Consider the following 115,343-nt stretch of genomic DNA (forward strand, 5'->3'; position numbering starts at 1 on the left):
GGCCTGTCCAGCAGCGCCTACTACGAGTGGAAGAAACACCCGGACCGCGTGCTGGAAGTGGACCGCATCACGCGCATTTCGTATTTGCTGGGCATCTACAAGGCCTTGCACATCCTGTACGGCGACAAGCTGGCGGACGAATGGATAAGTTTGCCCAACAAGAATCCCATCTTCGGCGGGCGCACGCCCCTGTCGCAGATGCTGGCCGGCGGCTTGCTGGCCATGCAGACGGTGCGCAAGCTGCTCGATGCGCGCCGCGGAGGGCTGTGATCTTGGCTGCCGCTTCCCCTGAATACCTGCCGCCGCTGGCCGCCTTGCGCCAGATCGACACCTGCCGCCTGATTCCCTCGCGCTTCGCCGACATGGAAGACTCCGTGCTGGCGCCCTTGGCCGAGGACGACGAACACCTGCGCGAGCTGTTCGAGCTCGATAACGCGACCAACGCGCGCCTGGTGGCGGAGTACGGCGGCGCGCCAGGAATTGGCGTGGACGAGCTGGTTTTTGGCGTGCCGCACTTCCGCATCATCAATGCCGCCTACACGTATGCCCGCCCGGAAGGGGCGCGTTTCAACGATGGCGAACGGGGGGCTTGGTATTGCGCCTTCGACATGAAAACGGCGCTGGCCGAAATCATTTTCCACAAGACCGTGGAATACCAGGAAATCGACTATTTCGACGACAGCGTCAACTACCAGTCGCTGCTGGCCGATTTTTCCGCCAGCTTCCACGACCTGCGCGGCCAGCAGCGCTATGCCGCCTGCCTGGACCCGGCCAGCTACATCGCCTCGCAAGACCTGGCGGCCGTGCTGCTCGAAGCGGGCTCCATGGGCGTGATCTTCCCCAGCGTGCGGCACGCCAGCGGCACCAACCTGGCCTGCTTCCGCCCTGCCCTGGTCGGCAATGTTCGCAAAGGCGCCGCCTATCGGTTAACATGGCAGGGTACGCCGACGCCGCGCGTGGAAGCCCTGTAAGGCAAACCCGCCGCGCGCAACGGCAGCCGACTCACCGAACATTGATATTTCGCATGCAAACCAATCCTGAAAAAGACACCGAACTGCGCCTCAAAGTCAACAGCGAAACGGCCCGCCTGGCCTGGAGCGAACTGGAAAAACATTTTGCCCAGGGCAATGTCGTCTGGGTCGCCAATGAGCTGGACCTGGTCGAAGTGGCCGTGCGCATCTCGCACGACGACAAGGCGTCGATCAGCCAATGGATGGCCGATGGCAAAGTGGCCAAGGTGTCGGACCAGCAGGCGCTGGACTGGCAGGCGGCCGACGCATCCCTGTGGGCCGTCGTCGTCAGCCCGTTCATTCTGGTGCAGCAGGAAAAGCCCACCAAACACTGATGCCAGCACGCTGGGCCCGGGCAGCGGGCGCAGCGTGCCAGTCTGGCCATGCGCCAGGCCGCGTCAGTGCCCGCCGCCCAGATACGCCGCAATCACCTTCGGATCCGTCTTCAAGCTCTCCGCCGGGCCATGCACGGAAATGCTGCCGTTTTCCAGCACGTAGCCGTAATCGGCCACGTTCAGGGCGGCAGCGGCGAATTGCTCCACCAGCAGCATGGTCACGCCTTCCGCTTTCAGGCGCGTGATGATGCGGAAGACTTCTTCCACCAGGATGGGCGCCAGGCCCATCGACGGCTCGTCCAGCAGGATCACTTCCGGGTTCAGCATCACGGCGCGGGCCATGGCCAGCATCTGCTGCTCGCCGCCCGACAGGGTGCCGGCCAGCTGGTCGCGCCGTTCCTTCAGGCGAGGAAACAGCTCCAGGGCCCTGTCCAGGTCGCCCTTGATGTCGCCTTTCGGGCGCGACCGCGTGAAGCGGGGGAAAGCGCCCAGCAGCAAGTTGTCCGTCACCGACATCGAGGCGAACACGCGCCGCCCTTCCGGCGAATGGGCCAGGCCGGCGCGCGCGATCTTGTGCGAATCGAGGCCCGTGACATCCTGGCCGCCCAGGGTGACGCTGCCCGACCTGGGTTTGAGCATGCCGGAAATGGCCCGCATGGTGGTGGTCTTGCCGGCGCCGTTCGAGCCGATCAGGGTCACCAGCTTGCCCTTCGGGACTTCGAGCGAAATGCCGTGCAGGACTTCGACTTTGCCGTAGGCGGCGTGCAGATTATGAATGGTCAGCATGGTCTTCCTCTCAGTGCGCCGCGGGGCTCAGGGTGTCGGCGCTGCCGCCCAGGTAGGCTTCGATCACTTTCGGATCGCTCTGGACAAGCGCGGGTGCGCCTTCGGCGATCTTCTGGCCGAAGTCCAGCACCGTCACCACGTCCGACAGCGCCATCACCACGTCCATGTGATGCTCGATCAGGATGATGGTGATGCCGTGCTCGCGGATCTTGCGGATGATGGCCATCAACTCCTTGATGTCGGGCGCCGTCAGGCCCGCCGCCGGCTCGTCGAGCAGCAGCAGGCGAGGGTTCAGGCCCAGCGCGCGGCCGATTTCCAGCAAGCGCTGCTTGCCATACGGCAGATTGCGCGCCTCTTCATTGGCCAGGTCGGCCAGGCCCACGAATTCGAGGATGCTGGCGGCCCGCTCGCGCGCCGCCGCCTCTTCCCGCTTGTAGCGGGGCGTATGCAGCATCACGTCCAGCACGTTCGACTTGAACGTGTTGTGCAAGCCCACCAGCACGTTTTCCGTGGCCGTCATCTCGCCGAACAGCTGCACGTTCTGGAAGGTGCGGGCCACGCCGCCCAGCGCGATCTCGGACGGCGTGCGGCCGGAGATCACGGCGCCGGCAAATTCCACCTTGCCCGCCGTCGGCTTGTAGATCCCCGTCAGCACGTTCATCATCGTGCTCTTGCCCGAGCCGTTCGGCCCGATCAAGCCGTGCACGGAGCCCTGCGTGACGTTCAGGTCCACCTGGTTCAGCGCTTTCAGGCCGCCGAACTGCATCAATGCCTGGTCCACGCGCAGCAGCGTGGCGCCCTGCTGCCCGCCCTGGGCGTGGTCGAACGGCGCCACGCCGTGCGAGGCGACGGCCTGCACATGGCCCCGGCCCTTGCCGATAAAGCTCATCAGGAATCCCACGATGCCATCCTGCAGGTAGTACACGACGAACAGGGTCATCAGGCCGAAGATGGTCAGCCGCCAGTCGACCATGTTCTCCAGCCGGTAGGAAAACGCGGCCAGGCCGATGGTGGCCACCAGGGGCACGAGCACGCCGCGCACGGTGGCGCGCTTCCTGGCCAGCATGAAGATGGATCCGATCACGCCCAGCACGGCGGCGGCGACGGCGATCTTGCGGAACAACTCGATGTCCGACAGCAGGCTGGGGAGCATGACAACGATCAGGGCGCCGATCAGCGCGCCCGAGCGCGTCTTGCGTCCGCCCATGATGACGGCCAGCAGGAACAGGATCGTCAGCTCGAAGTTGTAGGTATTGGGCGAGATATATTCTTCCGAATACGCATACAGGCTGCCCGCCAGGCCCGCGAAGCCGGCGCTGATGACGAAGGCGTAGACCTTGTAGCGGTACACGGACACGCCCATGCAGTCGGAGGCGATGGGGCTGTCGCGCAGCGCTTCGAAGGCCCGTCCCAGGTTCGACTTCAGGATGCGGTGCACGACGACGAGCGAAATGACCATCAGCGCGGCCACCATGTAGTAGTACTCGACCTCGGAGAGCTTGTGGCCGAACAGGACGGGCTTGTGGATCTTGATGCCCATCGGCCCTTCCGTCAGGAAGCTCATTTCATTGATCAGGATTTGCACGATGGTGCCGAAAGCCAGGGTCACCATGGCCAGGTAGGGTCCCGTCACGCGCAGGGCCGGCAAGGCCAGGATGGCGCCGAACACGGCCGCGCCCGCGATACTGGCGGGGATGGCCAGCCAGAACGGCAAGCCCAGCTTGAACACCAGCACGCCCGTGGCGTACGAGCCGATGCCGAACAGGCCCGCGTGGCCCAGCGACACCTGCCCCGTGTAGCCGACGACGATATCGAGGCCGAACAGCAGGATGGCGTAGATCAGGATGGTTTCGGCCAGGTGGATGTAATAGGGATTCGGAATGACGACGGGGAACAGCACGAGCGCGGCCAGGCCCGCCGCGCTCAGCGCCAGCATGGTGATTTTCTTGTTCATGTGATCCTCAGACTTTCTTGATCGCGGCTTTGCCGAACAGGCCGGACGGCTTGATGGCCAGCACCAGCAGCAACAGCAGCAGGCCTGGCACTTCCTTGTAGCCCGTGGAGATGTAGTAGCCGGTGGTCGTCTCGGCGATGCCCAGGATCAGGCCGCCGACGATGGCGCCCACGCCCGAGGTCAGGCCGCCGATGATGGCCACGGCAAAGGCCTTGAGGCCCAGCGAGGCGCCCATGGTGGCGCCCGTCAATGTCAAAGGCGCCACCAGCACGCCCGCAAAGGCGGCCGTGGCCGACGACAGCGCATAGGAAAAGGTGATGACCATGCCCGTGTTGATGCCCATCAGGCCGGCCGCGTCGCGGTCGTTGGCCGTGGCCACCACGGCCTTGCCGTAGATCGATTTGCGGTTGAACACTTCCACGGCCAGCATGATGGCCAGCGCGCCCACGATGACGGCCACCTGCATCGGCTGCACGTTCGCGCCCAGCACCTTGAATGGCGCGGCCGACAGGGGCGACGGGAAGGTCAGGTCATCCTTGCCCCAGATATTTTCCGCCACGTTCTTGAAGATGATGGCCAGCGCGATGGTCGACATGATCCAGCCGAATTCGGACTTGATCTTGATGGCAGGCCGCACGCCTATCCATTCGACGAACACGCCCTGCAGGGCGCCGAAGGCGATGACGATGGGGATCATCAGCAGATAGCTCATGTAGGGGCCGCCGTGGATGGTGCCCACCAGAGAGAGCCCCACGAGCGCGCCCAGCATCAGGGATTCGCCCTGGCCGAAATTAAGGGTGCCGGACGTGGCAAAGGTCAGCTGGTAGCCGAACGCGATGACGGCATAGATCATGCCCAGCGCGATGCCGCTGAAGACGAGCTGCAGGAAGATTTCCATGGTATTCCCCGAAGGACGGAAGATAAAAAAATGGCCAGTCCTGATTCCTCAAGGCTGGCCATGGCGCGGCAGGTGTCCGCCAGGCTTATTTCGCGAGGACGACCTTGCCGTCCTTGACTTCGCCGAAGACGGTCAGGTCGGCCGTGATCGCCTCATGGTTGGTCTTGCTGAATGGCTTGTTGTAGGTGGTGACGGCGCCTTCCACTTTTTCCGTCAGGTTTTCCAGCGCGGCGCGCACTTTCGGGCCATCCGTGCCGCCCGCCTGCTTGAAGGCCGCGGCCAGCAGGTAGATGGAATCGTAGCCTTGCGCTGCCGACACGGCCGACGGCATGCGGCCGCCCGACGGCTTGTAGGCAGCCACATAGGCGTCGATGAAGGCCTTGCGCTTCGGCGTGCTGGCGTCCTGGATGAAGGTTTGCGGCATGCGCGTGCCGTCGCCGTTCTTGCCCGCGTTATCGATGAAGTTGCCCATGGCCAGGGTCCAGCTGCCGATCAGCGGCACTTTCCAGCCCAGTTTTTCCATGCCGTTGGCGATCTGCGCCAGTTCCGGGCCGATGCCGTAGGTCAGCACGACTTCCGCTCCCGCCTGCTTGGCTTTCAGCAGCTGGGCTGTCATGTCGACGTCCTTGATGTTGTATTTTTCAACGACGACAGGCTTGATGCCCTTCTTGTCCAGCGCTTTTTCCAGGTCTTCGCGGCCCAGCTGGCCGTAGTTGGTGGAATCGGCCAGGATCGCCACTTTCTTGAACTTGCGGCGTTCGACGGCTTCCTCGACGATCATGTGCGACTGGATCTGGTCGTTGGCGGCGTTGCGGAAAATATAGTTTTCAGGCTGGTCGGCAAATTGCTTGGTGACGATGGAACCCGTCGCCACATTGTTCATGACGGGAATCTTCGCTTCCTGGTAGAAACGCTGCGAAGCCAGGGCCACGCCCGTGTTGATGTAGCCGACGGTGGCGGCGACCTTTTCCTTGTTGATGAGCTCTTGGGCGATCTGCACGCCCCGTTCATTCTTGGCCTCGTCGTCGCGTTCGATCAGCAACAGCGAACGGCCCATGACGCCGCCCTTGGCATTGATTTCAGCGACGGCCAGCTTGACGCCGTCGCGCATCGACACGCCCATCGGCGCGGAACCGCCCGTGAACGGACCGGACACGCCGATCTTGATGGGGTCGGCTGCGACTGCCGCCTGCGAAAAACCCAAAACCAAACTTGCCACGAGCAATTTCTGTTTCAAATTCATTGTCATCTCCTGTAATACAACGTTTTTAATGCCACTTATTTTTATAGTCGTACGCTGGATAACCACCCCATCGATAAATCATTGTAGGTGAGTAAACATGCACCAGCAACAACTACATATGACGCGTCGCAACATGCCAAAAAGACGCGATTGCCTGCCCGCTGTCAGTCTTTTGTAAGGAAAATATGGCGCAAATTAGCGCACCTGCGCCATTCGGCAACAGTCGAGCCGCCGGAGCCGGCTGCCCGATGCGCATGCGGCCTGCTGATCTGGCGCAATACTCGCACTGCCCAGCATGCTAACGTCGGCCATGCCAGCGCGTGCGCGCCGGCCCCGTCAGCTACTCCCACCGCATGGAGGCGATATGCAGCGCCCGTCGAACCATCCCCTTTGTACCGTGTTGCGCCCCGCTGCCGCCAGCCTGCTGGCGGGCCTGCTGCTGGGCGGCTGCGCCACCGACCTGGCGCCCGTGCGCAGCTTCGCCGAACAGACGCAAAAGATGTCGCAGCACTTCGAACCCATGCTGACGGGCAGCGTCCACAGCTGCATGGAGCGGGCCATGCGCAAGCGCTTGATCCTGGCAGAGCGTTTCGATGCGCAAGCGAGCGAACAAGCGGCGCGCGACGATTGCGCGGCGATCGCGCAGGCCAGCGTGTCCGTCGCCGGCCTGAACGACGTCCTGCTGCGCTACGCCCAAACCATGGCGGCGCTGGCCGACGACAAGCTGCCCGTCTACAAGGAAGAGCTTGGCGGACTGCGCGATGCGCTGGGCGGCCTGGCGCTGCCGGGCGCCGACGCGCCCCTGCTCGATGCCGGCAAGCTGGACAAGGTCATGAAGCTGAGCGCGCACCTGAGCCGCCTGGCCACCCAGCGGCGGCAGCAATCGGCCTTGCGCGAATTGCTCGATGAGCAGGAAGCCATCGATATCGTCAGCAACACGCTCAAGGAGTATGCGCAGCGCAGCTACCGCTCCGGCGTGCAGGATGAATTGCGCGACCTGGAGCTGCTGCGCGGCGCCGTCGACAAGGCCGCGCCGCGCGAACCGCTGGCCGCCAACTACGTCCGCACGCGCTTGCACCTGGAAGGCCGACAATTGCAGGAAAGGGAAAAGATCGCCGCCGCGTATGTCGGCGCCGTCGATACGCTGCAGGCGAGCGTGGCCGCCCTGCGGGCCAATCTCGACCACCTGCAGGAAGCGGAACTGGAGCGCCAGCTGGCGCAATTTGCACGCGACGTCGCCACGCTGCAGCGGCAAGCGGCCTTCTATGCCCCCGCCCGCTGGTAAATGGCAGGCCCACCGGAGAATCCCATGGCCCGACTGACCGAACTGACGAAAGACCAGAGCTATGCCATCGCCGACAGCCTGGCGCAGGCATCGAGCCTGGTGCTGGAATTGCGCATCCGCGAACGGGAATCGCTGACGCCGGACGAACGCACCTTGCTGGAACAATATGAAAACCACCTGGACCAGATGGTGGCCCTGTTCCGCGCGTATGGCATTTATCTGGCGGCCGAGGGAGCGCAGCAGGCGCGCGGCGAGATCGAGGGCGCCATCGCCAAGGGCAAGGCACAGCTCAAGCGCATCGCCGACGTGAAGGCCGCCATCGGCGCGGCGGCCAGGCTGGTCGACCTGGGCGCGGCCATCCTGTCGCGCGACCCGCTCGCCATCGGCGAGGCGGCAGCCAGCCTGCGGACCAGGCCGAAGAAGGAAGAAGCGGCCGGACAGACTGCCTGAGTCCGCCGGCCTGCGCCCGGCTAGTCGATGCTCAGCACACCCTGGTCCGAGCTCGCATGGGTGCCTGATCCTGCCGCCGCCTCGACCAGGCTCCAGGCGTAGCCGCTGGCCGCGGGCGCCGACGTCAAGGCATAGTGCGCGCCCGGTTTCAGCCCCGTGGCGATGACGGCGCCGCTGGCCAGAGTGGAGACCCAGTCCATGCGGGCAGCGGGCGCCGCGTCGCGGTTGAACAAGACATGCAATTGCCCGCCCAGCAGCAAGGCTTCCGTGTTGGCTGCCGCCGGCAGCCGCGTAGCGCTCGGCGCAGCGGCCGGCCCCGCGCCGCCATCATTGTCGGCAACGGCCAGCACATGCAGGAAGTATTCGGGCGCATTCAGGGCCGGCGCGGCGGGCGCCGTCACCTCGAGGCGCCAGGCGCCCACATCCGTGGACGAGGATTGCTGCGCGCTGGCCGCCGCCGTCTGATTGCGCCACAGATAACTGCCATCGGCCTGGCGCCGGCGCACGGTAAAACGGCAATCGGCGCCGTTGCCGGCCGCCGCGCCCGTCGCGAGATCCGTTTGCGCACAGCCATTGCCCCCTTCCTGCGCGCCGCCCACCTTGCGCACGCTGGCATTGAGCGGCAAGATCGTCTGCGCCGTCAGCATGCCGCCCCCATTGCGGATGGTGACGATACGCTCCTGGCCCGGCTGGTAGCCAAGCTGGTACTGGCCGTTGCCCAGCGCCGCCACGCCCGCCGCAGCGGAGACGGGATCTTTTGCCGTGTGCAGCAGGAAGGTGGCCGGCAAGGCCTGCTTGCTGCGCACGCTATCGAACACCACCGTGACCGGCTTGCCCCAGAACGATGGCGAGCGCAGGAACAGCACATTGCGCACGAAGCCATTCGCCATGTCGAGCTTGCTGGAAGCATAGGCCTTGCTTGCGTTGCCGCTGGTGTAGGTGTATTGCGGCGTATTTTCGTAGCGGACAATGCCGTCGAGCGCATTCGGTCCCACCGGACTGATTTCCTCTATCGTCGGATAGCCCTGTTTCGGCGCATAGAACCATTGCCCGCCATCATTGCTGAATTCATTCTCGCCGCGCGTAAAACGCTCGTTCTTGTCGAAGATCAGCAGCGTGTTATGGGCAATGCTGCGCGTGTAGTAATTCCACCAGTGGCTGCTGCCATATTCTTCATACAAGCCCGTGTCGAGCAGCAGCGGCGCCTTGTAATTGAGCGTAAAACTGTTCTGATCGAAGTGCTGGTGATTTTCCGCGATAAAGGAAGTCGATTTGAATTCCAGCAGCGTGGCATTCGCATAGTCCCAGGTATCGCGCATCAGCACCTGGCCCGACGTCCTGAAATGGCGCGACAATTCCAGCGATTCCAGCGCGGCCGTGGGCAGCTGGACGGGCCACAACAGCCGTTCCATGATCAAGGCGGCGTGCGAACTGCGCGTCGCGAGGACATGATCGCGATAAAACTTCCCCGCCACGCCATCGCCCGTATCGGCCACTGCGCCAAGCGCCAGTTGTCCGATCAGGCTGCCGCTGACGTGCGTCGTGAAATTATCGCCGCTGGCGGGAAAGCTGCCGTCATGGCGCAAGCCGTAGATATAGGGATAAATCAGCCTGGATTGCCAGTCGGCCTGCAGCAGGGGCGCCGTTCCTGTGTTTTCCAGCGCGCTGCGCCACAGCAGCAGGCGCTCGGGGATGCTCGATACGCCATAGGCGAAACCCATATGGTGACCGCCATCGACGGAAATCAGGGCGCGTGCCGCAAGAAAGCCCTTTTCATAGTGCGCATACGACGTTTCGATCATCGGCAATACTTCAGGATGCTCGTCGACGATGGCCAGCAAGCCCACCGTGGCATTATTGACGGCGCTGAACGGGTGGCCGCTGATATAGAAATTGGCAATGGAAGGCTTCGATTCGCTGCGGTCCCACTGTTCATACACGGGCTTTTTCTTGCAATCAAAGCTGGTGCTGGTGATATACAGCGGCTGGTAGCCGCACATCGAGACATACAGGTTTTCATAGCCCTTGCCCGTATCCGCAGCGATCGTTTCCTTGATTCTCTGCGCCGTCAGGTCGCGGTAGCTACCGAAGCCCACGGCGTCGGGAACGGTGCGGGTGCCCATTTCCGCAAACAGCCAGTCGTACAGGATGCCCATGGCGCCCACCCGTCCGCCCGACGACCACTCTCCGCCGGAAACGGGTGGGGTCACCAGCAGCTTGTCCAGGTAATTCAGGGCGCCATCCAGATACTTGGCATTGCCCGTCAGACGGTATGCCATGGCCAGCATCTGCGCACTTTCATAAATCGTGCCGCGGCTGCCCGTGGCCACGTTGCAAAGGTCGGGCACGGGCTGAGAGACGGGAATCAGCGGACAGGCCTGAATGGTGGCCACCCGGCCATTGACGCGCTCCACGAAGTCGTACCATGCATTATTGAGCAGCGCATCCATTGCCGGCGCCTGCCATAATTCCTGCCCGCCGCTATCGGACAAGCGGAAATTGCGCATGGTTTCATTACGCCGCATGGCAATCCTGGTGATTTGTCCATCGGCCTTCCATTCGATCGGCGCAGTAGCGCCCGTGCCATCGACCGTTCTCCATCCCGTTGGCACGACAATACCGTTGACCTTCAGGATGATTTTATGGGTCTGGCTATTCCATGACAATTGGATAGTCGACCAGACGTCGGGTTTTAAATCGACGCGGGCCACCGACAGATACTGGGGCTGGCCATTGACCTGGAAACCCACCTGGAAACCGATACTTTCCGCCGCCGCGCCGACAGGCACGTCGTAGGAATCAACATGGCGGATAAAAAAGGCATTGCGGGTCGAACTGAATTCGCCAAAAACCGCCTGGTTGACGTTATCGAGCGGATCCTTGCGTTTGGCAAGCAAGTCCAGGCTGATGCTGCCGCCGGCGGCGGGAAATGCGGCGGGCAGGTTCGGCAATTGCGGCTTCAGCGCATCGAAACTGGCCTGATTGGCAAATAGCCGTGGATGTCCCTGTTTGACAGGCGCGGGCAATTGCGCCATCGCGGAAGAAGCCAGCAGGAATAACATGCCCGACACGGCATGCGCCATTTTCCTGGAAAAGAAACGGAGACCGCTGCGGCGGGCATTCGCCAAGGTGGTCTGCTGATTCAGCATTTGACTGTACACATGTACTCCCGGAGTTATAGAGTTAATAAAAAAACACCAGGCAATACTGCCATATATTCTTTCAAAAAAACCAATAACGACCGTCAAATGACCGACCAGTGCCAGAAAATATAAGACTTAACAATTATCGTGAAGAATTAATATTTCCGATCAAAAATAAACGATTCCTTCGCTACATGTAAATTGCAACAGGCCACCCTGGATGCCCGGGCCGTGCCCTCACGGTTCCGCGGCCCGATGGCCCATCGCGTGCGTGGCCATTTTCAAATACAGGGCCGCCTGCTCTTCACTGTGCGCGTAGCCCATGCGGCCCTCGCCCAGGGCGACGGATTTCTGCTGCAGCGCTTCCGGGTACTCGAGGTCGCAGGCCCCGTCGAGCCAGTAGCGCGCCCTGGCCGCATCGCTGTCCTGCAGCATGTTCGCCAGGACGAACATGGCCGGCGCCACGCCGCGCTGCGCGGCCTGTTCCAGCCAGTGCAGCGCCGCGGCGCCGTCCTGCGGGCCGCCCATGCCATTCTTGAACATCAAGCCCAGGTAGTACGCGGCAGGACCGCTGCCCTGCCCCGCCGCCTGCGCGAACAGGACGCGCGCCTGCGGCTGGGACGCCGGCTCCGCGCGCATCAGCGCCTTGGCCCGGGCCGTGACGTCCATTGCCGGAGCCGCCACGGGTGTCGCCAGCGCTGCCGCCAGCAGCCAGGCCGCCAGCATCACTTCGACAGGTCGAGCTGGTACAGCGCAAAGCCCTTGCCCGCGCCATCGTCCAGCTTCAGCTGCGTGACGTTGTCGATGCCGGCCGCTTTCGCCAGGTCGATCACGTTCGGTGCCGAGTGGAAGACCACGGGGCCTTTCGTGGCGGCCTTGGCAAAGGTCCAGCTGCGCGCCGAACCGTTTTTCGCGCGCGTCAGGTTTTTCTCCTGCGTGACGTAGGCGATCAGCAGTTCGCGGTTGTTGTCGGGCGAGGCCACCACCGTCTTGCTGCCGTCCAGGCCAGGGAAATTGCCGCCGCCGCTGGCGCGGTAGTTATTTGTCGCGATCAGGAATTCCTGGTCCGCCCCCACCGGCTTGCCCTTGTAGCTGAATGCCTTGATGCGCTGGCCCGGCGGCTGCGTGACGTCGATCTGGTAGCGCACGTCGGCGCTGGTGATCGCGTCGAAGTTGTAGCTGGGGTGGGCCGTGTTGACCAGTTCCTGCGGCTCGGTCTTGTTGACATCGATGGTATTGAAGCGCCGCGCCGACTGTTCCAGCCACGCCTTCAGTTCCGCGCCATTCATCTTCACGCCGTACAGCGCGTTCGGATACAGATACAGGTCGGCCGCGTTGTTCAGCGCCACATTGCCCGCCTTGACGTCCGTGTAGTCGGATACGCCGGCCGAGCCGCTCTTGAACGGCGACGACATCGACAGCACGGGCAGCTGCGCGTACTGCGGCAGGTTCGCTTTCACGTAGGCGGCCAGGTAGCCCGCTTGCGCCTGGTTCACCACTTCGATGGCGCTGACGTCGCCCACGTCGGCAAAATACGTCGACATGCGGAAGTCCGTGGCGCCCACGGGCGTCTGCACGTAGGCGATCGTCGCCGCGTGCTCCTCGGCCACCAGTGCGGCGATGGCCGCATCGGGCTGGACGTAACTCTTGTCCGCGTTCTGGATACCGCGCGCTTCCACCGTGGTCTGCGCCTTGTCGACGACCCACTGCCTGCCGTCGTGGCGCAGGCGCAAACCGATCACGCCCAGGTGCTTGCCCCACAAATTGGCCATCACCGTGGGCACGCCGTTGACCAGCCCCTTGACCTTGTCGACGCCGGGCAGATTGAACTGCGGCACGGTGCTGGCGGCGTTCGGGAACAGCTGGTGCGAGTGGCCGATCAGCATGGCGTCCACGCCCGGCACTTGCGACAGGTAGTAATTGCCGTTTTCCATGGTAGGCGAATACGGGCTGTCATCGAGGCCGCCGTGCGAAATGGCCACCACCAGTTCGGCGCCCTTGGCGCGCATCTCGGAGATGAATTTTTCCGCCGTCTCGCGCACGCCCTGCGTGTAGACCCGGCCTTCCAGCCAGCGCTTGTCCCAGGCCATGATGGTGGGCGGCGCAAAGCTGATGATGCCCACCTTCACGGTGCTCGTCACGGGCTGGCCATCGGGGCCGGTGGCCGTGATCTGCTTGTCGATGATGTGGTAAGGCGCAAACAGCGGCTTGCCGCTCCTGACGCTGTAGACGTTGGCCAGCACTTGCGGAAACTGGGGGCCCGCGCAGCGGGGCTTGGCCGCATCGACGCTGTCGACGTCGAAGCGGTTGCCCGTCACCTGGCTCAAGAACGCCAGGCCGTAGTTGAATTCATGGTTGCCGATGCCGCCGCCATCGACCTTCAGCAAATTCATGGCCTTGTAGATGGCCAGGGTCTGGTCGCAGGCCAGCGGTTTGACCAAGGCCTGGTAGTCGGCCAGGGCCGTGCCCTGGATGGTGTCGCCGTTGTCGAGCAAAAGGTTGTTCGGGAATTCGGCCCGCGCCTGGGCGATCAGGGCCGCCGTGCGTTCCAGGCCGATCGACGGTTCCGCCTGCAGCTTGTAGTAATCATAACTGAGCACATTCGCATGCAAGTCCGTCGTCTCCAGCAGGGCCAGGGTGGCGCTGCTGCCTGCGGGCGCGGTGGCCAGCGGGTGCACAGGCCCTGTGGCGGCGGGCGGCAAGGCGCCGCAGCCGGCCAGCAGCAGCGGTAACAGGGCGAGACGGGGGAGTTGGCGCAGGGGGTGGCACATGAGAATTCCTGTGGAAAGACAATATCGCCAGCATCATACGCAGCACGGCAGCCCCTATCAAGCCATAAAATGCCTGCAACAGCAGGCGAAATATTGTCGCAAATACAGCAAAATCGTCATTTTATTGCCCTCTGCGGCAGCAATTGCGCCGCGGCGGCAGCGGAAACGGGCCGCGCTCGCGTATAATTCAGGGTTTGATTTCACCATAGAAGACCAGAACATTATGGAAGCCGAACGCATCAATATCATCTCCGCCCTGCTCAACGACCTGACGGTCCGCGAAGCCGAACTTCGGAGGTATCTTTGACTTCACTGTCAAGTCGGAGAAACTCGAGCAAGTCAATGAAGAATTAGAAGATCCGACCGTCTGGAACGATCCCAAGCGCGCCCAGGACCTCGGCAAGGAGAAGAAGGCGCTGGAAGCCATCGTCTTCACGCTCACCAAGGCCGATGCCGACCTGCGCGACACCCGCGACCTGTTCGACATGGCCCGCGAAGAAGGCGACGACGAGACGCTCGAAGCGATCGAGCAGGACGTGCAGGAAATCCGCAAGGTCATCGAAAGCATGGAGTTCCGCCGGATGTTCAACAATCCGATGGACCCGAACAACTGCTTCATCGACATCCAGGCCGGTGCCGGCGGCACGGAAGCCCAGGACTGGGCCTCGATGCTGCTGCGCCAGTACCTGCGCTACTGCGAACGCAAGGGCTTCAAGGTTGAAATCCTCGAGCAGTCCGACGGCGAGGTGGCTGGCATCAAGACGGCCACCTTGAAGGTCGAGGGCGATCACGCCTACGGCTTCCTGCGCACGGAAACGGGCGTGCACCGCCTGGTGCGCAAGTCGCCGTTCGACTCGGCCAACGGCCGCCACACCTCGTTTACGTCGCTGTTCGTGTACCCGGAAGTCGACGATTCGATCGAGATCGACGTCAACCCGGCCGACATCCGCGTCGACACCTACCGCGCGTCGGGCGCCGGTGGTCAGCACATCAACAAAACCGACTCCGCCGTCCGCATGACCCATGCGCCGACCGGCATCGTGGTGCAGTGCCAGAACGACCGTTCGCAGCACCGCAACCGCGCCGAAGCGATGGAAATGCTGAAAGCGAAACTGTACGAACATGAGCTGCGCAAGCGCATGAGCGAGCAGCAGAAGCTGGAAGACTCGAAGACGGACGTGGGCTGGGGCCACCAGATCCGCTCCTACGTGCTGGACCAGTCCCGCATCAAGGACTTGCGCACGGGCTTCGAGACGGGCAATACCAAGGGCGTGCTCGATGGCGACATCGACGAGTTCATTTCCGCCTCGCTCAAGCAAGGCGTGTAATGGGCAGCTCCGCTCCGGCACTGGCGCATCGCGCCTTCCTGTTCGACATGGATGGCACGATCGTCGACAACATGGCCTTCCACACGACATCGTGGCTGGCGTTCTTTGAACGCCACGGCCATGTGCTGGATGCGGACGCCTTTTTCCGCGACACGGCGGGACGGCAAGGCCGCGAAATCATCGCCAAGTACCTGGGCGAGGATGCCGACCATGCCAGCCTGCTGGCGGAAAAGGAAGTCGTTTACCGCGAACTGTATGGCCCGCACCTGGCCACGGTGGCCGGTTTCGACGCCTTGATCGCCAGCGCGCGCCGGGACGGCGTGGGACTGGTGGTGGGCACGGCCGCGCCGGACGAGAACATCGCGTTCACGCTCGACGGCCTGGACCTGCGCCACCGCTTCGACGCCATCGTCGGCGCCGCCGACGTGGAACGGGGCAAGCCGCACCCGGACGTGTTCCTGAAAGGCGCGCAGCTGGCCGGCGCGCTGCCGCAGCACTGCATCGTCTTTGAAGACGCGCCCCTGGGCGTGGAAGCGGCGCGGCGCGCCGGCATGCGCGTCGTGGTGCTCACCACCACCCTACCGGCCGAAGCGTTTGCCGCATTCGACAACGTGATTGCTATCGTGCCGGATTTCTCCGCGCTCGACGTCGACGCACTGTTTGCCAGCGTGGCGCCAGCGCTGGCACCACATCATCAATAATCTACAACGAAGAACACCATGACTACGGATATCCAAGAACAAGCCGCCGCCCCCGATGAAAACAAGATCATCGCCGAGCGCCGCGCCAAGCTGGCCGCACTGCGCGAACAAGGCGTCGCCTTCCCGAACGATTTCCGCCCGGAGCACAAGGCGGCCGATCTGCACGCGCAGTACGACGGCAAGACGCGCGAAGAGCTGGAAGAGAACCCCGTACACGTGGTGCTGGCCGGCCGCATGATGCTCAAGCGCGAAGCAGGCAAGAAAGCCGCTTTCGCCACCCTGCAGGACGCTTCCGGCCCGAAAGCCGACGGCCGCATCCAGATCTACGCCACCCTTGATCTCACGGGCGAAGCGGCCATGGCCGCCCTGCACCACTATGACCTGGGCGATATCCTGGGCGTGCAAGGCACCCTGTTCAAGACCAAGACGGACGAACTGACCATCAAGGTCACGGAACTGCGCCTGATCACCAAGTCGCTGCGCCCGCTGCCGGACAAATTCCACGGCCTGGCCGACCAGGAAACGAAGTACCGCCAGCGCTACGTCGACCTGATCATGAACGAAGAGACGCGCCGCACCTTCAAGGCCCGCACCGCCGCCATCTCGTCGATCCGCCGCTTCATGGAAAAGAACGAGTTCATGGAAGTGGAAACGCCGATGCTGCACACCATCCCTGGCGGCGCCGCGGCAAAACCGTTCATCACCCACCACAATGCGCTGGACATGCAGATGTTCCTGCGCATCGCGCCGGAGCTGTACCTGAAGCGCCTGGTCGTGGGCGGCTTCGACCGCGTGTTCGAGATCAACCGCAACTTCCGCAACGAAGGCGTGTCGATCCGTCACAACCCCGAATTCACGATGATGGAATTCTACGCGGCCTACACCGACTACAAATGGCTGATGGACTTCACGGAAGCCGTCATCCGCCAGGCCGCCATCGACGCGCACGGCACCGCCACCCTGACCTACGGCGGCCGCGAGCTGGACCTGGCAAAACCGTTCCACCGCCTGACCATCGTCGAAGCGATCAACAAGTACGCGCCCGGCTACACCACGGAGCAGCTGAACGATGCGGAATTCATCAAGGAAGAGCTGAAAAAGTTCGGCGTCAAGCCGTTCGCCACGGCCGGCCTGGGCGCGCTGCAACTGGCGCTGTTCGAAGAGACGGCAGAAGCGCAGCTGTGGGAACCGACCTACATCATCGACTACCCGGTCGAAGTGTCGCCGCTGGCGCGCGCTTCCGACACGGTGGCCGGCATCACGGAACGCTTCGAGCTGTTCATGGTGGGCCGCGAAATCGCCAACGGCTTCTCCGAGTTGAACGACGCGGAAGACCAGTCGGCCCGCTTCCTGGCCCAGGTAGCCGCCAAGGACGCCGGCGATGAAGAGGCGATGTTCTACGACGCCGACTACATCCGCGCGCTGGAATACGGCATGCCGCCAGCCGGCGGCTGCGGCATCGGCATCGACCGCCTGATGATGATCATCACGGATTCGCCGAACATCCGCGACGTCCTGCTGTTCCCGCATCTGCGCCGCGAAGAATAATCGCGGACGCTGGCCGATAAAAAGCCGCCTGATCGCAAGATCAGGCGGCTTTTTTATTTCCGTCGCCGCGTAGGTCGGATTAGCGCTACGCGTAATCCGACACATTGTTGGCCATTCATGTCGGATTACGCGCTTGCACGCTAATCCGACCTACGCATCGCGCATTACTGAATCACGGTATAGCACGGCACATACGCCGTGCCCGCCAGCTTCATGCGGTGCTGCGCCACGAACGAGGCCAGCAGCGCATCCATGGGGCCGGCGATGGATTTGTCGCCGTGGATCTCGAAGTTGCCGTGTTCTTCGATGGAACGGATGCCATCGTCCTTGACGTTGCCCGCCACCACGCCGGAAAACGCGCGGCGCAGCTGGGCCGCCAGCAGGTGCGTGGGCTGGTTCTTGTGCAGGCTCAGGTTGCGCATGTTTTCATGCGTGGGCTGGAACGGCTTCTGGAACTCGTGGTCGATCTTCAGCAGCCAATTGAAGTAATACGCGTCGCTGTGCGCCTTGCGGAATTCGCGCACCTGGCGTATGCCTTCGAGCATCTCGCGCGCCACCAGTTCCGGATCGTCGATGATGATCTTGTAGCGCTGCTGCGCTTCCGGTCCCAGGGTGTCGCTGATGAACTGGTTGATCTGCACGAAGTACTCGCGCGACGTTTCCGGCCCCGTGAAAATCAGCGGGAATGGAATCTCGGCATTGTCCGGGTGCAACAAAATACCGAGGATGTACAGGATTTCCTCGGCCGTGCCCGCGCCGCCCGGGAACACGACGATGCCGTGACCCGCGCGCACGAACGCTTCCAGGCGCTTTTCGATGTCCGGCATGATGACCAGGTCATTGACGATGGGGTTCGGCGACTCGGCCGCGATGATGCCCGGCTCCGTGATGCCCAGGTAGCGGCCATTGTGCAGGCGCTGCTTGGCGTGGCCGATGGTGGCACCCTTCATGGGGCCCTTCATGGCGCCCGGGCCGCAGCCCGTGCAGATATCGAGGCCGCGCAAGCCCAGCTGGTAGCCCACTTCCTTCGAATAATTGTACTCGGCGCGGTTGATCGAGTGGCCGCCCCAGCACACGACCAGGTTCGGGTTGAGCTGGGTCTGCAGCACGTTCGCGTTGCGCAGGATGTGGAAGACGGCATCCGTCACGCCTTCCGTGCTCTGCAAGTCGAATTTCGGGTTACCCGTCACTTCGTCGCTGACGAAGATGATGTCGCGCAGCACGGCAAACAGGTGCTCGTGGATACCCTTGATCATCTTGCCGTCGACAAAGGCGATGGCGGGCGCGCCCTTGATGTCGAGCTTGATGCCACGCTCGCGCTGGATGATGGAAATTTCAAACGATTGATATCGCTCAAGCAAGGCGCGCCCATCGTCGATGGTGCTGCCGCAATTGAGCACCGCCAGCGCGCAGCGGCGGAAAGTGTTGTACAGGCCGCCCTGGCTGGTGTCGAGCAGTTTATTGACTTCAGTCTTGGAGAGCACGTCCAGGCGGCCTTCCGGTGAAACCAGAGTATCGATAACGTCGTGTTCCATAATGCGAAAAATCCCTTTAAAAATCGATGCTCGAAGGTATTGCACTAGCAATATACGACAAGTCAGGCCAGTTGTGCTGTGGTGCCGCAAAATCGCCGGGGCCGCTCTTGCCTGCAAACCGGTTTGACCAATATGAAACAGTCATTCTTGCTAATGCGAATGGAAACCTTCGCTCAGCGCAATTTGTAGATTAGAATGCCAGCCTATTGGAATTCCCGTGCGTGAGGTTCTTCATGAGAGTCCCCGCCGCCCGCAGGCTTCCATAAGTTTGTTTTATCGATCGACTATAATAATTTTTCAGGAGGAACCGCATGAGCGGTGCGACTACGCCCAACAAGGAAGCCGTTATTCCCGAGTTCAAGCAGATTATGGGCCATCCAAGCCCATTGTGGATGTTGTTCATGACTGAATTCTGGGAACGCTTCGCGTTCTACGGAGTTCGCTGGGCGCTGGTACTGTACATCGTGGCCCAGTTCCACGGCGGCGACGGTTCGGGACAGGCAGCGGCCAACCTGACCTACGGTTCCTTCCTCGCGCTGGTGTACGCCGGCGCCCTGTTCGGCGGCTACATCGCCGACCGCGTCATCGGTTACCAGCGCTCGATCCTGCTGGGCGCCATCTTCATGGCTGCGGGCCTGTTCTGCATCTCGGTACCGAACCAGGACATCTTCAACCTGGGCCTGGCCACCATGATCGTCGGTAACGGCATGTTCAAGCCGAACATCTCGACCATGGTCGGCAAGCTGTACACGACGGCCGATCCGCGCCGCGACAGCGGTTTCACGATCTTCTACATGGGTATCAACATGGGCGCCATGGTTGCCCCTGTCTTCACCCAGTGGCTGGCCGAGTCGATCTTCGGCACCAGCGCCATGCCTTCGTACAAGATGGTCTTCATGGCCTCCGGTTTCGGCATGCTGATCAGCCTGGTATGGTTCTTCATCGGCCGCCGCGCCCTGAAGGGCATCGGCGCACCGGAAGCCGGTTCCGGCAGCCCGATGCGCGTCGTCTGGGTGGCCGTCGGCTCCCTGTGCGTGATCCCGCTGATGTACTTCCTGCTGACCGTCGGCGCTGAAAAGCTGCAAATCGTCCTGACCGTGCTGTTCGTCGGCCTGGCCGTGATGCTGATGATCGAAGGTATCCGCAACGGCAAGATTGCGCGCGACCGCGTCATCGCCATGCTGCTGATCTTTGTCTTCAACATCCTGTTCTGGATGTTCTTCGAACAGGCTGGCAGCTCGTTTACCTTCCTGGCTGACAAGATCGTCAACCGCGACCTGGGCTTCTGGATCTTCCCGACCGCCTACTTCCAGACCGTCAATTCGGTCGCCATCATCGTCTTCGCGCCGATCATCGCCGCCGTCTGGGTCTTCCTGGCGCGCCACAACGTCAATCCATCGATCCCGCGCAAGTTCGGCCTGGGCTTGCTGGGCAATGCGCTGGCCTTCGGCCTGCTGATCTTCGCTCTGTCGAGCCTGGTTGGCGCCGACAACAAGATTCCATTCTGGACCCTGACCATCGTCTACGTGCTGCAATCGATCGGCGAACTGTGCCTGTCGCCTATCGGCCTGTCGATGGTTACCAAGCTGGCGCCAGTGCGCCTGGTGGGCCTGGGCATGGGCGGCTGGTTCCTGTCGACCGGTATCGGCAACAACCTGTCGGGCATCTTCGCCAGCCACGTCAGCGGCGAAAGCGGCATGTCGGTGCAATCGGCCCTGTCCGGCTACACCTTCGGCTTCTGGTCCCTGCTGGGCGCCGGCGTGATCCTGTTCCTGATCGCACCGCTGATCAACAAACTGATGCACGGCGTGAAGTAAGTTTTCTGCCCTAGCTGACAACGGCGGCCTGCGGGCCGCCGTTTTTCATTCCGGCACCGGTTTTCCCCTTGCCGGGCGGTACAATACGCCCAGGGCCGACGGCCACTCCACCCACATTACTGAAGAAACCATGTCCAGCATCTCCACCACCACGCCCCTCTCCGACGACGAATACGCCGAACTCGACACCCTGCTGGCTGCGCCCGCGCTGGACAGCCGCGCCATGGACGTGTCCATGCTGGAAGGGTTTCTCACGGCCGTCGCCCTGAACCCGAAACAGATCGCCGCCGAACAGTGGCTGCCCTGGGTCTGGGACAAGGCGGCCGGCAGCGCCGCGCCCGCGCCGGACGCGGCCAGCGAACGGGCGGCCAGCCTGGCGCAGCGCCACCACGCCTACATGGTCGAATGGCTGGCGAAGGACCCGGACAGCTTCGAGCCCATCTATGTCTGCGGCCCCGAATGGGGCGTGCCCGCCTGGTGCGCCGGCTTTATCCTGGGCACGACCCTGGACAAGCCCCAGTGGGCGGCCCTGGCGGTCAGCCACCCTGAGTACCTGGCGCCATTCCAGCACCTGGCCACGGCCAGCGAACTCGACGACGATGCGGCCGAAACGGCCATGGATGGCGTGATTCCCGCTGTCATCGCCATCAACGCCGCCTGGGCCCGCCAGCGCCACCTGAAAAGCCAGGCGCAAAGCCAGCCAGGCGCCACCATCCTGCGCGAAGTGCCGAAAACGGGCCGCAACGACCCATGCCACTGCGGCAGCGGCAAGAAATACAAGAAATGCTGCGCCGACGCCGATAGCGCGGCAAACTAAGGCGATTCCTCCTTGCGCCAGCTGCTGACGGCCATCCTGCGCTTCCTGCTGCGCCATGCGCTGCAGTTCGCGCTGTTCATCGCCATCCTGCTGGCCGGCCGCCTGCTGCTGGCCGAATGGCGCGCCTACAGCGCCAGCAGCGCCACCGTCGCCGCACTGCGGCTGGCCGCCAGCGGGGCCGACAGCCACGGCGCCGGCCTGGCCGCTGCGGCCACGGCCAGGGTCAACGCCCTGCAGCACGCTTCCCAGACAGCCATCGCCACCCGCCTGGAGCAGGTGCAGGCCCAATTGCGCCAGCTGCGCGCGCAGCAGCAGCCCTCGCTGTTTGCCCTTCCCCTGCCCGGCGCCGATACGCTGGCCCGCCATGCGCAGGACGAAGCCACGCGCCGCGTGGAAATCGAAGTGCTGGCGCAGGAAGCCCGCTATCTGGGCACACTGCAAGCGGCGCTGAGCGGCGAAGATGCGCGGCAGACGCTGGCGCATCGGCACGCGGAACATGTGCGCGGGTATGCTGCGCTGCAAGACAATATACGCGAGCGCCAGCAGCTGGAAGCGCAGCACCCGCTCGCTGCGCGCCTGCCCGGCAGCGACGCTTACGCGCAGCTGTTGCGCCTTGAAAGAGAGGGCCAGCGCCTGCGCGAGATCAACCTGCAAGCCTACAATGCCTGGCTGGCGCAGCGCGCGCGCACCGGCAATGCGGCCCGCCCCGCCCCATTTGCCATCGACGACCAGGCGCTGGCCGCCGCGCTGGCGCCCGTACAAAAGGCCATCGCAGCCGGCGAGAGCCAGCTGGCGCGCAACTGGATAGCCCGCTGGCGCGCTCCCGTGCTGGACGTGGCGCCCACGGCCGCCCTGCTGGTGCTGTCCGCCATCGCGCTGCCCGTGGCCATCAAGGCCTTGTTTTACTTCGTGCTGGCGCCCGTCGCTTCCCGCTTGCCGCCGCTGTCGATCGCGCGCGAACTGCACCTCGCGGGCAGCTCCCTGTCCCTGCCGCCGCACGGCGAATCGCGCATTTCCGCCGTCTCGCAAGCCTTGCAGCTCAAGCCGGGACAGCAGATGCTGATCCATCCCGAATACCTGCAATCGTCGCCCGTGAGCACCCGCAAGCGCACGCAATGGCTGCTGGACTGGCGCTTTCCGTTCACGAGCCTGGCGGCCGGCATGGTGGCGCTGACGCGTCTGCACAGCGACGTAGCCGCGTCCGTGACGATTTCCGCCAGCGACGATCCGCTGCTGGAAATTGCCGTCGTGCGGCTGCCGGCCGGCAGCGCGCTCGTGTTCCAGCCGCGGGGACTCGTGGGCCTGATCACGGATACGGACGAGCCGCTGGCGATATCGAGCCACTGGCGCCTGGCCAGCCTGCATGCCTGGCTCACCCTGCAGCTGCGCTTCATCGTCTTTCGCGGCCCCGTCACCCTGATCGTGCGCGGCTGCCGCGGCGTGCGCCTGGAACGGGCGGGCCAGGGCCGCTCCATCAGCCAGGCCGCCACCCTGGGGTTCAGCACCGACGTGCTGTACTCGACCCTGCGCAGCGAAACCTTCATCCCGTATCTGCGCGGCCAGCAAGCCTTGCTCAACGACCGCTTCGACGGCGGCGATGGCGTCTACCTGTACGAAGAAACGCCGCGCCACGGCAAGCAGCCGGGCAAGGCGGGCAGCTGGTTCGAGGGGGTGACGGACGCGATCTTGAAAGTGTTCGGCATCTAGCCGAGGAAAGCAAAATGAACGACTTCCTGTTTGCCGATTTCCTCGAGGACCAGGCCGCGTATGCGGCGGCAGAGACCTACTGGCAGGCGCGCCTGGCCTTCCTCAACGGGCAGTGCACGCCGTATCTGCGCACCGCGTTTGCCAACGGCCAGCCGTTTTATGACGGCAATCCTATCGTCAACCTGGCGGGCCGGAATGCCGGCAAGGCAGCACGCATCGTGCAGCAATGCCCGCATGAATGCGGCCACGGCTACACGAGTTTCGAGCAGGCGATCGAGCTGGCCGACGGCGACGGTCACCGCCCGGCGCAGGAAAAGGTCATCGTGCTGACCTTGACCGCAGACACGGCGCAGCGCGCCGAAGCGGAATTGCGGGCCTGGTTTGCGCCGGCGTAGGGCCGCACGCTACCAGACCGCACCTTACCAGACGTAGCCCGCGCGCACGCCGACATTGCGCTGCTCGCCGTAATTGCAGGCCCGCGCCGAGAAACACGAGGCGACATGGTATTTGTCGAACAGGTTCTTGACCGTCATGCTCACGCTCAGGCCTCGCCAGGCGCTGCGGGCCTGGCCCAGGTCATAGCGCAGGGACAGGTCGGCCAGGGTGAATGCCGGCACCTGGAAGGTGTTCTCGCCATCGCCCCAGCTGGCGCCCACGTGGCGCACGCCGGCGCCGCCCGACAGGCCGCGCCAGCGGCCGGCAAACGCATAGTCGGCCCACGCGGAAGCCATCTGCCGGGGCACTTCATACGGCGACTTGCCCTGCACGTTCGTGCCCCACATGTCCGGATTCGCCTTTGTCACCTTCAACGGATTATAGGTGAGGGCCGCCAGCAGTTTCAGCTGGCTGCTCGGCTGCGCCGCCACTTCCAGTTCGATGCCGCGCGAGCGCACCTCCCCCTGCTGGATAGAAAAATCCGGCGCGTCCGGGTCCGTCGTCAGCACGTTCTGGCGCCGCAGTTCGAAGGCGGCGGCCGTCACGGACAGGTGCGCGCCCGGCGCGTACTTCACGCCGACCTCCACTTGCCGCGCCGTTTCCGGCTCGAACGGACGGTCATGACGGTCCGCGCCGGAGACGGGCGAAAACGATTCGCTGTAGCTGGCGTAAGGCGCCAGGCCGTTCTCCGCCAGGTAGGTGATGCCGGCGCGGCCCGTAAACGCCGTGGGCTTGCGCACCGTCGTGGCCGATGGCGATACCAGCAGATTGCGCTGCTCCTGGCGCGTCCAGTCCTGACGCCCGCCCACGGTGAAGACCCAGTTACGGTACTGCATGCGGTCCTGCAGGTAGGCGCCCAGCTGCCGGTTATGCTCGCGGCGCAGGGCATCGGGCGCCAGCGCCGCCAGGTCCAGCGCGCTGCCGTAGACGGGGCGGTAGATATCGATCTGCGGACCGTCGGCGATATACGAGCTGAAAGAAGTATTGCTGCGGCTGTAATCGATGCCGGCAACGATCTCATGGCGCAGCGCACCCGTCGCCACCTGGCCCGTCACATTGGTGTCGAGCGAGTACACGCTGCCCTTGCCGTCGCGCGTATCGATCTCGCGGTTGGTGAGCGCATGGTCGATTAAATCACCGTAACGAAACATGTACTGTTCATGGTTATCCGCGTGCAGGTAGCGGAAGTTCTGCCGCACCGTCCATCCGCTGTCGAACGTGTGGCGCGCCGCGTAGCCCGCCGACGCGACCCGCGTTTCCTCGTGGTCGAACCCGGGCTCGCCCAGGAAACGCGTCAGCGGTAATCGACCATTGGGATTACTGCCGTTCAAGGCTTCCCACTGCACGTTCGACGATTGCATGGCGCGGTTCTGCTGGAAAAAGCCTAGCAAGGTAATGCTGGTGCGGGCGCTCGGCGCCCACGTCAGGCTGGGCGCCAGATAATAGCGGTCGTCCTGCATGTAATCGATCTGCTGGTCCGCATGGCGCGCCAGCCCCACCAGACGATACTGCAGGCTGCTGTCGCCCGCCAGCGAGCCGCCCACGTCGACGGCCAGCTGCCTGCGCGCGTAGCTGCCCAGCGACAGTTCGACCTGGCGCACCTGGTCCGCCGCGGGGCGCTTGGGCACGAAATTGACGATGCCGCCCGGCGCATTCTGGCCGTACAGCACGGACGACGGTCCCTTGAGCACTTCCACGCGTTCGGCGCCGTACGGCTCCACGCCGAAAAAGCCCAGCGTCCCCATGGGCATCAGGCGCATGCCATCGAGGTAGAACGCGCCCGAGAACTGGCTGAAGCCGCGCACCGACAGGCTGTCGTCGGCAGGATTGGCGCCTGCCGTGTTGCTGCGCAAGCCGGCCGTGTACTGGATGGCGTCGTTCAGGGTGCGCACGCCCTGGTCATCCATGCGGTCGCGCGTGATGACGGAGACCGATTGCGGCACTTCCAGCAGCGAAGCGTCGGTCTTGGTGGCCGTGCTGGCCCGCCGCGCCACATAGCCGCTGACCTTGCCCCACGGGTTTTCCTCTTCCGCCTGCGCGCTGACGGTCACGGGCGCCATCGTCTGCACGCCATCGGCCGCCGCGCCGGCAGCGGACGCGGTGGCGGCACGCAGCGCATAGCCGCCGCCGGCCGTGCGCACGGCGGCCAGCCCGGTGCCGGCCAGCGCCCGCGCCAGCGCATCGTCCACCGTGTAGCTGCCGCTGACGCCACCGCTGCGCAGCCCTTCCGTCGCGGCCGAGCCAAAGGCGATCAGCAAGCCCGCTTCGCGCCCCAGCCGGTTCAATGTCGCTTCCAGCGGGCCCGCCGGGATGGCGTAATGGCGCAGGGACTCGGGCTGTCCGGCCTGTCCGGCCGTTTGCGCATGTGCCGGCGCGCCGGCCAGGCTGGCCAGCGCGCCCAGGCACAGGGCGTGCACCAGCAGGGCCAGCGGTTTCATTGTCGACAGGCCAGGTACCCGGCTGCGCGTGGATGGATGGAGTGTGCTGCGGTCGTTCATGGTATGCCCTCGGATCATGGAATGGGTGGGACGGGCCAAAACCTGCGTCCTCACTTCCCTTGACAAGGCAGCGCGCAAAAACAGTCCATGTATTTTCAGTTTATTTTTTCGTCGCGCGCGGCCGCAACGTGACCCAGTAGCGTGTCAGGTAATGCAGCTCGACGGGGAACGCTTCCACCAGCGCCAGCAGCACCCTGTCGGTATCGGCCAGCGGATAGGCGCCCGACACCAGCAAGTGCGCAAGCGCCGGATCGCACCCCAGGTGGCCGCGCCGGTGGCGCGCCAACTCCAGCAGGAAATCGTCGAGGCGCATGTGCGCCACGACCAGCATGCCGTCGGCCCAGGCGCCCGCGCCGGCGTCGAGCGCCTGCGCCGCGCCCACGCCGCCGCGGCTAAAGCTTCCCTCCTCGCCCGCCTGCAACACGCGTGGCTGGCCATCGGCCGCCGCAGGCCGCAGCTCGACGGCCCCTTCCAGCACGCCGACCTGCACGTAGCCCGCGTGCTGGCGCACGATGAATCGCGTGCCCAGCGCCCGCGCCGTGCCATCGGCGGTATGCACGTAGAAAGGCCGCTGCCGTGCATCGGGCGCCGTCTGCAGCAGCACCTCGCCGCGCAGCAGCTGCACCGCGCGCTCGGTGGCGTCATAGCGCAGCTTGATGGCGCTATCGGTATTGAGCACCAGCGTGCCGCCGTCCGGCAGGCGCACCGTGCGCCGCTCGCCCGTGGCCGTGCTGGCATCGGCGTTCCACGACTGCCACGCCGGTGTCTGGCGCAGCATGGCGGCGCTGCCGCCCGCCACCACCAGCGCCGTGAGCAGGCGCACCGCGCGGCGCCGCTGCACCCCTGCTGGCGCGGCCAGGGCGGCGCTGGCCAGCGGCGGCGGAATGCCGGCCAGCTGGCCGCTGACCGCCTCGATGCGTTGCCAGGCCCGTTCATGTTCCCCGTCCTCGGCGCGCCAGCGCTGCCACGCAAGGAGCTGTGCGGCGGTGGCGTCGCCGCCCTGCAGCGCCAGCCACCACTGCACGGCCCGCCGCGCCACGGCGGGCGCCACGCGCGCGGCAGCCGCCGCGCCGCCCAGGGGGATCGGCATCTCTTCATCCATCGTGCTGCTCCGGGAAAAAGCAGCGCAGGGCCGCCCTGGCCAGATGGCGCTTGACGGTGGACAGCGAAATGCCCAGCTCGGCGGCGACCTCCTGCTGCCCCATGCCGTCGAGCTGCACCAGCAAAAAAGCCTGGCGCGCCTGCGCGGGCAGCGCGGCCAGGCGCCGGTCCAGCTCCACCAGCCGTTCGAGGAACATCAGGCGCACTTCGGGCGGCGGCGCCACCGGTTCCGGCATCAGGGCAAGGGCGTCGAGGTAGGCTTGCTCGATGGCGCGCCGGCGCACATGGTTGATCAGCAGGTTGCGCGCAATCGTCGTCAGGTAGGCGCGCGGCTCCTGCACGCCCTGCATGCCCTGCGGCGCGAGCACGCGCAGGAAGGTGGCCTGCGCCAGGTCGGCCGCATCGAAAGCATTGCCCACCTTGCGCTGCAGCCAGCCGCGCAGCCAGCCGTGGTGCTGGCGATACAGGATGGCGATGTCATCGAAGTCATGCAGGGAGATGTGGTCGGCGGACATGGAGCGGCGGGTCTGGCGGAGAGAACAAACTTAATGAGAATTATTCTCAATTATAGGCAGAAGTGCGCACCTCGGCAAGATCGGTGCCCGCTGCGGCAGCTCGATCGGGCCGGAAGTCGGCCTGCAGCAAAGCATGAACATGCAGGCCGGCAAACACGCCATGCAAGCACTCGCCCTGCCGCAACACATCTTCGCGCGCAAATCCCGGCTGCGGCACGGCGGGCAAGGAGGTTTGCAGGTGTGCGCGGTTTCCCCCCGCCAGCGCGGCGAGCGCGTCGGCGTGTTCTGCCAGCGCTGGAACAATCGAAATAGACAGGCCTAGGCCGCGATCGAATGCGACACCGTCAGCCACTCGCCCGGCTGCAGATTCGCTGCCGCCTCGCGGGTGGCCAGCACGCTGTCGGGGTCCAGGTCGGAGCGTTTCAGCTTGTAGGAATAGGCGAAATCGTCGGCATCGAATGCCTGCCCCGCCTTGACGTAGTATTTGAAGCCGACAAAGGAGTCGGGATTGGTGACGACGGTGTATTCAAGCGTAATGCTGTTCATGGCGGGCCTCGTCGGCGACGGTGAAGCGTTCATTATGCGTCAATTCCGGCACCCGCGATGCATGGATGGCGATGCTGCGGCACCTTGCCAACCACGGACGCGTTTCGCTTGCGGCAAGTCAATAGCCTAGCCGGCGGCCGGCGCTACAGTAGGCAGGGCCAACCACCACGCCACCGCTGCCATGCGCACCTTGCTCTCGACAATACGGAACACCCTGGCGCCGCGCGCGAGCCTGCCGCCGGCAGCACGCCTGGAACGGCAGTCGGACCGGCGCGGCCTGCCCGCCCTGGACCCCGGGCCGCAAGCCGTCGTCAAGGCCTGCACGGCCTGGCTGGGCGCGGCGCAGGACCATTCCACCTCGGCCGACGGCGGCGTGGCGCGCGACTACAGCCTGCTGACCGGCTGGTCCAGCTCCTATCCGGAAACCACCGGCTACATCATCCCCACCATCATCGCCCTGGCGCAGCGCACGCACGACGCCGCGCTGCACGGGCGCGCGCGCCGCATGCTCGACTGGTGCGTGGCCATCCAGTTCCCGGAAGGCGGCTACCAGGGCGGCAAGATCGATTCCATGCCGCGCGTGCCCGTCACCTTCAACACGGGCCAGATCCTGCTGGGCCTGGCCGCGGGCGTGGCCGCGTACGGCCAGGCCTACGAAGGCGCCATGCACCGCGCGGCAAGCTGGCTGCGCGACAGCCAGGATGCGGACGGCTGCTGGCGCCGGCATCCGACGCCGTTCGCCAGCCCCGGCGACAAGGCCTACGAAACGCACGTGGCATGGGGCCTGTTCGAAGCGGACCGCGTCGCGCCGGGCCACGGCTATGGCGCGGCGGGCCTGCGCCAGGTCGACTGGGTGCTGACCCGGCAGCGTCCCAACGGCTGGTTCGATTCGAACTGCCTGGACAACCCGCAGCTGCCCCTGACCCACACCATCGGCTACGCCTTGCGCGGCCTGCTCGAAGCGCACCATTTTGCGGCGCGCGCCGACCTGCTCGCTGCCGCCGTGCGTACCGGCACGGGCATCGCCGGCGCCGTGGCGGCCGATGGCTATCTGGCAGGCCGCCTCGGTCCGGACTTCCAGCCGGGAGCGAACTACGCCTGCCTCACGGGTTCCGCGCAAAACGCGCATTGCCTGTTCCTGCTGTACCGGCTCACGGGCGAGCCGCGCTACCTCGATGCGGGGCGCCGCCTGAACCGCTACGTGCGGCGCGCGGTCAGCATCGACGGTCCCGCGCACGCGCGCGGCGGCGTCAAGGGCTCGTTTCCCGTCGATGGCGACTACGGCACCTGGGCTTACCTGAACTGGGCCGCCAAGTTCTGCATCGATGCGAACCTGCTGGAACTGGAACTGGAAGCGGGCGATGCTTGACGGGGCCAAGCGCGCCGCCGCGGCCGCGCTGGAAGCGTGGCGCCGCGCCGCCAGCGCCCGGCGCGTGCGCCACAGCGCGCACCACGTGACACGCGCCGGCTTGGCGGCCGGCCTGGCGCAGCTGGGCATTGCGCCAGGCGACACGCTGTTCATCCACTCTTCGCTGAAAAGCCTGGGCTACGTGGAAGGCGGCGCGCCAGCCGTGATAGCCGCCCTGCAGGACGCCGTCGGCCCGCACGGCACCCTGCTGCTGCCCACTTACTATCTGCCCGGCGGCACCTTGCGCGCCGCCTGCGCCCTGCCGGGCTATGTGTTCGACCCGCGCCGCCACGGCACGCACATGGGGCGCCTGCCGGAAGCCTTCCTCGCCGGCGCGGGCGTCCGGCGCAGCATCCATCCCACGCATTCCGTGTCCGCGTGGGGCCGCCATGCTGCCGACCTCACCGAGGCGCATCACCGCGCGCCCTCGATCTTCGGCATGGGCTCGCCCTGGCAGCGCTTCATCGGCTGCGACCAGGCGAAGGTGCTGGGCCTGGGCATCTCCATGGGACCCGTGACTTTCTATCACGCGCTGGAAGACGCCATGGGCGACGCCTTTCCCGTGCCCGTGTGGGAAGGCGGTACCAGGCTGCTGGGCTGCCTGGACCACGATGGCCGGCGCTGGGACGTGCCCGTGCGCCCTTTCGATCCCGAGGTCGCGCAGCGCCGCATCGACCATCCGGGACGCGGCGACCTGCGCGACTACTTTCACCGGGAATTTGACGCCGCCGGCCTGCGCGTCAACGGCCAGGTGGGCGATGCGGCGTCGTGGTGCATTCCCGCGCAGACGTTTTATGACCACTTGCGCCAAATGGCGTCCGAGCACGTAACCATCTACGCGAGCGCGGCGCAACTGGCGGCGCGGCCCGTATCGCAGCCATCGCCTCATGCGCGCGCATAAAAAAACCGCCCGGATCGTTACGACACCGGGCGGTTTTCATGGGCTTGGCTACGACATCACGCCTGCGGGCTGTCCGCTTTCTTCTCGCGCGCCACGATATACAGCAGCACGATGATGGCTGCATACGGCAGCAGGGACAGCGCGTCCGAGTGCAGGCCCGCGTAGAACGGGTTGCCATGCTCGGCCCAGTCGGCCATCATCTGGTCGAAGTGCGTGAGCACGCCGGCTGTGATGGCGATGATGATGCCGGCCAGCGCGCCGCCGGCGATGTAGCCGGACGCGAGCAGCACGCCCGAACTGCGGTCGCCCGCCAGCTGGCGCTCTTCCTCGTTCAGTTTCGCATTGTGTTCCAGCTTGTTGTTGCGGCGATCCGCCAGCCAGCGCACCAGGCCGCCGACGAAGATCGGCAAGGTGGACGACAGGGGCAAATACACGCCCACGGAAAACGCCAGCGACGGAATGCCGGCCATTTCCAGCACCACGGCAATCATCACGCCGAACAGCACCAGGGTCCACGGCAGCTGCTGGTCGAGGATGCCCTTGATGATGTAGGACATCAGCACGGCCTTCGGCGCATCGTATTTCTTGACTTCCGAACCGTCGGGACGCTTGCTGTAATGGCCATTGATGCCCGGATCGACCAGGTAGGCCAGCTGGCCATCATCCTTGACAAAATATTTGCCGGCCGGGCCGCCCACGGTATCGGTCTTTTGCCAGATTTTATACGTGTTGTGGTCCGTCTCGGCTTGCGGGCCATGCAGCTCGCCCGTCACCGTCAGCTTCGACGCATCGACCGTCAGGCCGGGCGCCACTTGCGCGGCCGGCACGTAGACGGTGCTCGCCTCGTTCAGTTTGAGCAGAATCGGGCCCAGGATCAGCGCGGACGACAAGGCGCCCGCCAGGATCGCGTACTGCTGCAGGCGCGGCGTGGCGCCCACCAGGTAGCCCGTCTTCAGGTCTTGCGAGGTGGTGCCCGCATTGCTGGCGGCGATGCACACGATGGCGCCCACCGACAAGGCAGTCACATAGTAACGTCCGCCCGTCCAGCCCATGATCAGGAAGATCAGGCAGGTAAACAACAAGGTGGCCACGGCCATGCCGGAGATCGGGTTCGACGAGGAACCGATTTCGCCCGTCAGGCGCGACGACACGGTGGCGAACAAAAAGCCGAAGACGAGGATCAGCAGCGCGCCGAGAAAATTCATGTGCAGCGGCGTGGCGAAGGTGATCACGGCGATGATGGACAGGCAGCCGATGACGACCCATTTCAGGGGGATGTCCTGGTCCGTGCGCAGGGTGGAATCGGTCTTGACGCCCTTGCCGATGCCCTTCAGGCCGGCCGACAGGCTGCGCCAGATCATGGGCATGGCGCGCACCAGGGAAATGAGGCCGCCGGCGGCCACGGCGCCCGCGCCGATGTACAGCACGTAGGCGCTGCGCACGTCGTCGGCGCCCATTTCGCTGATCAATTTGGTGCCCGGCGAGAGCACGGTGGTCAGGCTGTCGCCGAAGAACTTGATCATCGGGATCAGGAGCAGGTACGACAGCACGCCGCCGGCCGCCATGGTGGCGGCGATGCGCGGGCCGATGATGTAGCCCACGCCCAGCAATTCAGGCGAAATCTCGGCGCCGATGGAGCCGCCCTTGAGCGGCGCGGCAAATTCCACGCCCGGCGTGTCCTTCCAGCCCTTGAACGAGATATTGAAGACTTTATACAGCAAGCCGACGGCAAAGCCGCCGAAGATGATCTTGGCGCGGCGCTTGGCGTCCAGCGCGGCAGCCGAATCCTTCTCGATGCTTTCGCCGGCGGCGATGCGCGATTCTTCCGTGGCAGCCGCCTTCAGCACTTCGGCGCATGCCGTGCCTTCGGGGAATTTGAGTTCCTTGTGCTGGTCGACGATCATGGTGCGGCGCATGGGGATCATCATCAGGATGCCCAGCAGGCCGCCGAGGATACCGACCAGCATGACTCTCGAGATTTCCAGGTCGAAGCCCAGGATCAGGATGGCGGGCATGGTCACGCCCAGGCCGAAGGCCAGCGATTCGCCGGCCGAACCGGCCGTTTGCGTGATGCTGTTTTCCAGGATCGACGAATCCTTGCCGCCCACCTTCTTGGCCAGGCCGAAAAGGGTGATGGCGATCACGGCGACGGGAATCGAGGCGCTGACGGTCAGGCCCACCTTCAGCACCAGGTAGAGCGAGGAGGCGCCGAAGACCATCCCCAGGATGACGCCCATGAACAGGGCGCGGAAGGTCATTTCGGGCAATTTCGCGTCGGCCGGGATATACGGCTTCATGGCGCTCGGTGTTGCATCTTTTGCCATACAAAGTTCCTTAGTCTTGTAAAATAAACAGCCCGGATCGATGCCCGGGCTATTTTCTTGAAGCCGTGACTATCGCACAGCCGCGTTTCGATGAAAAGGTTTTTTGCTCCCCCTTCCGGCACCGCCCCCTGCGCCGCGCCAACGCCGGAGCGCCTGCCGCATTGGTCTATAATCGCTGCCACCGTGCCTTGCACGCTCACGTGAGACTGCCTTGACTGCCAAACGATCCGGATTTCCCTGGCCTTCCCGCCGCGCCACCGTGCGCGGCTTCATCATCGCCGGCTGCGCCGCGCTGGCCGCCGCCCTGCTGCTGGCCGCCTACCTGTTCCTGTACGTGCGCCCCCGCCTGCCCGAGCTGGACGTGATCACGGACTACCAGCCGAAGATCCCGCTGCGCGTGTACACGGCCGACAATGTGCTGATCGGCGAATTCGGCGAGGAGCACCGCGACTTCGTGCCGATCGCGCAAGTGCCGGAAATGATGAAAAAAGCCCTGCTGGCCATCGAGGATGGCCGCTTCTACGAACACCACGGCATCGACTTCGTGCGCGCCGGCGGCGCCGTGCTGTCGAACCTGCGCCACGGCTTCGGCCACGGCGGCGGCTCCACCATCACCATGCAGGTGGCGCGCAACTTCTTCCTCACGCGCGAAAAAGTCGCTTCGCGCAAGCTCAATGAAATCATGCTGGCCCTGAAGATCGAGTCGGCCCTGTCAAAAGACCAGATTCTCGAGCTGTACATGAACCAGATGTACCTGGGCCAGCGCTCGTTCGGCTTCGGCAGCGCGGCGCAGACGTATTTCGGCAAGCCCTTGTCCGAACTGTCGATCGCGGAAATGGCCATGCTGGCAGGCCTGCCGCAGAACCCCTCGCGCCACAACCCGATCAGCAATCCGAAAAAGGCGCACGCGCGCCAGCAGCTGGTCTTGAAGCGCATGCGCGAACTCGATTACATCAGCGAGGGCCAGTACCAGCAGGCGCTGGCGCAGCCGCTGCATATCAACAGCCGCGGCAAGCAGGGTTTCGACACGCATGCCGAATACGTGGCCGAACTGGCGCGCCAGGCCGTCTACGCGCAGTTCAAGGAAGACAGCTACACCAGGGGCATCAGCGTCTACACGACGATCCTGAAGGCGGACCAGGACGCGGCCTACGCCTCGACGCGCCGCAACGTCATCGCCTACGACCAGCGCCACGGCTACCGCGGCCCGGAAACCTTCATCGACATGCCGCCCGATCCCGAGCAGCGCGACGAGGCCATCGATGCTGCGCTGCAAAAACGCCCGGACAGCGATGGCCTGATCGCCGCCGTCGTCACGGAGGTGGCCAGCGGCAAGGTGGTGGCCGACACGGGCGATGGCGACGCCAAGGCCATCACGGGCGAAGGCCTGCGCTTTGCCGCCCCCGCCTTGTCCGCCAAGGCGGGCGCCGGCATCAAGCTGCGCCCGGGCGCCGTGATCCGCATCACCCAGGACACCAAGGGTAACTGGGGCATCACGCAAGTGCCGCTGGTGGCCGCCGCCTTCGTCTCGCTGGACGCGGAGACGGGCGCCTACCACGCCATGGTGGGCGGCTTCGACTACAACCTGCAAAAGTTCAACCACGTCACACAAGCGTGGCGCCAACCCGGTTCGGCCATGAAGCCCTTCGTGTATTCGGCGGCGCTGGAAAAAGGCTTTTCGCCGGCCACCCTGATCAACGACGTGCCCCTGGAAATGCAGGCGGGCGGCAAGGTGTGGGCGCCGCAGAATGACGACTTCAAGTTCGACGGCCCCATCACCATGCGCTATGCGCTGGCGCAATCGAAGAACGTGGCCTCCGTGCGCATCCTGCGCGCGCTGGGCATCTCGTACACGCACGACTTCCTGGAAAAATTCGGTTTCGACCCGGCGCGCCAGCCGAGCAACCTGACCATGGCGCTGGGCACGGGTTCCGTCACGCCAGTGCAGATGGCGGGCGCCTACGCGCTGTTCGCCAATGGCGGCCACCAGGTGGAGCCCTACCTGATCGACCGCATCGTCGACGCCAAGGGCGCGGTGCTGATGCAAACCAAGCCGCCCGCCCCGAACGACGACAAGACCCTGGCGCTGGACCCGCGCAACGCCTTCGTGATGGACAGCATGCTGCGCGAAGTGGCCCGCACGGGCACGGGCGCGGCGGCGACGAAAAAACTGGGGCGCAGCGACATCGCCGGCAAGACGGGCACCACCAGCGACGCCGTCGACGGCTGGTTCGCCGGCTACGGCGGCGGCATCGTGGCCGTGGCGTGGATGGGGTATGACGATCCCAAATCGCTGGGCGGGCGCGAATTCGGTTCCACCCTGGCCATGCCGATCTGGATCGACTACATGCGCACCGCCCTGTCGACGCGCCCGCAGGTGACGCGCGCCGTGCCGGCGGGCCTGAGCCAGGTCGACGGCGAGTGGCTGTACGATGAATTCATCGACATGAACGGCGTGAAAACCCTGGACATGGATGCGGAGACGCCGACGGATCCCGCGGCCGTGCCGGAGACGCTGCCGGTAGAGACGAACTAGCTTAAAAAAATCAGGCCCCAACCGAAGGGCCGGGGTCGGACCATGAGGGTCCGACCCCAGATCTTGCTCTGGGGTTGAGAGCTAAAACTAAACGCCGCTCATGCTCAAATACCTGCGCACCGTACTGACCACGCTATCGGCGAAATCGTCGACGTTGACCTTCGCGGCGCGGTACTTCCAGCGTTTCACATACCAGTCCTGGAACAGGGCCAGGCAATGCGCGGCCAGCAGGGTGGGATCGCCATGCGGCTTCGGCTCGATTTCCCCGATGGTCGTGGCGATCAGGGTCTGGACGAACAGTTCGGAGTTTTTCGCCATGCTGCGCTGCTCCACCTGCAGCACGCGCGAATCCATGAAGACGAAATAAAACCACGGCTGCAGCACTTCGGACAGGTAGATCGACGAGCGTATCATCGCCTCCAGCCGGTCCAGCGGCGACTTCACGTCGGCAAACAGCAGCGGCATCGCTTGCGTGGAATGGCGCACCACGTCCTCGATGATTTCGGCCAATTGATCCTTGCTGGTGATGTAGCCATACAGCCCCCCCATCGACAGCCCTGTCTCGCGGCACAGGTCGCGCAAGCTCATGGCGCGGAAACCCACGTCATTGGCCAGGCGGAAGGTGGCGACGAAGATGCGTTCGAGATTTTCCAGTGCCGGCTTGCGGCGCTTGACGCCGATACGTCCCGCGTGGCGGTCAAGAATATATTCCCAGATGTTTTCGCCATTTAAAGGCGTCATCTGTTGAAACTGTTCAAAATTGAAATGGGTCGACAAGTGCATTCCCAAGTAACGGTGTAGGAGCGACGTCATTGCTGCACCTGGGCGGCGCGGCACGACGGCGGGACGGCTGATGCGAGCGATTATAGCTCAGGAAAACAACTATTTGACTTTTCAACTATGCAATGGGCGCATAAGCAACGCCGAATGGCGACAGTTATTGCGCTGCATCATGCAATTCAAATGCAATTTAAATCCAGCAGTGCTACATTTGAAAAACCGAGCGCTCGCTATATTTAATGCATCGATAGAATGTGAAGGGGCACACGGGTAATCGCTACAGCATCGACATTTCCACTATTAATCGCCATGCATTTGGCCGATCATTAATACATAACGGAGACAAAATGAAGACTCGCTTTTGGCAACTGCTATCGACCCTGCTCCTCACTCTCGCCATCCTGCCCGGCAGCGCCAGCGCCGCCGGCTACACGCAAACGAAGTACCCGATCGTGCTCGTGCACGGCCTGTTCGGCTTCGACAAGCTCGGTCCCGTCGAATATTTCTATGGCGTCCCCGACGCCCTGCGCAGCGGCGGCGCGCAAGTCTACGTGACCACCGTCTCGGCCGCCAACAGCACGGAAGTACGCGGCGAGCAGCTGCTGTCGCAGGTGCGGCAAATCCTCGCCGCCACGGGCGCCGCCAAGGTCAACTTGATCGGCCACAGCCACGGCGGCCCCACGGCCCGCTATGTCGCTTCCGTCCGGCCCGACCTGGTGGCCTCTGTCACCAGCGTGGCCGGCGTCAACAAGGGTTCCAAGGTGGCCGATATCCTCAGCGGCGCCATCCCCAACACCAGCGGCGCGCTGGGCAATGCGCTCGCTTCCCTGATCGGCATTTTGTCGGGCAACAAGGGCCTGCCGCAAAACGCGGGCGCCTCGCTGGCCTCGCTGTCCACGGCCGGCTCGCTGGCCTTCAACAGCCGCCACCCGCAAGGCATCCCGACCTCGGCCTGCGGCGAAGGCGCCTATCAGGTGCAGGGCGTGTACTATTTCTCGTGGAGCGGCGCGCAGCCGTACACGAATGTGCTCGACGTGGGCGACCCGGCCCTGGCAGCCATCAGCCTGGCCTTCGGCGGCGTCAAGAACGATGGCCTGGTGAGCAGCTGCTCCAGCCACCTGGGCAAGGTGATCCGCGACGACTATGCCATGAACCACCTCGATGAAGTCAACCAGTTCGTCGGCATCGTCAACCTGTTCGAAACCAACCCCGTCACCGTCTTCCGCCAGCAAGCGAACCGCCTGCAAGGCCTGGGACTGTAAGGAGAAGCGCATGCACGCGAAATGGATCGTCGGCGGCAGCCTGGCAGCCCTGGCCCTGTATCTGGCACTGCGGCCGGGGGAGCCGCCGGCTCCGCCGCCGGACAAGGCGGAACCGGACCTGTTCGCGTTCGTGCGCTCGATGGAAGGCACGCGGCCGGACGGCAACGTGACGGTGGCCGCCGGCGACAAGCTGGTGGTCGACGCGGAGCTGGGCCACCTGTTCGACTACTATCTGGCGGGCCTGGGCGAAAAGCCGCTGGCCGCCATCCGCAGCCAGATCGAGGCGGAGCTGGACAAGCGCCTGGCGCCCGTCCCCGCCCGCGAGGCGAAGCGCCTGCTGGGCGCCTACCTCGACTACAAGCAGGCGCTGGCCGGCGCGGAGCAAGCCTTGCCAGCGCAGGCCGATCCCGCCCTGGCCGCGCGCGCGCGCCTGCAAGCCATGCGCGCGCTGCGCGGCAATTACTTCACGGCGCAGGAAAGCGCGGGCCTGTTCGGCGCCAGCGACGCGTATGACGACGATGCCGTGGCGCGCATGGCCATCCTGGGCAACGCCACGCTCGACGAAGCGCAGCGCCAGGCACAGCTGGCCGCACTGGACCAGCAGCTGTCGCCCGCCCAGCGCGCCGCCCGCGCTGCACCGCTGCAGGTGGCGCAGCTCGATGCCTCCGTGAGGACGCTGCGGGCACAGGGCGCAGACGAAAATGAAATCTACCGCCTGCGCGCCAGCACGTTCACGCCGGCGGCGGCGGCCCGTCTGGCGGAGCTGGACCGCGAGGAATCGCAGTGGCAGCAGCGCATCATCGCCTACCAGGCGAAAAAGGCCAGCCTGCCCGGCGGCGCGCAGGATGCGGCGGCCGTACAACTGCTGCGCGACGCCAGTTTCACGCCCGACGAACAGCGCCGGCTGGGCGCCTACGAATAGCCTTCAGGCCAGCTGCGCCAGCAAAGCTGCCGCCGCCATCACATCCGTCGTGTCGCGCCCCTGCCGGTAGCCCGCATGCACCGGCGCCAGCAAGGCATGCGCGGCGGCGCCGCTGCCCTGCGCCCGCATCACGGCTGCCAGGCTGGTGGCGCAGCGCAGCTCCCAGCCCGGCGCCTGCTGGCCCCTGGCCAGCTGCAGCGCTTCTTCCAGCTGCACCCTGACCGCCTGCAGGCCCGCCGCGTCGCCTTGCGCCAGCGCCCGCCAGCGGTGGTGCGCGTCGCGGCGCAGCACTTCCGGCGCGCTCCACGGCGCCAGGCCCGTGCGCGCGCGGCGCAGCGCCTGGCTGTCGGCGGCCGCGTCGTGCAGGGTGGCCATCAGATCGATCTGTATCGGCCAGCTGCGCACAGGGGGCCAGGGAAATTCCGTCATCGCTTCGCCCGCATCGAGCAGGCGCTGGTAGGCGGCGCCCCAGGCGCTCCAGTACAGCAGGCCATAGCGGGCCGCATGTTCGCACAGCAGGCAGGTCCAGGCATGCGCCAGTCCCCGCTGCCCGCACCACAGGGCGACGGGAATGGCATTGATGGCCAGCGCCACGCACAGCGTGACGCCATTGTGCTCGAAACCCACCGCCACCGCCTCGCGCGCCAGCGCCAGGGCGTCGTCGGGACGGCCCTGCATCCACAGGCAGCGCGCCAGCGTGCCACGCAGGCAAACCTGGTGATCGGCCAGCAAGGCATTGTTGAAGCCCAGCTGTCCGGCGCCCTCGGGATGCGCGAGCACCATGCGCGCCAGCGCCGCCGACTCCGCGTACCGTCCGCGCAGATACTCGCCCGCCGAACGCATGCGCGCCAGCACCAGCCGCATCGGCGTGTCGTCGCGTACTTCGCACAGCACGGCCAGCTGCGCCACGTAGCTGTCGGCGCGCTGGAAATCGGCCAGCTTCAGGCTGCAGATCCACATGCCGCAGATCGCTTCGGCACGGCGGCTGCCGTCGTCCGCGCGCATGGCCAGCGCATAACTGCGCTGGAAGGAACGCAGCATGGTGCCCGTGATGCCCTGCGTATGCAGCAGCAGGTGTGCCAGCGAGGCATGCAGCTGCATCTCGCTGTCGGGGTCTTCCAGCGCATGCGTGGCCATGCGCTCGAGGGCCCGTTCGACGCGCACGCGGTATTCATCCATCAGCGACAGCTGGTAGAACAGGGTTTGCGCGGCCAGGGTCAGGGCCACGCCCAGCGCCACGTCGCCCTCCTCGCCGAAGGCCCAGTCGATGGCCGCGCGCAAGTCGTCGACATGGCGGCCGTAGCGCGCGCTCCACTGGGCCGGCGGCATGCTCTCCCAGTCGGCGGCGATGCGTCCGGCCAGGCCCAGGCAATGGCGCGCATGGCGCAGCAGCACGGCGCCGGCGCCCCCGCCCGCGGACAGCTGCGCCGCGGCGTAGGCGCGCGTGGTATCGAGCAGGCGGTAGTACACGTGCTGGCAGCAGAACTCGATGCTGACGAGGGACTTGGCCGCCAGGTCGGCCACCGTGTCGAAAACGTCGCAGCCCGCCACGGCGCTGGCCGACTCCAGGCGGAAGCGGCTCCTGAACACGCTCAGCGCCTGCAGCACCTGGCGTTCCTGCGCGTCGAGCAGGCCGTAGCTCCAGTCCAGGGTGGCGCGCAGGGTCTGGTGGCGCAGGGGCATGTTGCGCGCGCCGCGCGTGAGCAGCCGAAAGCGGTCGTCGAGCTGGCGGCGCAGTTCGTGCAGGCCGAAATGGCCGATGCGCCCCGCCGCCAGTTCCAGCGCCAGCGGGATGCCATCGAGGCGCCGGCAGATGTCCACCACCACGGGCACGTCGGCGTCAGCCAGCACGAACGCATCGTCGACGGCCGCGCAGCGTTCGCAAAACAGCTGCACCGCGGCGAAATGCCGGGCCGCCGCCGCATCGGGCACGGCATCGGCCGGCGGCAATTCCAGCGCGGGCAGGCGCAGCAGCTGCTCGCTGGTGATGCGCAGCGGCTCGCGGCTGGTGGCCAGCACGTGCAGCAGCGGCGCGCCCTTGAGCAAGGCGTCGGCCAAGGTGGCGGCCGCGCCGATCACGTGTTCGCAGTTATCGAGCACGATCAGCATGTGGCGCGGGCGCAAATAGGCCAGCAGGACCGGCATGGCATCGCCGGCCGGCACCGCCACGCCCAGCGCCGTGGCCAGCGCCAGCGGTACCAGGCGCCCCTCGTCCAGCGGCGACAGGTCGACGAAGCACACGCCGTCCGCATAGCGGCGCAGCACGCGCGTGGCAAGCACGACGGCCAGGGTGGTCTTGCCGATGCCGCCCGGACCGGCAATGCACAGCAGGCGCAATTGCAGCAGCTGGTTGGCCATCGTCTGCAGCGCCTCGGCGCGGCCCAGCATGCGCGTCAGCATGACGGGCAGGTTATGCCGCGGCTCGGCGCCCGCCGCACCGGGCGCCGGCTGGCCCGTGTGCGCCAGCGGCGCCAGGAAGCCGTAGCCGCGCCCGGGAATGGTGGTGATATAGCGCTGGCCATCGCGGCCATCGCCGAGCGCCTTGCGCAGCGCCGCCAGGTGCACGCGCAAGGTCGCGTCGTCCACCACGGCATTGGGCCAGACGATGGCCACCAGTTCATGCTTGTCGACGATTTCGCCGGCGCGCTCCAGCAAGGCCAGCAGCAAGTCCATGGCCCTGCTGCCCAGGCGCAGCGCGCGGTCGCCCTCGAACAGCAGGCGCTCTGGCGGCAAAAGGCGAAACGGGCCGAATACATAGGCCGGGACGGGACTGTTCATCATTCTTGCGTGGAGGAAAAAGTGTTAAAGCACGCGGCTTGCAGTGGCGATATTTTACTGAGCATCCGCGCCACGCCGCATGGCGCCATGTTTCCGCCCCGATACAAGGTCCGCCGGCGCACCGGCGGCCAGCAATGCAGCCACCTCGGCCGCGGGCGCCGGCCGGTGCAGGTAGAAGCCCTGCACCTGGGGACAGCCCAGCCGCTGCAGCTGCGCCAGCTGCCCGTGGCTTTCCACGCCCTCGGCCAGCGCCAGCAAGCCCAGGCCCCGCGCCAGCGCAATGGTCGAGGCGACGATCACGGTGTCGCGGCCGGCGCTGCCGCCGCTGCCCAGCTCTCGGATGAAGCTGCGGTCGATCTTGATCGTGTGAATGGGCAACATCTTGACATGGCTGAGCCCTGAATGGCCCGTGCCATAATCGTCGAGCGAAATGGCCAGGCCCAGCGCGCGCAGCCGGCACAGCACCTGCGCCGCCTGCGCCATGTCGTCGATGCAGCAGCTTTCCGTCACTTCCAGCTCCAGCAGGCCGGGCGCAATGGCGTGCCGCTGCAGGCAGCGCAGCACGAAATCGGGCAAGTGCGGTTCGCACAGCTGGCGCGCCGAGACATTCACGGCGACGGGCACCACAGGCAGGCCGGCAGCGCGCCACTGCGCCAGCTGGCGGCAGGCGGCATCGATGCCCCAGTTGCCCAGCGCGGCGATGGCGTCAGTCTGTTCGGCCAGGCCGATGAATTCGTTCGGGTAGACCAGGCCATGGCGCGGATGGTCCCAGCGCAGCAGCGCTTCCAGGCCGACCAGGCGCAGCTGCGCCGTATCGAACTTGCCCTGGTAGTGGAAGCAGAATTCGCCAGCGCCGATGGCGCCGTCCAGGCGCGCCTGCAGCTCGCGGCTGCGCGCCGTTGGCGCCGGCTTGCGCGTCGGCCCAAACGGCCCCTCCCGCGCCCGGCGCCGCGCGCGCCACAGCCCGACGCAGCCGAGCCAGAACCTTGCCAGGCGCGCCACTAGGCCAGCAGGCGCGGCACGGCCGGCGCGCTCCGGCGCGGCAAGGTGTGCGCGGGCCCCTGCTGCAGGCGAAATACGCTGACCACCTGCAGCAGCTTTGCCGCCTCGCCTTCCAGCGATTGCGATGCGGCCGCCGCTTCCTCCACCAGGGCGGCGTTCTGCTGCGTCACTTCATCCATCTGCAGCACCGCCTGGCTGACCTGGCCGATGCCCGTGCTTTGCTCGGCGCTGGCGGCCGTGATGTCGGCCACCATCTGGCTCACGCGCCCCACGGCCGCCACCACTTCCTGCATGGTGGCGCCGGCCTGCGCCACCAGGGCCGCGCCCGCATCGACCTGTTCGGTGGAATTGGCGATCAGGGCGCGGATGTCGCGCGCCGCCGCCGCGCTGCGCTGCGCCAGGTTGCGCACTTCCGTCGCCACGACGGCAAAGCCGCGCCCCTGCTCGCCCGCGCGCGCCGCTTCCACGGCTGCGTTCAAGGCCAGGATATTCGTCTGGAAGGCCAGCATGTCGATCACGCCGATGATGTCGGCAATCTGCGCCGACGATGCGCTGATGGCGTCCATGGTATGGATCACCTGCCCTACGGCCTGTCCGCCGGCGCCGGCGATGTTCGCCGCCTCGACGGCCAGCACGCTGGCATGGCGGGCATTGTCCGCATTCTGCTGCACCGTCGAACTGAGTTCCTCCATGGCCGACGCGGTCTGTTCGAGCGAGCTGGCCTGCTCCTCCGTGCGCGAGGACAGATCGATATTGCCGGCCGCGATCTGCGACGAAGCCGTGGCGATGGTGTCGGTGCCGCTGCGCACCTGCTGCACGATGTCGAGCAGGTTGCCGTTCATGATGCACAGCGCGTCGAGCAGCTTGCCCGTTTCATCGCCGCCATGGCGGCCGAAGGTCGACGTCAGGTCGCCGGCTGCCACGGTCTGCGCCACCGTCAATGCGTGGTGCAGCGGATGGACGATGCTGCGCGTGACCAGCCAGGCGGTGACGAGCGAAAACAGCACGGCCAGCGCGCTCAGCGCCAGCATCATGTTGCGCGCCGTCGCGTATTCCGCGCGCACCTGGGCGCCCGCCTCCTCCATCAGGTCGTGCTGGTGCGCGATGAGGCTTTCCAGCGCCGCCATGTAGCGCAGCTGGTCGCCGCGCACCGTGCCGAGCAGCAAACTGGTCGCCTCGTCGCGCGCCCCCTCGTCCAGCAGGGCCAGCACCTTGTCGCGTCCGCCGTTGAACGTGGCGCGCGCCTGCGTCACGGCCGCCATCAGCGTGCGGCCCTGCGGCGACAGCACCACCGTGTCCAGCTGGGCCAGTCCTTTTTCCGTCTCGCCGCCCGCCCTGGCGATGGTGGCGCGTTCCTGCGCCAGCTGCTGCGGCTCCGTCATCAGCAGCAGGTTGCGCGAGGAGCGCGCGATGATGTTGACATTCTTGATGATGTCATTGGCCAGCACGGTCTTCGGATATTTATCGTCGATCACGTCGCGCATGCGCAGCTCCAGGCTGGACAGGCGGAGCATGCCCAGCGCGGCAGTGGCCAGCAGCAGCAAGGTCAACAATGCAAAGGAGCAGCGCAGGCGCGTGCCGATTTTCATATTTGCCATCTTTTTCGCATCCTTCAGTGTGGTGCATCGGTCATCGCGCCGGACTCGCATGCAAGGCTGACGGCAATGGCTGCCGCCTGCCACGAATGGCCGGACGCAGCAGGCGGAGGGGTCAGCCGGGATGTGGCCGAGGCGGGAACAAGGGTGGTACGGCAGGCAGTGTGAGTTATCTCACAAGCAATGTCGCGTTAAGTTTTGAAAAGATTTGCTTAGATGGCAAAACAGCTATTTATATAACGCTGTTTTTTTAGTAAGTAGTAACCGCAGTGCGGTCGAGGGCATGCCTGTAAAAACGGCCGCGCAAGGCGGCCGCTGCTATCGCGCACGCTGGTGCCGTCAGCTGTCAGAACACTTCCCATTCGTCGTCGCGCGGCGCGCTGCGCTGCGGGGACGGCACGGCGCGCAGGGCCGGACGGCCCCCGTTCGGACGCGATGCGGGACGCGGCGGCGCGGTGCGGGCCGCCACGGCGCGCACCGCGGCCGGCTTTGCGCCCGCGTTTGCGCGCGCGGCGGGCGCCTGGGCGCCATCGAGCTTGAAGACGCTGACCACCTGGGCCAGCTGGCCCGATTGCTCCTGCAGGGATTCGGCCGCGGCGGCCGCCTCCTCCACCAGGGCCGCATTCTGCTGCGTCACCTGGTCCATCTGGCCGATGGCCTGGTTGATCTGGTCGATGCCCGAGCTTTGCTCCTGCGTGGCCAGGCTGATTTCCGCCATGATGTCCGTCACGCGCTGCACGCTGGAGACGATTTCGGCCATCGTGCTGCCCGCCTCGGCCACCAGCTTGCTGCCCGCGTCGACGGCCACCACGGAGTCGCCGATCAGGGTCTTGATTTCTTTCGCTGCGCCAGCGGATCTTTGGGCCAGATTGCGCACCTCGGTGGCCACCACGGCAAAGCCGCGTCCCTGCTCGCCCGCGCGCGCCGCTTCCACGGCCGCATTCAGGGCCAGGATATTCGTCTGGAAGGCGATGCCGTCGATGACGGAAATGATGTCGACGATCTTGCGCGAGGAATCATTGATGGCATCCATGGTCTCGACCACCTTGCCCACCACCTCGCCGCCCTTGACGGCGACGCCGGAAGCGCTCAGCGCCAGCTGGTTGGCCTGCTGGGCATTATCGGCATTCTGCCGCACGGTGGACGTCAGCTCCTCCATCGACGATGCCGTCTCTTCCAGCGAACTGGCCTGCTCTTCCGTGCGCGAAGACAGGTCCAGGTTGCCGCTGGCGATCTGCGACGACGCCGTGGCGATCGTCTCCGTGCCGCTGCGCACCTGGCCGACGATGTTCACGAGGCTGGTGTTCATGTCCTTCAGCGCCTGCAGCAGCTGGCCCGTTTCTTCCGTCGTGTGCACCTCGATCCGGCTGGTCAGGTCGCCCGAAGCCACCGTCTGCGCCACTTTCACGGCCGAATTGATGGGCTGCGTGATGGCGCGCGTGATGTAGGCGGCGCAGCCGATGCCCAGCGCCGAAGCCAGCAAGCCCATGATCAGCATCAGGCTTTCCGAGCGCACGACGGCCGCGCTGCCATCCTTGACGCTGGCGTCGGCCACGCCGTTATTGAGCTTGATGATCTCGTTGAGCGTGGCTTCGGCCTTGCCGAACAGGCTGCGCGAATCCTGGTACTGCTTGTAGAACGCCACGAACAGGGTCTTTTGCTGCTGCTCGTCGCGGTTGTCGGCCAGCTGGCGCAGGATGGCGCGCACCTTGTCGTCGTCGCCCTTCCAGGCCGCCCACTCTTCCAGGAAGCGCTTCCACAGCACGGCTTCCCCGGGCGTTTGCGGCAGCGGCTCGTACAGCTTGCGGCCCGCCTCGATATTGCTCCAGGCCTTGGTGCGCAGCTGCAGCGCTTCCGCGAACTTGTCCTGTGCCTGGTAATTATTTTCGTAGATGGCGGCCGTCAGGGTGGCGGCGGCAACGGCCGTCTGGCCCTCGTTCATCATCATCAGGCCCTGGATCGACGGCAGGCGCACCACGCCGATTTCATTGACGGCGTCGCCCACGGTGGCGATGCCCGAATAACCGCAGATGCCGACGACCAGCAGGGCCGCCATCATCACGGCAACGAGCGTCGCCAACTTCCATTTGATCAGTAAATTCTTAAACATGGCTAGGTCCTTTATAAAGTCACGACGACTGCTGGCGAGGTTGGGGCTGGCATGTTCGAGTAAAACGGCTGACACTTGTATAAAGGTGGCGGGGATGGGGCAAACGCTTCGTTACAATTGGCTAGATTTTATAACTGGAAGCATAGAGGAAAAATATGTTTCTGGCTGATACATACTTGATACAAAACAAGATTTATTTCTTTACTGTGGCGCGCCTTGCACAGCGGCATCGCCGAATGGGGAAATACCACGCTTTGGGGCAAGAAATCCTGCCCTGCCGCTATTGGCTGCGCAGTTGATAGTCGTATAAGATGAGCAACAAGCAAACCACAGGCAGACCATGGCTTATCCTATCGAACACAAACTGGTGATCGGGGTCGCTTCCAGCGCCCTGTTCGACCTGGCCGAATCGCACCAGGTTTACCTCGACAACGGCCCCGAGGAATACCGCAAGTATCAGGAAGCGCATATCGACACAGTGCTGCCGCGCGGCGTGGCCTTCCCCTTCATCCGCCGTTTCCTGAACATCAACAAGCACTATCCGCGCCAGTCGCCCGTGGAAGTGGTGCTATTTTCGCGCAACTCCCCGGAAACGGGCTTGCGCGTCATGCACAGCATCGCCCACTACGGCCTCGATATTTCGCGCGCGGCCTTCATGACGGGCAAGTCGCCGTATCCCTACCTGCCCGCCTTCAACGCCTCGCTGTTCCTCAGCGCGAACGAGGACGACGTGCGCAGCGCGCTGGCCTGCGACTATCCGGCCGGCCTGGTGCTGCCGTCGCGCACGGAAGACGACGAAAACGACGAAGAACTGCGCGTGGCCTTCGATTTCGACGGCGTGATCGCGGACGACGAAGCGGAAACCGTATTCAAGCGCAACAACGATGTCGATGAATTCCACGCCCATGAAACCCTGAACGTGGGCACGCCGCACCGCCCCGGCCCGCTGGCCGGCCTGTTCCAGAAGCTGGCCACCATGCAGCGCCTGGAAGAAAGGGCGCAGCGGCGCGACCCCGGCTATAAAAAGATCCTGCGCATCGCCATCATCACGGCGCGCAACGCGCCCTCGCACGAGCGCGTGGTGACGACCCTGAAAAGCTGGGGCGTGGCGGCCGACGAGACGTTTTTCCTGGGCGGCATGGACAAATCGCGCGTGCTGGCCGTGTTCAAGCCGCATATCTTCTTCGACGACCAGCTGAGCCACCTGAAATCGGCGGGCGGCACGATCCCCATGGTCCACGTCCCCTTCGGGATTGCGAATGCGCGCGCGGGCGATGGTCTATAATCCTGCCTGTCAGCGCCGTCACTGGCGGCGCGGCGCGCACCATAGCTGTCCCACTCAACTGCCTCTGCCACTAGTGTCATCGCCTGCATGTCCTTAGACTTAAAAAAAGCCCTCCCCAAGCCCGGCAACCGCTACGCGCTGCCCGCCCTGTATGGTTCATCCGACGCCTATGCCCTGGCGCTGGCCGCTTTGGCCTTGAAAGCGCGGGGCCAGATGCTGGCCGTGGTGGTGGCGCAGGCCAGCGACGGCCAGCGCCTGCTCGATGAAATACCGTGGTTCGGCGGCGCGCAGCTACGCTGCCATCTGCTGCCGGACTGGGAAACCCTGCCCTACGACGCTTTTTCGCCGCACCAGGACCTGGTCTCCGAGCGCCTGGCCACCCTGCACGAAATCCAGACGCGCCAGTGCGACGTTCTCATCGTGCCGGCCACCACGGCGCTGGTGCGCCTGGCGCCGCCCTCGTTCCTGGCCGCCTACACCTTCTTCTTCAAGAAGGGCGAAAAGCTCGACGAGGCGCGATTGAAGTCGCAGCTGACCCTGGCCGGCTACAGCCATGTCTCGCAAGTGATGTCGCCCGGCGAATACTCGGTGCGCGGCGGCCTGCTCGACCTGTTCCCCATGGGTTCGGCCCTGCCCTACCGGCTCGACCTGTTCGGCGACACCATCGAGACCATCCGCACGTTTGACGCCGACACCCAGCGCTCGCTGTATCCCGTGCACGAAGTGCGCCTGCTGCCGGGGCGCGAATTCCCCATGGACGAAGCGGCGCGCACCACGTTCCGCAACCGCTGGCGCGAACAGTTCGAAGGCGACCCATCGCGTTCCGTCGTCTACAAGGACATCAGCAGCGGCATCGCCTCGGCCGGCATCGAATACTATCTGCCCCTGTTCTTCGAACAGACGGCCACCCTGTTCGACTACCTGCCGCCCGACGCATCGCTGGCCCTGGTGGGCGAGATCGACTCTGCCATCGGGCGCTTCTGGACCGATACGCAGTCGCGCTACCGCTTCCTGAAGGCGGACCGCGAGCGGCCGATTTTGCCGCCCGAATCGCTGTTCCTGTCGGACGAACAGTTTTTCGGCCTGGCCAAGCCGTATCCGCGCCTGGCGATCGCCAAATCGAACGATGCGCTGGCGTCCGAACTGTCGGCGCCCGTGCCGAATATCGCCGTCAACCGCCGCGCCGACGATCCGCTGGCCAACCTGCGCAGCTACCTGCTGCAAGCGGGCCGCCGCGTGATGATCTGCGCCGAATCGAACGGCCGTCGCGAAACCCTGCAGCAGTACTTCACCGAATACGACCTGCACCTGGCGCCCGTGGAAGGCTGCGACGGCTTTTTGCAATCAAGCGCCAAGCTGATGCTGGGCGTGGCGCCGCTGCATGCGGGCTTCGAACTGTTCACGCCGGAAGGCAATCTATCCTTCATCACGGAGACGGAGCTGTATGCCGGCTCCGGCCGCAGGGTCGGCACCAGGAAACAGGAAGGCGTGACGCAGGTCGAGTCGATGGTGCGCGACCTGTCGGAACTGAAGATCGGCGACCCCGTCGTGCACATCAACCACGGCATCGGGCGCTACATGGGCCTGACCAGCATGGACCTGGGCGAAGGCGAGACGGAATTCCTGCACCTGGAATACGCGAAGGACACCAAGCTGTACGTGCCCGTATCGCAGCTGCACGTCATTTCCCGCTATTCGGGCGCTTCGCCGGAAGACGCGCCGCTGCACTCGCTCGGTTCGGGCCAGTGGGAAAAAGCGAAGAAACGCGCGGCCGAACAGGTGCGCGACACGGCGGCCGAGCTGCTCAACCTGTATGCGCGCCGCGCGCTGCGCCAGGGCCACTCGTTCGAATTCTCGTCGCACGACTACCAGCGCTTCGCCGACAGCTTCGGCTTCGACGAAACGCCGGACCAAGCCGAGGCCATCCACAACGTCATCAAGGACATGACTTCCGGTAAACCGATGGACCGCCTCGTGTGCGGCGACGTCGGCTTCGGCAAGACGGAAGTGGCCTTGCGCGCCGCGTTTATCGCCGTGATGGGCGGCAAGCAGGTAGCCATCCTGGCGCCCACCACCCTGCTGGCCGAGCAGCATGCGCAAACCTTTGCCGACCGCTTCGCCGACTGGCCCGTGCGCATCGCGGAATTGTCGCGCTTCCGCAGCGGCAAGGAAATCACGCAGGCGTTCAAGGGCATGGCCGACGGCACCATCGACATCGTCATCGGCACGCACAAGCTGCTGTCCGACGACGTGAAGTTTACCCGCCTGGGCCTGGTCATCATCGACGAGGAACACCGGTTCGGCGTGCGCCAGAAGGAAGCGCTGAAAGCCCTGCGCGCGGAAGTGGACGTGCTGACCCTGACGGCCACGCCGATTCCCCGCACCCTGGGCATGGCGCTGGAAGGCTTGCGCGACTTTTCCATCATCGCCACGGCGCCGCAAAAGCGCCTGGCCATCAAGACGTTCGTGCGCAGCGAAGGCGAAGCCATCATCCGCGAAGCATGTTTGCGCGAGCTCAAACGGGGCGGCCAGATCTACTTCCTGCACAACGAGGTGGAAACCATCCAGAACCGCCTGGCCATGCTGACGGAACTGCTGCCCGAGGCCCGCATCGCCGTGGCGCACGGCCAGATGCACGAGCGCGACCTGGAAAAGGTCATGCGCGACTTCGTCGCCCAGCGCTTCAACATCCTGCTGTGCACGACGATCATCGAGACGGGCATCGACGTGCCGACGGCGAACACCATCATCATGCACCGCGCCGACAAGTTCGGCCTGGCGCAGCTGCACCAGCTACGCGGCCGGGTCGGACGCTCGCATCACCAGGCCTACGCCTACCTGCTGGTGCACGACGTGCAGGGTCTGACGAAACTGGCGCAGCGCCGCCTGGACGCCATCCAGCAGATGGAAGAACTGGGCAGCGGCTTTTACCTGGCCATGCACGACCTGGAAATCCGCGGCGCCGGCGAAGTGCTGGGCGAAAGCCAGTCGGGCGAGATGACGGAAATCGGCTTCCAGCTGTATTCGGACATGCTGAACGAAGCCGTGCGCTCGCTCAAGGCGGGCAAGGAGCCGGACCTGGCCGCGCCGCTGGCCTCGACGACGGAGATCAACCTGCACGTGCCGGCCCTGCTGCCGGCGGACTTCTGCGGCGACGTGCACGAGCGCCTGTCGATCTACAAGCGCCTGGCCAACTGCGCCACGCAGGACAAGATCGACGATATCCAGGAAGAGCTGATCGACCGCTTCGGCAAGCTGCCCGACGCCGTCAAGGCCCTGGTCGAGACGCACCGCCTGCGCATCGCGGCAAAGACCGTGGGCATCGTCAAGATCGACGTGCATGGCGAGGCGGCTACCCTGCAATTCATGGCCAAGCCACCCATCGACCCCATGCGCATCATCGGCTTGATCCAGAAAAACCGCCATATCAAGCTGCATGGACAGGACAAGCTGAAAATCACGGCCGCCATGCCGGACCTGGCCGCGCGCGTGACGCAGATCAAGACCACCATCAAGCAATTGACGGTTTAGACTATTCCTATCATTTATGCAGGGCTGACCCATGACCAATACCAAGACCATCACCATGAATCTGATCCTGCAGGGCCTCGACGGCGATAGCGCCCGCCTCGAGCGCATCGCCGCGCTGGCCGCGCCCACGTCCATCACGCACCTGGGTCCCAACGCCGTGCGCTGCGAAAAGATCGCCTATTCGCCCGCGCTGCGCCCCACCATCGAAGTGGCGGCCCAGGCGGCGCAGCTGGATGTCACCTACATGATGGGCCAGCGCGAACTCAGCGAGTTCAAGCTGGTGGCGATGGACATGGATTCGACCCTGATCACCATCGAGTGCATCGATGAAATCGCCGACATGCAGGGCTTGAAACCGCAGGTGGCGGCCATCACGGAAGCGGCCATGCGGGGCGAACTCGATTTTGCGGCCAGCCTGACGCAGCGCGTGGCCCTGCTCGAAGGCCTCGACGCGGCTGCCCTGCAGCGCGTCTACGACGAGCGCCTGAAACTGTCGCCGGGCGCGGAAACCATGCTGGCGGCCGTGCAGAAGGCGGGCCTGAAAACCCTGCTGGTGTCGGGCGGCTTCACCTTCTTCACGGAACGCCTGAAGGAACGCCTGGGCCTCGACTACACGCACGCGAACGAGCTGGAAATCGTCAACGGCAAGCTCACTGGCAAGGTCATCGGCGCGATTGTCGACGCCGAGGAAAAGCAGCGCACCGTGGAGCGCGTGTGCACGGAGCTGGGCATTTCCCCGTCCGAAGCCATCGTCATGGGCGACGGCGCCAACGACTTGAAAATGATGGGCATCGCCGGCCTGTCCGTGGCCTTCCGCGCCAAGCCCGTGGTGCGCTCGCAAGCCGACGTGGCGCTGAACTTCGTGGGACTCGATGGCTTGCTCAACGTACTGGCATGATTTGATGCGGGCCTGAGTGGGCGGCATCCGGCGGCGCGCGCACGATCGCATATTTTTGCTATATTGCAAACTTGTGATCGTCCCGCCAGCCCATCGTGAAAGAACACCGCATGTCGCCACCGCTGCCCGAAGAAATACAACGCCACCTGGAGGTGTTTGTCGCCGCCGCGCACAACACGTTTGGCCCCGACCTGGTCGCCGCCGTGCTGTTTGGCTCGGCCGCCGACGGCCAGGTGCGCGCCACCTCCGACGTCAACCTGCTGCTCCTGCTCAAGCGCTTCACGCCGCCCGCAGCCGATGCGCTGCGCGGGCCATTGCGCCTGGCGCATGCCGCCATCGACCTGCAGGTGATGTTCCTGCTCGAAAGCGAATTGACGCAGGCCGCCGACGCCTTCGCCGTCAAGTTCGCCGACATCATCGCGCGCCACAAGGTGCTGCATGGCGCAGACCCTTTCGCCAGCCTGCGCACGAACCGCGACGCCGTGCTGCGGCGCCTGCGGCAAGTGCTGCTGAACCAGCAGCTGCGCATGCGTGAACGGTATCTGCTATTGAGCCTCAACGAAGAGCAGCTGGCCGGCGCCATCGCCGACGCGGCCGGCCCGCTGCGCTCGTCCGCGGCGTCGCTGGCGCAGCTGGAAGGCAAGTCCGGGCTGTCCGGCAAGCAGGCGCTCGAAGCGTTTGTCGACCAGCTGGGCGAACCGGCCCTGCACGCAGCCTTGCAAGCCATGTCGGCGGCGCGTGAAACGGCGCACCTGGCGCCGGGCCAGGCCCTGCCCGCCTTCACAAGCCTGATGGCGATCACCGAACGCTTGCGCGAGCACGCGGAGCAGATGCGGTGAACGGCCCCAATCCGTTCGACTGGAGCGGGCCGTGGTTCCTGCTCGCCTACCTGGTCTTCGGCGTGCTCGTGCTGTATCTGGCGCGCGAGCTGCTGATCCGCCAGGAATTGCGCAATCCCCATGCCCAGCTGTCGCTGGCCGACGATCCCTACCGCATCGCCTTTTTGCGCGGCGGCGCCGTCGAGGCGGTGAAGATCGCCGCCATCGTGCTGGTGGACCGCGGCTTGCTGCGCGCCGACGGCCCCTTGCTGGAAACGGCCAGCGCCGACAGCCTGCGCTTCGCCAGCCATGACATCGAACGCGACGTGCTGCGGCTGTACCTGGGCCGCCAGGGCCACAGCAAGGAACTGGCCGTGCAGGCCGAGATGCTGCCCTCGTGCCGCGCCTACCTGGAGACCCTGACGCAGCAGGAACTGCTGGTCGGCCCGCCGCTGCTGCGCCGGCGCGAACGCATCACGTGGACGGCGCACTGGCTGCTGCTGACGGTGGCCGCCGTCAAGGCCGTCATCGCCATCAGCCGCCAGCACTACAACCTGCTGTTCCTGGCCCTGCTGCTGGCGGTATTTCTGCTGATGCTGCGCGGCTTGCGCAACCGGCGGTCCAGCTGGAGCGCGCAGCGGCTGCTGACCGACCTGCGCATGCTGTTCGGCCGGCTGAACATGCGTTCGTCGCGCCTGCAGGCGGGCAGCAACAGCGCCGACATGGCCCTGCTGGCGGCCATCTTCGGCCTCGGTGCCCTGCCGCCGTCGGTGTACGCGTATGTCGCCCAGCTGTACCCGGTGGCCCGGCACAACACGGGCAGCGATTCGTCGTCCGGCAGCACGGGCGACTCCGGCGGCGGCTCGTCGGGCGACGGCGGCGGATCTTCCTGCGGCAGCGGCTGCGGCGGTTGCGGCGGTGGCGGCGGCTGTGGCAGCTGACAAGGGGCCCGCGCGCGACCGCGTAGGCCTGGGCTGGCGCGGCGAACTGGCTGCCGGCATCCTGTCGAACCTGGCGCACATCGATGTGCTGGAAGTGATCGCCGACGACTATTACCACGCTCCGCGCGCCGGCATCGCCGCCTTGTGCAGCCTGGCGCGCCAGGTGCCGGTGAGCCTGCACGGCGTCGGCATGGGCTTGGCGTCGACGATTCCCGCCGATCCGCGGCGCCTGCATGCGATGGCGCGCCTGATGCAGACGGTGCAAGCGGAATCGTGGTCCGAGCACCTGAGTTTCGTGCGCGCGGGCGGCGTCGAAATCGGCCACCTGGCAGCGCCGCCGCGCACGCCGCACAGCGCCGCCGGCACCATCGCCAATATAGCGCTGGCCACGCGCCTCGTCGGCAGCGCGCCCCTGATGGAAAACATCGCCACCCTGGTCCAGCCGCCGGCCAGCACGCTGGACGAAGCCGCATGGCTGACGCACATCATCAACGGCGCGCAGGTGCCGCTGCTGCTGGACCTGCACAACCTGTATGCGAACGCCGTCAATTTCGGCGAGGCGCCGGAGCAACTGCTGCTGCGGCTGCCCCTGGCCAGGGTGGGCGCAGTGCACCTGAGCGGTGGCCACTGGGTCGATGCGCCGGGCGGCGGCCAGCGCTTGCTGGACGACCATCTGCACGACGTGCCGCCCGCCGTCTTCGATTTACTGACCTTGCTGGCGCGCCATGCGCCCCAGCCCTTGACGGTGATCGTCGAACGCGACGGCAATTACCCGTCGTTCGAACATGTGCTGGACCAGCTGGAACTGGCGCGCGCCGCCTTGCGCGCGGGGCGGCGCGCATGAGCTCTCCCGCACTGGAAACCTACCTGGCCAGGCTGTACACGGACGACGCCCTGCGTGCCGCCTTCCTGCTGGAACCCCGTGCGCAAGCCTTGCGGCATGGCTTGTCGCCGCAGGAAGCGGATGCGATGGCGGAGATGGACTGCATCGGCCTGCAGATGGCGGCGGCCAGCTACCGCGCCAAGCGGGCCGCGCACGGCAAGAAGGCCGGGCCGGCGCGGCACGGGTGGCGCCGGCTGCTGCCGGCCTGGTTCCGGCGGTCTACAGGACTATAACTGCCACAGCCGCAGCGGCAGCAAGCCCCACCAGGCCAGCACCAGCAGCAGTTGCAAGGCCGCCAGCAAGGCCACCCAGTCCCATTTCGCCAGCGAGCCCGCCTCGGCCGCCGTGCCCCGGCTGCGCCAGCAGCGGGCCAGGCCGAACGCCATGGCCAGCGGCAGCGCGCCCGTCGCCAGCGCCAGCAGCACGCTGGCGATGGTGACGTCGCCCAGGCGCAGATAGGACTGGAAATAAAAGAATGGCGCGGGCAGGAGCAGCGCCAGCATCGACAGCAGGGGCGCGAACAGATGGTCGCCCCGCGCCAGGCTGCGCCGCGCGGCGCGCCACACGCCCACCAGCAGCACGTACAGCAAGCCCGCCGCGCCCAGGGCCAGGCTGCCCCACAGCACCAGCATGCGCAGCATCGACGCGCGCTCATAGCTGCGCAAGCCGTCGCTGAGGATATGCTTGCCATCTTCCTGCAGCAGTACGTGCGACGCCGTGCTGCGGTCGCTGGCGCGGAACAGCAGGCCGCCCACCGGTTCCAGCTCCTTCGGCTCGCCCTGGAACGGGATCAGGAACAGCGATTCGCCATCCCATTTCAGGCGCGTGAAGCCAAAGACGGCATCGACCCAGGCCATGCTGGCCATGGGGCTGGGCGACGGCACGTAGACGCCCTGCCAGTTTTCCACCGTGGGTGCGGGCGTGCCGTGCGGGGCCGGCGCGCGCAAGGGCAGTTCCAGGTCGCGCAGCAGCAGGCGGTTGAAGCGTTCATAGTCGGCTGCTTCCGCATCCGTATTGAAGGCCACGAAAAAGGCGCTGTCCTGCTCCGGATAGATGCACAGCATGGCGCGAAAACCCACGGCCGTGCCAGGGTGGCAAGCGCCCACCACGTTGTGGCGGTCGCGCACGGCCAGGGCCAGGCCATGGCCCGTTTCCAGGCCCGCCTGCGCCGCATCGGTGCCGGCCGGTTCGGACAGGGCGCCCATCAGCGCCAGGTCGATGAAGCGCTTGTCCTGCAGCTTGCCGTCGCCCATCAGGAATTGCGCCAGCTTGCCCATGTCGGCTGCCGTGGTGGTAAATTGCGCGGCCGGACGCAAATACTGGGGCACGGCCGGCTGCGCCACGCCATGCTCGAAGTGGCCCATGGCCAGGCGCGGGTCCGCCTGCGCGCTCGTTTGCGTGCTCATCTGCGTAACAAAGGCAAACGTGCTGTCCGTCATGCCCAGCGGCTGCAGCAGCTGCGCATCGAGGTAGCGTTCATATGGCTGGCCCGTGACCTTCTCGATCACCATGCCCAGCAAGCCATAGCCCATGTTGGAATACGCATAGCGGCTGCCGGGACGGGCGCGCACGCGCAGCAGGTTGCGGCCGCCGTCAAAAGCCTCGGCCAGCGGCGTATCCGGCGCGGGGTTCAGGCTGAACGCCTGCCAGAAGCGCACGTTGTCGAGACCGGACGTATGCGCCAGCAGGTGGCGGATGCGCACGGGGTCGCTGGCCTGCCACGGGTTTTTCAGCGCCAGTTCCGGCAATACCTGCTGCAAGGGCGTGTCGAGCGTGAGCCGGTCTTCGCTGATCAGGCGCAAGACGCCCAGCGCCAGCACCACCTTGCCCACGGACCCCACTTGCACGCGCGTGTCCGCCTGCATGGGTATTTGCTTGGCGGTATCGCGCACGCCGGCGGCGCCCGTGCGCACTGTGCCATCGGGCAAGACTTCACTCCAGACGGCGCCTGCCAGGCCCTCTTCCTTCAAGCCGGCGGCAAACTCCGCCTCCAGGGGGGCGCCGGCGGCATGGGCCGCCGTGGCGCACAGCAGCAAGGCCGGCAAGGCGCGGCGCAGCCATGCGCCGGCGCGCGCGGCCAAGGTGGGATAGCGATCTCGTTTCAACAATGTATTCTGCCTTTTCCATGGACTGCGCCCCTGCGCCGCTTTGCTTGTTACAATTAAAAATTGAGCAACGACGGGAGCTTTCATGTCACAAGAGATTATTTTGGATACCCAACTCCAGCAGACCAGGAACCTGGCCTGGTGGTTGTACCTGATACATGGCGCCAGCTTTGTGTTTTCGCTGGGCGCATTTTCCTTCATTCCGCTCATCATCAATTACGTGAAGCGGGACGAGGCGGCCGGGACCTTCGTGTACAGCCATCACAGCTGGATGATCCGTTCCTTCTGGTGGTATGTGGCCTGGATCGTCGTCGGCGCCATCCTGTGGATCACGCTGATCGGCATTCCGCTGGCGCTCGTCGTGTGGGGCGTGGCCTGGCTGTGGAAAGCCTACCGCTTGCTGCGCGGCTTCCTCGACCTGAACAATAACAAACCCGTGCCCATGTAAGGTTGACGTTGCGTGCGGGCAAGCCTTTGCGCTGGCCCGTACCCCCCTACATCGCCGCGAACGCCCGTTCGATATCGGCGATCAGATCCTGCGGATCTTCCAGTCCCACGTTCAGGCGCACCAGCTGGCCCGGCAGCTTCCAGCCCTTGCGCATGGCCGCGATGCGGTACGGCATCACCAGGCTGTTCGCGCCACCCCAGCTGTAGCCAATCTTGAACAACTGCAAGGCATCGACGAAGCGGTCCGTCTGCTGCTCCGTGTAGCGGGCGTCGAACAGCACGGAAAACAGGCCGCCCGCGCCCGTGAAATCGCGCTGCCAGATGGCGTGGCCCGGGCAATCGTCGAAGGCCGGATGCAGCACCGTGGCGATTTCGCTGCGCTCCTTGAGCCAGGCGGCCACCGTGCGTGCGCCCGCATCGTGGGCGTCGAAGCGCAGCTTCATGGTGGGCAAGCCGCGCAGCACCAGGTAGGCGTCATCGGCCCCCACGCCCATGCCCAGACGCATGTGCGCCTGCGCCAGGCGCTCGTGCAGCGCCCGCTCGCGCGTGATCAGGGCGCCCATCAGCACGTCCGAGCCGCCCGACTGGTATTTCGTCAGCGCCTGCATGATGATGTCCACGCCCAGGTCAAAGCCGCGCAGGGCCAGGCCCGCCGACCAGGTGTTGTCCAGGGCCACCAGCACGCCGCGCGCATGGGCGGCCGCACAGATGGCGGGCAGGTCCGGCACTTCCATGGTCACGGAACCGGGCGCTTCCGTCCAGATGAGCTTGGTATTTGGCTGGATCAGGGCCGCGATGCCGGCGCCGATCAGCGGATCGTAATAGCGGGCCGTGATGCCGAAATCCTGCGCCAGCCAGCGTCCCAGTTCGCGGTTCGGGTTGTAGATATTTTCCGGCAGCAAGACATCATCGCCCGTCTTCAGCAGGGCAAAGTCCGCCATGGCGATGGCCGCCAGGCCCGACGGCGCTAGCAGGCAGTATTTACCCCCTTCGATCTCGGCCAGCCGCGCTTCCAGAGTGAACGTGGTGGGCGTGCCGTGCAAGCCGTACGTGTAGGCATTCTTCTCTTTCCAGTCGCCCGAGCGCATGGCCGCCACGTCCTTGAACAGCACGGTGGATGCATGGTGGATGGCGTTGGGAAAGGCGGCAAAGCCTTGCGGCGCCTGGTAATCGCTGTGGATCAGCGCCGTCTGGGGGGATTTGATAGTGGTCATGGCGTCATCGGCAAAAAAAAGGCGGGCCAGCCTGTGCTGGTCCGCCTTGATTGTAAGGGCTTATGCCCTTGCCTGCCGTACTGTTGTTACACCTGCTTACTCCGCGGCACCCCAGAGGTCATGCGCATCTGCGGACGTAATGGTGACATCGACGAACTGGCCCACGGCTAGCTTGCGGTGCGGTTCGAACGGCGGCTTCACGTAGACGACGCCATCGATTTCCGGCGCGTCGGCGGACGAGCGGCCCACGCCGCCGGAGCGGGTGACTTCATCGATGAGCACGCGCACGGTCTTGCCGACCTTGGCTTGCAGGCGCTTGCGGGAAATTTCTTCCTGCAGCAGCATCACGCGGCCGCGGCGCTCTTCGCGCACTTCTTCCGGCACGGGGTTGGCGATCTCGTTGGCCGTCGCGCCTTCGACAGGCGAATACGCGAAGCAGCCAAGGCGGTCGATCTGCGCTTCCTTGAGGAAGTCCAGCAAGTACTCGAATTCCGCTTCCGTTTCGCCAGGGAAACCGGCGATGAAGGTCGAACGGATGGTCAGGTCCGGGTTGATGGCGCGCCAGGCCTGGATGCGGTCCAGGTTTTTCTCGCCGCTGGCCGGACGCTTCATGCGCTTCAGCACGTCAGGGTGCGCGTGCTGCATGGGAATGTCCAGGTATGGCAGGATGTGGCCGCCGCTCATCATCGGGATGATCTGGTCCACGTGCGGGTACGGGTACACATAGTGCAAGCGCACCCAGGCGCCGTAGGACTTGGCCAGCTCGCCCAGCGCTTCCGTCAGCTGCGTCATGTGCGTTTTCACGGGACGGCCATTCCAGAAGCCGGAACGGAATTTCACGTCCACACCGTAGGCCGAGGTATCTTGCGAAATGACCAGCAATTCCTTGACGCCGGACTTGAACAGGTTTTCCGCTTCCATCATCAGCTCGCCGATCGGACGCGACACGAGGTCGCCGCGCATGGACGGGATGATGCAGAAACTGCAACGGTGGTTGCAGCCTTCGGAAATTTTCAGGTAGGCATAGTGCTTCGGCGTCAGCTTGACGCCTTGCGGCGGCAGCAGGTCGAGGAAAGGCGCATGCGGCTTCGGCAGGTGCAAGTGGACGGAGTCCATCACTTCGGCCAGTGCGTGCGGGCCCGTAACGGACAGCACTTTCGGGTGCACCTTCATGATGATGTCGTCGCCGGCAGCATCTTTCTTGGCGCCCAGGCAGCCAGTGACGATCACTTTGCCGTTTTCAGCCAGCGCTTCGCCGATGGCGTCGAGCGACTCTTGCACGGCGGCATCGATAAAACCGCAGGTATTGACGATCACCAGATCGGCGCCAGCGTAGGATTTCGCCGTTTCGTAGCCTTCGGCGCGCAGTTGGGTCAGGATTTGTTCCGAGTCGACCAGCGCTTTCGGGCAGCCGAGCGAGACAAAGCCCACTTTCGGCGCCGCACCTGGCATGGCCAGCATGGCCTCTGGCTTGGCGGAAGGAACGGGAATACGGTGAATTTCAGACATAGTTGGCAGCTAGTAAAATGGTGAGGCGAATCGGCTATTGTACCCCGAGCCGCCCTTAGCTGTCAGTGGCCGTCTGGTTTTGCTGCGGGATATGCAACGGTGGGAGCCACGGGCGACCTGCCCTGAGCATATTCTTTCACGCATTCCATATCTGGCTGCAGCCCATACTTGACTAATGTACTTGTTATTTCATACACAGTCTCGCTATAATAATATTTTATTGCTCTGTGGAAATAAAATGCTCATCAAAAATTTCGTTGTCAACGTTTTTGCAGGAGCCGTCTCTGCGCTGATGCTCGGTGGCTGTGTCACAACGCATGTGCAGCGCCCTCTCAGCGTCGGCGTGCCCTCCGAAGGTACAGCCGTTACTGTCAGCATTACTGCCAACACTGATGCGGTGAACGGATTGGGCCAGATCACCTTGGGCCGCCTGAGTAGCGGAGACGCAGTGTCCAGCCTGGTCCTGCAGCAATATATCCTGAACCAGGTTGCCAAGGATATGGCGCGCGACACGACTCTTTTCATGGGGACCCTGCCACCGGGGAAATACTACTTCAGTCAACTGGCCGACGCCGGCAAATCAAACCGCTACATCAAAATGGGCGGCGGCCTGGGCTTATTTACTGTGGAGGAAGGCAAGCCGGTCGATCTGGGCCGCCTGATCGTCACTCCTCTTTATGGCGAGCGTGTACTGGTCGGCCGAAGCGTGCGGGTGCGAGACAACCGCACGCTGCTCGAACGCTATTCTCCCGAGCACCTGAAGCTGTTTGCACCCGAAAAGACAGTCAGCTGGTCCGGATCGCGCAGTGATACGGATCGCGCTGAGGAAGTCGCCATGGCCCGCCCCGCCGGCGCCGAATGCGTGACGGAGCTACCAGACGGCAGCGTGGCGGCCGCAACCCGCATGGGCACAGTGCTGTGGCGCAGCCCTGAGGGAACATGGAAACAACTGGCCAGCGACAAAATAGAGACGCTGAACTGCGTGCAGCCGGTGCAAATGCCGGATGCAGACTTGCTGGCCTTCGGCGAGTTCGGCACCCTGCTGCGCCATGCGCCGGGACAGAACAAGCTTGAACCGATTGACACTGGCAACCTTCCCTATGGCAATCTGGTCGGACTGGCTGGCAATATGGACGCTGGCTGGTATGTCGCCGTCCAGCGTAACAATGAAGTCACGATTTATCATTCCGCCCGTCTTGAGCGCGGCGAGTGGAATCAGGTACGCAGTGAGAAGCTGGGGAAATGGCTCCTGAACCAGGACACCTGGTTCTGGCTGCGCGATATCGGCACAGGCTTTGCCTACACGTCGACGAAAGGAACGCTGCACCTCTACGACTACGCCAGTGGCCAGTGGTCAGAGCGGGCAATGCCCGATCGCCGTGTGGATGCGATGCGCATCAGCGGCAGCGGCATGTGGAGCCTCATAACACAAGGTCACGGGCCATTTGCGATCACCTCCAGAGATGCTTTCGTTTCAGTGAATCAAGGTCAAACCTGGCAAGAGGTCACCGCTAGCCACATTCCGCTGGTTCAGCGTACCGATGGCACTCTGCTGCGTTTTGAAAGCAGTCTGATGAGCGATACGACCTTACATGCCAGTAGCGACATGGGCAAAACGTGGACACTGTTGGACGCCAAACCGAAATCACGCGAGTTGACCCCGCTTAAATCGGGTGCCATTCTGGGAAAAGTAATGCGCTGGAGCGTGCCGGCGCAATTTGAAATATCGAACGACGGCGGTAAAAGCTGGACTGCCGAAAGCATGAAGTGAAAGTTCTGACCGACAGTCGACAATGCCATGCCCACCCGATGTGAACGATGACTACCAGGCGGCATCCGTGCCGTCTGCCTGGATCAACTTGCAGAGCAAGAGCCGGATGGCGGACGCGCCTGAATATGTGGTAGAAGGCACGTCGATTGAAACCCTGATTGAGCAGATCTTTGGCAATCAGGAAGTCAGCGATATCCACGTCCACAACGCCAGACGCGGTTGCTACGCTGTCCGGGTTGACCGGGCATAGGTAGCAATGGATTGCATGTGCAATTCTCAGGCTCCTGCATCGCTCATCATCAAATGCAGGCTATGAGCTTGCTCGGTCCGGTTCCAAAGCACGGCAGGAAGCAGCACCTGGGAATTCAATACGTAGCTTGGGCCAGGTACCTTGCCAATTCTTGCCACGCACGCGGCCTGCGTAGACCGATTGCTTCGCTGTCAGAAATCGCTCTGTCGGCCGGACCACCAGATCGAAAAGATCATGCAGGCCGAAAGGAGCCGCTATATCGATGTCTGCAAGGTCATTGAGTCGCACACCCACGGCAGTGGCGGTTTCCGGCCAGTATCTCATGGCATCGGAAGCGGTCAGGTAAGGCAGGTCCGCATTGCGTTCATGCATACGCGCCTGATTCTTTACCGACCAGCCCAGCGTGCCGTCCCGTGCTCTTAAACTCGACTCAAGCATGGCGTCATGCGCCTGTGTCGCCTTGCTTGGGTCGTACCAGATGACGTCGATATCGTGAGGCAGTGGCGAAGGCGAACGTTGGTGCAAATGATCCCAGACACAGCATCGCACAAATCCCGCAGCAACCCAGCAATCGGGCAGATCAAGTTCCCTGACAAGACGAAGGACATGCATACGCTCATTATCGGCTGCAATCATTGCCTGCAATTGCTCAAGCAGCACCATATATACTCCTCGTGGACCTGCAGTTGCATATCAAACGAACGCTGCGACGTCATCCTTGCCGGACAGCGTCTGCCCATCAAGGAAAAAGGTTGCACCATGCTCCGATCAAAACCCGGCACACCGAGGCGATATGGCGCCTGAATGCACAACGGCACAGGAACTCCTGTGCCGTTGTGCAACGTCAAAACCGGATCAGCTTATTTTTTGTCCGTCGGCGGAACTGGCGGCACAAACGGGAAAGTGCCGAACAGATTCTTGCTCTGGTTCTGCATCTGTTCCTGCATCTGCACGAACAGGCTCTTGCTCTGGTCGATGTAGTTGTTCATCATGCCTTGCATCATCGGCCCCTGGACATTCATGAACTGCGTCCACATTTCCGGGCTGAATGGCTTGCCTTCGAAACTGCCGGCCGACGTGCCCGTGAATTTGTGCTGGATATCGGTGAACGCCTGCACGTTCTTTTCCAGGTAGGACCCCATCATGCCCTGCATGGCGTGGCCATAGTAGCGGATGATCTGCGACAACACGCTGCTCGAGAACATGGGCGCGCCATTCGCTTCCTCTTCCAGAATGATTTGCAGCAAAATGCTGCGCGTCAAATCTTCATTGGATTTGGCATCGACGACGGTAAACACTTCATTGTCCAACACCAGCTGCTTGACGTCCGTCAAGGTGATGTAGGAACTGGTTTGCGTGTCGTACAGACGGCGGTTGGGATATTTTTTAATCAGGCGGTCTATACTTTTTTTTGCACTACTCATCACAAGTTCCACTTATTGCGCCGCAGCGCGTACAGAGTTAATCCGAAAAAAAAGCGAACGTCGGTCCGCTTTCGCACCTGCCTACTTTTTCCATTATAGAGTGGAAAACGGCTCCATTGCACATCAGGGTAGTAGATTCCCGCATTTATTGCAACGCAACTAAAAGTAAGTTCTTGGCAAGACCGGAGATTACGCCGGCCTTGCCTGGCGAGCAGCTTTTATAAACTAGTCTGCCCTGACTTTAACATACCGCCCCGGCGCGGGCTCGATTGCCGCGTGGCGCTTGTTGCCCGGCTTGCCTGGCGCCTTCACCTGGGCGCCGCCATGTTCGGCCAGGAAGGCCGCCCATTCGGGCCACCAGCTGCCCGCGTGCTCCGTCGCGCCTTCCATCCATTGCTCGGCCGTCAAGGGCTTGGCTTTCGCCGCGCGCGCGCCTTTGCCTGCGTCATTGCTCCAGTAACTGCGCTTTTTCTTCGACGCGGGATTGATCACGCCGGCGATGTGGCCCGACGCACCCAGGATGAAGCGGTTGGCTTTCGGCTTCTTCGGATTCAGCAAGGCCGTGCTCGCATACGCCGCGCCCCAGGGCACGATATGGTCTTCGCGTGAACCGTAGATGAAGGCGGGCGCATCGATGCTGCTCAGGTCGACCTTTTCGCCGGCCACCGTCAGCTTGCCCGGCACCTTCAGGCTGTTTTCCAAGTAGGTATTGCGCAGATACCAGCAGAACATGGGGCCCGGCAAGCCCGTGCCGTCGCCATTCCAGTACAGCAAGTCGAAGGCTGGCGGCTCCTTGCCCTTCAGGTAATTCGACTGCACATAGTTCCACACGAGGTCGTTCGGACGCAAGCTGGAGAACGTGCTGCCCAGGTCGCGGCCCGACATCAGGCCGCCCTTGGCCAGGGTCTGCTCGCGCAGCGCCACCTGCGGCTCGTCGATGAAGACGTCGAGCGCGCCCGTGTCGCAGAAATCGAGGAAGGTGGTCAGCAGGGTCAGGCTGGCGGCCGGATTCTCGCCCCGCGCCTTGAGCACGGCCAGTGCCGTCGAGACGATGGTGCCGCCCACGCAAAAGCCGAACATATTGAGCTGGTCCTGGCCGGAAATGTCCTGCGTGACCTTGATGGCTTCGATCACGCCTTGTTCGACGTAATCGTCCCACGTCAGGTGCTGCATGCTCATGTCCGGATTGCGCCACGACATCAGGAACACGGTATTGCCCTGCTCTACCGCATAGCGCACGAGCGAGTTTTCCGGCTGCAAGTCAAGGATATAGAATTTATTGATGCACGGCGGCACCATCAACAGCGGCCGCTGGTGTACCGTGGGGGTGCTTGGCGTGTACTGGATCAGCTGGAACAGGGCGTTTTCAAACACCACGGTGCCCGGCGTGGTGGCCACGTTGCGGCCTACTTCGAAAGCCGATTCGTCGGACTGCGAGATGCGGCCCTTGCCCATGTCGGCCAGCATATTGCTCAAGCCCTTGGCCAGGCTTTCGCCCTTGGTTTCGATCAGGGTTTGCTGGGCGTCGGGATTGGTGGCGAGGAAGTTGGCGGGCGACATGGCGTCGACGATTTGCTGCACGGCAAACGCAATCTTTTGCTTCTGGTGCGGCGTCGCTTCCACGGCGTCGGCCATGGCGCTGAGAAATTCCGCGTTCAGCAGATAGGCTGCCGCATTGAAGGCCGACAGGGGGCTGGCGTGCCAGGCGGGCGCGGCAAAGCGGCGGTCCTTCAGCTCCGGCGTCTTGCCGGCCATAAAGTCAGCCCACAAGCCCGTCAGCTTGGCCACGTAGGCATTTTTCAGTTGCTCGATCGCTTCCGGCTTGATGCTGGCGCCCGCATCCTGCAAAATGCCGGCAATCGGATTGCCGGCGGGCTGCGGTACCATGTTGAACCACGTCTTCCACTGCTCAGGATTGCTGATCTGCGCCATCCATTCCTTGGTCATCATTTGAGGATCGGGCATATTCATAGCTATATAAATCCATTCAAGAATTAATAAATAATTACTTCTGGGCCACCTGCATGCAAACTCTTACTCACTGCCACCACTCATGATGCTCATGACCGCTGTTGCCTGGATCTACGTCGTCGGCCTCATGGCGCTGACGGAACCGTCCATCGTCGCCGGGGTGATGACCTTCGTGCTGTACTGCGTCATCCCCCTGTCCATCCTATTCTATCTGACGGGCTCGCGGCGACGCAAACGCAAGGCCCAGCGTATCGCGGACATGCAGGCCCGCGCGCATGCATCAGCAGACGATAAAACAAAAACGGCAGACACATAAGTGTCTGCCGTGCAGATTATTTGCGCCAGATCAAGCTGGCCTGTCTTCCCGTGATGCCATCGCGCCGGTACGAGTAAAACTGCGCCGCATCGCTGACGGTGCAGTATTCCCCGCCCGCCACCTGCGCCACGCCATCGCGCAGCAGCATGGTACGCGCCAGGCCATAGATATCGGCCAGGTACTTGCCCGGCTTGCCAGCGATGGCCGTGAACGCGGCGGACAGCACTTGCCGCTCAGCATCATCGCGCGCGCCGTCTTGAAACGCCTGCAGCACGTCGTGCCCCACCTCGAATTGCTGTGGACCAATGGCCGGACCCAGCCAGGCGAGGATATCCGTCGCGCCCTGCGCCCGCATCGATGCCACCGTGCGCTGCAAGACGCCGTTGGCCAGGCCCCGCCAGCCCGCGTGGGCCGCGCCGACGACCAGGCCGTCGCTTGAGCTGAACAGCACAGGCAGGCAATCGGCCGTCATCACCACGCACACGGCGCCCGCCTGCGTGGCGATGCTGGCATCGGCATCGGGCACGCAACCGTCCAGCTTGCCGGCATCGGCCACGGCCACGCCATGCACCTGCGACAGCCAGGCCGGCTGCGACGGCAGCATGGCGGCCAGGCGCGCGCGGTTGGCCGCCACGTGCGCGGGGTCGTCGCCCACGTGCGTGCCCAGGTTCAAGCCACCGCCGCCCTGCCCGTCACCATATGGCGCCTGGCTGACGCCGCCCGCGCGCACGGTCGCCAGCGCGCCCACGTTCGCGGGCAAGCCGGGCCAATGGGGAATCAGGCAAGACAACGGTGCCGTCATCAGACTTGTTCCGGCTCGGGAATGCCGGCCGTGGCGATCAGTTCGGCGAAGTCATCGGCCAGCGGCACGATCCATTCGCACGCTTCCAGGGTGCCCGGATGCACGAGGCCCAGGCGGCGTGCCTGCAGCGCCTGGCGCGAGAACACGGACACCAGGTGCTGCTTGCCATACACATAGTCGCCGACCAGCGCAAAGCCCAGATGCTGCATGTGCACGCGGATCTGGTGCGTGCGGCCTGTTTCCAAGCGGCATTGCATCAGACTCACGGGACGGCGGTCGAGTTCGCCGCTGCCGATCAATTCATAGTGCGTGATGGCGGGCTTGGCGGTGAAATTCTCCGACACGGCCATCTTGACCCTGTCGCGCGGGTGGCGCGCGATGGACGCATCGATGGTGCCTGCAGCCTTTGGCGTGCCCCACACGAGGGCGAAATATTCGCGCTTGACGGTGCGCGCCTGCAGCTGGCGCACGAGGTCCGTTTGCGACGCCAGGGTCTTGCCGACCACCATCAGGCCGCTGGTATCCTTGTCCAGGCGGTGCACGATGCCGGCGCGCGGCACGCCAGCCAGTTGCGGGCAGTGGTGCAGCAGGCCGTTGAGCAGCGTGCCCGACCAGTTGCCGGGGCCCGGATGCACGACCAGTCCGGCCGGTTTGTTGATCACGATGATATGCTCATCTTCGTGCACGATGTTCAATTCCATCGCTTCCGGCTTAAAAGCCTCGTCTTCCGGCGCGCTTTGCGGCAGAATGACGATCTTCTCGTCGCCATAGGCGGTCATGTTGCGTTTGGCAACTTTTCCGTCCACGGTCACGAAACCGGCTTCCAGCCACAATTGCAAGCGGCTGCGCGAGTATTGCGGCACCAGCTGGGCGATGACTTTATCGAGGCGGTGGCCGCAGGCGTCCGGCGTCAGTTCCAATGTAATCGGGGCCATTTCCTCGAAGACGTCGTCGGCGGCAAAATCGCCGTCAAACGCCTCTTCGGCAGCATGGTCAGAAAGGGAGTCAAACGCGGGGTCAGCCAAATTAGGCTTCGGAGTTAATATCACAGCATTCCCATCGGCTATAATCAGCCTATTGTAAAATCTTGGTTAAAACCTTCTTGCAAAACGTCATGCAAAAAAAATTATCGTTGGTAGTCGCTTCAGTCGTTCTGCTCGGCATGTCCGCTTGCAGCTTGTTGCCTGAAAAAGTGGATGAGACCAAAAACTGGTCCGTTACGAAATTATACTCGGAGGCGCGTGAAGAAATGGCCGGGCAGCACTATGAAGCTGCAATCGGCCTGTTCCAGAAGCTGGAGGCTAACTATCCTTTCGGCAACTATGCTCTGCAAGCGCAGATGGAGATCGCTTACGCGTATTATAAGTCGGGAGACCAGGCTCAGGCATTGGCCGCCGTCGAACGCTTCATCAAGTTGCATCCGAACCACGCCAATGTGGATTATATGTACTACTTGCGGGGCTTGATCAGCTTTAACGACCAGATCAGCTTCCTGAACTTCCTGTACGAGCAAGACCCGACCGAGCGCGACCCGAAAGCCACGCGCGAAGCGTTTGCCGCCTTCAAGCAACTGGTCGACAAGTTTCCAAATAGCAAGTACGCGCCCGATTCGCTGGCCCGCATGAACTATTTGATCGATGCAATGGCGAAATACGAAGTCCACGTGGCCCGTTATTACTACCGCCGCGGCGCCTACCTGGCCGCTGCCAACCGCGCGCAAACGACGATCAGCGACTTTGCCGCCTCGCCCGCCATCGAAGAAGCGCTGTTCATCATGTACCGCTCGTATGACAAGCTGGGCTTGACCGACTTGCGCGACGATGCCTTGCGCGTGCTGACCAAGAACTACCCGAACACGGCATTCCTCAGCCCGGAAGGGGTGAACAAGGAACGCAAGTGGTGGAAATTCTGGCAGTAAGCTGCAATAAAAAACCGGGCTAGCCCGGTTTTTTTACTTATTCGCCCACCTTGCGTCTAAATACCCAGCTGGTGTCGTTCGACGCTTCCGGCACGAAAGCGTAGCCGTCGACGTCGAACTGCTTCAGCTGTTCCGGGTCGCGGATGGCGTTGACGGCCGCATAGCGGGCCAGCATGCCGCGCGCGCGCTTGGCGTAGAACGAGATGATCTTATACTTGCCGTTCTTCCAGTCCTCGAACACGGGCGCGATGACGGGCACGTCCAGCTGGCGCGGCTTGACGGATTTGAAATATTCTTCGGATGCGAGATTGACCAGCACCTTCGCGCCCTGCTCCCTGGCCGTGCGGTTCAGGCCGTTGGTGATGGTGTCGCCCCAGAACGCATACAAATCCTTGCCGCGCGCCGTCGACAGGCGCGTGCCCATTTCCAGGCGGTGCGGATGGATCAGGTCCAGCGGGCGCAGCAAGCCGTACAGGCCCGACAGGATGCGCACGCGCGACTGGGCATAGTCGAGCTGGGCCGGCTGCAGGCTGCGCGCCTCGAAACCGGCATACACGTCGCCGTTGAAGGCCATGATGGCCTGGCGCGCTTCGGCCAGCTTGGGGGTCCAGGAAGCGTAGCGGGCCACGTTGAGGGCCGACAAGGCATCGGAAATGCCCATCAGGCTGCCCACTTCGGCGGGCGAAAACTGGCGCATGCGCTCGATGAGCTGGGCGGAATGGTCGAGAAAATCGGGGGTGCTGTGCAACGAAGTGGTTGGCGGCGTCTCCAGGTCGAGACTCTTGGCAGGCGAAAGCACGATCAACATAAATTATCACTACAGAATAGAATTGCCGACATGATACCTGCTCCACAAAAACTCGTCCTCGACACCAACGTTTGCCTCGACCTGTTCGTCTTCAACGATCCCCGCTGGGCGCCCCTGCTGGCGGCCATGGAAAGCGGCGCCGTGCAAGCCATCACGCGTGAGGATTGCCGTGCGGAATATCTTGTCGTATTGCACTACAAGCACCTGCCGCTCGATGAAGCCAGCCGCGCCGTTGCCGCCGCCCGCTTCGACGCCCACATCACCGTGGTGGCGCCGCCCGTGTCCGGCGTGCGCCTGCCCGTCTGCACGGACAAGGACGACCAGAAATTCCTTGAACTGGCGCGCGACGCCAACGCCGACATCCTCATCACCAAGGACAAGGCGCTGCTGAAACTGGCCCGCAAGACGGCCAAGGCCGGCATGTTCAAGATCATGGTGCCGGAAGGCTGGAGCTTGGCAAGCTGAGCCATCGAGGCCTGCACGGAACGCCACGCGCTGCGCTAGAATGGGACATGATTCCACTTTCCGCACCGCGGCCCTACCGTTCATGAACAGCCCGTCCCTGCCCCACCTGACTCCCACCCTGACCACCCGTTTGCCTGCCGTCGGCACCACCGTGTTTACCCGCATGTCCAGCCTGGCGGCCCAGCATGGCGCCGTCAACCTGGGCCAGGGCTTTCCCGACTTCGGTTGCGACCCGGCCCTGGTCGAGCTGGTCAGCGACGCCATGCGCGCCGGCCACAACCAGTATCCGATGATGACGGGCGCCGCGCCCTTGCGCGTAGCGATTGCCGCAAAGATCGCCCGCCTGTACGGCCACGCCTATGATGCGGGCACGGAAATCACCGTCACGGCCGGCGCCACGCAGGCGCTCACCACCGCCATCCTGTGCTGCGTCCACCCGGGCGATGAAGTCATCGTCATCGAACCGGCCTACGACAGCTATTTGCCCGCCATCGCGCTGGCCGGCGGCGTGCCCGTGCTGGTATCCATGCAAGTAGGTGAGCAAGGCTACAGCGTGCCGTGGGACAAGCTGGCCGCTGCCGTCAGCAGCAAGACGCGATTGATCATCATCAATACGCCGCACAATCCGACGGGCACGATCTTGCGCCCTGCCGACGTGGCGGCGCTGGCCGACATCGTGCGCGGCACGCAGATCCTGATCCTGTCCGACGAAGTCTACGAGCACATGGTGTACGACGGCGTGCCGCACGCGTCCCTGAGCCGCAACGCGGAACTGGCGGCGCGCAGCTTCATCGTCTCCAGCTTCGGCAAGACGTACCACGTGACGGGCTGGAAAGTGGGTTACGTGGCCGCGCCAGCGGCCCTGACGGCGGAATTTCGCAAGGTGCACCAGTACAACGTATTTACCGTCAACACGCCTATGCAGCACGGCATCGCCGGCTACATGGCCGACCCGCAGCCCTACCTGGACTTGCCCGCGTTTTACCAGCGCAAGCGCGATCTGTTCCGCGACGGCCTGGCGGGCAGCCGCTTTACCCTGCTGCCGGCCGACGGCACGTATTTCCAGTGCGTGCGCTACGATGCCATTTCGCAAGAGACCGAAGCGCAGTTCGCCGAATGGCTGACGACGGAGATCAAGGTGGCCGCCATCCCTGTCTCCGCGTTTTACGCGCAAGGCAAGGAGTCGGGCATCGTGCGCTTCTGCTTTGCCAAGCAGGACGACACCTTGCGCCTGGCGCTGGAGCGCCTGCGCAGCATATAACCGAGCACTGAACATGGCTTCGCTGCGGCGGAGCAAAGGATGACAGCATGGTACAGCGTCGCATCGGCCCAGCCGACCTGGTTCCCGGCGAACCCCTGCCCTGGGATCTTTTTCTGGCGGACCATAGTGCTGGCCCGCAACTACGCAAGGGGCAGATCATCACGGACGGCACGCAGCTGGGCCGTTTGCTGCAGCTGGGCCTGTACGTGGGCGCACCGGACCAGCCGTCCGTGCTGCGCCTGCTGAACGAGGCGGCGCAGCGCCTGGAACGGCTGCTGCTGGACTTGCGCAGCGAAAACAATGCCGAGCGCGACGTGCGCGACATCGCCCGCGAACTGCTGCGCGCGCTCGAACACGATGCCGACATCGCGCTGGCCAGCATCCTGCTCAACCAGATCGCCGGCAGCTATGCCGTGCGCCACTGCATCGAAACGGCCTTGCTGGCCATGCTGGTGGGCCGCAGCATGCACAAGTCCCACGATGAACTGCTGCTGATCGGCGCGGCCGCGCTGACGATGAACGTGGGCATGCTGCGCCACCACGACAGTTTCCAGGACCGGCGCGGCCCCCTGAACGACGAAGAGATGCGCATCGTGCGCCAGCATCCGCAGGAAAGCACGGAGCTGCTGCGCTGCGCGGGCGTCGATGACGAAGAATGGCTGAGCTGCGTGCTCCTGCACCATGAAAACGACGACGGCAGCGGCTATCCGCAGGGCCGCACGGCCGATGAAATCCTGCAAAACGCCAAGCTGATCGGCCTGGCCGACCGCTATTGCGCCCGCGTTTCCGCGCGTAACTACCGGCGTTCCATCGTGCCCGACCAGGCCCTGCAGCACATCTTCCTCGACCAGGGCGTGCCCATCGACCCGCTGCTGGGCGAACAATTCGTCAACTTGCTGGGAAAATATCCGCCCGGCACGTTAGTGCGCCTGCGCAGCGGCGAACTGGGCGTCGTCACGCAGCGGGGCGCCACCCACGTGCACCCGCTCAGCGACCCGCTGGGCGCGCCGCTGGCGGCCGTCGAGCTGGCGCAACTGCTGCCGCGCGACACGGCCGACAGCCGCTACGCCATTATTTCTTCGCTACACGAAGACGATGCCGGCCTGCATTTCAGCATGCGGCATGTGTGGGGAGATGAGGCGCGGCTGTAGCAAAATGGCGTCCTCGGCGGCGAGCACCTTGGCCTGCCAGCGGCGCGAGAAACCGCGCCGGGGCTGGCTGATGCCGCCGAGCACAGGCTGCCCGGTTTCACGGGCGCAATGGTCCAGGGCCTGGCGCAGCATGGTATCGACATTGGTCAAGGACACCTGATACTCGTCAGCCACCTCCTGGCGCGTTTTTTCTTCTATCCTCAGGGCCAGCAGCACGGAACGGTGCCGGTACGGCATGCGCTGCATCGCGCGCTCGACCGCCGCCAGGTCCGAACGGGCCAGCGCAATCAGGTCCGGGCCGGGAGCCGGATCCGTCAGGTGTTCGACCGCCGCCTCGTCGTCGTACTGCGACGAGCGCCTGCCGCGCAGCTGGTCCATCGCCACGTTGCACGCCACCCGGTAGACATAGGCGTGCGGGTTTTGCACGGATACCGGGGTGCCGGCGTCCGCCAGCCGCAGCCAGGCGTCGTGCAGGCAATCGCTGGCCAGGTCCGCGCAACCGAGATTGCGCAGCAATCGGCGGTGCAGGCGGGCGTAGTTCGCCGCCAGGAAATCGCGCAGCACGATGCCTGGCTCAGGCTCGCCGAACGGCCCTGCTGCGAGCGCATCGGCAATATTGGCGGCCTCCAGGCCATCCAGGGTACTCGGGTTCATGAGGTCTACCTCGGTGTTCGGCTGCAAGAATGGGGGGAGCACCGCCGCCTGTTCCCTGCACGGGGCAGGAAACAGGCGGGCAGGCGCTACATGCCGCTGGACTGGCGCTCCTGCTGCAACTGGCGCAGTTGCTCCGGGCTCAGGCGCGCAAGCTGCTTGGCGTCAAAATCCCGCCCCACACCAAGGAACTGCACCGGATTGGCAGGGTCGTAGGGAACGCCGAGGGCGGACTGCAAGCCGGCCCGCGGTGGCGGCGGCGGTGCTTCCGCCTCCCCTTCCATGGGCTCGTTGCCAAAGCCGAGCAGGCGCACCGTGAAGATCGATGGCAGGCTCTGGCGCGTCGTCGTGCGTTCGCGCTGCAGCACGTCCTGCGCGGCGGCCGTCGCTTGCGACGCTGCCGCACTTGCATTGCTCAAGGCGCCCACGTTCACCGCCGCCATGGCCGGCATGCCCGTCGACTCGCCCTTGACGGCGATGTTGGCCGCATTGACCACTTGCAGGGCCGCCAGGTTCACATTGCCCGACACCCGGATGCCCGCTTCGCCCGCGTCGATGGTGCCCAGGGGCGCGATCAGGTCGATATCGCCGGCCGGCACTTCCGGAATCGGCGCCAGCGTCGCAATCCCTGCGCCCGTGCTGGGCACCGACGACGACAGCCTGACGTTGCCCCACTGGTCATACACGCGCTTGGGCGGCGTGTACACGATGGTGGTCTTGGAACCGCGTCCCGCGTTGATATCGCCTTCGGCCGACCAGCCCATGACGTGGCCGCCGAAGGTGGTCATGATGCGGCTCTGGCCCAGCAGGATGCTGCCCTGCGCATACAGCGCGATATCGCCCTGGCCCTGGGTGATGACGCCGGGAATGACGCCTGCCACGGCCACGGGCGCCGTCCCGTCGATGCCGTAGACCTGCTTGCCGCCCGGGGTGAGCATGGTGATGTCGCCGCCGAACAGGGTGTTGACGCCGGCGGCGCCGTACAGCGTGATGTCGCCCTGGTAGACGGTCTTGCGGCCCTGCGCATCCTGCGCCGGGAACAGCGCCGCGATGGCATTGCGGCCCCGCAGATAGCTGCCGGCGCGGGGACTGCCGGCATCGTTGTACTCGCGGCCGCCGGCCTTCAGTTCGGCAAAGTACACATTGCGCGCATACACGCGCTGCTGCTCGGGGGCCAGCGCGTCATAGAAGGCCTGCGCGTCGCCCGCCGCACCCGCATAGGCGTGGCGGTCGCGCAGCCAGTTCACCAGGTGCAGCTGGCTGGTCTGGACATAGTCCTGGCGCAGGTCGCGCCGGGGCTGGTCCGCGGCGGCATCGCGCCTGGCCTGCAACGCGGCCAGGAAGGCGTCCGCGCCGGCCTCGTCGCCCGTGTAGCCATGCTGTTCGCGCAGCCAGCCGGCCAGGGTCAGCTCCCGGTTGTAGAGGTAAGGCACCTTGCCGGGCTGGCTGGCCAGCGCGGCGCCGCTGTCCGCCAGATTGCCCGGGCTCAGGTAGCGCCGGCCAAAGCCTGCGTAGTCCGGTCCTGCGGCACCCACGCCCGCCTGCATGACGATGCTGGCGCCCGGACGCAGGTCTCCTGCAGCGACGGGACCGAGGCTCACGACCGAGGCCCTGTCCTCCATCAGGAGGTTGCGCCCCGCAGAAATTTCCAGCGTGCCGGGACCGGCGACGTTGAAGGAGCTGTAGAGGATGTCGCGCCCGGCGGAAACGACAGACACATCGTTGGGGGCATTGTGGACGAACAGGTTGCCACGACTTTCCCCAATGGAGCCCACGCTGTCCCTCATGGTGGAGCTGATGACGCCCGGATAGATGGTGGGCAAGCCCAGGGCGGTGCCTGAACTGACGATGTCCCGCCCCGCCCGCATCCACACGGGGCCTGCGGACTCATGGCGGACCTGCCCCAGCCGCGAACCGCCGAGCGTCAGGATTTCACCGCTGCGCAAACCAACGATGTCGCCATGCTGGGCGTAAAACCTGGCCGGCGCTGCCTGGGAAGCGGGACGTGCCGGATCGGCCGGCGTGCGGAAGGCAAACAAGGAGAATCCGGCACTCGTGGAAGACGATGTGGCGTCGCTGCCGAGGTTGTTGACCTCGGCATCCGAAGCACCGGTCTTGCCGATAAAGGCCGGCGCGAACGGTGTCGGCATGGAGCCCGGGCTTTCACCCGACTGGTTGACCGCATAGCCACTGGCGTAGATCGAGTCCCCGGCCAGCATCGCCAGCCGTCCCTGGCTCGACGGCGCCAGCAGCAGCGAATACGCGGGATCGTTCGGCGGCGGGGCGCTGCCCAAGGCGGACGGGCCCAGATAGATACTGCCGTTGGCGGCCACCGCGCCCAGTCTGGACGGGAAGACGAAGCGCCCGTCCGACGGGGAGTAGTTCAGCCCTGCTGTGGGACTGCTGCCGGCACTCCCGCCTAGCGAGACGGTCTGCACGCTGGGCGTCAGGCTGCCGCCTGCGGAGAACAGGTCGATGGCGGTGCGCCCCGTCCACAACGAGAACCAGGTGAGCCCATCGGTCCCGTCGTTCCTGCCCTTGTAATTGAACGCCTGGGTGTTTTCGGTAGTAATACGTCCCGGGTCGCCCGCTCCCGCCAGCACCAGGTCGCCCCGGGTCGACAGGCTGGCCGTGGCATCGCCCAGCATCAGGGTGATCCCGCCGGTAGCCGTGCCCAGGCTTGCGGCATAGGGCGAATAGGCCCGGCTTTCCCTGGCATCCTGCTCTCCGCGCAAACTGCCATAGTTCAGGGCGATACCGCCCAGGCTGCCTGCCTGCAGGTTCAAGGCGCCGCGCAAGTTGGTCAGCACGCCGTTGAGGCTGAGTTCCTGGTCCTTGTAGTCGGCCGACAGCGTGCGGCTGGTGTTGCTGATGCGACTCGCGCGAGCGTCCAGCCCGGGATTCAAATCGCCGCCCATGCGCACATCGAGGTCGCCGCCCCCCGTCAGCAGCAATTGGCCGTCGACCACCCGCCCGGTGCTGCCCACCGCCAGCACCAGGCCTTCGCTGCGCGGCGCTCGCGCGAGGGCGCCGCGGCGCGCCAGCATGCCGCCATCGCTGCCCAGGTCCAGCGTGAGGTTGCCGCCGCCCAGGGTGCCGATACCGGTGAAGCCCACCAGGCGTGGCAGCAGTTCTATCTGTGCCCGGTCCTCGAACAGAAGGTTGCCGCCGGTGCTACCCTTCACATACGTGCCAAAGTTGATCCACCAGCTGGTGGGGATGGGCGCGACACCGGCGGTGTTGCCCGTGCCTTGACGCCACAGCCAGTTCCCCAGCCTGTCACTGGCAAGCTGCGCGCGACCGTCATTGGCCATGGCCTGGCCTGTGCGTGGCGCCCAGACGTTGCCCGTCAGGCTGGTGCCCGCGCGCAACAGCAGGTTGCCGCCCCCGTCGGGATACCAGGCGGCATACGGGCTGGCGGCGTCTTCATTGACGAGGGCTTCATGCGCCTTGGCGGCGCTGCCCAGTACCGTGCCATCGGCCGCCGTGGCGCGGGGCCGGTTGAAGTCGGCGGCGGCAGTGCCGGCGCGCGCAGCGCTGGAAGCGCCTGCGGTATAGACGCCGTACGGCGATTGCATCGACACCTTGCCAGCGGCGATCAGGTCCAGGTCGCCGGTACCCGTGCGCAGCACGCTGAAATGCTGGCTCACCGGCGAAACCAGTTTGACCTCGCCGACGATCACCTGCTCCGGTATTGCCGGCGTAGGTTCGCCCAGGGCAATGCAGAAACCTGGCTCGCTGCAGGAAGATTCATCATCGGGAAATACCGGCTGGCCGGGCACCTTATCGAAAAGTTCACCGAGCTCGTCCCACACGTACTTGATGCGCACGCACACGCCCGGCTCTTCGCAGGAACCCGCGTCGATGTCCGCCACCGGCGTACCCGGCTTGACGCCGAACAGTTCTCCGCCAAGCTGGTCCCAGTACCACGCGCCGCCCGGCTGGGCGGGTTTTCCCGGGATGATTTTCTTGTCATGGGTTTCGTAGATGCCATAGTGCGTGTCGGCCAGGGTCAGGTCGCCGGCAAAGGCCGGCTTGATCGAGCGGGTGTCGGCCGCCTGGGTATCGGCGCCCGACACCAGGCGCAACGACCACGACTGCGAACCTTCGGCCAGCATCGGCGCCACGGCCCAGTTCTGCCGCGCCACGGCGCCCGTCGCGGTGCGCAAGGGCACGGACAATGCGCCATCGGGCAACTTGACGTCCGTGCCGAAAGGAATCAACGCACCCACATGGAGTGGCAGGCTGCCGGCCAGCAGCACGCCGTCGGCCGCGCTGCCCGTCACGGACCCACGGCTGGGCAATGGCACGCCCGCCGGCCAGGTCATGGCGCGCAGCGAGGCGGCGCCCGCCAGCAAGGTGCCCGCGTCCAGCCGTGTGCCGGCGGCCAGCACGACGGCTTGCTGCAACAGGGTGCCGGCGGCATACAGCAGCTTGCCGCTGCTGTCGTGCACGGCCGCGCTCAACACGGTGTTGGCCGGTACGCTCCATGGGGCGTCGAGGATGCCTGCGGCGGGCAGCACCGTGCCCTGGGCCAGCATGGTGGCCTGGATAGGCAGCGGATAGTTGAGGGTCTTGCCAGTGGGGAAGGAAGTGCCATTTGCCAGCACGACGCCGGGCCCTGGCACGACCACATCGCTGCCGAACCCTTGCAGGCCGGGCGTCAGCACCCAGCCCTTATCGTCCGGAGTGGCCGGCGGCGGGGCAAAACCGTCGTTGATGCTGCCGTAGATGTCCAGGTTGCCACCGGCGCGCACCACCAGGCTGCCCACCTCGCCCGAACCGTAGACCGAGGTCTTCGGCGTGTTGGGGTTGACGCTGGCATAGCGCATGCCCGACAGGTCCAGGTCGCCACTGACGACCAGGTCGCCTTCCGTGACGATTTCAATGCCGGGGCGCAGGCGGAAGGCATCGCGGTAGCTGCCGTTGTTCAAGCCGGCCAGCTTGCCTTGCATCAGCCCGTCGTTGCCCAGGGCCTTGTCGATGAAGGTGGTGCCCAGCGCGTGTTTTTCATCGAGATAATGCTGGTCGACGAGCTGATACGGGCGGCCGCTGGCCGACGGCGCGGTGCCGGCGGGTGCGTCGGTGTAACGGGCCACGGCGTTGAGCGCGATGGAGCGCGCGCCCAGGATAGCCACACGCCCGGCCGCATCGATGGCCACGTCATCGGCATGCAGCCGTGGCGCGTTCAGCTCCAGGGTGCCGCGGGCCAGGCCGTCGTATTGTCCCGGCCGGTTGCCCGGGGCGGCCGCCGTGCCGTGACGCAAGTCGATGCGCACGCCGTCGGCCAGGGTCAGCTGGCCGTCGCCACTGTTGAGCTCGACCACCGCGCGGTTGGGCGCGTCGATGATCTTGCCGTAGCTGTCGACGCGCAATATCGTGCCGTGGGCATCGAGCACGGCGCTGCCGGCCAGGGTCAGGCCCTGCTTGCCGGCCAGGCGTATGCTGCCGACCCGTTCGCCACTGGCGTCGATGGTGCCCGTCACCGTCAGGCGGCCGTTATCGAGCGACACATTGACCTGGCTGGCCTTGAGTTCATTGCCGATCTGCAGGTCGCCCTGCTTGAGCTGGAAGCTGCGCGCGCCAAACACCTGCCCCTGATTCAGGCGCTGGTTCAGCGCGGCGAAATCCCCCACCCGCTGCGCGCGGATGTCCACCCCGCCCGCCTTGTACGGCACCAGCGTGCCGCCCGCATCGTAATAGCCGCTGCCGGCGGCGCGGATTTGCCCTTGCAGGTCGATCTGCCCCCCGTTGGCGTCCTCGGCCACGGCCTTGAGCAAGCCGCCCTGGTTGGACTGGGCCGACAGGTCGATCAGCGCGCCGGCCGCCTGGCGGATGTTGCCGTGCCGGCTCTCCAGGGTCACATCGCCGCCCCAGCTGTATTTGCTGACGTCGTTGATCTGCACCTTGCGGCCGCTGAGGTCCAGGCGCGAAGCGGCGCCCAGGGTCAGTTCCTCATCGGCGCCCAGGGTCAATTTTCCACTCGGTAGCACCACCGCCGTGTCGAGGGCCAGGCTGCGTCCGGACAGCAGCAGCTCGGCGCCCAGCGCATCGATGGCCGCCGCATCGACCGGCGCCGCGCCGCCGGCCGGGGCCGCGACGGTCACCGCACCGCCGGCAGTGATGCGGTTGACGGAACCGGCTTCGCCCGTGAGCAACGGCGTGCTGATGGCCAGGTTGCCGCCGCTGTACGCAAAGCCCTTGCCCGCTTCATAGGCGCCCTGGGACTGATGCACGGCCAGGCTGCCTTTATGGTTGGCCGTGATGCGTTCGCTGGCGTTGAGCCTGACGTTGGCAAAGCCCAGGGTCATGCGGCCATTGCCGGCAACGCTGTCGGGCTGGGCGTTGCGGCCATAGCCGAATTCGATGCGCCGGGCTTGCAGCTCCAGCGTGCCGCTGCCCGTGCCCGCGCCATTGCCGATCACGGCCGGCGGCGCGCCAGTGTCGCCACCCCAGACGAGGGTGCCGGTCTGGATCAGCGCCACATCGCCCGCGTTGCCGGCACCGTAGATCGCCGGAGTGGTCAACAGCAGCTGGTCGAGCAGCGACTTGCCCGAACCGTCCAGCGTGCTGAGGGTCGTGCTGCCATAAAAGTTCAAGGATTGCCCGGCCGTCAGCGCCAGGCTTTGCAGGGCCGGCGCACCGCGGGAAGTATCGCCGCGCAGCAGCCGGTCCATCACTTGCTGGTTCAGGGTCAGGCCCGACGGCAGCACGCCCCGCGCGGCAGCGTCGGCCAGCGCCTCGGCGCCGCCGACGTTGATGCCGCCCACCGCCAGCGCCAGGTGGCGGGTGCCGAAGCGCACGCCATCGTTCAGGGCAAAGCGGTTGCTGGTGGCAAAGGCAATCGAGCCGTCCGAATACAGCGACGTCTCGCCGCTGCAGGCAGCGGCATTGCACTGGCCGACCAGGATGCTGCCCGGTCCGATAAAACCGTTGCCATTGACGGGGGCCAGCATTTGCAAGCGCCCGTTGGAGACGGCCAGCACACTCCTAATGCCTGGCCGATAGATAAAACCATCATCCGAATCATAGGCTGCCTTGCCGCGACCCACAGTATTGATCGAGGCGCCTTGCTCGACTGTTATGGCCCCCGCGGACCTGCCCGTCACCAGGAACACTTCCGGCGCCGCCAGGGTTGCGCCCTCGCGCACGGACACGGCATTGGCGATCGTGCCTCCCTTGTCGAATTCCGCGAAATTGCCGCCCTGGCCATACTTCACCGTCATTTCGCCGCCCACCACCAGACGGGCAGCCCCCAGGGCATTGAGGTCGCTGGCGCGCACGGATACCATCGACGGCGCCGTACTGGCGCGGGCGCCGTCGGCAATCACTTCCAGGTCGTCGCTGGCGAGTACCGACACCGTGGCGCCAAAGCCATTGTCGGCGGGTTTGAAACGCCCTTCCCCGCCAAAGGCAAGCCCCAGCCCCTCTTGACCGGCAAGCAGCTGCAACTTCAGGGTCTTGGCGTCTGCCTCGAGTGCGGCACGCGGCACGCCCAGCCGAAGCGCGTCGGCGCGCACGAAGTCCGCATAGCGGGTTTCGTTGTATTGGGAATAGCTGCGCAATACCTGTGCGGGGGTGACGATCACCTGGCTGGCCAGGCTGTCGCGTATGCCCGTCTGCGCAATGGACAGCACGCCTGTGCTGGACCAGGAGCCATTGTTCATGGCCGACGCATGCGGCGTGGCGCCGGGGGCGAAGGCGGGCGCCAGGCCGTTGATCTCGACACGGAAGGCACCCGGCAGCAAGGCGTACGTGGAAGGCAGCAAGGTGTAGGTGCCAGCCGCCAGGCCGGGAATGCCGGCGCCGATGCTGATCTGCTGCCCCGCCAGCGGCTGGCTCGCTCCCGCTTCGCCGCCGCTGGGTGCAATGCCTGCCTGGGCGCCGGGGACGATGGCGTAGACGGGGTTGGTGGCCAGCCCCGGCAAGACCAGGCGTCCATCCTTGCCCACTTGTACCAGCGGGTGGTAGCGCGCATCGGTGGAACCGCCCCGTCCGGAAACAAACGCCGCGCCCAGCAATTCGCCGCCACCGGACAGGTCCAGCACCGCGCCTGGCAGCACATTGAGCGAGCGTCCAGTCAGCTGCACGCCAACGGCCAGGCTGCCCGTGTCGTAGGTGCCGCCGACGCCCAGCAACTCCACCTGCTTGCCGTCGTAGCGCCAGGTCACGCCGTCGACCGTGCCGCCATATGGCAGCACCAGCCCGCCGGCGCCGACGGAAGTCAGGCTGTCCGGCAACAAATTGATCACCTTGGTGGCGTGACGGATGTCCGCGCCGACGCCCAGGCTGAGCTTGCCCATGGGGGCCCGCAGCACCCCGCCTTGTTCAATCGTCGAGGCACTCAGCAACAAGCTGCCGAACACGGAATACGGTTGCGCCGGGGCCGTACTGCCCACCCTGCCGATGCGCAAGGTACGCGCCGGGTCAAAGTCGCTGTTGGCGCCCATGTTGCCGGCCGTGACCTCGGCAATGGCCCCCGTCGCGGGGTAGATCTGCGCCGCCGTCAGGTTCAGGTCGGCCTGGGTGGTCAAGCTGGTCTGGGTCTTGCTGGAGCTGCGCGCCAGGAAGCGCATGTCGCCCTGGCTGACCAGCTCAGTCTGGTCGAAGGCGCGGCGGTCGATACCATCGGCCAGGGCTTTGGAACGCGCGGCATGGGCGCCGACGCTGACGCCGTCACGCAGCTCCAGCACGTTGGCCGCCTCCACCCGCAATACGCCGGCCGCGTCCTGCGTGGAAACGCCGCCCTGGGCCGTCGGGCGCACGGCGCTGTCGACGCTGTTCTGGCTATTGTTGCCAACGCCGGCCAGCCGCACATGCGGCGCCGCCAGCAGCACCCGGGACTGCCGGGCCGCGCCATCGGCCAGGGCCATGGCTCCCGAGTACAGGCTCAGGCTCTGCCCCAGGTGCAGCGACACGTCGCCGTCAAAGCTGATCAGGCCATTGCTCAGCAGCGACAAGTTGTCGAAGCCGCCCGCCCTGACCTGGCTGGCCGCCAGCCGGCCATGGCCGTAGGCCAGGCTGCCGGCGGCGGATTCGGGGGTACTGCCGTTCGGCAACGACGAAGCGGGGCCGGCAGCGCTGACGATCCATTCGCGCGCTTGCCGCACGCGGGCCGTGGCCGCATCGATGTAGAGCGGCGCTTCCAGGGCCAGGCTCAGGCTGCCGCCGGCCGCCCCCGCACCGCCGCTGTTGGCCACAAGCGTGCCGTCCAGGTACACGCCATTGTTGGACGCGAGGGAGATGCTGCCGCCACGGCTGGCGACCAGGCTTGGGCCGCCGGCGCCGGGCAGGTCCAGCACCGCATGGCTGCCCGAGGCGTCGAGGCGCGCGCCTTCGCGCACCACCACGAACAGGTTCGCCGCGTCGGCGATCCCGGTGGCGGCATCGACCGTCCCGCCGATCGCGATATTGCCGCCCGGCCCCACCGTGCCGTAGTGGCGGCCCAGGCTGTCCACCGCGGTGACGGCGCGCGCCGCCACATCGAGCACCGCCTGCTCACCGATCCAGATCGACCGGCCATGGCCCTGGGCTTCCACGCTGTCCGACACGGTGGGCTGCACGCTGACACCGCCCAGGGCGATGCTGCCGCCCCAGGCGTTCAGGGTGCCGTCCACGCTCAACTGGCCTATGCTGCGCACGCTGATGGACTGGCCAGGGTCGACGCTGATCCGGGCGCCCTGGCCGATGCGCGCCTGCGCCGTCGCCATCTGCGCGGCCGTCGACCACAGCGAGGTGCCCGCTTGCAGATTCAGGCTGGCCCCCTTGCGCGGGGTCAACTGGCCCTTGGCGGGGTTTTCCTGGTACTGGGGCGGCGTCCAGATGTCCAGCGCGCTGCGCGGACCGGCGCCGCCCGGCACCTCCTGCGCGCTTGCCTTCAGGCGGTACACGGGCGCTGTCACGTCGACCTGCGTGCCGTCGGCCACCAGCAAGCCGGTATTGCCGGTGATGTCGTACGCGCCGAAACCCTTGTTGAAGAAACCGCCGCCGAGCAGCAAGGTCCCCGCCTGCGGGGCGACGGCTTGATCGCTGATCAGGACCTTGCCGGCCTGCACGCTCAGGCGCCCGCCGCCGCTGACGCCGTAGCCGAGCAGCTCGCCGTTCAATACCAGACTGCCCAGGCTGCCGGCGGTGCTGGCGTTGACGGCCAGCGTCAGGTTGCCGCCCTTGCCGCCGGAAGCCCGGCCTGCGGCATCGAGTGCCGCGCCGGAGGACACGTCCACCCGGCTGCCGGCGGCCAGGATCACGTCGCCGCTGCTGCGCAAGGCCACGCTACCGCCGTTGAGGTAAGGCAAACGGCTGCCGTCGCCGGCGTCGGGCAACTGGTTGCTCCACAGCCCGCTGGCATCGAGCGTCACCCCTTGCGCCACCGTCACGCCCGCCGCCGTTCCCGCCGGCGCGGCAAGCAGCGTGTCCTGGACCTGCAGATTGTTGCCGATCTGGTTCAGCACATTGCCCAGCCGGATCGTGCCGCCGTGGCTCGTCAGGTCGGCGTTGACGTCCACCTTCGGCCCATACAGCGTGATCTCGCCCGCATGGCCCACGGCCAGGCCGTCCTGGACCGCGATGCTGTTGCGCGCCGCGATCTTGATACCGCCCAGTCCGAAGCCGTTCAAGCGGTCGGTGTCGAGGAACAGCGTGCCTTGCCGCTCCTGCGGCAGCACGGTGTCCATGTCCAGGCCGGCGGCGACCTTGCGGACGTCCTTGCGCAGCACGACGTCCCGCAGCGTGTCCGCATCTGCCGTCAGCTGGTATTGCAAGGTGGCGCTGTCCTTGACGAAGTACGGCAGATATTTGCCGACCGCCAGCTGCCCGCCCCGCGCCACGGCCAGCTGCGACTGGTCGTAGCCGTCGAGCCCGGCCTGCGCCGCCTGCGTCTGACGGCTTCCCTGGAAGGTGTTTCCCGCGATGTCGCCCTCGAGCACCGCGTTCTTCGTCCCGACCACCAGCACGCCCGCATCGCGGCCCACCGTGTAGCCGCTTTCCAGCCGGCTCTGCATGCCGATCAGCGGGTTGTAGTAATAGCCGGTCACCTTCTCGCCCCAGCGTTCGTGCTTGTCCTCGAAGCCCTTGTAGACGCCCGTGTAGCGCTGGTCGCCCGGGGCCTGGCTGACTTCATACAAGCGCCCATCGGCCCCCTTCAGCCAGGTCTGGCGGATGAAGCCGCTCTGCACATCGATCGTGCCGCCGGACAGGTTGATGTGCGATCCGGCCTGCGTGACCACCTCGTTGCCGCCGAAGTTCACCGTGCCGCCCTGCGCCATCCATTCGCCCACGGTATGGCCCGCGGTGCCAAGATAACCGCCCACCTCCAGCAGGCCGCCGGCCGTATACCAGCGGTCGCTGTCGTAGCCGTTCGTGCCCTTGGGAACGAAGACGAGGCGGCGGCGGTCGATCCACGCGTCGTTGCTGTTGAGGCTTTTGCCATCCCGGTTGAGCGGCGCATCGCGCTGCTCGTTGCCCTGGATGTTGACTTCGACATTGTTGGACGCCATCGCCACGCTCACGCCCACGGCGCCGGACACGTCGAGCATGGCACGCTCGCGCACCAGGCTGCGGCCCGCCGCGTTGACCACGATCTGGCCGCCCGTGGCAAGCGTGAGCGAGTCGCTCTGGAAGTCGACCGTGCCGCCGCTGGCGATCTCGATGCGGGACTGGTCGCGGCGGTCGGCCAGGGCCGCAATGTTGTCGGCGCTGGCCAGCACGGGGCTGCGCAAGCCCGCGCGCTGGCTGTCCAGGGCCGTCTTGCCGTCGTCCTCGATCAGCACGGCGGTGGCGGCGCCCTGGCCGAAAGCCACCTTGCCGTCCGCGCCGATGGCGTTCAGGTGCACGGTGCCGCGCGTGGTGACGCTGGTGGTGGCAAGGACGATGCCGTTTTGCTGGACGTCACGCCCCACCAGGGTCACGTCGCCCTCGCGGGCCTGGATCAGGCCGGTGTTGCTGACCTTGCCGGCCAGCTTGTCGCCGCTGAACTGCGGCGTGACTTCGTTGCCGCGCGTGGTCGACGCCTGGTTGCCATCCGTGCCCACGCCCTTCTTGATGACGAAACTGTTGCCGGCCGCAAGCGTGGTCTGGCCTTTCTGCGTGGCGATCTCTCCCCCGTTGTGCACCTCCTTGCCGAGCAGCAGGACGTAGCCGCCCCCTTCGGTGGAAGTCTTCGGGGCCTGCGTGGCGATGCGGGCGCCGGACTGGATCTCTACCTTGCCCTGGGCATTGGTAAAGCTGGGCTGGCTGGCATTGGCCGTGTAGATGCCGCTGCTCTTGAACTGGCCGTCGTCGATCTGGGCGGCGGCCGCGACGAGGTTGCGCGTATTGACCTGGCTGCTGCCATGGAAGACGATGCCGTTGCGGTTGACAATGAGCACCGTGCCATCGGCCTTGATCTGGCCCTGGATCTGCGAGGGGCGCGCATTCGGATCGTTGATCCGGTTGAGGACGGCCCACTCCTTCTGCTGCCTGAATTCGACCGTCGTGTTGCGACCCACATTGAACGTCTCCCAGTTCAGGATAGCCTTGTCGGCCGTCTGTTCGATGGCGACGTTGCTGCGGCCGTCGACCTGGGAAAGCACGGGGGCATTGGCGTTGTGCCAGCCTACGGTCAGCGAATCGGTATCGATCTTCAAGCCACCCGCGGTCATGCCGTCGGGAACGGATGCCCCGTTCGCTGCCGCCAGGCGGGCGGCGGCCTGGGCCGACTGCTGCGCCGCGATGCCGCGCGCGGCCAGGTTCAGGTTGCTGATGGAGCGCTGCAGTTGCTCGTTGGCCTTCTGCTGCTGCCCAAGCGGGCTCGTCAGGTTGGATGCGGGCAGGCCGTTGGGCAGCCGGCCCGTTTGCGACGCCGTGTCCCGGACCGCGCCCTTGTCGGCAAACCATGCCGGACTGAACGCGCGCTGCGCATGGGCCGGCACCGTCACCGCGCCGGCGGCCAGCGTCAGCGCGATGGCCCGCGCCAGCGGCGCCAGCCTGAATACCCGGTCCTGCTTGCGTATCGTTTGATTTTCCCTGCCACTGCGCCCGCGTGTGTTCATGTAAGTTTCCGCCTGGTCATTGAGTCGATGCCGTCCGGCTGCCCGTCTCGCGCCGGCCAGCCACATTAATGAAGGCTTTCCCCATCGCAGCCGAGTAGCGCCGGCGACAGGAAGAGCCCCTATGCAAGGGTGACGAACCGCACCACGCAAATACCGCAAACTTTTTTGAAACTTTTTTTGAAACCTGTGCGCACAGCGAAAAATACGGCGCGCAAGGCCGGGCGACACGATGGAACGCGCCGTTCAGCTCAAGAGCAGCAATCCCGCCGGCAGCGACCGTGCCCGCAGCTGAAACGATTCCTGCAACTGCCACAGCGCCAAGTCCAGCGAGGCCGTGAAGAAACGCCCGCTGACGGGCTTGTTGCGCACGGCATCGTTCATCAGCACCACGCGGCCGGCGCGGTAACGATTGATTTCGTCGAGCACGTCGGCCAGGGGGGCCTGGTCAAACACCAGCATCCCCTGGCGCCAGGCCGACACTGTTTTCGGGTCGATGCCGGCAATGTCGCCCAGCGAACTGGCGCCATACACCATTTGCTGGCGCGCATGCAGCTGACGCGCGCCGGCCGGATGCTCCACGCGGACGACGCCATCGATACAGGTGACGCAGACCTTGCCATCGAGGTGGCGCACTTCGGCCCGTCCGGATTCGAGCAGGCTGCGGCCAACGCCAGCCACGACGGCAAAGGCCGGCCCTGCCGCCCTCAGATCGATGGACGCCTCGCCCGTGAGCAGGTCCAGGCCGACCAGCCTGCCGCCATCGATCTGGCGACGTATGCTGGTGCGCGTATTGAGGATGACGTCGACACCTTGGGACAGGGCCAGCGTGCGCTGTTCGCCGGGGGCGGTGCGCTCGTCTGCAGCCCACTCGTCCGGCCCCGGCCACAAGCCCAGGGGCGGATGGACCACGGCCACGCCGGCCACGGCCGCCGCGCCGATGGCAGCGCCGAGAAAAGCCCGCCGTCCGCCGGACGCAAGGAGGGGACGGCGCGCGCGCGCCGGCACGGCCTGCGGCCTGGCACGCAGCAACTCGCGAGCCGGGGCCTCGAGCGCATCCCAGCGCCGCTTCACGTCGTTGTACGCGGCCTGATGCAAGGGACTGGACTGGACCCAGCGCCGGAACCGTTGCGCATCCACTTCGCGCGCGTCGCCCGAAGTAAGCAGGCGCAACCAGTTCCACGCCTGGGCTTCCAGGTCGGCGGACGAAGCGCGGCTGTCCTTGGGCGGCAGCGTCTTCATCGTGTCAGGTCCAGCGGCCAGGCCGGGCCGCAAAGCAGGAAACCTGCGGGTTGCTGCGTGCTGCATGCATATGTTTTTTGCTCTCTCATACTTGATGACGAATGGCGCCCCGGAAAACCCGCATTATTTATGCTCCGCCGCCAGATAAGCGTCCAGGCGCTCATGGACGCGCTTCAATTCGTATTCGACCGTCCGCAACGACACGCCCAGCCGCTGGGCCGCCTCTTTTTGCGTCACGCCTTCCGCATGCACGAGCAGCGCGACGGCCCGGCGGCGCTCGGGCATGCGGTCGAGCAGCTGGAACAGGGCATCCAGGTCCGAGCGTATCTCGGCCGTACGCGCCGGTCCGGGAGCCGGGTCCACCAGTTCCTCCAGCAATGCATCGACATTATCGCCGGACAGCAGGCGGCTGTGCCGGCGCTGCACGTCTACCGCAATATTGACCGCCATCCGGGACAGGTAGGCGCCGGGATTCTGGACGGGCCCCAGGTCTTCGCCGCCCTTGAGGCGCAGCCAGGTATCGTGCAGCGCATCGCCGGCATCTTCCGCATTGCCCAGCTTGCGCGTCAGGCGCTGCTTGATGGTGGCGTAGTGCTTGCCCAGGTAGTTCAGCAGGAAAAGCTGCGTGCCGTCGGACATGGCTAGCCCTCCCCCTGCTGCTGGCCGCACTGCGGCCCCACGCCGGGGGCGCTGGGCGCAACCATCATGGTCAGAGGCTGCCGCGCGATTGCCGCAGGCGGCAGGCGGCCGATGCGCACACCGCGCACCGCGTGCAGCAATGCGGCATCGCGGCGGGCATCGCCACTGCTGCCCAGCAGGCGGGCGCCGCCGATACGGCCATCCGTCTCCAGGTAAAACCGCAGCAAGGAAGTATAGTTGCCGGGCCGGGTGCGCGCATCCGCGCAAAGCGCCTGCCAGATACGCATCTGCACCAGTCCCGCGTAGCCATCCTCGCTGAACAGCTCGGCCATGCCATTGCGCGGCAAGGTAGATGCTGGTGCTGCGGGCGCCGCGCCCGCTTCTTTCAGGATGAACGTCTGGCCCAGGCTGGAGCTGCGCTTGTCGGCAACCAGTCCGGTACCTTCCAGCAGGATGCGCAAGGCCGCTACGGCCGAGTGAAGGCCGTGCACGGCCGTGGAAGTGCGGGCATGCACCAAGTCACTGGGAAACAACACTGGCTGCCCCGTAATGTCCGCATACTGGTTCAATGCCGCATACAGGGGCTGCGCCGGGATATCGAACGCCAGCGCAGACAGGGCCGCGTCAGAAACGGGGTGGGCACGCGCGGCGCCTGCGGGCGGCAGCCCGGGAGGCGCGCCGTGCGCGCTTTCTGCCGATCCGATAACCCCACCCAGCACCCAGAAGAGCACCCGCCCGCCAAAGCTCAGTGCGCCGGCGTACACGCACACCCCGGTCGATCCCGCCGCTCCGCGTTACCGCGCGCGTCGTCACGCCGGCAGCGGTGCTGCAAGGACCATGGCAAGGTGACGGATCGAGTCGGCAAGGTAGGCACACCATTCGGAAAAGGTGCATAGTGGCATTCAAATGTGACGGTGTCGTTACATCGATACCACGGCATCCCCGCACTTTCCGCATCCCCGGCTGCGGGCGATACGGCCCGCGCCTTTACCGGCGCCGCTTCCCGCCGGGGCGCACCAGCCCTCTTATTTCGATGATTTCAGATACGCACGCAAGCCATGCGTGAGGACAAAGGGATAGACGCTTGCATGGTCTTCGTCTTCGAACACGCGCAAGCGCGTCTTCAGATTCGGAAACTTGTGCGCCTTCAGCTTGCCGTCGAACTCGCGCAAGTCCGCCACCATGTCGGCGTCTTCTTCCGAACGCGAACGCTTCTTGCCCGGCGCCAGTCTTTCCAGGCCGCCGATGCCGAAGAACACGGACGCGGGCAAGTCCTTGTGGCTGGCCGCATACGCCTGCTCGCGGTCGAACATCACGCCGGCGTCGTACCACAGGGACGGGCTGCCGAGGATGTAATGCTCGAAGGTGCGCGGTTCCGTCAGCAGGAATTGCAGGCCCAGCAGGCTGCCGTAAGAGTGGCCGATAAACACCTTGCGCTGCATGTTCGCGCGGTAGTGCTGCGCGATGAAGGGAAACACTTCGCCCGAGACGAACTGGCCATACGCCTTCGCTTCGCCGAACGCCGGCTGCCGTCCCGGCATGTCCGAGCGGTAGTCGTGCTTGCGCGGCGTGGTGGGCGTGTAGTCGCGGCGGCGGCTGTACACGCCGCCATCGCCATTCGCGTACGACAGGCCCACCACGATCACTTCTTCCATCCCCGCATGCTTGTTCAGGCGCTGCGCGATATTGCGCACGACGGGGAATGCGTAATTGGCATCGACGACAAACAGCACCGGATAGCGCTTGCTGCCCTGCCGGTAGGAATCGGGCAAGGCCACGTACACCTGATAGTCGCGGTTCAAGCCTTGCGCATGGATGTCGCGCACTTCCGTATTCTCAAGAACATAGCTGGCAGGCGCGCTGGGGGGCGCGGCAAGGGCGCTGTTGAACACGCAGCAGAAGGCGATCAGCAGGCCGGCAGGTTTCAAATTGTGCAATTTCAAACGGCATTCTCCAAGACAGGGTGATGACGGTCCCGCATGCGCATGCAAAACCGAAAAATTACGCAGCGTGCATCAGGGTGTCGACTTCGCCGTCGCCGCCGTCAGCTGCACCAGCTTGCGCTCGACAAACGCCTGCAATTGGGGCGACAGGGTTTGCAAGCCCTTGGCCCGCTCGAACGCCTGGCGTGCCTGGGCCGGGTGCTTGTCGGCTTGCAAGGCGATGCCCAGGCCCATCCACCAGACGCTGTTGTCGGGCGCCGCCTGGAGGGCCAGCTGGTAGTGTTCCGCCGCTGCGCCGTAGCGCTGCTCGCGCTGCAGCACGCCGGCCAGGAATGCCTGGTATTCGCCGTTGTCGGCGGCGTACGGCAAGCTGCGCGTCAAGGTGTCGAGGGCGGCCGTGCCGCCATTGGGTTTATCCAGCTGCAAACGGGCCAGCATCATTGCCTGTGCCGGCTGTTTCGGGTCCAGCGCCAGGCTCAGCTGCAACTGGCGGGCCGCTTCGTCGGGACGCTGCGCTTCGAGCAGCAGGCGCACCAGGGTTTCGCGCGCGCCCTGGTGGCGCGGGTCCAGCTGCAGGGTCTGCTGCAAGGCCAGCATGGCGTCGGAGACGCGGCCATCCTGCAACTGGGCCAGCGCGCGCCGGTATTCATTTTCCACGCGCTGCTGCGGCGTGACTTGCTTGCCGTCGACGATGCGTTCGCTGGCCACGGGCGCTGCCAGCTTGACCACGGGCGCTGCGGCAGGCTTGGCGGGCTTTTCCGTGATGCGGCGCGCCGCCCTGGCGGGCGCGGGCGCGGGAACGGCGGCCTCGGCAGCAAACACGGGCTCAGGTTCCGCCACGAAGGCGGGCGCCGTTGCGGCTACCACCGGCACTGGTACCACGGCGGCAGGCGCCGGGGCCGCGACAGGAGCAGGCGCCGGGGCCGATACGGGCGCCAATACCGGCGTGCTGGCCACATTGACCAGCACGGGCGGCACGGGCGGGCGCTTCAGGTAGACCCAGCCCAGGGCGATGGCGGCGGCCGTCAGGCCGGCCGCGCCGCCAAAGACCAGCGCGCGCGAAACGCCCCGCTCGCGTTCAGGCACGGAGCGGATGCCGCCCGCGTCGCCGCGTCCATCGGGGGTGCCGCGGGCATCGAGGTCTTGCAACATCTTGTTAATCAGGCTCATCTACAGGCTCATCTTCGTCATCGGTTCAATAAGGTCCAGCTCACGCCGCAGGCGGCGGCCAGCACGCCGGCGCCGGCCAGCCACGGCCAGGGGCGGCGCCAAAAACGGGGCTTGCTGGCCAAGGTATCGCTGGCGGCCAGCGCCACGTGGCGGCCGCTCACCTGCTGCCGCCCTTCGCCATACGCCACCATCAGCGCCTTGTGCGCCATGATGTTGATCAGGCGGGGGATGCCGCCGGACGCCTTGTACAGGCGCGCCACGCCGCCGCGGCTGAACAGGCGCGCGCCGTCGAAGCCCGCCACGCGCAGCCGGTGCGCCACATAGAAATCCACGTCGTCGCGCGACAGCGGCCCCAGGTGATAGTGAAAGGTGATGCGCTGCGCCAGCTGGCGGATTTCCGGCAGGGCCAGCTTGACGTCCAGCTCGGGCTGGCCGAACAGCACGATTTGCAGCAGCTTGCGCTTTTCCGTTTCCAGATTCGTCAGCAGGCGCAGCGCTTCCAGGCTGTCGACGGGAATTGCCTGCGCCTCGTCCAGGCACAGCAGCACGCGCCGGCCCTGCGCCGCCAGATTCAGCAGGCGCAGGTTGATGGCGCGCAGCAGCTGGTGCTGCTCGATATCTTTTTCCAGCAAGACATCGAGGTCCTCGGCCAGCGCCAGGATCAGCGAACGGGGCGGCAGGTTCGGATTCGGGATGTAGGCCGTGACGAAGTCCGGCCCCAGGGACTGCATGAACTTGCGGCACAGAAAAGTCTTGCCCGTGCCCACTTCGCCAGTGATCTTGATGAAGCCCTCGCCATTGCGCGCCGCCACCAGCAGGGTGTTGAGCGCCTTTTGCGACTGCGGGCCGTTGAAGAAGAAACTGGTATCGGGCGTGAGGCCGAACGGCGCCTCGCGCAAGCCGAAATGGGCCTGGTACATTTAGCGCCGCTCCGCTGGACGGCGCGGGTCGAGCGCCTCGATGCGCTTGCCCGAATCGAGCAAGTCCTCGTTCCAGCTGTTCGCGCCATCGACGATGGTGGGCTTGATCAGCACCACCAGTTCGCGCTTCTGGATCATCTGCCCCGTGTTGCGGAACAGCGCGCCCAGCACGGGAATGTCGCCCGCGCCCGGCACTTGCGAGCGGTCCGAAGTGGTGGCCTGGCGCATCAGGCCGCCGATGGCGACGATGCGTCCATCCTGGCTGCGCACCATGCTGTCCATCTCGGACGTGCTGGAGGCGGCCAGCGGCAGTTTCAGCGAACCGGCGCTGCCCAGGTCGATTTCCTTGCTGATAGTCGACACCTGGCTGACGGACGGGTGCACGTGCAGGATGATGTTGCCATCCGCATCGATCTGCGGCGTCACGTCCAGCACCACGCCGGAAAAGAACGGCTGCAAGGTCACGTTGGGGCTGGTCGTGGCGCCGCTGGCCGTGGTATTGGTGGTGGTCGACACGCCCGTCACGTAAAACTCGTCCGTGCCGATCTTCAGCACGGCCTTCTGGTTATTCATGGTGGCGATGCGCGGGCTCGACAGGACGTGCACGGAGCCTTGCGATTCCAGGAAGGAAATCATGGCCGCGAAATTGGCCGTCTGGAAAGCCAGGCCGAACATGGAACCGGCCGAGTTCGCCGCCGAGCTGAGGCCAAAGCCGCTGCTGGCCGTCAAGCCGCTGCCATTCGTCATGTTGGGCGGCTGGCCGCCATTGAACGGCAGCGGCGCCAGGGTGCCGCCCGGCTGGATGAAGCCCGTCGAGATGCGGTTCGTGTGGCCGCTCTTGATCGAGGCGAACGAGGCCCAGTTGATGCCCGTCTGCGTGTTGTCGTTGAGCTCGACTTCGAGGATTTTCGCTTCCAGGATCACCTGGCGGTCGACGGACAATTGCGTGGCCTTCAAATACATATCGACATTGCGCAACTCGTCCGGCATGGCGCGGATGACGATCACGCCCGATTGCGGGCTGAGCACCACTTGCCGGCCGCCGTCGCTGCTGCCGACGATGGCTTCCAGCGCCGCCTTCAATTCCGGCCAGAAATCGGCCGTGGACGAAGTGGTCAGGTTGCTGCTATCGAGGGTGCGGCCGCCCTGCCCCCCATTGGTTTGCTGGTTCTGGTCGTTATTCTGGTTGTTGCCCTGGTTGCCATTCTGGCCATTGCCCAAGCCGCCCGAACTGGTCGAACCCACGGAACCGACCGACGTCGACGACACGCGCAGGTTCGAGCTGCCCCGGCGCGCGCCCGTCAGGTAATTGACATGGAACAAGCGCGTCTGCATGGTCAGCGGCTTGATGTAGATCTGCGTGCCCTCGACCTTGTAGTCATAGCCGTACAGTTCGCGCACGGCGTCGAGCGCCTGGAACAGGGTCACATCCTTCAGGTTGGCGGAAATCGTGCCGCCGATGTCGGGGTGGACCAGCATGTTGTAGCGCGTGCCGGCCACGATGGAGGTGAAGAACTGGCGCGCCGGCACATTGTTGAAGGCCACGTTGAAGCGCTCGTCGAGCGCGGCGCGGGCCTTCGGCAATTGCTGGGCCAGGGTCGCCACGGGCGGCAGCAGCGCCGCTTCCACGGCATCCGGCTGGGCCGCTGGCGCCGTGGTGGCTGCCGCGCCCTTGACGGCATCGGTGATCGCATTGTAGGTGTCGCGCTTGACGGGCGCGACATTGCAGCCGCCCAGGCCCAGGCTGACGCTGATGACAGCTGCCATCGTACTGATCTTGAACATGCTCGCCTTGTGTTGATTGAGTTGCTTGGCCACTTCTTCTACTCCTGCTTGCGGTCGGTCTTGCGATCGGTCGTGTTGTCGGTCTTGCTGCTGGGATACAGCTTGAAGGTTTCCAGTGATTTACCGCGCCGCAACAGGATGGCCGTGTCGCGGATGTCCGTCACCACGGCGTCGCCCACCTTGCTGCCGATTTTCACCACCTGGCCATCGATGACGGCCAGGCGGCGCCCGCCCGGCTGGGCGGAAATGAGCACCGATTGCAGCTGCGGCCGGGCCGCAACGACGGGCGCGGCGCTGGCCGGCGCCCACAGGGCCGCCGGCGGGCGCGTGGGATCGTCGAGCGCCTGCGCCTGCGCGCCCGGCCCAGCGAGGCTCAACGCCAGACCCAGCGCGAGGAAAAGCGCAGGCAGCGCGGGACCAGAGGTCAGAGTGCGATCCATGTGTCGTCCATGCTGAGGGTATGTAGGGTCAGGGTCAGGGTGGCGCCCGGGTAGCTTGCCGCGTCGAGGTGGGCGGCGCCCCAGAAGACCCGGGTCGGCATCGATTGCAGCGCCTGCATGTATTGCACCATGTCCGCATAGCTGCCTTGCAGCACCACTTCCACGCCATGCTGATGCAGCAAGGGGGCCGGGGCCGCTGCCTTGGCAACGTCGGTCCTGGCTGCCGCATCGCCGTTCGCGGCGTCGGCCGGGCGGGCACCCACGGCGCTGGCGGGCAGGGTTTTCAGCGAGACCACGCGCAGGCCCGCATGCCGGCGCAGCATGTGCTCGAGCAAGGTGACCATGCGCTCGGGCGCCACCAGGCCGTGCTGCTTCTCGCGCAGCGCCTGCGCCAGCGACGCCGTTTCCGCCTGCAAGGCCACCAGGCGCGTGCGCGCTTCCTGGTCGGGATCGGTGGCGTGGGCAAGCATGGTCAGCTCGATTTCCTTGTTCGTGGCGGTCAACAGGCTTTGCTTTTGCGCAATGCTCGCCTCCAGCACCGCGCGTTTCGCCAGCAGGGGATTAAAGCTCATGAAATAAAACACGAACAGGACGGCGGCCGCACCGGCGCCAAACACCATCAGCCGCTCGCGCAGGCTGAGGGCATCGAAGGCGGCAGCCCATTTCTTCAGCAGGGGCAGCATCAGCGTGTTCCTTCCGCAACAGGTTTTGCCGGCGCGGCGCCCGCGGCGGGTCCGGCGGCGCGGTCCGCCGACTGCAGGCTGAACGCCACATACGGCAGGCTGGCCGCCTTGCCCTCGGCCACGGCCGGCGGCTCGGGCTGGCTAATGTCGAGGCTGGCGAAGGTCTTGCCTTTCAATATCTCCTGCTGGCCCAGGCGCGTGATGTACGCGGGCAGCAACGAGGCGTGCAAGGCGCGGCCCTGCAAGCCGAAGTCATTGCCGGCGCCGGCGATGTCCACGCCCGTCAGCCATACGCCTTCGACGCGGGCCTGCGCCAGCGCGCGGAAATAGCCGGCATAGCCAGAGGTATTGCCCAGCTTGCCGCTTTCCAGCACGTGTGACGCATCCTGCAGCAACTGGCGCTGCGCCTCGACGGCCGCCAGTTCCTGCGCCAGCGCCGGATCTTTCTTGCGTGGAGGAAAATCGCGCAAGATCTGGTCGCGCTTTGCCTCGCCCTGCGCCAGCGCCGTCTTGACGTCCGCTTCGCGCTGTTCCAGCTCGGCCACGGTGCGCTGGAACAGCGTGCCCAGCACCAGCAGGAGCAGCGCCAGCCCGCCCAGGCCCAGCCCGGCCGTGCGCGCCGACATCTGGTGTTTTTTGCGTTCAAACTGGGGATTGAACAGATTGATCTGCTGGCTCATGCGCCCTTCCCTTCATGCTTGCCCGCGTGCGGGCCAGCCTCGCGCAACGCCGCGCCGATGGCCAGGAAGTAGCGCGCCTGCATGGCGGGGTCGCGCAATTCGGCGGCCTGGGAAAAGTCCAGCACCGTGGCCAGGTCCAGCTGCTCGACGGGCATGTAGAGATTGTCGGCCAGGTAGCCGTGCAAGCCGTCGCCGGCGCCCGTCATCAGCATCAAGCGGGCCAGCGAAATGAAATGGAACTGGCGGTCGAAGTGGTCGAACGAGCGCTGCAGTTCCAGGGTGACGCGGTCGTAGTACTGGCTGGCGTCGGGCGACTGCAATTGCGTCAAGGTCACGTCGATGCGGCGTGCCTGGTACAGCTCGCCGTTGAAACTCATGGTCAGCAAGCCGCCGTCGCCGTCGAAAAACAGCACGGCGATGCCGCGTCCCGGCGTTTCCAGCAAGGTGGCAATATTGCGCTGCGCCATCTCGGGGATATCGATCACGGACAAGCCGATCTTGCATTCGGCATACTGCGCCTGGCGGCGCGACACGGCGCTGTTGCGCGCGGCAACGGCAAACACGCTGCTACCCCGCTGGGTGCCGTTCGGGTCGCCGGGAATGTCGAACACGTCGATGGTGGCTTCGGCCAGGGGAAAGTCCAGCATGTCCTTCAAGCGCCAGCCCACGGCCGTCTTCAGCTCCTCGCGCGGCACGGCCGGCGCTTCCAGCGACAGCAGCTGGTATTCGCCGCCGGCCAGCACCGTGGTGCAGTGGCGCGCTGGCGCTTGCAGATCCTTGCCCAGCTTTTCCAGCACCTCGGCCGGCGCCGGCCGCGCGGCCGCCTGGTAGCTGACGCCCAGCACGCGCGGCATGCCGTCGGCGGAACGCTGGACAACAACGGCGCTGACACCTTCACGGCCAAACGCCGTGGCCAGCCATCCATCGTATTTCTTTGCTCTTGCGAATAAACCCATGCGAACTATCCAGTGTAAGTGCCTGCCCGATCTTGTCGCGCAGATAATGCAACCGACCAATTTTAATTCATGAAGCCAACTTTGTTGTGTAAAAACAATAAATTAGCGATCTTTTTTTCACGCAGTTGACCTTACTGCGACAACACGGCTTGCAGGCGGCGCTGGACGTAATCGGCGTTATTGCCCGGGTTCGGACAACCGGCAGGCCCAGGCTGGTTGCAAGCGGTGGCCGTGATGGTCCAGCTGGTCAAGGTGCCGGGCCCCGTGGCCGTGCTGCATTGCACGTTGACGCGGAACGCCGACAGCGTCGTGCCTGGAGGCAAGCTGAACGTGGTGGCGCCGATGCACGCCGCGCCGGCGGTCAGGCCCGCACTGATCTGCCGCTGCAAGCCCCATTCGAGGCCGGCACGGGCAGCCTGTTCGGCGCGCACGCCCTGCACGTCCATGGCCGACTCCGTCTGCTGGAAGGTGGAGATATTCACCATCACGGCCGCCAGCGCGGCCAGCACCACGAGCAGGAAAATGGCCGTGACGAGGCTGAAACCGCGCATGCGGCCCGGACGGCGGCGCAGCACATGCGTCATGGCGTATTCCTCGCCTGCACCTGTTGCACCAGGCGCAGCACGCCCGTATTGCTGTTCGGCGCACCCAGGCTCAGGTCGATGTTCACCAGGCCACGCTGCACATTGGCCAGCACGGTATAGCTGAAGGCGCACGCCGTCACCTGGCGCGCCAGCAGGGCGCCCTTGTCCGTCGCCAGCGGCACGGTGCCCGCCACCACCGGCTGGGCGGCCTGGATGGCATAGCCCGCGTAACGGGTCAGGGTGCCGGTCGCCAGATCGCACGCATAGGTGACGGGCGTGGACACCACCTGGAAACGGTTCGACGGCGACGGCAGCGGCGCGGGCGGCGTCGTGAATGGATAGCTGCCCAAGGTGACGACATTGCCGGAAACGGCCGTGACCGGCGCGCGGTTGCAGCCCGTCGCCGCGCTGCAGGAGTAGGCGTCGTTCGGCGTGTAAGTTCCGCCCAGGTTGTAGACGACGATCTGGTCGCCCACGCCGATCGCCTGGCGCGCGCCCAGCGCATCGGCGGGCATGGCGCCGACGACGGTAAAGTTCAGCGGAGTGCTGGGGGCGGGAGCCGTTTCAAAGCTCAGCACATTGCCCAGGCCGGCCGGATCGCTGTCGCTCAGGTAGCGCCCGCCCGTCTTGGTCAGCAACAATTCCAGGTACAGGCCATTGCCCCCCACGCGCACGCTGTTGGGCAAGGCCAGGCGCACGTCGCGCGTCAGGCGGCGCGCTGCCGTGTCGGCCGTGTCGGCCAGCGCCGCGCGCGCGGCCACATCCATATAGCCTTGCACGGGCACGCGGATGAAGACGGCGACCATGGTGCCGATGATGCCCGTGATGACGATCACGATGACCATCTCGACGAGGGTAAAGCCGCGCGCAAGGCGCCTGGCGTTGAGGAATTTTTTCATGGAATACTGTTCGGCGCATAGCGCACGCGATAGCCGTCGAGCACGATCTGCTGGTCGGCATACGGCACGGTCACCTGGATGCGCAGGGCTTCCGTGGCCGGCAAGCCGTTCAGGGCGACCTGGGTGATGACCACCGAGGCAATATATGCCTGGGGAGAACCGGCAGCCCAGACGGTGCCCTGCGCATCCGTCGTGTAATCCGTGGCCTTGCCATACGCGCCCACGTAATCGTTGACGTTGTCGAAGGGCCGCGGCATGCCGCCCGCCTCCTGGCCCGCCACTTCCGGGATGGTGCAGCCGGCGGCGTTGGTGGCCGTTTCCGCGGCCGGGTCTTGCGGATCGCAATACGTAAAGCGCGCCAGCTGGATCTCTTCCAGCATGCCCTCGGCTATCGCCAGCGCCTGCTTGCGCAGCTGCGGGTCGGCGCTGCGTTTCGTCGCCAGGCTCATCACGCCCAGGATGGCGGCCGAAGCCACGCCGACGATGACGATGAACAGCACCAGTTCGATCAGGGTCACGCCCCGTTCACGCTGGCGCCGCAGGCTAATGGACATAGCCGGTCTCCCCTTCGACCGTGACGTCGCGCTTCGTGCCATCGCCCAGGATGCTGATGTTCAGCTGCGCGGGGAATGTCGATACGGCAGGAAACACATCGCCCTGCGCATATGGCTTGCCCAGCGCGTCGAAATAAAAGCCGGCCGTATTGGCAGGATTGGTGGACATGGTCACGCTGGCCGGACGGCCTTCGCACAGCCAGTTACTCCCCAGGCAATACTGCAGCGTTTCCTTGCTGCCGCTGTTCCTGCCCGTGGGCGGCACCACTTTCTGATCATCGTTGCAAACGGCATCGAAGCACAGGGCCACGCTGTTGTTATTGATGCGCACAAATACGGCGCGGTTTTGCGCCACCGCCAGCTTTTGCCCGTAGCGCACGATATTCGTCACCTGGTCGGCAAAACTGCGCGCGTCAAAAGTATCGCGCTGGAAAAACCGGTTGACGGCAAAGGTGCCCAGCAAGCCCGCCAGCACCAGCACGGCCACCAGTTCGATCAGGGTAAAGCCGCGCGCAGCCGTACGCCGCAGGGGGCCTGGCGGCCCTGCGTGGCGATGCGGGAAGACTGTCGGTGGCTGCTGCAATGGATGGCCCGTAAAAAAGCCCAACGGGCTGGCGCCTGGGGTTGGGCTGGTGGTGCGCAAGGAAGGCCCGGGCGTGGCCGGGCCTTCCCTGTCAATAACTTACTGCGCTTACTTACACGACGTGGTGCTTGCACCGATCGCGATGTTGGGCACGCCGCCAGCTGCGGCCGGAGCCGTATAAGTCACCGAGCAACCCGTGCGCGTGGCGTCTGGCGTAACGACATAGCCAGTAGCGGTGGTCACCGTGTAGTCGTTGGTCGTAATGCCAGCGGCCGCGCCGATACCGGTTGCCGTTGCTGCTGGGTAGCCGAACGCGCCGTCAATGTCGGTACCTTCCATCTGCACCTTCGGCGTATCGACGGAACCCTTGACCAGCCATTGCGCATGGTACAGCGCCGAGCCCGCCTTGATGGCGCCAGCGGCCGCCTGCATCTTGGCCACGCGCGCATCGGTCGACATGTCGATGAATTTAGGAATGGCCGTCGCGGCCAGGATGCCGAGGATGACGATGACGACGATCAGTTCGATCAGGGTAAAACCTGCCTGGGCGCCGCTTTTCATACTACGTAAAGACTTGTTCATTCTTGCTTTCTCCAAAATCAAATAAAAACATCAAAACCAACGCCATGAAACTGTCGCTGCACCGGACGAAGAAACGCGTCAGTTTGCTGCCGAATCCGGCGATTTCCACACCACAATATCGGGTTCCTGGGCGAGCTTGTCAAGATCGGCGTCTGCACTTGGCAAGGTTACCTTAAATTTCACTGCATCAACCCCTGTACTGGGAAAAATATTGCCATTACTAAACAAATAGATGATTTTTTGTTCTTTTCTGTCATATAACCAATTCCCTGCCGGCAATTTTTCCAGGTCCGGCTGCGCGAACTCGCCCAGGTAGTTGGCCGGCTTGTCGGCCAGCCAGTCGAACGGGTTTTGCCGCGCCAGCGCCGGCAACCTGTCGCGATGGTCCGCCAGGTACAGGTGCAGCACCTGCACCCGCAAACTGGTGCGCAAGACCCCCAGCATCTGCGCCACGGCCACCTGCTGCGCCTGCTGTTGGTAATAACTGGCGCGGTTCAGGAACACCGCCACCAGGATGGCGAACACGCTCGCCACGACCGCCAGCTCGAACAGGGTGAAACCGCGCTGGCGGACCGGCCGCGCCATCAGTGCAGGGCCGCCCGGCCCAGGTCCCAGATCGGCAGGAAGATGCCCAGCGCCAGCACCAGCACCATGGCGCCGAGGAAGACGATCAAAATCGGCTCGATCTGCGCCGACAGGGTCTTCAGCTCGTAATCGACTTCGCGCTCGTACATGTCCGCGATCTCGTCCATCAGGTCGTCGAGCGAGCCCGATTCCTCGCCCACGGCGATCATCTGCAGCACCACGGGCGTAAATACGCCGGCCGCCACCGACGTGCGCAAGATGCTTTCGCCCCGCTCGACGCCGTCGCGCATCTGTTCCACGCGCGCGCTCAAATAGGTGTTGTCGACCGTCTGTGACACCACCGTCAGCGCCTGCACGATGGGCACGCCGCTGGTGCTGGACAGGGCGAAGCTGCGCGCAAAGCGGGCCATCGTGCCCTTCAGGATGATCTTGCCGGCGATCGGCAGGCGCAGCTTGGTCCGGTCCCACTTATATAGACCCTCTTTCGTGCGCAGCCAGGCGCGCCAGCCGAAAAAGCCGCCCGCGCCCAGCATCAGCAGGATGGGCCAGTACGCGGTCGTGAAGCGCGACGTGCCGATCAGCACGCGCGTCATCAAGGGCAGTTCCGCATGGAAGCTGGCGAACACCTTCTCGAACTGGGGAATGACGAAGATATTCACCACGATCATGGCGGCCAGCATGGCGAAGACGACGAAGGTCGGGTAGCGCGTCGCCGTTTTCACGCGCGCGCGCATGTCGCGGTCGAATTCCAGGTGGTCGAACAGGCGCAGGAACACTTCATCGAGGCGGCCCGTCATTTCGCCCACGCGCACCATCGACAGATAAAACGGCGTGAAGATGGCAGGGTGGCGCGCCATGGCGGCCGACAGTTCGCGCCCTGCATCGAGCGACTCGCGCACATCCTTGATGATGCGGCCGAACGCGGGGCTGATGGCGGACTCCTGCAAGCCGGCCAGGCCCCGCATGATGGGCACGCCCGCCTTGAGCAGGGTGTACAGCTGGCGGCTGAACAGCTGCACGTCCATGGGCGTGACTTTTTTCTCGGTCAGCTTGTCCCACCAGTTCAACTTGCTGGCGCCCGCCCCCGTCACCGTCTGCTTGGTGGCGCTGATGTCGACGGGCGTGCTGCCGCCCGCCATCAATTGATCGGCCACGGCGCCGCTGTCGGCGCCTTCCATGACGCCGGTCAGCAGTTCGCCGCTGGCGCTACGCGCCTTGTAGGAGAAAAACGGCACCTCAATCCTCGCTCTGGTTGCTGATGCGCATCGCTTCCATCACCGTCGTGCGGCCCTGCACGACCAGCTGCACGGCGTGGCGGCGCAGGGTTTCGCCCGCCATCTGCTCCGTCGCCACCTTCATGAAGTGGGAAGGATCGGCATGGTTGGCGGCGTCCGCCACGGCGCGCGTGATTTCCAGCAATTCATACACGCCCGTACGGCCCCGGTATCCCATGCCATTGCAATGCGAACAGCCCTTGCCGTGGAAATACTGGTTGCGCTCGACCAGCTCGCCCAGTTCCAGGCGCAGCCATTCGTATTCGTTGGGCGTGGGGGCGTACGGCGTGCTGCAGCTTTCGCAGATCACGCGCACCAGGCGCTGCGCCAGCACGGCTTGCAGCGAACTGCCCACCATGTAGCGGGGCACGCCCATGTCCATCAGGCGCAGCGGCGTGCTGATGGCGTCGTTCGTATGCAGGGTCGACAGCACCAGATGGCCCGTCATGGCGGCGCGCAAGCCGATCTGCGCCGTTTCCTGGTCGCGCATCTCGCCCACGAGCACGATATCGGGATCTTGCCGCAGGGCCGAGCGCAGCACCCGGGCAAAGTTCAGCTCGATCTTGTCGTTCACTTGCACCTGGTTAATACCCGGCAAGCGGTACTCGACGGGGTCTTCCACCGTGATCAGCTTTTTTTCCACCGAATTGAGTTCGGACAAGGCGCAATACAGGGTCGTCGTCTTGCCGCTGCCCGTCGGCCCCGTCACCAGCACCAGGCCGTTCGGGCGGCTGACGATGGCGCGGAACTGTTCCACCAGCCGGGGCGGCATGCCGATGGCGTCCAGGCGCAGAGTCGTGCCGCCCTGGTTCAGCAGCCGCATCACCACCGATTCGCCGTACTGGGTGGGCATGGTGGAAATACGCACGTCGATGCGCTGGTTTTTCACGCGGATGGCGAAGCGGCCATCCTGCGGCAAGCGCTTCTCGGAAATATCGAGGTCCGACATCAGTTTCAGCCGCAGCGCCAGCGAACTGGCGATCTTGCTGTCCGCTTCCGTCTGCAGGTGCAGCACGCCGTCGATGCGGAAACGGATCTGCAGCCGGCCTTCCTGCGGTTCGATGTGGATGTCCGACGCGCGCACCTGCGTGGCATCCTCGAACACGGATTGCAGCAGCTTGACGATGGGCGCCTCTTCCAGGCCCGGATTGGCGGCCAGCGCGCCGAAGTCGACGGAAACGTCGCCCAGGTCCTGCTCCAGCTCGCGCGTCAGGGTGGAGATATCTTCCGTGCGGCGGTAGATGCGGTCGATGGCGGCCAGCACTTCCGTTTCATTGACCACGGCCAGTTCGATATGGCGCTTGACCAGGCGCGAAATTTCATCGTACGCAAACAGGTCGGTGGGGTCGGACATGCCGACCAGCAAGCCCTCGCGCCGGTCTTCCAGCACCAGCGCGCGGAAGCGCCGCGCCTGGGTTTCCGGCAGCAGCCGCACCAGTTCGGGATTGATGTTGAAAAACTTCAGGTTGATGTAGGGAATGTCGAGCTGGCGCGCCAGCGCGCCCGAAATCTGCTCTTCCGTGACGAAGCCGTGCTCGACGAAAACGCGGCCCAGCTTGCGCCCCGAACGCTTCTGTTCCGTCAAGGCCTGGCCCAACTGTTGTTCCGTCAGCAATTTCTGCTGCACCAAAATTTCACCGAGCCGGACTTTCTCTGGCCTTGCCATGCTTGCTCCTCGACAGATTCATCAGACGATGCACGCCAGCGGCGCGCGGGGGGTATTTTATTCCAGAACCTGTTGTTTCTTAAAGAAAATACATTCCGTGGCTTGATTTTCGCGCATTTCAACACTCTGCAAGTAAACACTTGCCGCCCACCTGCGCCCATGGCAATAATGGCGGTCGTATCCCGTCTTGCCTGCCCACCCTCGCCCCTATGAACGCCTGCGCCATCGAGTTCCACAACGTGCATCTGCAGCTGGCGGGCAACGCCGTGCTGCGCGGCGTCGAGCTGCAGGTGCGCGCAGGAGAACTGTTCGGCCTGGTCGGCGTGAATGGCGCGGGCAAGACTTCCCTGCTCAAATGCCTGCTGGACTTTTGCACGCCCGAACGGGGCGACATCGCCATCTTCGGCCAGCCGCACCGGCACGCTGCGGCGCGCCAGCCCCTGTCCTTTTTGCCAGAACGCTTCCAGGCGCCCTATTACCTGACGGGCGGCGACTTCCTGCGCTACCTGTCGCGCCTGCACGACGTGCACCCCGGGCCGCAAGCCGTGCAGCAGGCGCTGGCCGCGCTGGACCTGGCGCCGGACGCCTTGCTGCGCCCCGCGCGCGACTATTCGAAAGGCATGATGCAGAAACTGGGACTGGCCGCCTGTTTGTTGTCGGGCAAGCCCCAGCTGGTGCTCGATGAACCGATGAGCGGACTCGACCCGAAGGCGCGCGCACAGTTCAAGCAAGTGCTGCAGCAGGCGCGCGCGCAGGGCCGGGGCGCCCTGCTCACTTCGCATGCGCTGGCCGACGTGGAGGAACTGTGCGACCGCATGGCCATCCTGCACGGGGGCCGCATCGTGTTTGCGGGCACGCCCGCCGAATGCCGCGCGCGCCATGGCGGCGCGCAGGACGCCAGCCTGGAGCAGGCGTTCCTCAATTGCATCGCGGCATGAACGCCGGCACGCACGGCACGCCCACCACACCGCCCGGGCGGCCGTACGCGCCATCCCCGCACGGCATGTATCTGCGCCATTTCGGCTTGCGCACGGCGCCGTTCGGCATCACGCCGGACCCGGCCTTCTTTTATACGGGCAATACACGGGGCGAACTGCTCGATGCGCTGCGCTACGCCGTCACGCAAGGCGAAGGCATCATCAAGCTGACGGGCGAAGTGGGCAGCGGCAAGACCATGCTGTGCCGCATGCTGGCCGACTGCCTGCCGCCCCACGTCGACGTGCTGTACCTGCTCAATCCCCGCCTGGAACCGGACGAAGTGCTGCACGCCATTGCCGCCGAACTGGGCCTGGCGCTGGACGGTTGCCGCGCCGACGCCGTGCTGCGCGCCCTGCACGGCGAGCTGATCGCCAGGCATGCGGCCGGGCGCCAGGTGGTGCTGCTGGCCGAAGAGGCGCAAGCCATGCCGGGCGCCACCCTGGAAGCGCTGCGCCTGCTGACGAACCTGGAGACGGCCAGCCACAAGCTGCTGCAAATCGTCCTGTTTGGCCAGCCGGAATTGCAGCACACCCTGGACTTGCCCCAGTTCCGCCAATTGAAGGAACGCATCACCCACAGCTTTGCCGTGCCCCGCCTGCCGCAAGCCTTGCTGAACGACTATCTGGCCTGCCGGCTGGCCGCCGCCGGCCGCACGGCGCCGCTCGTCTTCACGCGGGCCGCGCTGCGGGCGCTGGCTCGCGCTTCGCAAGGTATCGTGCGCAGGATCAATATCCTGGCCGACAAGGCCTTGCTGGCCGCATATGCGGACGATGCGCAGCAGGTGAGCGCGCGCCATGTGCGCCTGGCCATCGCCGACAGCCCCTTCTACCGCGCGCCCTGGCATGCGGGCAAGCTGCTGGCGGGCGCCTTGAGCGCGCTGATGCTGGTGCTGGCCGCCGCACTGCTGTGGCAATGGCAGGCAAGCAACCCGGACCGGGCAGCGGCCATGGCGACGACGACAGCAACAGCAGCAACGGCGACGGGGATGGCGCCGCCATCCAGCCAGCTCAGCCAGCTCAGCCAAGCAGGCCAGGCAGGCCAGGCAGCAGGCCATGCTGGCCAGCCTGGCCGCACCAGTCACACCGATGACGCCGCACCCGCCCATGCGGCAGCGGCAGCTCCCGAGGCAGCGGTGCCGCGCACCGTGCCGCCCGCGCCGAACACGCTGCTCGACAGCAAACTGGCCGAATCGCGCGACTGGCTGGCGCAGCAGGCACCGCAGCAGCTGGTGCTGCACATTGCCAGCCTGCCCGCCAGCGACACGGCGGCAGCGGAAACCTTTTTGCAACAGGCGCAGCAAGCCATCGGCCTGCACGACATCCACGTCTTTCGCCTGCCCGGCGCGGCCCCCGCAGCTGCCACGCCCACTACGCTGGCCGGCACGCCATCGGGCATGCGCCAGGCGACGCCAGCGCAGGCGCCTGCCAGCACCAGCGCGCGCCTGGCCATCGTCTACGGCAGCTATGCCGACCAGGCCAGCGCCGATACCGTTCGGGCCAGGCTATCGCCCGCGTCGCCACAGAAAATATTGCTGAGCAACATAGAGAGTATCCGCACGGAAATGAAAACCGTCGCCCCGGCAAAAACGGGACGTGGCGCCCCCTGACTTTATTTCTGCATATTGCCTCCCAGGCCAGCACAGCCGATTGCTTTTAGGCGATCATGCTGGTTAAAATTACAAAAGCACAATACGACTCCAAGGGCGAACTTTTCATGACTCAACACCCTATTCCTGTGCTGGCCTCTTGGGTCACCCTCGCCTGCAGCGCCATGCTGGCCGGCTGCGCTACGCAGCAAACGCCGCTGTCGCCGGCCCACATCAACTTCCCGCCCCGCCCCGGCGGCGCCATTCCCGAACCGGTGCAGCAAAGCAGCGCGCTGGCCGCGCCCCTGCCCGCACCGAAGGTGGAAACCTACAGCGTCACCGTGCACAAGGTGCCCGTGCAATCGCTGCTGTTTGCGCTGGCCCGCGACGCGGGCATGAATATCGACATTCACCCCCAGGTCGAGGGCAGCGTCACCTTGAATGCGCTGAACCAGACCCTGCCGCAACTGCTGGCGCGTATCGGCAAGCAAGTCGATATGCGCTACGAAATCGATGGCAAGAGCCTGACGGTGCTGCCCGACGCGCCCGTGTGGCGCAACTACAAGGTCGATTACGTCAACATGGCGCGCAGCACCAACAGCAGCGTGAATATCGCCACGCAAATTTCCACGGCGGGCGGTGGGGGCGGCAACAGCAGCAATCCCGTCGGCGGCACGCAGGGCAGCGGCGGCAATGGCAACAACAATTCGACCACCCTGGTGGTGAATCGTTCGGAAAATAATTTCTGGTACAGCCTGGAAAAGAATATCCGCGACCTGCTGCGCGACACCACGCTCAACGATGTGCAGGTGGACCCGCTGGCCCAGCTGAACCAGCAATTGACAACTGTGCCCGGCCAGCAGGGCCAGCCAGGCCAGCCGCAGAACCCAGCCGGCAATTTCCCCGCGACGGGGACGGCGGGCCAGTACGGCGCCCAGCCGCCCATGCAAAATGGCGTCCCGAACGGCAGCCAATATGCGCCTGCGCCAGGCCAGCAGGTGGCCAGCCAGAATGCGGCGCCCGGCCAGCCGCTGGATGCGAACGGCATGCCATTGCTGAAACTGGCCAACAAGGGCAGCCCCTCGTCCGTGGTCGTCAACGTGGAAGGCGGGCTGATCGCCGTGCGGGCCACGGGCCGCCAGCATGAAAAGATCGCCGAATTCCTCGACGCCGTCGTACACAGCGCCAAGCGGCAAGTGCTGATCGAAGCGACCATCATCGAAGTACGCTTGAGCAATGAATACCAGCAAGGCATCAACTGGTCGCGCCTGACGGGCAGCCTGCAGCTGCGGCAAGGGCAAGTGGGGACGGCGGGCCTGCCCAGCGGCGTCGCGCCCAACGCCACGCCGGGCATCTTCCTGCTCAATTATCTGAAGGACAGTTTCTCCACCACCATCCAGCTGCTCGAATCGTTCGGCAAGGTGAAAGTGCTGTCCAGCCCGAAAATCAGCGTGCTCAACAATCAGACGGCCATGCTGAAGGTGGTGGACAACAATGTCTTCTTTACCATCAAGGTGACACCTGCCGTGATCAGCTCGACGGGCACCATCACCACGCCGGCCACCTATGAGTCGAAGCTGGAAACGGTGCCCGTCGGCTTCGTCATGAGCGTCACGCCGCAGATTTCCGACAGCGATGAAGTGACCTTGAACGTGCGTCCTACCATCACGCGCATCGTTGGCTACGTGCAAGACCCGAATCCGGCCCTGGCCACGGCGAACGTGCAAAGCCGCGTGCCCGTGATCCAGGCGCGCGAACTGGAATCGATCATGAAGGTGGGCAATGGCCAGATCGCCGTGATGGGCGGCCTGATGCAGGATTCCATCGACAATGCCAAGGATGGCGTGCCGGGCCTGTCCAGCCTGCCTTTGGTGGGCAATCTGTTTACCTACCGCAATGAGGCAAGCAGCAAGACGGAACTGGTGATCTTCATGCGCCCCGTGGTGGTCAAGGATGCCAGCATCGACGGCGATTACCGCGACTACCGCTACCTGCTGCCCGGCCAGGCACCGCTCAACAGCCAGCCGTACACGGATGGCCCGCCGGCGGCGGCCACCCAGCCGCAGGCACGCCTGCAGGGAGACTTTCCATGAGCTTGCTGATGCAGGCGCTCAAGAAGGCCGAGCGCGCCAAGCAGAACAGCCTTTCCGACGAGGAGCTGGAAAAGCCGTCCGAAGCCTATGACCACGTGCTGGAACTGGCGCCGGCCGACGCCATCCCGCCGCCGCGCCCCGTGCCTGCCGCAGCCCCGCCGCCCGTGCAGGCAGCGAGCACCTTGAGCCTGGAACCGCTGCCGGACGCGCCCGCGCCGCAGCCGGCGCCCGCGGGCGCGCAACCGGGGCCGACGCCGGGTCCGCCACCAGGGCCGCCGCCCGGCCCGCAGCAAGCCCCGCGCCCCGAACCGCCGCCCGCCCGGCCCCGCGCCAGCCGCAGCAATACGCCGCCGAAAGGCCCCACGGGCCCCATCAGCGTCGACCCCGCCACCGTGCGCCTGGCCGTGCTGCTGGCGATCCTGCTGGTGGTGGCCGCGTCCATGGCGTACTGGTACTGGCGCGCCAGCACCAGTCCCGGCGCGGGCGCCAACCTGCCCGGCGTGCCCATGCCGCTGACGGACGCCCCGGGCACGGCCGGCGTGGCCGGTCCCATCGTGGTGGTGCCCGTCCCCGGCGCCGCGCAGCCCGAAGCCATGCCCTCGCCCGCGACCTTGCCGCCGGACTACCCGCGCGACGCGCGCCAGCCAGCCGGTGCGGCGGACCAGCCGGCGATGAGCCAGCAAGCGATGATACAGGCGGCGGTCCAGGCCGCCGTGGCCGCGCAGCTGGCGCACATGGCGCCGCCCGCAGCGCCCAGCCTGCCGCCGGTGGCCGCGCCCGACAACAGCCAGATCCAGGTGCAGCGCAGCGTGGCCGCGCCGCAAATCAATCCCGGCGTCCAGCAAGCCTACCAGGCCTTCAACGGGGGCCAGCTGGGTCTTGCTCGCCAGCAGTATGAGACGGTGCTGCGGCAGGATGCCAACAACCGCGACGCGCTGCTGGGCCTGGCGGCCGTGGCCCTGCGCGAGAACCAGGGCGCGCAGGCGGCAGCCTTGTACGTGCGTTTGCTGGAAATCAATCCCGACGATGGCGAAGCGCTGGCCGGGCTGATCGGCCTGCGCCAGGGCGACGTGGTGCAGAGCGAGGCCAAGCTGAAAGCCATCCTGGCGCGCAGCCCCGACAGCGCTCCCGTGCTGTTTGCACTGGGTAATGTGTACGCCAAGCAGCGCCGCTGGAATGAAGCACAGCAGCAGTTTTTCCGCGCCTACGGCGCCGCGCCCGGCAATCCCGACTATGCCTTCAACCTGGCCGTGGGCCTGGACCGGCTGAACCAGCCCAGGCTGGCCGCCACCTATTACCAGCGCGCCTTGACCCTGGCGCAAACCACGCCTGCCGCCTTCGACCAGGCCGTCGTGCAAACGCGCTTGCGCGAACTGGCGCCCCCCGCGCCGGCGGCAGGCACAAGCACAGGCCCGGCGCCGGCCGACCCGGCCATCATCATCACCCGTCAGGAATAAGCGCTACATGGCAGAACAGGCAAAACTTCCACTAGGCAAGTTGCTGATCCAGAAAGGCGTGATCAGCGAAGACCAGCTGCGCATCGCCCTGATCGAACAGCGGCGCAGCAGCGAACCGCTGGGCAAGCTGCTGATCACTTTGGGCTTCGTCACGGAAGCGACCGTGCGCGAGGCGCTCAGCGAAAACCTGAAACAGGTGAGCGCGGACCTGTCCAGCCTGGTGGTCGACGCCATCGCCCTGAAACTGATCCCGAAGGACGTGGCCAAGCGCTACCGCGTCTTTCCCATCGTCTACGAGCGGCAGGCGGACAACCTGATCCTGGCCATGGCCGACACCAGCAACATCGTTGCGCTCGACCAGATCAGCGCCATGCTGGTCAAGGGCATCACGATTTCCACGGTGCTCGTCAACGAATCCGATATTTCGCGCGCCATCGACCAGTACTACGGCTTCGAGCTGTCGATCGACGGCATCCTGCATGAAATCGAAACGGGCGAAGTCAGCTACCAGAGCATGGCCTCGCCCTCGGACGAGTACAGCCAGCCCATGGTGCGCCTGATCGACGCGCTGCTGGCCGACGCCGTGCAGAATGGCGCGTCGGACATCCATTTCGAGCCGGAACAGTCGTTCCTGCGCATCCGCTACCGCATCGATGGCATTTTGCGGCAGATCCGCAGCCTGCACAAATCGTACTGGCCCGCCATGGCCGTGCGCCTGAAGGTGATGTCGAACATGAATATCGCCGAAGCGCGCGCGCCGCAGGATGGGCGCATCAGCATCAAGTTTTCCGGGCGGCAAATCGACTTCCGCGCGTCGGCGCAGCCCACCACGCATGGCGAAAACGTCGTGCTGCGCGTGCTGGACCGGCAAAAAGGCATCGTGCCGCTGGATGCGCTGGGCCTGGCCGAGCCGGAACTGAACCTGTTGAAACTGATGATCGCGCGCCCCGACGGCGTGATCCTCGTAACGGGCCCGACGGGTAGCGGCAAGACCACCACCCTGTATTCGATACTCAACCATATCAATACGGAAAGCGTCAACATCATGACCCTGGAGGACCCGGTCGAGTATCCGATGAACATGATACGCCAGACCTCCGTCAACGAATCCGTCAAGCTGGGCTTTGCCGACGGCATCCGCTCGATGATGCGGCAAGACCCGGACATCATCCTCGTGGGCGAGATCCGCGACCGCGAAACGGCGGAAATGGCTTTCGCGGCTGCCATGACGGGCCACCAGGTGTATTCCACCCTGCACACGAGCTCGGCCATCGGTTCCGTGGCCCGCCTGCTCGACATCGGCATCCTGCCCGACATCATGGCGGGCAACATCATCGGCATCGTGGCGCAGCGCCTGGTGCGCCGCTTGTGTCCGCATTGCAAGGAAACGGTGATCGCCGACGACGTCGAGCGCCGCCTGCTGGGCCTGGCGGCGGACGATGCGCCCGTCTCCATCTGCCGCGCCGCGGGCTGCGAGCGCTGCGCGCACCACGGCTACAAGGGCCGCCTGGCCATCATGGAAATCCTCAAGATGACGGCCGAACTCGATGAATTGACGGCGCGCCGCGCCAGTTTGCGCGAGCTCAAGGCCGCCGCGCGCGCGGCCGGCTTCAAGGGCATCGTCGACGACGGCATGCGCCGCGTGCGGGAAGGCGTGACCACCCTGGAAGAAGTGGGCCGCGTGGTCGATCTGACGGAAAGGCTGCTCTGATGGCGCAATATGTCTACCGCGCCATGGATGCCGCCGGCGCCCTGATTCCCGGCAGCATGGAGGCGGCCAACGTGCCGGACCTGGAAGCGCGTTTGCACCGCATGCAGCTCGACTTGATCGACTGCAAGATCACGGGCCAGTATCTGGTGCTGCTGGGCAAGCGCATCATCCACCGCCGCGACCTGATCAATTTCTGCTTCCACATGGAGCAATTGACTGGGGCCGGCGTGCCCATCCTGGAAGGCTTGAACGACTTGCGCGAAAGCACGGACCATCCGCGCCTGCGCGAAGTCGTCACGGATCTGATTGAAAGCATCGAAGGCGGCCTGCCCCTGTCGGGCGCGCTGGCCCAGCATGGCGACATCTTCGACGCCACGTTTACCAGCCTGATACTGGCGGGCGAACAGAGCGGCAGGATCGCCGACGTGTTCAAGAACCTGTCGGAAAGCCTGAAGTGGCAGGACGAGCTGGCCTCGCAGACGCGCAAGATCGTCATGTACCCCGTCATCGTGGCCATCGTCGTGGCGGCCGTGACGTTTTTCCTGATGATCTATCTAGTGCCCCAGCTGACGGCGTTCATCCGCAACATGGGCGGCGAACTGCCGCTGCATACGCGCGTGCTCATTGCCGTATCGAATGTGTTCATCGATTACTGGTATCTGCTGCTGAGCTTACCCGTACTGCTGTTCTTCGGCCTGCGCGCGCTCGTCCGCCGCAGCGACAGGGCCCGCTATGCGTGGGATGGCCTGAAACTGCGGCTGTGGCTGATCGGCCCCGTCTTGCACAAGATCATCCTGGCCCGCTTCGCCACGTTTTTTGCCCTCATGTATGCGTCCGGCATCACGATCCTCGAATGCATCCGCCTGTCCGAAGGCATCGCCGGCAACCAGGTGGTGGCGGCCGGCCTGCGCCGCGCAGCGCAGCTGATCAGCGAAGGCTACGGCGTTACCGCCGCCTTCCAGCACACGGGTATCTTCCCGCCGCTGGTGATCCGCATGCTGAAAGTGGGCGAAGCGACGGGCTCGCTGGACACGGCCTTGCGAAATGTCAGCTATTTCTACAACCGCGAAGTGAAGGAATTGATCGAAAAAGTGCAGGCCATGATCGAGCCCGCCATGACGGTCATCCTGGGCCTGCTGCTGGGCTGGATCATGCTGTCCGTGCTGGGGCCGATTTACGACACCATCAGCACGATAAAAACTTGAGATTCGAGGCCTGAGACCGCCGTGTTCCGCAAACAATTACTCTACATCACCAGCGACGCCCTGTGCGCCTACGACTGGAACCATGGCGTGCTGGGGCCAAGCCACGTCTTTCCCGCCAGCGCGGCCGGACTGGACGGCTTCGCCGCGTGGCTGGAAGATCCGCAGGCTCACCGCTCAGGCGTGCCCGCCTACCTGCTGACGGACTTGATCGAGGAAGATTTCCAGCGCCAGCTGCTGCCCCACGTGCGCGGCAAGGCGGGGCGCGCCCTGCTGGAACGGCGCAAGCAGCAATTGCACCGCGACACGCCCTACCGGGGCAGCACCCTGCTGGGGCGCGAAAGCACGGGCCGCCACGACGACCAGGTGCTGTTCTTCGCGCTGACCAACCCGTCGCTGCTGCAGCCGTGGACGGAAGCGCTCGAACACTTGCGCGTGCCCGTGGCCGGCATCTATTCGACCAGCCTGCTCAGCATCGCCCTCGTAAAAAAACTGTCGATCGCGCACGAACACCTGCTGCTGGTCACGCAGCAATCGGGCGGCTTGCGGCAAAGCTATTACGAAAATGGCCAGCTGCGCTTTTCGCGCCAGACGGCCACCATCGCGCTCGATGGCGTGGCCGTGAATATCGCGCTGGAAACGGAAAAAACGCGGCAATTTCTCACCAGCACGCGCATGCTGGCGCGCGGCGACGTACTCAATACCGTCATCCTGGCGCCGGCCGCGCAGATCGCCAAGCTCGAACTGCTGTGCGACAACGGCGTGGAAGTGGCTTACCACTTCATCGACCTGCAGCTGGCCGGCGCGCGGGTGGGCTTGCGCCAGACGCCCGCCTTGGCCGACGAATTGCTGCTGACCTTGCTGGGCAAGCAGCCGCCGCCCAGTCACTACCCGCCCGGCGCGCTGGCCCGCTACTACCACTTCCAGCGCGCGCGCAAGACGCTGTATGGCGCCAGCGCGCTGATCGGCGCGTCGGCAGCCCTGTGGTGCGCGATTAACTTGCTCGGTGGCATCACCGACGACGGTACCACGCAGCGCCTGGCGCAGGAAACGGCGTCGTACCAGGAGCGCTACCGCAGCGTCATGTCGACGCAGCCGCCCGCGCCGGCCAAGACGCAGAACATGAAAGTGGCCGTCACCCTGGGCCAGATGATCGCCAGCCAGGCCCCGGAACCGGGCCGGCTGCTGGGCCTGCTGAGCGCCGCCCTCGACCAGGCGCCGCAGGTTGCGCTCAGCCAGCTGCACTGGCATGCGGGCCAGGCACCCGCGCGCGCGGCCGGCAGCCAGCCAGCGCAGCAGCAGCAGCAGCAGCAGCAGCAGCAGCAAGGCGGGCCGCCCGGCAGCGCCTTGGCCGGCATTCCCCTGGCGCCGCCGCAGGCACTGCGCCTGGAAGCGGACGTGGCCATGCCGAACAATGACTACCGCGCGGCACTGGCCGCCATCACGGCCTTCGCGCAAACGCTGGCGCGCCAGCCCGGCATGCAGGTGACCATCGAAGAGACGCCGCTGGATTTACGGTCCAGCGTGGCCCTGTCCGGCAAGAGCGCCGCGCCCGCGCCGGACAGCCAGGCCCGCTTTACCCTCTTGCTCGCGTGGCAGCCATGAGCGGCCCCGTCAAGCAACCGCCCCTGCCCGGCATGAAGCGGGCCGGCACGCCCACGCGCACCCTGCCCGCCTGGCTGGGCGAGCTGCACCTGGTGCGCGGCGCCCTGCTGTGCTTTGCGCTGACCCTGCTGGCCAGCCTGGTGCTGCTGAGCTTGACCGCCGCCTACCGCATGCGTGCAGCGCAGCAGCTGGATCTGGCCCAGCATACGCGCGCGGCGGCGGCCACCCTGTTCAACCACGCGGAAGCGGAAAAGCAGGAAATCCGCGCCTACGAACCGCAATTCCTGGCCCTGCGCCAGCGCGGCCTGATCGGCGAGGAAAACCGCCTGGCCTGGATCGACGCCATCCGCCGCAGCCAGGAACAGCGCAAATTATTGCCGATCAGCTATGACATCAGCCCCCAGCAAGTGCTGCAAGTGCCGTTGCCCATGGTGATGGGGCAATATCACCTGCGCGGCAGCCGCATGCGCCTGCAGATGGATATGCTGCACGAGATGGATTTGCTGAACCTGTTTGACGATTTGCGCCAGGCCGGCTATTTCGCCGTGCAGGATTGCACGCTCAAGCGCCAGGCATCGGCCGGAGCCGGCAGCGGCGCAACGCCCACCCTGGGCGCCGAATGCGAGCTGCTGTGGCTGACCCTGGGCAGCGTACCCGTGCTGGGGCGGCCATGAGGCGCGCCTTCGTCCTGGGCGCGCTGCTGGCCGGCGCCGCGTTCGCGGCCCAGGCCCAGGCACAGCGGCCCCAGCTGGGACGCTTGTTCCTGTCGCCCGAACAGCGCGCCCAGCTCGACGCGCAGCGCTACGGACCGCCCGCGGCCGATCCCGCCCTGGCGCCGCCCCCGCCCCCGCCGCCGCCCGCGCCGCCCGTGGAATTGAACGGCGTCGTGGTGCGCAGCAGCGGCCGCTCCACCGTCTGGCTGAACGAGGAAGTACAGAACGAGCCGCACAACCGCCTCGTGCGCGACAAGTCGGGCAATCCGGGCACATTGACCCTGCGCCTGTCGACGGGCCAGGTGGTGCGGCTCAAGCCTGGCCAGCGCTACGACCCGGCCAGCGGCACCGTCACCGAAATGCAGGAGGCGCAGCCATGACGCCGCGTCTAGCCCAGCGCCAGCCGCACCGCCAGCGCGGCGCCGCCCTGTTGCTGCTGGTGGCCGTGCTGGGCCTGGGAGCCGCCAGCCTGCTGATCAACGCCTTCGACCGCAACACGGGCGAGGCCGAACGCCAGCAGCGCACCCTGGCCACCCTGGCGCAGGCGCGCGAAGCCTTGCTGGGCTTTGCCGCCACGCAAGGCCGCCTGCCCCGCCCTGCCGCCTCCGCCCTCGACGGGCGCGAACGGGCCGCCGACTGCGCCGACGACGCCGAATGCAGCGGCTTCCTGCCGTGGGTGGCGCTGGGCGTGGCGGGCACCGACGCCTGGGGCAAGCTGCTGCGCTACAGCGTCACGCCGGAAATGGCGCGCGCGCCTATCGTCTCGTCGTCCGCCATCGCCAACCGAGTCGTGCTCGAGCGCGGCGCGCGCGGCGAACTGGCCTTCGTGGCGGGCCAGGTCCAGTGCGACGTCAGCGCCCAGTGCCTGCCGCTCGTGCTGTTCTCGCAAGGCAAGGATCACTACGGCACGGCCGCCAGCGGCGTGGCGCAAGTCAACACGGCGCGCGGCAATATCGACGAAGCGGCCAACGACAGCGCCAGCCGCAGTTTCATCGCCCGCCCCGCCAGCGGCAATGGCGCGCTGCCCGGCGGCGCCTTTGACGACATGCTGGCCTGGATCACCTTGCCCACCCTGTACCAACGCATGCGCGCCGCGCGCAACCTGCCATGAGCAATAGATATCGCCCCCGGCCGCGCCAGCGCGGCTTTTCCCTGATCGAGATCGCCATCGTGCTCGTCATCGTGGGCCTGATGATAGGCGGCCTGGTCACGCCGCTGACGGTGCAGCTGGAGCAGCGCAAGGTGGCCGAAACGCAAAAGGCGCTGGACGAAGCGAAAGAGGCGCTGACGGGCTACGCGCTGCGCTACGGCTACCTGCCCTGTCCCGCC

At 65.3% G+C, this 115,343-nt stretch carries 93 protein-coding genes (2 of these 93 running past the window's edge); 45 read left to right on the forward strand and 48 right to left on the reverse strand.

Translation table 11 applies throughout. The annotated features are described in order from the left end of the window. The 3 genes in view from VPH41_RS12710 to VPH41_RS12720 are tightly spaced (at most 53 nt apart) and all read left to right on the forward strand, a layout consistent with a single transcriptional unit that may run on beyond the window. Nucleotides 1-270, forward strand: the 3' portion of a protein-coding gene (locus VPH41_RS12710; protein WP_328570293.1) for an MbcA/ParS/Xre antitoxin family protein. It extends 168 nt beyond the left edge of the window; 270 of the gene's 438 nt are visible here — the last part of the coding sequence; its start codon lies off the left edge, out of view; its stop codon occupies nt 268-270. A gap of 2 nt (nt 271-272) precedes the next feature. Next, nucleotides 273-971: an RES family NAD+ phosphorylase gene (locus VPH41_RS12715; RefSeq protein WP_328570294.1), complete on the forward strand. Its 699-nt coding sequence runs from the start codon at nt 273-275 to the stop codon at nt 969-971. 53 nt (nt 972-1,024) lie between these two features. Further along, complete coding sequence (locus tag VPH41_RS12720; RefSeq protein WP_328570295.1) at nt 1,025-1,345, forward strand: DUF2288 domain-containing protein; 321 nt, start codon at nt 1,025-1,027, stop codon at nt 1,343-1,345. 63 nt (nt 1,346-1,408) lie between these two features. On the opposite strand, the gene VPH41_RS12725 is transcribed toward VPH41_RS12720, so the two are convergent. The 4 genes from VPH41_RS12725 to VPH41_RS12740 form a co-directional block, all read right to left on the reverse strand. After that, the gene (locus VPH41_RS12725) at nt 1,409-2,131 is read right to left on the reverse strand and encodes an ABC transporter ATP-binding protein (RefSeq protein ID WP_328570296.1); all 723 of its coding nucleotides are present in this window, start codon (nt 2,129-2,131) and stop codon (nt 1,409-1,411) included. 10 nt (nt 2,132-2,141) lie between these two features. Continuing rightward, nucleotides 2,142-4,085 carry a branched-chain amino acid ABC transporter ATP-binding protein/permease gene (locus tag VPH41_RS12730; RefSeq protein ID WP_152284553.1) on the reverse strand — a complete coding sequence of 648 codons (1,944 nt, stop codon included), beginning with the start codon at nt 4,083-4,085 and terminating at the stop codon, nt 2,142-2,144. 7 nt (nt 4,086-4,092) lie between these two features. After that, nucleotides 4,093-4,983 carry a branched-chain amino acid ABC transporter permease gene (locus tag VPH41_RS12735; protein ID WP_152258462.1) on the reverse strand — a complete coding sequence of 297 codons (891 nt, stop codon included), beginning with the start codon at nt 4,981-4,983 and terminating at the stop codon, nt 4,093-4,095. An 85-nt stretch (nt 4,984-5,068) separates the two neighbouring features. After that, entirely contained in the window at nt 5,069-6,226 is a 1,158-nt protein-coding gene (locus VPH41_RS12740) for an ABC transporter substrate-binding protein (protein WP_152284552.1), read from the reverse strand. 364 nt (nt 6,227-6,590) lie between these two features. Between VPH41_RS12740 and VPH41_RS12745 the strand changes: the two genes are divergently transcribed. Together VPH41_RS12745 and VPH41_RS12750 are read left to right on the forward strand one after the other, a co-directional pair. Then, nucleotides 6,591-7,511: a hypothetical protein gene (locus VPH41_RS12745; protein WP_328570297.1), complete on the forward strand. Its 921-nt coding sequence runs from the start codon at nt 6,591-6,593 to the stop codon at nt 7,509-7,511. Nucleotides 7,512-7,535: 24 nt separating this feature from the next. Beyond that, a complete protein-coding gene (locus VPH41_RS12750; RefSeq protein ID WP_328570298.1) occupies nt 7,536-7,961 on the forward strand; it encodes a hypothetical protein in 426 nt (141 codons plus the stop codon). A 20-nt stretch (nt 7,962-7,981) separates the two neighbouring features. Here VPH41_RS12750 and VPH41_RS12755 read toward each other — a convergent pair whose 3' ends face one another. The 3 genes from VPH41_RS12755 to VPH41_RS12765 form a co-directional block, all read right to left on the reverse strand. After that, complete coding sequence (locus tag VPH41_RS12755) at nt 7,982-11,023, reverse strand: heparinase II/III domain-containing protein (protein ID WP_328570523.1); 3,042 nt, start codon at nt 11,021-11,023, stop codon at nt 7,982-7,984. Nucleotides 11,024-11,341: 318 nt separating this feature from the next. Beyond that, nucleotides 11,342-11,830 (reverse strand): tetratricopeptide repeat protein, encoded by a 489-nt coding sequence (locus VPH41_RS12760; RefSeq protein WP_328570299.1) that lies wholly within the window; start codon nt 11,828-11,830, stop codon nt 11,342-11,344. Further along, nucleotides 11,830-13,875, reverse strand: coding sequence for a bifunctional 2',3'-cyclic-nucleotide 2'-phosphodiesterase/3'-nucleotidase (locus VPH41_RS12765; protein ID WP_328570300.1), 2,046 nt, complete (start codon nt 13,873-13,875; stop codon nt 11,830-11,832). Before VPH41_RS12765 ends, VPH41_RS12760 begins: the two co-directional genes overlap by 1 nt. Between VPH41_RS12765 and VPH41_RS12770 the strand changes: the two genes are divergently transcribed. From VPH41_RS12770 to lysS, 4 genes are all read left to right on the forward strand, one after another. Continuing rightward, nucleotides 13,874-14,182: a hypothetical protein gene (locus tag VPH41_RS12770; protein WP_328570532.1), complete on the forward strand. Its 309-nt coding sequence runs from the start codon at nt 13,874-13,876 to the stop codon at nt 14,180-14,182. The genes VPH41_RS12765 and VPH41_RS12770 overlap by 2 nt on opposite strands. Continuing rightward, a protein-coding gene (gene prfB, locus VPH41_RS12775; protein ID WP_152284547.1) for a peptide chain release factor 2 occupies nt 14,099-15,203 on the forward strand; the annotation gives its coding sequence in 2 pieces (ribosomal slippage) (nt 14,099-14,179 and nt 14,181-15,203; 1,104 coding nt in all). The genes VPH41_RS12770 and prfB overlap by 84 nt, the downstream gene beginning before the upstream one ends. Further along, nucleotides 15,203-15,904, forward strand: a complete 702-nt coding sequence (locus VPH41_RS12780) for an HAD family hydrolase (RefSeq protein WP_152284546.1) — start codon at nt 15,203-15,205, stop codon at nt 15,902-15,904. The genes prfB and VPH41_RS12780 overlap by 1 nt, the downstream gene beginning before the upstream one ends. A gap of 18 nt (nt 15,905-15,922) precedes the next feature. Next, nucleotides 15,923-17,452 carry a lysine--tRNA ligase gene (gene lysS / locus VPH41_RS12785; RefSeq protein ID WP_328570301.1) on the forward strand — a complete coding sequence of 510 codons (1,530 nt, stop codon included), beginning with the start codon at nt 15,923-15,925 and terminating at the stop codon, nt 17,450-17,452. A 164-nt stretch (nt 17,453-17,616) separates the two neighbouring features. Here lysS and ppnN read toward each other — a convergent pair whose 3' ends face one another. Continuing rightward, the gene (ppnN, locus tag VPH41_RS12790) at nt 17,617-18,987 is read right to left on the reverse strand and encodes a nucleotide 5'-monophosphate nucleosidase PpnN (RefSeq protein ID WP_152251961.1); all 1,371 of its coding nucleotides are present in this window, start codon (nt 18,985-18,987) and stop codon (nt 17,617-17,619) included. 368 nt (nt 18,988-19,355) lie between these two features. On the opposite strand from ppnN, the gene VPH41_RS12795 reads away from it, so the two are divergent. From VPH41_RS12795 to VPH41_RS12810, 4 genes are all read left to right on the forward strand, one after another. Beyond that, complete coding sequence (locus VPH41_RS12795) at nt 19,356-20,804, forward strand: peptide MFS transporter (protein WP_442906267.1); 1,449 nt, start codon at nt 19,356-19,358, stop codon at nt 20,802-20,804. Between the two features lie 130 nt (nt 20,805-20,934). Next, nucleotides 20,935-21,621, forward strand: coding sequence for a UPF0149 family protein (locus VPH41_RS12800; RefSeq protein ID WP_328570303.1), 687 nt, complete (start codon nt 20,935-20,937; stop codon nt 21,619-21,621). Nucleotides 21,622-21,633: 12 nt separating this feature from the next. Then, entirely contained in the window at nt 21,634-23,328 is a 1,695-nt protein-coding gene (locus VPH41_RS12805; protein WP_328570304.1) for a hypothetical protein, read from the forward strand. Between the two features lie 14 nt (nt 23,329-23,342). Next, nucleotides 23,343-23,723 (forward strand): hypothetical protein, encoded by a 381-nt coding sequence (locus VPH41_RS12810; protein WP_328570305.1) that lies wholly within the window; start codon nt 23,343-23,345, stop codon nt 23,721-23,723. A gap of 24 nt (nt 23,724-23,747) precedes the next feature. Here the strand turns inward: VPH41_RS12810 and VPH41_RS12815 are convergent, their stop codons facing one another. From VPH41_RS12815 to VPH41_RS12825, 3 genes are all read right to left on the reverse strand, one after another. Continuing rightward, nucleotides 23,748-26,261, reverse strand: coding sequence for a TonB-dependent siderophore receptor (locus tag VPH41_RS12815; protein ID WP_328570306.1), 2,514 nt, complete (start codon nt 26,259-26,261; stop codon nt 23,748-23,750). A 100-nt stretch (nt 26,262-26,361) separates the two neighbouring features. Then, on the reverse strand, nt 26,362-27,363 hold the full coding sequence (locus tag VPH41_RS12820; protein ID WP_328570307.1) for a FecR domain-containing protein: 1,002 nt from the start codon (nt 27,361-27,363) through the stop codon (nt 26,362-26,364). After that, nucleotides 27,356-27,877 (reverse strand): sigma-70 family RNA polymerase sigma factor, encoded by a 522-nt coding sequence (locus VPH41_RS12825; protein ID WP_328570308.1) that lies wholly within the window; start codon nt 27,875-27,877, stop codon nt 27,356-27,358. The genes VPH41_RS12820 and VPH41_RS12825 overlap by 8 nt, the downstream gene beginning before the upstream one ends. A gap of 133 nt (nt 27,878-28,010) precedes the next feature. Here VPH41_RS12825 and VPH41_RS12830 point away from each other — a divergent pair, with 133 nt between their 5' ends. Continuing rightward, entirely contained in the window at nt 28,011-28,199 is a 189-nt protein-coding gene (locus VPH41_RS12830) for a hypothetical protein (RefSeq protein ID WP_328570309.1), read from the forward strand. Here the strand turns inward: VPH41_RS12830 and VPH41_RS12835 are convergent. Then, a complete protein-coding gene (locus VPH41_RS12835) occupies nt 28,196-28,423 on the reverse strand; it encodes a hypothetical protein (RefSeq protein WP_152259559.1) in 228 nt (75 codons plus the stop codon). The two genes, VPH41_RS12830 and VPH41_RS12835, sit on opposite strands and share 4 nt — an antisense overlap. Before the next feature lie 181 nt (nt 28,424-28,604). Between VPH41_RS12835 and VPH41_RS12840 the strand changes: the two genes are divergently transcribed. Together VPH41_RS12840 and VPH41_RS12845 are read left to right on the forward strand one after the other, a co-directional pair. Beyond that, nucleotides 28,605-29,792 (forward strand): hypothetical protein, encoded by a 1,188-nt coding sequence (locus tag VPH41_RS12840; protein WP_328570310.1) that lies wholly within the window; start codon nt 28,605-28,607, stop codon nt 29,790-29,792. Next, on the forward strand, nt 29,785-30,732 hold the full coding sequence (locus VPH41_RS12845; protein ID WP_328570311.1) for an AAC(3) family N-acetyltransferase: 948 nt from the start codon (nt 29,785-29,787) through the stop codon (nt 30,730-30,732). Before VPH41_RS12840 ends, VPH41_RS12845 begins: the two co-directional genes overlap by 8 nt. 56 nt (nt 30,733-30,788) lie before the next feature. On the opposite strand, the gene VPH41_RS12850 is transcribed toward VPH41_RS12845, so the two are convergent. Continuing rightward, complete coding sequence (locus VPH41_RS12850) at nt 30,789-33,056, reverse strand: OPT family oligopeptide transporter (protein WP_328570312.1); 2,268 nt, start codon at nt 33,054-33,056, stop codon at nt 30,789-30,791. 211 nt (nt 33,057-33,267) lie between these two features. On the opposite strand from VPH41_RS12850, the gene VPH41_RS12855 reads away from it, so the two are divergent. After that, nucleotides 33,268-35,592, forward strand: coding sequence for a penicillin-binding protein 1A (locus VPH41_RS12855; protein ID WP_328570313.1), 2,325 nt, complete (start codon nt 33,268-33,270; stop codon nt 35,590-35,592). Nucleotides 35,593-35,679: 87 nt separating this feature from the next. On the opposite strand, the gene VPH41_RS12860 is transcribed toward VPH41_RS12855, so the two are convergent. Next, complete coding sequence (locus tag VPH41_RS12860) at nt 35,680-36,333, reverse strand: TetR/AcrR family transcriptional regulator (protein WP_226941618.1); 654 nt, start codon at nt 36,331-36,333, stop codon at nt 35,680-35,682. Between the two features lie 386 nt (nt 36,334-36,719). Between VPH41_RS12860 and VPH41_RS12865 the strand changes: the two genes are divergently transcribed. Then, nucleotides 36,720-37,634 carry a lipase family alpha/beta hydrolase gene (locus VPH41_RS12865; protein ID WP_152285270.1) on the forward strand — a complete coding sequence of 305 codons (915 nt, stop codon included), beginning with the start codon at nt 36,720-36,722 and terminating at the stop codon, nt 37,632-37,634. A gap of 10 nt (nt 37,635-37,644) precedes the next feature. Continuing rightward, nucleotides 37,645-38,556, forward strand: a complete 912-nt coding sequence (locus tag VPH41_RS12870; protein WP_328570314.1) for a lipase secretion chaperone — start codon at nt 37,645-37,647, stop codon at nt 38,554-38,556. 3 nt (nt 38,557-38,559) lie between these two features. On the opposite strand, the gene VPH41_RS12875 is transcribed toward VPH41_RS12870, so the two are convergent. From VPH41_RS12875 to VPH41_RS12890, 4 genes are all read right to left on the reverse strand, one after another. Next, complete coding sequence (locus VPH41_RS12875; RefSeq protein ID WP_328570315.1) at nt 38,560-41,334, reverse strand: ATP-binding protein; 2,775 nt, start codon at nt 41,332-41,334, stop codon at nt 38,560-38,562. A gap of 54 nt (nt 41,335-41,388) precedes the next feature. After that, the gene (locus tag VPH41_RS12880; RefSeq protein ID WP_328570316.1) at nt 41,389-42,336 is read right to left on the reverse strand and encodes an EAL domain-containing protein; all 948 of its coding nucleotides are present in this window, start codon (nt 42,334-42,336) and stop codon (nt 41,389-41,391) included. Then, on the reverse strand, nt 42,336-43,934 hold the full coding sequence (locus VPH41_RS12885) for a methyl-accepting chemotaxis protein (RefSeq protein ID WP_328570317.1): 1,599 nt from the start codon (nt 43,932-43,934) through the stop codon (nt 42,336-42,338). The genes VPH41_RS12880 and VPH41_RS12885 overlap by 1 nt, the downstream gene beginning before the upstream one ends. A 343-nt stretch (nt 43,935-44,277) precedes the next feature. Then, the gene (locus VPH41_RS12890) at nt 44,278-46,041 is read right to left on the reverse strand and encodes a methyl-accepting chemotaxis protein (RefSeq protein ID WP_328570318.1); all 1,764 of its coding nucleotides are present in this window, start codon (nt 46,039-46,041) and stop codon (nt 44,278-44,280) included. Nucleotides 46,042-46,381: 340 nt separating this feature from the next. Between VPH41_RS12890 and VPH41_RS12895 the strand changes: the two genes are divergently transcribed. The 7 genes from VPH41_RS12895 to VPH41_RS12925 all read left to right on the forward strand — a co-directional run bounded on the left by VPH41_RS12895 (nt 46,382) and on the right by VPH41_RS12925 (nt 54,630). Then, nucleotides 46,382-47,326: a 5'-nucleotidase gene (locus VPH41_RS12895; RefSeq protein ID WP_287773774.1), complete on the forward strand. Its 945-nt coding sequence runs from the start codon at nt 46,382-46,384 to the stop codon at nt 47,324-47,326. Nucleotides 47,327-47,413: 87 nt separating this feature from the next. Then, nucleotides 47,414-50,857 carry a transcription-repair coupling factor gene (mfd, locus tag VPH41_RS12900; RefSeq protein ID WP_328570319.1) on the forward strand — a complete coding sequence of 1,148 codons (3,444 nt, stop codon included), beginning with the start codon at nt 47,414-47,416 and terminating at the stop codon, nt 50,855-50,857. A 55-nt stretch (nt 50,858-50,912) separates the two neighbouring features. Next, nucleotides 50,913-51,755, forward strand: a complete 843-nt coding sequence (gene serB, locus VPH41_RS12905; RefSeq protein ID WP_328570524.1) for a phosphoserine phosphatase SerB — start codon at nt 50,913-50,915, stop codon at nt 51,753-51,755. A gap of 110 nt (nt 51,756-51,865) precedes the next feature. Continuing rightward, the gene (locus tag VPH41_RS12910) at nt 51,866-52,594 is read left to right on the forward strand and encodes a nucleotidyltransferase domain-containing protein (protein ID WP_328570320.1); all 729 of its coding nucleotides are present in this window, start codon (nt 51,866-51,868) and stop codon (nt 52,592-52,594) included. Then, the gene (locus VPH41_RS12915) at nt 52,591-53,514 is read left to right on the forward strand and encodes a TIGR04222 domain-containing membrane protein (RefSeq protein WP_328570321.1); all 924 of its coding nucleotides are present in this window, start codon (nt 52,591-52,593) and stop codon (nt 53,512-53,514) included. The genes VPH41_RS12910 and VPH41_RS12915 overlap by 4 nt, the downstream gene beginning before the upstream one ends. Then, the gene (locus VPH41_RS12920) at nt 53,504-54,358 is read left to right on the forward strand and encodes a DUF692 domain-containing protein (protein ID WP_328570322.1); all 855 of its coding nucleotides are present in this window, start codon (nt 53,504-53,506) and stop codon (nt 54,356-54,358) included. The genes VPH41_RS12915 and VPH41_RS12920 overlap by 11 nt, the downstream gene beginning before the upstream one ends. Next, nucleotides 54,355-54,630 (forward strand): hypothetical protein, encoded by a 276-nt coding sequence (locus tag VPH41_RS12925; RefSeq protein WP_328570323.1) that lies wholly within the window; start codon nt 54,355-54,357, stop codon nt 54,628-54,630. The genes VPH41_RS12920 and VPH41_RS12925 overlap by 4 nt, the downstream gene beginning before the upstream one ends. Here VPH41_RS12925 and VPH41_RS12930 read toward each other — a convergent pair. Then, nucleotides 54,625-56,502, reverse strand: coding sequence for a serine hydrolase domain-containing protein (locus VPH41_RS12930; RefSeq protein WP_328570324.1), 1,878 nt, complete (start codon nt 56,500-56,502; stop codon nt 54,625-54,627). The genes VPH41_RS12925 and VPH41_RS12930 overlap by 6 nt on opposite strands. An 85-nt stretch (nt 56,503-56,587) precedes the next feature. Here VPH41_RS12930 and VPH41_RS12935 point away from each other — a divergent pair, with 85 nt between their 5' ends. Next, the gene (locus tag VPH41_RS12935) at nt 56,588-56,950 is read left to right on the forward strand and encodes a DUF4870 family protein (protein ID WP_152258857.1); all 363 of its coding nucleotides are present in this window, start codon (nt 56,588-56,590) and stop codon (nt 56,948-56,950) included. A 46-nt stretch (nt 56,951-56,996) separates the two neighbouring features. Here the strand turns inward: VPH41_RS12935 and VPH41_RS12940 are convergent, their stop codons facing one another. Both VPH41_RS12940 and rimO read right to left on the reverse strand, forming a co-directional pair. Beyond that, the gene (locus VPH41_RS12940; protein WP_328570325.1) at nt 56,997-58,163 is read right to left on the reverse strand and encodes a cystathionine beta-lyase; all 1,167 of its coding nucleotides are present in this window, start codon (nt 58,161-58,163) and stop codon (nt 56,997-56,999) included. A gap of 96 nt (nt 58,164-58,259) precedes the next feature. Beyond that, nucleotides 58,260-59,615 (reverse strand): 30S ribosomal protein S12 methylthiotransferase RimO, encoded by a 1,356-nt coding sequence (gene rimO / locus VPH41_RS12945; protein WP_193317217.1) that lies wholly within the window; start codon nt 59,613-59,615, stop codon nt 58,260-58,262. A 295-nt stretch (nt 59,616-59,910) separates the two neighbouring features. Between rimO and VPH41_RS12950 the strand changes: the two genes are divergently transcribed. Next, nucleotides 59,911-61,443, forward strand: a complete 1,533-nt coding sequence (locus VPH41_RS12950; RefSeq protein WP_328570326.1) for a sialidase family protein — start codon at nt 59,911-59,913, stop codon at nt 61,441-61,443. 40 nt (nt 61,444-61,483) lie between these two features. Further along, the gene (locus VPH41_RS12955) at nt 61,484-61,693 is read left to right on the forward strand and encodes a DUF1203 domain-containing protein (RefSeq protein WP_328570327.1); all 210 of its coding nucleotides are present in this window, start codon (nt 61,484-61,486) and stop codon (nt 61,691-61,693) included. 60 nt (nt 61,694-61,753) lie between these two features. On the opposite strand, the gene VPH41_RS12960 is transcribed toward VPH41_RS12955, so the two are convergent. The 3 genes from VPH41_RS12960 to phaC form a co-directional block, all read right to left on the reverse strand. Then, a complete protein-coding gene (locus VPH41_RS12960) occupies nt 61,754-62,356 on the reverse strand; it encodes a nucleotidyltransferase family protein (protein WP_328570328.1) in 603 nt (200 codons plus the stop codon). 197 nt (nt 62,357-62,553) lie between these two features. After that, nucleotides 62,554-63,117: a polyhydroxyalkanoate synthesis repressor PhaR gene (gene phaR, locus VPH41_RS12965; RefSeq protein WP_092709520.1), complete on the reverse strand. Its 564-nt coding sequence runs from the start codon at nt 63,115-63,117 to the stop codon at nt 62,554-62,556. Nucleotides 63,118-63,342: 225 nt separating this feature from the next. Then, nucleotides 63,343-65,088 carry a class I poly(R)-hydroxyalkanoic acid synthase gene (gene phaC / locus VPH41_RS12970; RefSeq protein ID WP_328570329.1) on the reverse strand — a complete coding sequence of 582 codons (1,746 nt, stop codon included), beginning with the start codon at nt 65,086-65,088 and terminating at the stop codon, nt 63,343-63,345. An 82-nt stretch (nt 65,089-65,170) separates the two neighbouring features. On the opposite strand from phaC, the gene VPH41_RS12975 reads away from it, so the two are divergent. After that, nucleotides 65,171-65,404 (forward strand): hypothetical protein, encoded by a 234-nt coding sequence (locus VPH41_RS12975; RefSeq protein ID WP_226941537.1) that lies wholly within the window; start codon nt 65,171-65,173, stop codon nt 65,402-65,404. Nucleotides 65,405-65,420: 16 nt separating this feature from the next. Here VPH41_RS12975 and pgeF read toward each other — a convergent pair whose 3' ends face one another. Beyond that, nucleotides 65,421-66,206, reverse strand: a complete 786-nt coding sequence (gene pgeF, locus VPH41_RS12980; protein ID WP_328570330.1) for a peptidoglycan editing factor PgeF — start codon at nt 66,204-66,206, stop codon at nt 65,421-65,423. Then, nucleotides 66,206-67,231, reverse strand: a complete 1,026-nt coding sequence (locus VPH41_RS12985; RefSeq protein WP_328570331.1) for an RluA family pseudouridine synthase — start codon at nt 67,229-67,231, stop codon at nt 66,206-66,208. Before VPH41_RS12985 ends, pgeF begins: the two co-directional genes overlap by 1 nt. Before the next feature lie 89 nt (nt 67,232-67,320). Between VPH41_RS12985 and VPH41_RS12990 the strand changes: the two genes are divergently transcribed. Further along, nucleotides 67,321-68,124, forward strand: coding sequence for an outer membrane protein assembly factor BamD (locus VPH41_RS12990; protein WP_152258852.1), 804 nt, complete (start codon nt 67,321-67,323; stop codon nt 68,122-68,124). Between the two features lie 37 nt (nt 68,125-68,161). Here VPH41_RS12990 and yaaA read toward each other — a convergent pair whose 3' ends face one another. Beyond that, nucleotides 68,162-68,932: a peroxide stress protein YaaA gene (gene yaaA / locus VPH41_RS12995; RefSeq protein ID WP_287772237.1), complete on the reverse strand. Its 771-nt coding sequence runs from the start codon at nt 68,930-68,932 to the stop codon at nt 68,162-68,164. Between the two features lie 30 nt (nt 68,933-68,962). On the opposite strand from yaaA, the gene VPH41_RS13000 reads away from it, so the two are divergent. The 3 genes from VPH41_RS13000 to VPH41_RS13010 all read left to right on the forward strand — a co-directional run bounded on the left by VPH41_RS13000 (nt 68,963) and on the right by VPH41_RS13010 (nt 71,809). After that, complete coding sequence (locus tag VPH41_RS13000) at nt 68,963-69,397, forward strand: putative toxin-antitoxin system toxin component, PIN family (protein WP_152284604.1); 435 nt, start codon at nt 68,963-68,965, stop codon at nt 69,395-69,397. A gap of 82 nt (nt 69,398-69,479) precedes the next feature. After that, nucleotides 69,480-70,658, forward strand: coding sequence for a pyridoxal phosphate-dependent aminotransferase (locus VPH41_RS13005; protein WP_152284605.1), 1,179 nt, complete (start codon nt 69,480-69,482; stop codon nt 70,656-70,658). A gap of 47 nt (nt 70,659-70,705) precedes the next feature. Further along, the gene (locus tag VPH41_RS13010; RefSeq protein WP_328570332.1) at nt 70,706-71,809 is read left to right on the forward strand and encodes an HD-GYP domain-containing protein; all 1,104 of its coding nucleotides are present in this window, start codon (nt 70,706-70,708) and stop codon (nt 71,807-71,809) included. Here VPH41_RS13010 and VPH41_RS13015 read toward each other — a convergent pair. The 21 genes from VPH41_RS13015 to VPH41_RS13115 all read right to left on the reverse strand — a co-directional run bounded on the left by VPH41_RS13015 (nt 71,741) and on the right by VPH41_RS13115 (nt 102,670). Next, a complete protein-coding gene (locus tag VPH41_RS13015) occupies nt 71,741-72,463 on the reverse strand; it encodes an RNA polymerase sigma factor (RefSeq protein WP_328570333.1) in 723 nt (240 codons plus the stop codon). The genes VPH41_RS13010 and VPH41_RS13015 overlap by 69 nt on opposite strands. Before the next feature lie 86 nt (nt 72,464-72,549). After that, nucleotides 72,550-85,488 carry a filamentous haemagglutinin family protein gene (locus VPH41_RS13020; RefSeq protein ID WP_328570334.1) on the reverse strand — a complete coding sequence of 4,313 codons (12,939 nt, stop codon included), beginning with the start codon at nt 85,486-85,488 and terminating at the stop codon, nt 72,550-72,552. 243 nt (nt 85,489-85,731) lie between these two features. Next, entirely contained in the window at nt 85,732-86,727 is a 996-nt protein-coding gene (locus VPH41_RS13025; RefSeq protein ID WP_328570335.1) for a FecR family protein, read from the reverse strand. A gap of 123 nt (nt 86,728-86,850) precedes the next feature. Further along, a complete protein-coding gene (locus VPH41_RS13030; protein WP_328570336.1) occupies nt 86,851-87,366 on the reverse strand; it encodes an RNA polymerase sigma factor in 516 nt (171 codons plus the stop codon). Between the two features lie 2 nt (nt 87,367-87,368). Next, nucleotides 87,369-88,130 carry a TonB C-terminal domain-containing protein gene (locus tag VPH41_RS13035; protein ID WP_328570337.1) on the reverse strand — a complete coding sequence of 254 codons (762 nt, stop codon included), beginning with the start codon at nt 88,128-88,130 and terminating at the stop codon, nt 87,369-87,371. Between the two features lie 261 nt (nt 88,131-88,391). After that, complete coding sequence (locus VPH41_RS13040; RefSeq protein ID WP_328570338.1) at nt 88,392-89,309, reverse strand: alpha/beta hydrolase; 918 nt, start codon at nt 89,307-89,309, stop codon at nt 88,392-88,394. A 72-nt stretch (nt 89,310-89,381) separates the two neighbouring features. Continuing rightward, complete coding sequence (locus VPH41_RS13045) at nt 89,382-90,479, reverse strand: tetratricopeptide repeat protein (protein WP_328570339.1); 1,098 nt, start codon at nt 90,477-90,479, stop codon at nt 89,382-89,384. A gap of 17 nt (nt 90,480-90,496) precedes the next feature. Beyond that, on the reverse strand, nt 90,497-91,399 hold the full coding sequence (locus VPH41_RS13050; RefSeq protein WP_328570340.1) for an ExeA family protein: 903 nt from the start codon (nt 91,397-91,399) through the stop codon (nt 90,497-90,499). Beyond that, on the reverse strand, nt 91,400-93,184 hold the full coding sequence (mshL, locus tag VPH41_RS13055) for a pilus (MSHA type) biogenesis protein MshL (protein ID WP_328570341.1): 1,785 nt from the start codon (nt 93,182-93,184) through the stop codon (nt 91,400-91,402). It lies immediately after the preceding gene. A 38-nt stretch (nt 93,185-93,222) separates the two neighbouring features. Then, nucleotides 93,223-93,624: an MSHA biogenesis protein MshK gene (locus VPH41_RS13060; RefSeq protein WP_328570342.1), complete on the reverse strand. Its 402-nt coding sequence runs from the start codon at nt 93,622-93,624 to the stop codon at nt 93,223-93,225. Next, nucleotides 93,609-94,307, reverse strand: a complete 699-nt coding sequence (gspM, locus tag VPH41_RS13065) for a type II secretion system protein GspM (protein WP_328570343.1) — start codon at nt 94,305-94,307, stop codon at nt 93,609-93,611. Before gspM ends, VPH41_RS13060 begins: the two co-directional genes overlap by 16 nt. Next, nucleotides 94,307-94,987, reverse strand: coding sequence for an MSHA biogenesis protein MshA (locus tag VPH41_RS13070; protein WP_152284616.1), 681 nt, complete (start codon nt 94,985-94,987; stop codon nt 94,307-94,309). Before VPH41_RS13070 ends, gspM begins: the two co-directional genes overlap by 1 nt. Continuing rightward, entirely contained in the window at nt 94,984-95,943 is a 960-nt protein-coding gene (locus tag VPH41_RS13075) for an agglutinin biogenesis protein MshI (RefSeq protein WP_328570344.1), read from the reverse strand. The genes VPH41_RS13070 and VPH41_RS13075 overlap by 4 nt, the downstream gene beginning before the upstream one ends. Nucleotides 95,944-96,074: 131 nt before the next feature. Next, nucleotides 96,075-96,527, reverse strand: coding sequence for an agglutinin biogenesis protein MshP (locus VPH41_RS13080; RefSeq protein ID WP_328570345.1), 453 nt, complete (start codon nt 96,525-96,527; stop codon nt 96,075-96,077). Beyond that, a complete protein-coding gene (locus VPH41_RS13085; protein WP_328570346.1) occupies nt 96,524-97,426 on the reverse strand; it encodes a prepilin-type N-terminal cleavage/methylation domain-containing protein in 903 nt (300 codons plus the stop codon). The genes VPH41_RS13080 and VPH41_RS13085 overlap by 4 nt, the downstream gene beginning before the upstream one ends. Further along, entirely contained in the window at nt 97,423-97,980 is a 558-nt protein-coding gene (locus tag VPH41_RS13090; RefSeq protein WP_328570347.1) for a type IV pilus modification PilV family protein, read from the reverse strand. Before VPH41_RS13090 ends, VPH41_RS13085 begins: the two co-directional genes overlap by 4 nt. Then, nucleotides 97,970-98,623, reverse strand: coding sequence for a pilus assembly FimT family protein (locus VPH41_RS13095; protein ID WP_328570348.1), 654 nt, complete (start codon nt 98,621-98,623; stop codon nt 97,970-97,972). The genes VPH41_RS13090 and VPH41_RS13095 overlap by 11 nt, the downstream gene beginning before the upstream one ends. A 48-nt stretch (nt 98,624-98,671) precedes the next feature. Continuing rightward, nucleotides 98,672-99,145 (reverse strand): type II secretion system protein, encoded by a 474-nt coding sequence (locus tag VPH41_RS13100; protein WP_328570349.1) that lies wholly within the window; start codon nt 99,143-99,145, stop codon nt 98,672-98,674. Nucleotides 99,146-99,223: 78 nt separating this feature from the next. After that, nucleotides 99,224-99,730: a type II secretion system protein gene (locus VPH41_RS13105; protein WP_328570350.1), complete on the reverse strand. Its 507-nt coding sequence runs from the start codon at nt 99,728-99,730 to the stop codon at nt 99,224-99,226. Next, the gene (locus VPH41_RS13110; protein WP_152284622.1) at nt 99,730-100,965 is read right to left on the reverse strand and encodes a type II secretion system F family protein; all 1,236 of its coding nucleotides are present in this window, start codon (nt 100,963-100,965) and stop codon (nt 99,730-99,732) included. Before VPH41_RS13110 ends, VPH41_RS13105 begins: the two co-directional genes overlap by 1 nt. A gap of 1 nt (nt 100,966) precedes the next feature. Then, nucleotides 100,967-102,670, reverse strand: a complete 1,704-nt coding sequence (locus VPH41_RS13115; protein ID WP_152284623.1) for a GspE/PulE family protein — start codon at nt 102,668-102,670, stop codon at nt 100,967-100,969. A 209-nt stretch (nt 102,671-102,879) separates the two neighbouring features. On the opposite strand from VPH41_RS13115, the gene VPH41_RS13120 reads away from it, so the two are divergent. The 11 genes from VPH41_RS13120 to VPH41_RS13170 form a co-directional block, all read left to right on the forward strand. Beyond that, on the forward strand, nt 102,880-103,608 hold the full coding sequence (locus tag VPH41_RS13120; RefSeq protein ID WP_328570351.1) for an ABC transporter ATP-binding protein: 729 nt from the start codon (nt 102,880-102,882) through the stop codon (nt 103,606-103,608). Continuing rightward, nucleotides 103,605-105,254, forward strand: a complete 1,650-nt coding sequence (locus VPH41_RS13125; RefSeq protein ID WP_328570352.1) for an ExeA family protein — start codon at nt 103,605-103,607, stop codon at nt 105,252-105,254. The genes VPH41_RS13120 and VPH41_RS13125 overlap by 4 nt, the downstream gene beginning before the upstream one ends. A gap of 107 nt (nt 105,255-105,361) precedes the next feature. Further along, the gene (mshL, locus tag VPH41_RS13130) at nt 105,362-107,326 is read left to right on the forward strand and encodes a pilus (MSHA type) biogenesis protein MshL (protein ID WP_328570353.1); all 1,965 of its coding nucleotides are present in this window, start codon (nt 105,362-105,364) and stop codon (nt 107,324-107,326) included. Further along, nucleotides 107,323-108,783 carry a tetratricopeptide repeat protein gene (locus VPH41_RS13135; protein WP_328570354.1) on the forward strand — a complete coding sequence of 487 codons (1,461 nt, stop codon included), beginning with the start codon at nt 107,323-107,325 and terminating at the stop codon, nt 108,781-108,783. Before mshL (VPH41_RS13130) ends, VPH41_RS13135 begins: the two co-directional genes overlap by 4 nt. Nucleotides 108,784-108,790: 7 nt before the next feature. Further along, nucleotides 108,791-110,494, forward strand: a complete 1,704-nt coding sequence (locus tag VPH41_RS13140) for a GspE/PulE family protein (RefSeq protein WP_328570355.1) — start codon at nt 108,791-108,793, stop codon at nt 110,492-110,494. Next, nucleotides 110,494-111,699 carry a type II secretion system F family protein gene (locus VPH41_RS13145; protein ID WP_328570356.1) on the forward strand — a complete coding sequence of 402 codons (1,206 nt, stop codon included), beginning with the start codon at nt 110,494-110,496 and terminating at the stop codon, nt 111,697-111,699. Before VPH41_RS13140 ends, VPH41_RS13145 begins: the two co-directional genes overlap by 1 nt. Before the next feature lie 21 nt (nt 111,700-111,720). Then, complete coding sequence (locus VPH41_RS13150) at nt 111,721-113,301, forward strand: hypothetical protein (RefSeq protein ID WP_328570357.1); 1,581 nt, start codon at nt 111,721-111,723, stop codon at nt 113,299-113,301. After that, nucleotides 113,298-113,975, forward strand: a complete 678-nt coding sequence (locus VPH41_RS13155; protein WP_226941627.1) for a hypothetical protein — start codon at nt 113,298-113,300, stop codon at nt 113,973-113,975. Before VPH41_RS13150 ends, VPH41_RS13155 begins: the two co-directional genes overlap by 4 nt. Then, a complete protein-coding gene (locus VPH41_RS13160) occupies nt 113,972-114,394 on the forward strand; it encodes a hypothetical protein (protein WP_328570358.1) in 423 nt (140 codons plus the stop codon). The genes VPH41_RS13155 and VPH41_RS13160 overlap by 4 nt, the downstream gene beginning before the upstream one ends. Next, entirely contained in the window at nt 114,391-115,125 is a 735-nt protein-coding gene (locus tag VPH41_RS13165; RefSeq protein WP_328570359.1) for a hypothetical protein, read from the forward strand. The genes VPH41_RS13160 and VPH41_RS13165 overlap by 4 nt, the downstream gene beginning before the upstream one ends. Beyond that, nucleotides 115,122-115,343, forward strand: partial view of a type II secretion system protein gene (locus VPH41_RS13170; RefSeq protein WP_328570360.1) — the start only. The gene runs 495 nt beyond the window's last position; the window shows 222 of its 717 coding nt (coding positions 1-222); the start codon lies at nt 115,122-115,124; its stop codon lies beyond the right edge, outside the window. Before VPH41_RS13165 ends, VPH41_RS13170 begins: the two co-directional genes overlap by 4 nt.

This window comes from Janthinobacterium sp. P210006, assembly GCF_036231885.1.
GTDB classification, from domain to species: Bacteria; Pseudomonadota; Gammaproteobacteria; order Burkholderiales; family Burkholderiaceae_D; genus Janthinobacterium; species Janthinobacterium violaceinigrum.

Bases quoted from the DNA above. Each gene is read 5' to 3' on its own strand.
- phaC (WP_328570329.1), bottom strand. From the start codon at position 65,088: ATGAATATGCCCGATCCTCAAATGATGACCAAGGAATGGATGGCGCAG.
- serB (WP_328570524.1), top strand. From the start codon at position 50,913: ATGAATCTGATCCTGCAGGGCCTCGACGGCGATAGCGCCCGCCTCGAG.
- VPH41_RS12825 (WP_328570308.1), bottom strand. From the start codon at position 27,877: ATGTCCGCCGACCACATCTCCCTGCATGACTTCGATGACATCGCCATC.
- VPH41_RS13100 (WP_328570349.1), bottom strand. From the start codon at position 99,145: ATGAACAAGTCTTTACGTAGTATGAAAAGCGGCGCCCAGGCAGGTTTT.
- VPH41_RS12895 (WP_287773774.1), top strand. From the start codon at position 46,382: ATGGCTTATCCTATCGAACACAAACTGGTGATCGGGGTCGCTTCCAGC.
- VPH41_RS12850 (WP_328570312.1), bottom strand. From the start codon at position 33,056: ATGGCAAAAGATGCAACACCGAGCGCCATGAAGCCGTATATCCCGGCC.
- VPH41_RS12950 (WP_328570326.1), top strand. From the start codon at position 59,911: ATGCTCATCAAAAATTTCGTTGTCAACGTTTTTGCAGGAGCCGTCTCT.
- VPH41_RS13060 (WP_328570342.1), bottom strand. From the start codon at position 93,624: ATGGATCGCACTCTGACCTCTGGTCCCGCGCTGCCTGCGCTTTTCCTC.
- VPH41_RS13165 (WP_328570359.1), top strand. From the start codon at position 114,391: ATGACGCCGCGTCTAGCCCAGCGCCAGCCGCACCGCCAGCGCGGCGCC.
- VPH41_RS12720 (WP_328570295.1), top strand. From the start codon at position 1,025: ATGCAAACCAATCCTGAAAAAGACACCGAACTGCGCCTCAAAGTCAAC.
- VPH41_RS13115 (WP_152284623.1), bottom strand. From the start codon at position 102,670: ATGGCAAGGCCAGAGAAAGTCCGGCTCGGTGAAATTTTGGTGCAGCAG.
- VPH41_RS13010 (WP_328570332.1), top strand. From the start codon at position 70,706: ATGGTACAGCGTCGCATCGGCCCAGCCGACCTGGTTCCCGGCGAACCC.
- VPH41_RS12875 (WP_328570315.1), bottom strand. From the start codon at position 41,334: ATGAACAGTCCCGTCCCGGCCTATGTATTCGGCCCGTTTCGCCTTTTG.
- VPH41_RS13070 (WP_152284616.1), bottom strand. From the start codon at position 94,987: ATGAGCCAGCAGATCAATCTGTTCAATCCCCAGTTTGAACGCAAAAAA.
- VPH41_RS12730 (WP_152284553.1), bottom strand. From the start codon at position 4,085: ATGAACAAGAAAATCACCATGCTGGCGCTGAGCGCGGCGGGCCTGGCC.
- VPH41_RS12740 (WP_152284552.1), bottom strand. From the start codon at position 6,226: ATGAATTTGAAACAGAAATTGCTCGTGGCAAGTTTGGTTTTGGGTTTT.
- VPH41_RS12860 (WP_226941618.1), bottom strand. From the start codon at position 36,333: ATGACGCCTTTAAATGGCGAAAACATCTGGGAATATATTCTTGACCGC.
- VPH41_RS13050 (WP_328570340.1), bottom strand. From the start codon at position 91,399: ATGTACCAGGCCCATTTCGGCTTGCGCGAGGCGCCGTTCGGCCTCACG.
- VPH41_RS13090 (WP_328570347.1), bottom strand. From the start codon at position 97,980: ATGTCCATTAGCCTGCGGCGCCAGCGTGAACGGGGCGTGACCCTGATC.
- VPH41_RS13140 (WP_328570355.1), top strand. From the start codon at position 108,791: ATGGCAGAACAGGCAAAACTTCCACTAGGCAAGTTGCTGATCCAGAAA.
- VPH41_RS13120 (WP_328570351.1), top strand. From the start codon at position 102,880: ATGAACGCCTGCGCCATCGAGTTCCACAACGTGCATCTGCAGCTGGCG.
- VPH41_RS13020 (WP_328570334.1), bottom strand. From the start codon at position 85,488: ATGAACACACGCGGGCGCAGTGGCAGGGAAAATCAAACGATACGCAAG.
- mshL (WP_328570341.1), bottom strand. From the start codon at position 93,184: ATGTTCAAGATCAGTACGATGGCAGCTGTCATCAGCGTCAGCCTGGGC.
- VPH41_RS12745 (WP_328570297.1), top strand. From the start codon at position 6,591: ATGCAGCGCCCGTCGAACCATCCCCTTTGTACCGTGTTGCGCCCCGCT.
- yaaA (WP_287772237.1), bottom strand. From the start codon at position 68,932: ATGTTGATCGTGCTTTCGCCTGCCAAGAGTCTCGACCTGGAGACGCCG.
- VPH41_RS12755 (WP_328570523.1), bottom strand. From the start codon at position 11,023: ATGTTATTCCTGCTGGCTTCTTCCGCGATGGCGCAATTGCCCGCGCCT.
- VPH41_RS12815 (WP_328570306.1), bottom strand. From the start codon at position 26,261: ATGAACGACCGCAGCACACTCCATCCATCCACGCGCAGCCGGGTACCT.
- mfd (WP_328570319.1), top strand. From the start codon at position 47,414: ATGTCCTTAGACTTAAAAAAAGCCCTCCCCAAGCCCGGCAACCGCTAC.
- VPH41_RS13155 (WP_226941627.1), top strand. From the start codon at position 113,298: ATGAGCGGCCCCGTCAAGCAACCGCCCCTGCCCGGCATGAAGCGGGCC.
- rimO (WP_193317217.1), bottom strand. From the start codon at position 59,615: ATGCCAGGTGCGGCGCCGAAAGTGGGCTTTGTCTCGCTCGGCTGCCCG.
- ppnN (WP_152251961.1), bottom strand. From the start codon at position 18,987: ATGGAACACGACGTTATCGATACTCTGGTTTCACCGGAAGGCCGCCTG.
- VPH41_RS12770 (WP_328570532.1), top strand. From the start codon at position 13,874: ATGAGAATTCCTGTGGAAAGACAATATCGCCAGCATCATACGCAGCAC.
- VPH41_RS12820 (WP_328570307.1), bottom strand. From the start codon at position 27,363: ATGGATGAAGAGATGCCGATCCCCCTGGGCGGCGCGGCGGCTGCCGCG.
- VPH41_RS12835 (WP_152259559.1), bottom strand. From the start codon at position 28,423: ATGAACAGCATTACGCTTGAATACACCGTCGTCACCAATCCCGACTCC.
- VPH41_RS13145 (WP_328570356.1), top strand. From the start codon at position 110,494: ATGGCGCAATATGTCTACCGCGCCATGGATGCCGCCGGCGCCCTGATT.
- VPH41_RS12910 (WP_328570320.1), top strand. From the start codon at position 51,866: ATGTCGCCACCGCTGCCCGAAGAAATACAACGCCACCTGGAGGTGTTT.
- VPH41_RS13025 (WP_328570335.1), bottom strand. From the start codon at position 86,727: ATGAAGACGCTGCCGCCCAAGGACAGCCGCGCTTCGTCCGCCGACCTG.
- VPH41_RS12795 (WP_442906267.1), top strand. From the start codon at position 19,356: ATGGGCCATCCAAGCCCATTGTGGATGTTGTTCATGACTGAATTCTGG.
- VPH41_RS12975 (WP_226941537.1), top strand. From the start codon at position 65,171: ATGATGCTCATGACCGCTGTTGCCTGGATCTACGTCGTCGGCCTCATG.
- VPH41_RS13015 (WP_328570333.1), bottom strand. From the start codon at position 72,463: ATGAACCCGAGTACCCTGGATGGCCTGGAGGCCGCCAATATTGCCGAT.
- VPH41_RS12870 (WP_328570314.1), top strand. From the start codon at position 37,645: ATGCACGCGAAATGGATCGTCGGCGGCAGCCTGGCAGCCCTGGCCCTG.
- VPH41_RS12735 (WP_152258462.1), bottom strand. From the start codon at position 4,983: ATGGAAATCTTCCTGCAGCTCGTCTTCAGCGGCATCGCGCTGGGCATG.
- VPH41_RS12725 (WP_328570296.1), bottom strand. From the start codon at position 2,131: ATGCTGACCATTCATAATCTGCACGCCGCCTACGGCAAAGTCGAAGTC.
- VPH41_RS12960 (WP_328570328.1), bottom strand. From the start codon at position 62,356: ATGGTGCTGCTTGAGCAATTGCAGGCAATGATTGCAGCCGATAATGAG.
- VPH41_RS12885 (WP_328570317.1), bottom strand. From the start codon at position 43,934: ATGGCAAATATGAAAATCGGCACGCGCCTGCGCTGCTCCTTTGCATTG.
- VPH41_RS13135 (WP_328570354.1), top strand. From the start codon at position 107,323: ATGAGCTTGCTGATGCAGGCGCTCAAGAAGGCCGAGCGCGCCAAGCAG.
- VPH41_RS12810 (WP_328570305.1), top strand. From the start codon at position 23,343: ATGAACGACTTCCTGTTTGCCGATTTCCTCGAGGACCAGGCCGCGTAT.
- VPH41_RS13000 (WP_152284604.1), top strand. From the start codon at position 68,963: ATGATACCTGCTCCACAAAAACTCGTCCTCGACACCAACGTTTGCCTC.
- gspM (WP_328570343.1), bottom strand. From the start codon at position 94,307: ATGCTGCCCCTGCTGAAGAAATGGGCTGCCGCCTTCGATGCCCTCAGC.
- VPH41_RS12840 (WP_328570310.1), top strand. From the start codon at position 28,605: ATGCGCACCTTGCTCTCGACAATACGGAACACCCTGGCGCCGCGCGCG.
- VPH41_RS13030 (WP_328570336.1), bottom strand. From the start codon at position 87,366: ATGTCCGACGGCACGCAGCTTTTCCTGCTGAACTACCTGGGCAAGCAC.
- VPH41_RS12925 (WP_328570323.1), top strand. From the start codon at position 54,355: ATGAGCTCTCCCGCACTGGAAACCTACCTGGCCAGGCTGTACACGGAC.
- VPH41_RS13045 (WP_328570339.1), bottom strand. From the start codon at position 90,479: ATGAGCCTGATTAACAAGATGTTGCAAGACCTCGATGCCCGCGGCACC.
- VPH41_RS13080 (WP_328570345.1), bottom strand. From the start codon at position 96,527: ATGACGCATGTGCTGCGCCGCCGTCCGGGCCGCATGCGCGGTTTCAGC.
- VPH41_RS12830 (WP_328570309.1), top strand. From the start codon at position 28,011: ATGAACATGCAGGCCGGCAAACACGCCATGCAAGCACTCGCCCTGCCG.
- VPH41_RS12890 (WP_328570318.1), bottom strand. From the start codon at position 46,041: ATGTTTAAGAATTTACTGATCAAATGGAAGTTGGCGACGCTCGTTGCC.
- VPH41_RS13075 (WP_328570344.1), bottom strand. From the start codon at position 95,943: ATGGGTTTATTCGCAAGAGCAAAGAAATACGATGGATGGCTGGCCACG.
- VPH41_RS13125 (WP_328570352.1), top strand. From the start codon at position 103,605: ATGAACGCCGGCACGCACGGCACGCCCACCACACCGCCCGGGCGGCCG.
- lysS (WP_328570301.1), top strand. From the start codon at position 15,923: ATGACTACGGATATCCAAGAACAAGCCGCCGCCCCCGATGAAAACAAG.
- mshL (WP_328570353.1), top strand. From the start codon at position 105,362: ATGACTCAACACCCTATTCCTGTGCTGGCCTCTTGGGTCACCCTCGCC.
- VPH41_RS12765 (WP_328570300.1), bottom strand. From the start codon at position 13,875: ATGTGCCACCCCCTGCGCCAACTCCCCCGTCTCGCCCTGTTACCGCTG.
- VPH41_RS12940 (WP_328570325.1), bottom strand. From the start codon at position 58,163: ATGACCACTATCAAATCCCCCCAGACGGCGCTGATCCACAGCGATTAC.
- VPH41_RS12780 (WP_152284546.1), top strand. From the start codon at position 15,203: ATGGGCAGCTCCGCTCCGGCACTGGCGCATCGCGCCTTCCTGTTCGAC.
- VPH41_RS12865 (WP_152285270.1), top strand. From the start codon at position 36,720: ATGAAGACTCGCTTTTGGCAACTGCTATCGACCCTGCTCCTCACTCTC.
- VPH41_RS13005 (WP_152284605.1), top strand. From the start codon at position 69,480: ATGAACAGCCCGTCCCTGCCCCACCTGACTCCCACCCTGACCACCCGT.
- VPH41_RS13160 (WP_328570358.1), top strand. From the start codon at position 113,972: ATGAGGCGCGCCTTCGTCCTGGGCGCGCTGCTGGCCGGCGCCGCGTTC.
- VPH41_RS12935 (WP_152258857.1), top strand. From the start codon at position 56,588: ATGTCACAAGAGATTATTTTGGATACCCAACTCCAGCAGACCAGGAAC.
- VPH41_RS12760 (WP_328570299.1), bottom strand. From the start codon at position 11,830: ATGCTGGCGGCCTGGCTGCTGGCGGCAGCGCTGGCGACACCCGTGGCG.
- VPH41_RS12750 (WP_328570298.1), top strand. From the start codon at position 7,536: ATGGCCCGACTGACCGAACTGACGAAAGACCAGAGCTATGCCATCGCC.
- VPH41_RS12845 (WP_328570311.1), top strand. From the start codon at position 29,785: ATGCTTGACGGGGCCAAGCGCGCCGCCGCGGCCGCGCTGGAAGCGTGG.
- VPH41_RS12990 (WP_152258852.1), top strand. From the start codon at position 67,321: ATGCAAAAAAAATTATCGTTGGTAGTCGCTTCAGTCGTTCTGCTCGGC.
- VPH41_RS12800 (WP_328570303.1), top strand. From the start codon at position 20,935: ATGTCCAGCATCTCCACCACCACGCCCCTCTCCGACGACGAATACGCC.
- VPH41_RS13105 (WP_328570350.1), bottom strand. From the start codon at position 99,730: ATGGCGCGGCCGGTCCGCCAGCGCGGTTTCACCCTGTTCGAGCTGGCG.
- VPH41_RS13085 (WP_328570346.1), bottom strand. From the start codon at position 97,426: ATGAAAAAATTCCTCAACGCCAGGCGCCTTGCGCGCGGCTTTACCCTC.
- phaR (WP_092709520.1), bottom strand. From the start codon at position 63,117: ATGAGTAGTGCAAAAAAAAGTATAGACCGCCTGATTAAAAAATATCCC.
- pgeF (WP_328570330.1), bottom strand. From the start codon at position 66,206: ATGACGGCACCGTTGTCTTGCCTGATTCCCCATTGGCCCGGCTTGCCC.